General features: G+C 38.5%; 100 protein-coding genes, 1 tRNA gene and 1 riboswitch (2 of these 102 only partly in view). Of the genes, 45 read left to right on the top strand and 56 right to left on the bottom strand.

The window, feature by feature from the left end:
* Both E6H07_10775 and E6H07_10770 read right to left on the bottom strand, forming a co-directional pair.
* Positions 1-1,640, bottom strand: partial view of a CHAT domain-containing protein gene (locus tag E6H07_10775; protein ID TMI66353.1) — the 5' portion only. 1,306 nt of this gene lie to the left of the window's left edge; only the first 1,640 of its 2,946 coding nucleotides appear in the window; its start codon is at positions 1,638-1,640; its stop codon lies beyond the left edge, outside the window.
* 207 nt (positions 1,641-1,847) lie between these two features.
* Complete coding sequence (locus E6H07_10770; protein ID TMI66352.1) at positions 1,848-4,247, bottom strand: TonB-dependent receptor; 2,400 nt, start codon at positions 4,245-4,247, stop codon at positions 1,848-1,850.
* A 136-nt stretch (positions 4,248-4,383) separates the two neighbouring features.
* On the opposite strand from E6H07_10770, the gene miaB reads away from it, so the two are divergent.
* From miaB to E6H07_10725, 9 genes are all read left to right on the top strand, one after another.
* Positions 4,384-5,802, top strand: coding sequence for a tRNA (N6-isopentenyl adenosine(37)-C2)-methylthiotransferase MiaB (gene miaB, locus E6H07_10765; GenBank protein TMI66351.1), 1,419 nt, complete (start codon positions 4,384-4,386; stop codon positions 5,800-5,802).
* A gap of 48 nt (positions 5,803-5,850) precedes the next feature.
* Positions 5,851-7,095 (top strand): sigma-54-dependent Fis family transcriptional regulator, encoded by a 1,245-nt coding sequence (locus E6H07_10760; protein ID TMI66350.1) that lies wholly within the window; start codon positions 5,851-5,853, stop codon positions 7,093-7,095.
* 33 nt (positions 7,096-7,128) lie between these two features.
* A complete protein-coding gene (locus tag E6H07_10755) occupies positions 7,129-7,665 on the top strand; it encodes a hypothetical protein (protein ID TMI66349.1) in 537 nt (178 codons plus the stop codon).
* Between the two features lie 31 nt (positions 7,666-7,696).
* Complete coding sequence (locus E6H07_10750; protein ID TMI66348.1) at positions 7,697-8,632, top strand: hypothetical protein; 936 nt, start codon at positions 7,697-7,699, stop codon at positions 8,630-8,632.
* A 1-nt stretch (position 8,633) separates the two neighbouring features.
* Positions 8,634-8,981, top strand: coding sequence for a preprotein translocase subunit SecG (gene secG, locus E6H07_10745; GenBank protein ID TMI66347.1), 348 nt, complete (start codon positions 8,634-8,636; stop codon positions 8,979-8,981).
* A gap of 190 nt (positions 8,982-9,171) precedes the next feature.
* Positions 9,172-10,200: an endolytic transglycosylase MltG gene (mltG, locus tag E6H07_10740; GenBank protein TMI66346.1), complete on the top strand. Its 1,029-nt coding sequence runs from the start codon at positions 9,172-9,174 to the stop codon at positions 10,198-10,200.
* Entirely contained in the window at positions 10,200-11,165 is a 966-nt protein-coding gene (locus tag E6H07_10735) for a YihY/virulence factor BrkB family protein (GenBank protein ID TMI66345.1), read from the top strand. Before mltG ends, E6H07_10735 begins: the two co-directional genes overlap by 1 nt.
* Positions 11,166-11,202: 37 nt before the next feature.
* Positions 11,203-11,814, top strand: coding sequence for a thioredoxin family protein (locus tag E6H07_10730; protein ID TMI66344.1), 612 nt, complete (start codon positions 11,203-11,205; stop codon positions 11,812-11,814).
* A 139-nt stretch (positions 11,815-11,953) separates the two neighbouring features.
* Positions 11,954-12,157 carry a hypothetical protein gene (locus E6H07_10725; protein TMI66343.1) on the top strand — a complete coding sequence of 68 codons (204 nt, stop codon included), beginning with the start codon at positions 11,954-11,956 and terminating at the stop codon, positions 12,155-12,157.
* A gap of 5 nt (positions 12,158-12,162) precedes the next feature.
* On the opposite strand, the gene E6H07_10720 is transcribed toward E6H07_10725, so the two are convergent.
* Positions 12,163-12,642: a redoxin domain-containing protein gene (locus tag E6H07_10720; GenBank protein ID TMI66342.1), complete on the bottom strand. Its 480-nt coding sequence runs from the start codon at positions 12,640-12,642 to the stop codon at positions 12,163-12,165.
* A 16-nt stretch (positions 12,643-12,658) separates the two neighbouring features.
* Positions 12,659-13,252 carry an RNA methyltransferase gene (locus E6H07_10715; GenBank protein TMI66341.1) on the bottom strand — a complete coding sequence of 198 codons (594 nt, stop codon included), beginning with the start codon at positions 13,250-13,252 and terminating at the stop codon, positions 12,659-12,661.
* A 95-nt stretch (positions 13,253-13,347) separates the two neighbouring features.
* Here E6H07_10715 and E6H07_10710 point away from each other — a divergent pair, with 95 nt between their 5' ends.
* The 4 genes from E6H07_10710 to E6H07_10695 all read left to right on the top strand — a co-directional run bounded on the left by E6H07_10710 (position 13,348) and on the right by E6H07_10695 (position 18,508).
* Entirely contained in the window at positions 13,348-14,805 is a 1,458-nt protein-coding gene (locus E6H07_10710; GenBank protein ID TMI66340.1) for a CoA-acylating methylmalonate-semialdehyde dehydrogenase, read from the top strand.
* A gap of 40 nt (positions 14,806-14,845) precedes the next feature.
* A complete protein-coding gene (locus E6H07_10705) occupies positions 14,846-15,868 on the top strand; it encodes a hypothetical protein (protein ID TMI66339.1) in 1,023 nt (340 codons plus the stop codon).
* A 36-nt stretch (positions 15,869-15,904) separates the two neighbouring features.
* Complete coding sequence (locus tag E6H07_10700; GenBank protein TMI66338.1) at positions 15,905-16,966, top strand: hypothetical protein; 1,062 nt, start codon at positions 15,905-15,907, stop codon at positions 16,964-16,966.
* A gap of 75 nt (positions 16,967-17,041) precedes the next feature.
* Positions 17,042-18,508, top strand: a complete 1,467-nt coding sequence (locus tag E6H07_10695; protein TMI66337.1) for a glycosidase — start codon at positions 17,042-17,044, stop codon at positions 18,506-18,508.
* Here the strand turns inward: E6H07_10695 and E6H07_10690 are convergent.
* Together E6H07_10690 and E6H07_10685 are read right to left on the bottom strand one after the other, a co-directional pair.
* On the bottom strand, positions 18,496-19,506 hold the full coding sequence (locus E6H07_10690) for a glycosyltransferase family 4 protein (protein TMI66336.1): 1,011 nt from the start codon (positions 19,504-19,506) through the stop codon (positions 18,496-18,498). The genes E6H07_10695 and E6H07_10690 overlap by 13 nt on opposite strands.
* Positions 19,503-21,791 carry a glycosyltransferase gene (locus E6H07_10685; protein ID TMI66335.1) on the bottom strand — a complete coding sequence of 763 codons (2,289 nt, stop codon included), beginning with the start codon at positions 21,789-21,791 and terminating at the stop codon, positions 19,503-19,505. Before E6H07_10685 ends, E6H07_10690 begins: the two co-directional genes overlap by 4 nt.
* A gap of 116 nt (positions 21,792-21,907) precedes the next feature.
* Here E6H07_10685 and E6H07_10680 point away from each other — a divergent pair, with 116 nt between their 5' ends.
* Positions 21,908-22,597, top strand: a complete 690-nt coding sequence (locus E6H07_10680; protein ID TMI66334.1) for a peptidase M10 — start codon at positions 21,908-21,910, stop codon at positions 22,595-22,597.
* Here E6H07_10680 and E6H07_10675 read toward each other — a convergent pair.
* Complete coding sequence (locus tag E6H07_10675) at positions 22,572-23,492, bottom strand: TIGR01777 family protein (protein ID TMI66333.1); 921 nt, start codon at positions 23,490-23,492, stop codon at positions 22,572-22,574. The two genes, E6H07_10680 and E6H07_10675, sit on opposite strands and share 26 nt — an antisense overlap.
* A gap of 100 nt (positions 23,493-23,592) precedes the next feature.
* Here E6H07_10675 and E6H07_10670 point away from each other — a divergent pair, with 100 nt between their 5' ends.
* Together E6H07_10670 and E6H07_10665 are read left to right on the top strand one after the other, a co-directional pair.
* A complete protein-coding gene (locus E6H07_10670) occupies positions 23,593-24,516 on the top strand; it encodes an ABC transporter ATP-binding protein (GenBank protein ID TMI66332.1) in 924 nt (307 codons plus the stop codon).
* Between the two features lie 16 nt (positions 24,517-24,532).
* Positions 24,533-25,330 carry a hypothetical protein gene (locus E6H07_10665; protein ID TMI66331.1) on the top strand — a complete coding sequence of 266 codons (798 nt, stop codon included), beginning with the start codon at positions 24,533-24,535 and terminating at the stop codon, positions 25,328-25,330.
* Positions 25,331-25,333: 3 nt separating this feature from the next.
* Here E6H07_10665 and E6H07_10660 read toward each other — a convergent pair whose 3' ends face one another.
* From E6H07_10660 to E6H07_10640, 5 genes are all read right to left on the bottom strand, one after another.
* Complete coding sequence (locus E6H07_10660) at positions 25,334-26,116, bottom strand: heme ABC transporter ATP-binding protein (protein TMI66330.1); 783 nt, start codon at positions 26,114-26,116, stop codon at positions 25,334-25,336.
* Positions 26,106-27,167, bottom strand: coding sequence for an iron ABC transporter permease (locus E6H07_10655; GenBank protein TMI66329.1), 1,062 nt, complete (start codon positions 27,165-27,167; stop codon positions 26,106-26,108). Before E6H07_10655 ends, E6H07_10660 begins: the two co-directional genes overlap by 11 nt.
* Positions 27,142-28,032, bottom strand: coding sequence for an ABC transporter substrate-binding protein (locus tag E6H07_10650; GenBank protein TMI66328.1), 891 nt, complete (start codon positions 28,030-28,032; stop codon positions 27,142-27,144). Before E6H07_10650 ends, E6H07_10655 begins: the two co-directional genes overlap by 26 nt.
* Before the next feature lie 57 nt (positions 28,033-28,089).
* Positions 28,090-30,591 (bottom strand): TonB-dependent receptor, encoded by a 2,502-nt coding sequence (locus E6H07_10645; protein TMI66327.1) that lies wholly within the window; start codon positions 30,589-30,591, stop codon positions 28,090-28,092.
* 100 nt (positions 30,592-30,691) lie between these two features.
* A complete protein-coding gene (locus E6H07_10640) occupies positions 30,692-31,204 on the bottom strand; it encodes a hypothetical protein (GenBank protein TMI66326.1) in 513 nt (170 codons plus the stop codon).
* A 154-nt stretch (positions 31,205-31,358) separates the two neighbouring features.
* Between E6H07_10640 and E6H07_10635 the strand changes: the two genes are divergently transcribed.
* The 5 genes from E6H07_10635 (at position 31,359) to E6H07_10615 (ending at position 34,601) form a co-directional block, all read left to right on the top strand.
* Positions 31,359-32,087 carry a CPBP family intramembrane metalloprotease gene (locus tag E6H07_10635; protein TMI66325.1) on the top strand — a complete coding sequence of 243 codons (729 nt, stop codon included), beginning with the start codon at positions 31,359-31,361 and terminating at the stop codon, positions 32,085-32,087.
* A 95-nt stretch (positions 32,088-32,182) separates the two neighbouring features.
* Positions 32,183-32,545 (top strand): transcription initiation protein, encoded by a 363-nt coding sequence (locus E6H07_10630; protein TMI66324.1) that lies wholly within the window; start codon positions 32,183-32,185, stop codon positions 32,543-32,545.
* Between the two features lie 41 nt (positions 32,546-32,586).
* Positions 32,587-33,816 carry a sigma-70 family RNA polymerase sigma factor gene (locus tag E6H07_10625; protein TMI66323.1) on the top strand — a complete coding sequence of 410 codons (1,230 nt, stop codon included), beginning with the start codon at positions 32,587-32,589 and terminating at the stop codon, positions 33,814-33,816.
* Between the two features lie 180 nt (positions 33,817-33,996).
* Entirely contained in the window at positions 33,997-34,302 is a 306-nt protein-coding gene (locus E6H07_10620) for a hypothetical protein (GenBank protein TMI66322.1), read from the top strand.
* 68 nt (positions 34,303-34,370) lie between these two features.
* Positions 34,371-34,601 carry a hypothetical protein gene (locus E6H07_10615; GenBank protein TMI66321.1) on the top strand — a complete coding sequence of 77 codons (231 nt, stop codon included), beginning with the start codon at positions 34,371-34,373 and terminating at the stop codon, positions 34,599-34,601.
* A 44-nt stretch (positions 34,602-34,645) separates the two neighbouring features.
* Here E6H07_10615 and E6H07_10610 read toward each other — a convergent pair whose 3' ends face one another.
* Positions 34,646-35,557 (bottom strand): hypothetical protein, encoded by a 912-nt coding sequence (locus E6H07_10610; GenBank protein TMI66320.1) that lies wholly within the window; start codon positions 35,555-35,557, stop codon positions 34,646-34,648.
* Between the two features lie 302 nt (positions 35,558-35,859).
* Here E6H07_10610 and E6H07_10605 point away from each other — a divergent pair, with 302 nt between their 5' ends.
* From E6H07_10605 to E6H07_10595, 3 genes are all read left to right on the top strand, one after another.
* Complete coding sequence (locus tag E6H07_10605; protein TMI66319.1) at positions 35,860-37,002, top strand: serine hydrolase; 1,143 nt, start codon at positions 35,860-35,862, stop codon at positions 37,000-37,002.
* Positions 37,003-37,174: 172 nt separating this feature from the next.
* Positions 37,175-38,500 carry a toll/interleukin-1 receptor domain-containing protein gene (locus E6H07_10600; GenBank protein TMI66318.1) on the top strand — a complete coding sequence of 442 codons (1,326 nt, stop codon included), beginning with the start codon at positions 37,175-37,177 and terminating at the stop codon, positions 38,498-38,500.
* A gap of 207 nt (positions 38,501-38,707) precedes the next feature.
* Positions 38,708-39,031, top strand: coding sequence for a hypothetical protein (locus E6H07_10595; GenBank protein ID TMI66317.1), 324 nt, complete (start codon positions 38,708-38,710; stop codon positions 39,029-39,031).
* Positions 39,032-39,348: 317 nt separating this feature from the next.
* On the opposite strand, the gene ftsZ is transcribed toward E6H07_10595, so the two are convergent.
* From ftsZ to mraZ, 13 genes are all read right to left on the bottom strand, one after another.
* Positions 39,349-41,343, bottom strand: coding sequence for a cell division protein FtsZ (ftsZ, locus tag E6H07_10590; protein TMI66316.1), 1,995 nt, complete (start codon positions 41,341-41,343; stop codon positions 39,349-39,351).
* Between the two features lie 142 nt (positions 41,344-41,485).
* On the bottom strand, positions 41,486-42,853 hold the full coding sequence (ftsA, locus tag E6H07_10585) for a cell division protein FtsA (protein TMI66315.1): 1,368 nt from the start codon (positions 42,851-42,853) through the stop codon (positions 41,486-41,488).
* 158 nt (positions 42,854-43,011) lie between these two features.
* Positions 43,012-44,004 carry a hypothetical protein gene (locus tag E6H07_10580; protein ID TMI66314.1) on the bottom strand — a complete coding sequence of 331 codons (993 nt, stop codon included), beginning with the start codon at positions 44,002-44,004 and terminating at the stop codon, positions 43,012-43,014.
* A 146-nt stretch (positions 44,005-44,150) separates the two neighbouring features.
* Positions 44,151-45,530, bottom strand: coding sequence for a UDP-N-acetylmuramate--L-alanine ligase (locus E6H07_10575; protein ID TMI66523.1), 1,380 nt, complete (start codon positions 45,528-45,530; stop codon positions 44,151-44,153).
* Between the two features lie 161 nt (positions 45,531-45,691).
* The gene (gene murG / locus E6H07_10570) at positions 45,692-46,834 is read right to left on the bottom strand and encodes an undecaprenyldiphospho-muramoylpentapeptide beta-N-acetylglucosaminyltransferase (GenBank protein ID TMI66313.1); all 1,143 of its coding nucleotides are present in this window, start codon (positions 46,832-46,834) and stop codon (positions 45,692-45,694) included.
* Between the two features lie 2 nt (positions 46,835-46,836).
* Complete coding sequence (locus tag E6H07_10565) at positions 46,837-48,105, bottom strand: cell division protein FtsW (protein ID TMI66312.1); 1,269 nt, start codon at positions 48,103-48,105, stop codon at positions 46,837-46,839.
* Positions 48,106-48,172: 67 nt separating this feature from the next.
* Positions 48,173-49,513: a UDP-N-acetylmuramoyl-L-alanine--D-glutamate ligase gene (gene murD, locus E6H07_10560; protein TMI66311.1), complete on the bottom strand. Its 1,341-nt coding sequence runs from the start codon at positions 49,511-49,513 to the stop codon at positions 48,173-48,175.
* Positions 49,514-49,691: 178 nt separating this feature from the next.
* Positions 49,692-50,969, bottom strand: coding sequence for a phospho-N-acetylmuramoyl-pentapeptide-transferase (locus tag E6H07_10555; GenBank protein ID TMI66310.1), 1,278 nt, complete (start codon positions 50,967-50,969; stop codon positions 49,692-49,694).
* A gap of 152 nt (positions 50,970-51,121) precedes the next feature.
* The gene (locus E6H07_10550; GenBank protein TMI66309.1) at positions 51,122-52,585 is read right to left on the bottom strand and encodes a UDP-N-acetylmuramoyl-L-alanyl-D-glutamate--2,6-diaminopimelate ligase; all 1,464 of its coding nucleotides are present in this window, start codon (positions 52,583-52,585) and stop codon (positions 51,122-51,124) included.
* Between the two features lie 24 nt (positions 52,586-52,609).
* Positions 52,610-54,742 carry a PASTA domain-containing protein gene (locus E6H07_10545; GenBank protein TMI66308.1) on the bottom strand — a complete coding sequence of 711 codons (2,133 nt, stop codon included), beginning with the start codon at positions 54,740-54,742 and terminating at the stop codon, positions 52,610-52,612.
* A 144-nt stretch (positions 54,743-54,886) separates the two neighbouring features.
* Positions 54,887-55,225: a hypothetical protein gene (locus tag E6H07_10540; GenBank protein TMI66307.1), complete on the bottom strand. Its 339-nt coding sequence runs from the start codon at positions 55,223-55,225 to the stop codon at positions 54,887-54,889.
* 238 nt (positions 55,226-55,463) lie between these two features.
* Positions 55,464-56,405: a 16S rRNA (cytosine(1402)-N(4))-methyltransferase RsmH gene (gene rsmH / locus E6H07_10535; protein ID TMI66306.1), complete on the bottom strand. Its 942-nt coding sequence runs from the start codon at positions 56,403-56,405 to the stop codon at positions 55,464-55,466.
* Between the two features lie 25 nt (positions 56,406-56,430).
* A complete protein-coding gene (mraZ, locus tag E6H07_10530; GenBank protein ID TMI66305.1) occupies positions 56,431-56,892 on the bottom strand; it encodes a division/cell wall cluster transcriptional repressor MraZ in 462 nt (153 codons plus the stop codon).
* 268 nt (positions 56,893-57,160) lie between these two features.
* Here mraZ and E6H07_10525 point away from each other — a divergent pair, with 268 nt between their 5' ends.
* On the top strand, positions 57,161-57,571 hold the full coding sequence (locus tag E6H07_10525) for a DUF3052 domain-containing protein (GenBank protein TMI66304.1): 411 nt from the start codon (positions 57,161-57,163) through the stop codon (positions 57,569-57,571).
* Positions 57,572-57,612: 41 nt separating this feature from the next.
* On the top strand, positions 57,613-58,836 hold the full coding sequence (locus E6H07_10520) for an S-adenosylmethionine:tRNA ribosyltransferase-isomerase (protein ID TMI66303.1): 1,224 nt from the start codon (positions 57,613-57,615) through the stop codon (positions 58,834-58,836).
* Here the strand turns inward: E6H07_10520 and E6H07_10515 are convergent.
* The gene (locus E6H07_10515) at positions 58,833-60,191 is read right to left on the bottom strand and encodes a HAMP domain-containing histidine kinase (GenBank protein ID TMI66302.1); all 1,359 of its coding nucleotides are present in this window, start codon (positions 60,189-60,191) and stop codon (positions 58,833-58,835) included. The two genes, E6H07_10520 and E6H07_10515, sit on opposite strands and share 4 nt — an antisense overlap.
* Before the next feature lie 144 nt (positions 60,192-60,335).
* Between E6H07_10515 and E6H07_10510 the strand changes: the two genes are divergently transcribed.
* Together E6H07_10510 and E6H07_10505 are read left to right on the top strand one after the other, a co-directional pair.
* A complete protein-coding gene (locus tag E6H07_10510; protein ID TMI66301.1) occupies positions 60,336-60,887 on the top strand; it encodes a YqgE/AlgH family protein in 552 nt (183 codons plus the stop codon).
* Between the two features lie 25 nt (positions 60,888-60,912).
* Entirely contained in the window at positions 60,913-63,015 is a 2,103-nt protein-coding gene (locus E6H07_10505) for a Crp/Fnr family transcriptional regulator (protein ID TMI66300.1), read from the top strand.
* On the opposite strand, the gene E6H07_10500 is transcribed toward E6H07_10505, so the two are convergent.
* From E6H07_10500 to E6H07_10485, 4 genes are all read right to left on the bottom strand, one after another.
* The gene (locus E6H07_10500) at positions 63,008-63,400 is read right to left on the bottom strand and encodes a hypothetical protein (protein ID TMI66299.1); all 393 of its coding nucleotides are present in this window, start codon (positions 63,398-63,400) and stop codon (positions 63,008-63,010) included. The two genes, E6H07_10505 and E6H07_10500, sit on opposite strands and share 8 nt — an antisense overlap.
* 107 nt (positions 63,401-63,507) lie before the next feature.
* Entirely contained in the window at positions 63,508-65,088 is a 1,581-nt protein-coding gene (locus E6H07_10495; GenBank protein ID TMI66298.1) for a T9SS type A sorting domain-containing protein, read from the bottom strand.
* Between the two features lie 360 nt (positions 65,089-65,448).
* The gene (locus E6H07_10490; protein ID TMI66297.1) at positions 65,449-66,132 is read right to left on the bottom strand and encodes a (d)CMP kinase; all 684 of its coding nucleotides are present in this window, start codon (positions 66,130-66,132) and stop codon (positions 65,449-65,451) included.
* A 103-nt stretch (positions 66,133-66,235) separates the two neighbouring features.
* A complete protein-coding gene (locus E6H07_10485; GenBank protein TMI66296.1) occupies positions 66,236-68,770 on the bottom strand; it encodes an ATP-dependent Clp protease ATP-binding subunit in 2,535 nt (844 codons plus the stop codon).
* Positions 68,771-68,863: 93 nt separating this feature from the next.
* Between E6H07_10485 and E6H07_10480 the strand changes: the two genes are divergently transcribed.
* Positions 68,864-69,244, top strand: a complete 381-nt coding sequence (locus E6H07_10480; protein ID TMI66295.1) for an STAS domain-containing protein — start codon at positions 68,864-68,866, stop codon at positions 69,242-69,244.
* A 10-nt stretch (positions 69,245-69,254) separates the two neighbouring features.
* Here E6H07_10480 and E6H07_10475 read toward each other — a convergent pair whose 3' ends face one another.
* Positions 69,255-70,658, bottom strand: a complete 1,404-nt coding sequence (locus tag E6H07_10475; GenBank protein TMI66294.1) for a T9SS type A sorting domain-containing protein — start codon at positions 70,656-70,658, stop codon at positions 69,255-69,257.
* A gap of 185 nt (positions 70,659-70,843) precedes the next feature.
* Between E6H07_10475 and E6H07_10470 the strand changes: the two genes are divergently transcribed.
* Entirely contained in the window at positions 70,844-71,746 is a 903-nt protein-coding gene (locus tag E6H07_10470; protein ID TMI66293.1) for a ribonuclease Z, read from the top strand.
* A gap of 115 nt (positions 71,747-71,861) precedes the next feature.
* Here the strand turns inward: E6H07_10470 and E6H07_10465 are convergent, their stop codons facing one another.
* The 11 genes from E6H07_10465 to E6H07_10415 form a co-directional block, all read right to left on the bottom strand.
* A complete protein-coding gene (locus tag E6H07_10465) occupies positions 71,862-72,992 on the bottom strand; it encodes an alpha/beta hydrolase (GenBank protein TMI66292.1) in 1,131 nt (376 codons plus the stop codon).
* Between the two features lie 49 nt (positions 72,993-73,041).
* Positions 73,042-73,947 carry a 4-hydroxy-tetrahydrodipicolinate synthase gene (locus E6H07_10460; GenBank protein ID TMI66291.1) on the bottom strand — a complete coding sequence of 302 codons (906 nt, stop codon included), beginning with the start codon at positions 73,945-73,947 and terminating at the stop codon, positions 73,042-73,044.
* Between the two features lie 47 nt (positions 73,948-73,994).
* The gene (locus tag E6H07_10455; GenBank protein ID TMI66290.1) at positions 73,995-74,969 is read right to left on the bottom strand and encodes an acetyl-CoA carboxylase carboxyltransferase subunit alpha; all 975 of its coding nucleotides are present in this window, start codon (positions 74,967-74,969) and stop codon (positions 73,995-73,997) included.
* Between the two features lie 121 nt (positions 74,970-75,090).
* A complete protein-coding gene (locus E6H07_10450) occupies positions 75,091-75,939 on the bottom strand; it encodes an endonuclease/exonuclease/phosphatase family protein (GenBank protein ID TMI66289.1) in 849 nt (282 codons plus the stop codon).
* A 2-nt stretch (positions 75,940-75,941) separates the two neighbouring features.
* Positions 75,942-77,309: a beta-glucosidase gene (locus E6H07_10445; protein TMI66288.1), complete on the bottom strand. Its 1,368-nt coding sequence runs from the start codon at positions 77,307-77,309 to the stop codon at positions 75,942-75,944.
* Between the two features lie 77 nt (positions 77,310-77,386).
* Positions 77,387-78,271 (bottom strand): LamG domain-containing protein, encoded by an 885-nt coding sequence (locus E6H07_10440; GenBank protein TMI66287.1) that lies wholly within the window; start codon positions 78,269-78,271, stop codon positions 77,387-77,389.
* Between the two features lie 27 nt (positions 78,272-78,298).
* Positions 78,299-79,849 (bottom strand): RagB/SusD family nutrient uptake outer membrane protein, encoded by a 1,551-nt coding sequence (locus E6H07_10435; GenBank protein ID TMI66286.1) that lies wholly within the window; start codon positions 79,847-79,849, stop codon positions 78,299-78,301.
* A gap of 21 nt (positions 79,850-79,870) precedes the next feature.
* Positions 79,871-83,218, bottom strand: a complete 3,348-nt coding sequence (locus E6H07_10430; protein TMI66285.1) for a TonB-dependent receptor — start codon at positions 83,216-83,218, stop codon at positions 79,871-79,873.
* 220 nt (positions 83,219-83,438) lie between these two features.
* Entirely contained in the window at positions 83,439-83,666 is a 228-nt protein-coding gene (locus tag E6H07_10425) for a hypothetical protein (GenBank protein ID TMI66284.1), read from the bottom strand.
* A gap of 137 nt (positions 83,667-83,803) precedes the next feature.
* The gene (gene bglX, locus E6H07_10420; GenBank protein TMI66283.1) at positions 83,804-86,080 is read right to left on the bottom strand and encodes a beta-glucosidase BglX; all 2,277 of its coding nucleotides are present in this window, start codon (positions 86,078-86,080) and stop codon (positions 83,804-83,806) included.
* 10 nt (positions 86,081-86,090) lie between these two features.
* Positions 86,091-86,795 (bottom strand): G-D-S-L family lipolytic protein, encoded by a 705-nt coding sequence (locus tag E6H07_10415; protein TMI66282.1) that lies wholly within the window; start codon positions 86,793-86,795, stop codon positions 86,091-86,093.
* 280 nt (positions 86,796-87,075) lie between these two features.
* On the opposite strand from E6H07_10415, the gene E6H07_10410 reads away from it, so the two are divergent.
* The 4 genes from E6H07_10410 (at position 87,076) to E6H07_10395 (ending at position 89,167) form a co-directional block, all read left to right on the top strand.
* Positions 87,076-87,152 (top strand) — tRNA-Asp (locus E6H07_10410).
* A 270-nt stretch (positions 87,153-87,422) separates the two neighbouring features.
* Positions 87,423-87,980 (top strand): cupin domain-containing protein, encoded by a 558-nt coding sequence (locus E6H07_10405; protein TMI66281.1) that lies wholly within the window; start codon positions 87,423-87,425, stop codon positions 87,978-87,980.
* A gap of 15 nt (positions 87,981-87,995) precedes the next feature.
* Positions 87,996-88,469, top strand: coding sequence for a CinA family protein (locus tag E6H07_10400; GenBank protein ID TMI66280.1), 474 nt, complete (start codon positions 87,996-87,998; stop codon positions 88,467-88,469).
* Positions 88,470-88,510: 41 nt separating this feature from the next.
* Entirely contained in the window at positions 88,511-89,167 is a 657-nt protein-coding gene (locus tag E6H07_10395; protein ID TMI66279.1) for a hypothetical protein, read from the top strand.
* 27 nt (positions 89,168-89,194) lie between these two features.
* On the opposite strand, the gene E6H07_10390 is transcribed toward E6H07_10395, so the two are convergent.
* Entirely contained in the window at positions 89,195-90,073 is an 879-nt protein-coding gene (locus E6H07_10390; protein TMI66522.1) for a DNA polymerase LigD, read from the bottom strand.
* Between the two features lie 34 nt (positions 90,074-90,107).
* Positions 90,108-90,881, bottom strand: a complete 774-nt coding sequence (locus tag E6H07_10385; GenBank protein ID TMI66278.1) for a Ku protein — start codon at positions 90,879-90,881, stop codon at positions 90,108-90,110.
* A 142-nt stretch (positions 90,882-91,023) separates the two neighbouring features.
* Positions 91,024-91,145, bottom strand: a riboswitch (TPP riboswitch).
* Between the two features lie 131 nt (positions 91,146-91,276).
* Here E6H07_10385 and E6H07_10380 point away from each other — a divergent pair.
* Positions 91,277-91,858: a DUF4142 domain-containing protein gene (locus tag E6H07_10380; GenBank protein ID TMI66277.1), complete on the top strand. Its 582-nt coding sequence runs from the start codon at positions 91,277-91,279 to the stop codon at positions 91,856-91,858.
* A 156-nt stretch (positions 91,859-92,014) separates the two neighbouring features.
* Here the strand turns inward: E6H07_10380 and E6H07_10375 are convergent, their stop codons facing one another.
* Both E6H07_10375 and E6H07_10370 read right to left on the bottom strand, forming a co-directional pair.
* Entirely contained in the window at positions 92,015-92,614 is a 600-nt protein-coding gene (locus E6H07_10375) for a ferritin-like domain-containing protein (GenBank protein TMI66276.1), read from the bottom strand.
* A 53-nt stretch (positions 92,615-92,667) separates the two neighbouring features.
* Positions 92,668-93,456 (bottom strand): hypothetical protein, encoded by a 789-nt coding sequence (locus E6H07_10370; protein ID TMI66275.1) that lies wholly within the window; start codon positions 93,454-93,456, stop codon positions 92,668-92,670.
* A 264-nt stretch (positions 93,457-93,720) separates the two neighbouring features.
* Between E6H07_10370 and E6H07_10365 the strand changes: the two genes are divergently transcribed.
* On the top strand, positions 93,721-94,923 hold the full coding sequence (locus E6H07_10365; GenBank protein ID TMI66274.1) for an FAD-binding oxidoreductase: 1,203 nt from the start codon (positions 93,721-93,723) through the stop codon (positions 94,921-94,923).
* Between the two features lie 13 nt (positions 94,924-94,936).
* Here E6H07_10365 and E6H07_10360 read toward each other — a convergent pair whose 3' ends face one another.
* Both E6H07_10360 and E6H07_10355 read right to left on the bottom strand, forming a co-directional pair.
* A complete protein-coding gene (locus tag E6H07_10360; protein TMI66273.1) occupies positions 94,937-95,311 on the bottom strand; it encodes a hypothetical protein in 375 nt (124 codons plus the stop codon).
* 12 nt (positions 95,312-95,323) lie between these two features.
* Positions 95,324-95,797, bottom strand: coding sequence for a hypothetical protein (locus tag E6H07_10355; GenBank protein TMI66272.1), 474 nt, complete (start codon positions 95,795-95,797; stop codon positions 95,324-95,326).
* A 374-nt stretch (positions 95,798-96,171) separates the two neighbouring features.
* Between E6H07_10355 and E6H07_10350 the strand changes: the two genes are divergently transcribed.
* From E6H07_10350 to E6H07_10315, 8 genes are all read left to right on the top strand, one after another.
* Complete coding sequence (locus tag E6H07_10350) at positions 96,172-96,621, top strand: PA2169 family four-helix-bundle protein (protein TMI66271.1); 450 nt, start codon at positions 96,172-96,174, stop codon at positions 96,619-96,621.
* A 78-nt stretch (positions 96,622-96,699) separates the two neighbouring features.
* Positions 96,700-96,942 carry a hypothetical protein gene (locus tag E6H07_10345; GenBank protein ID TMI66270.1) on the top strand — a complete coding sequence of 81 codons (243 nt, stop codon included), beginning with the start codon at positions 96,700-96,702 and terminating at the stop codon, positions 96,940-96,942.
* A gap of 25 nt (positions 96,943-96,967) precedes the next feature.
* Entirely contained in the window at positions 96,968-97,837 is an 870-nt protein-coding gene (locus tag E6H07_10340) for an SDR family oxidoreductase (GenBank protein ID TMI66269.1), read from the top strand.
* Between the two features lie 91 nt (positions 97,838-97,928).
* The gene (locus E6H07_10335) at positions 97,929-98,261 is read left to right on the top strand and encodes a hypothetical protein (GenBank protein ID TMI66268.1); all 333 of its coding nucleotides are present in this window, start codon (positions 97,929-97,931) and stop codon (positions 98,259-98,261) included.
* A gap of 219 nt (positions 98,262-98,480) precedes the next feature.
* Positions 98,481-99,461 carry a Gfo/Idh/MocA family oxidoreductase gene (locus E6H07_10330; GenBank protein ID TMI66267.1) on the top strand — a complete coding sequence of 327 codons (981 nt, stop codon included), beginning with the start codon at positions 98,481-98,483 and terminating at the stop codon, positions 99,459-99,461.
* Positions 99,458-100,876 (top strand): sugar transferase, encoded by a 1,419-nt coding sequence (locus E6H07_10325; GenBank protein ID TMI66266.1) that lies wholly within the window; start codon positions 99,458-99,460, stop codon positions 100,874-100,876. The genes E6H07_10330 and E6H07_10325 overlap by 4 nt, the downstream gene beginning before the upstream one ends.
* 221 nt (positions 100,877-101,097) lie before the next feature.
* Positions 101,098-103,926, top strand: a complete 2,829-nt coding sequence (locus E6H07_10320; protein ID TMI66265.1) for a M1 family metallopeptidase — start codon at positions 101,098-101,100, stop codon at positions 103,924-103,926.
* Positions 103,926-104,843 (top strand): hypothetical protein, encoded by a 918-nt coding sequence (locus tag E6H07_10315; protein TMI66264.1) that lies wholly within the window; start codon positions 103,926-103,928, stop codon positions 104,841-104,843. The genes E6H07_10320 and E6H07_10315 overlap by 1 nt, the downstream gene beginning before the upstream one ends.
* On the opposite strand, the gene E6H07_10310 is transcribed toward E6H07_10315, so the two are convergent.
* Together E6H07_10310 and E6H07_10305 are read right to left on the bottom strand one after the other, a co-directional pair.
* Complete coding sequence (locus E6H07_10310) at positions 104,844-105,527, bottom strand: 2-C-methyl-D-erythritol 4-phosphate cytidylyltransferase (GenBank protein TMI66263.1); 684 nt, start codon at positions 105,525-105,527, stop codon at positions 104,844-104,846.
* Positions 105,528-105,533: 6 nt separating this feature from the next.
* Positions 105,534-106,463, bottom strand: a complete 930-nt coding sequence (locus E6H07_10305) for an isoaspartyl peptidase/L-asparaginase (GenBank protein TMI66262.1) — start codon at positions 106,461-106,463, stop codon at positions 105,534-105,536.
* A 42-nt stretch (positions 106,464-106,505) separates the two neighbouring features.
* Between E6H07_10305 and E6H07_10300 the strand changes: the two genes are divergently transcribed.
* Positions 106,506-107,204: a hypothetical protein gene (locus E6H07_10300; protein TMI66261.1), complete on the top strand. Its 699-nt coding sequence runs from the start codon at positions 106,506-106,508 to the stop codon at positions 107,202-107,204.
* Between the two features lie 20 nt (positions 107,205-107,224).
* Here E6H07_10300 and E6H07_10295 read toward each other — a convergent pair whose 3' ends face one another.
* The 5 genes from E6H07_10295 to rpoB form a co-directional block, all read right to left on the bottom strand.
* Positions 107,225-108,217 (bottom strand): carbohydrate kinase, encoded by a 993-nt coding sequence (locus E6H07_10295; GenBank protein TMI66260.1) that lies wholly within the window; start codon positions 108,215-108,217, stop codon positions 107,225-107,227.
* 17 nt (positions 108,218-108,234) lie between these two features.
* Positions 108,235-109,671: an amino acid permease gene (locus E6H07_10290; protein ID TMI66259.1), complete on the bottom strand. Its 1,437-nt coding sequence runs from the start codon at positions 109,669-109,671 to the stop codon at positions 108,235-108,237.
* A 104-nt stretch (positions 109,672-109,775) separates the two neighbouring features.
* Positions 109,776-110,375 (bottom strand): OmpH family outer membrane protein, encoded by a 600-nt coding sequence (locus E6H07_10285; GenBank protein ID TMI66258.1) that lies wholly within the window; start codon positions 110,373-110,375, stop codon positions 109,776-109,778.
* A 177-nt stretch (positions 110,376-110,552) separates the two neighbouring features.
* Positions 110,553-114,845: a DNA-directed RNA polymerase subunit beta' gene (rpoC, locus tag E6H07_10280; protein ID TMI66257.1), complete on the bottom strand. Its 4,293-nt coding sequence runs from the start codon at positions 114,843-114,845 to the stop codon at positions 110,553-110,555.
* Positions 114,846-114,923: 78 nt separating this feature from the next.
* Positions 114,924-115,343, bottom strand: the 3' portion of a protein-coding gene (gene rpoB, locus E6H07_10275; GenBank protein TMI66256.1) for a DNA-directed RNA polymerase subunit beta. It continues 3,384 nt past the right edge of the window; only the last 420 of its 3,804 coding nucleotides appear in the window; the start codon falls outside the window, past its right edge — the gene reads right to left on this strand; its stop codon occupies positions 114,924-114,926.

The following is a 115,343-nucleotide window of genomic DNA, read 5'->3' as shown; positions in this document are numbered from 1 at the left end:
TCCAGTGAATCGGCTTTCCTGATCACCTCTTTCAAATAATCTTTTGGCGCCCCCTCGCCTTTGGAGTAAAGTGCTGCTACCTGTTTTTTTAAAGCTGCCCAATCATTATATTTTTTTTGCAATACCGGATCATTGCTTGAATAAATAGTTTGCCGCATTTGCTGTGATGATGAAAGAACCAGGTTTCTTTTCTGCAATGAAATAAGATAGGGCTGCCCGTTGTTTCCATTTTTTAATTTCTCATAATAAAAAGAATGGTATTCATCCTCAGCGCCGGTAACGTTCTTCAAGTATAGCTGTTTTTCTTCTTCTGATGTAAATGAAAAAATTTCACCTGCCTGTTTAGCCTGTGCATCAAAAGCATTTTGATACATTTCGGCAGCCTTCGTTACATCATTTTTCAACCAATACACCCTTGCAAGGTTAAGAGTATTGTTAGTATAGTAAGGATGGTTTTCACCAAGGCTTTCTTTCCAAAATGTTCTTGCTTTTAAATAATGCTCTTCAGCCTTATCATATTTCTTTAACAGGAAATATAAATAACCAATGCTGTTGTTGTTAATAGCCATGTCTGCTGCTACTGCTGGCCCTAACCGCTGCCAGATAGCATTTGCTTCAAAAGCAAAAGCTTCTGCTTTGCTATAATCACCGGTGGCTGTGTATAAAGAAGAGAGGCTGCTGCAATTCTGACCATAGGAAAGTCCTTTAACAGTCGATAGCTTCTCCCGGATTGCTTTTGCTTCCAGGTAAAGCGGTTCAGCTTTATCGTACTGTTTGGTGTAATAATATAAGTCTGCAAGTATATCACAGCTCAAAGTATAGTCATTGGGATTTGTTGTAAATGCTTGCTCACGAATATTCTTAGCTTCAATATAAAGTTGTTCGGCTTGTTCGTATTTACCCATATCACGATAAATATTGGCCAGGTTGATACAACTTATTGCATACGTTGGTTTGGCAACATCCGGAAGCCTTCCCCTTATTTCTTTTGCCTCCAATGCAAGCGGTTCAGCTTTTTCATACTTGCCAAGATTCCAATAAATGGCAGCGAGATTATTACAACTTTGTGCATAAGCGCCGTTTTCACGGCCAAATAATTGTTTTCTTATAGCTCTTGCTTCTAAATGTCGCTCCTCTGCTTTTTCATATTGACCACGATCATTATATAATATACCCAACATATTACAACCAAGTGCATATTCCGAGCTATTTTTCCCGGATGTTATCTCCCAAATCTTCATTGCTTCTAAATAATAAGCCTCTGCTTTATCATAACGTGTTTGGCGATAATTTACCTGTCCAAGCAGGCTGGCAACAGCAGCAAAAGCCAGACTCTTATTTTCATTCCTTTTCTCAATGATCTGCCTTGCTTCCAGGTAGTAGAGTTCGGCAGTTGCATATTGACCTTTGCGTAAATAATAAATATTTCCTATCGCTGTGTCTATCTTAAATACCGTTTCAGAGATTGCAGAATCAGGCGATAACAAATTCTTTGACCGGCTATAATAATCAAGAGCATTCTCATAGCTTTTCTGCTTATTAAACAATGTAGCACTATCGTTTAGATTTTTCCAGGACTGTCCATTAAGGCTGTTGGTGGCAATAGCAATTACGATTATGCAAAATAGGGCTATCCTCATTTGTTCTGTAAATGAATAATAAAAAGCTACAATGTCAGATGATGATTACTGGTGGATTGTTCGCAGAAGATTGGATATACGGTTACGGTTCGGGTAACCTGCGTTTATTTCATAAGGTCAGGAATCGAGATGAAGATAGGGGGAAACAAATTGCAAACCAAATGAGTAGGGGAATATATATAGATCAACTCAGAGTCGATTAAAAACTTATTTTTTTACAGTTTTCTTCTTCGCTTTTTTTGTAAAACTATAACCCAGCGAAAGTCGATAGTTCTTTGTTTGTGTAGCGTTGTAGGAATGCACTTCAAAATTTTTACCGTAGGTATAACTGTTGGTCTGCTGGTTACGGAATGGATCAATGCAATTAAGTGTTACAACAAGCTTCTTATTGAAGAATTTTTTCTGAAGGCTCAGATTCATGCTCAGGTTCCAGTTAACGGAACCCTGTGGATTCGCAAACCGGCTGGTCGTAAAGTTGCCCGTGAAGATCCAGATATCTTTTAAAGAATAATTTCCATTAACCGTAGTAGTGAATGAACCGCCATCACGGTATTTTCTTACAGCTTTATCAAAATCGCTGTACTGGTTGTAAGTATAACTTGCACTCAGGTTGAGTCGAAGTTTTTTACTAATCGTATAACCATTCCATGTGCTCGCTTCATATTCATTCCGGTGACTGATGTTCTCCCAGGTTATTTGTGTTTTACCATCTTCCATCAAAGTCCGTATCTGGCTAAAAATATCTTCCACTTTATTATACCCTAAACCGAAGTTTAAAAAATATTTCGGTTTGGTGCGGCCAATCACCAGGTCAAAATTATGTGCAAGACTAGGTAACAAAGTAGGATTACCATAACGAATATTATACGGATCAGAAAAATCAATGGTCGGATTCAGTTCATTAATACCGGGACGGCGGATCGTACGACGATAAGAAAGCGTAAGACTAAGATTGTCGTTCCAGTTTTTATTAAGATTGGCGAAAGGCATAAGATTCCAGTAACTGTTCCCTGCTTCCGTTGCTAGTTTGTATAAATCAAAATGAAACTTTGTCTCTTCTAAAGCTGCGCCAGCTGTGATGCTGAATTTTTCACCCAATACCTGCCGAAAAGATGCCCTGACATTTTTGATGGTCTGGTAAAATTTAAAATTATTACTCAGCAATTCCATTGGTACAAAATAACCTTCCGGCTTTTTCTTATAACTGGCATCCACATCTATATTGCTGGTGTTGCGTATATAGGCTGCTCCTACTGAGAGGTAGGTTTTTTTATTTAAAGGCTTATCATAGCTAACCCTTACACTGTGCCCATTATTTGTATTGTCATTTATTTGTTTTTGTGTCGAGTCAAGACCGTTGGGTGTATGATCTGGATAAAAGTATTGCTGGTAAAATAGCCGGTCGCTGTTACTTAGTGAAAGATTTGCTCCTGTTATAATTTTTAATACCTCACCTAGTTTTTTGCCTTTATGTGTATAGGTAAAGTTCAATGCCGGATTATTATTGTTCCCTTCACTTCTTATGGCCCTTTCGCTAAGTTTATAAATTTCCTTATACTGGTTGATGTTCGTGTATTCGGTTATGCTCAGGTTATTAAAATCATTTTGATTATAAGTAGCCTCAAGATTCAGGGAGTTGAATTTATTAATATCATAATCCATATTCACCCGGATATTCGGCCGTGTGCTTTTATTTACATTCTTGCTGGCTGTATTAAAAAAATTAGTTGAGTCAGTATAAATATTTGTCCGTTCTGAATAACCGTTTCCTGAAAAGTAATTATATCCAAATCCGGCATTTACATTAATGGCGAATTTATTTTTACGGTAATTAAAATTTGTACTGAGAGTTCTCTCTCCTCTTGAACCTGCTGAAATATTTATACGTCCACCCATTCCTACTCTTCCCTTCCGGGTAACGATATTGATAACGCCACCCTGCTCATTTGCATATTGTGGTGGCGGGTTGGTCATAACCTCAATTTTCTCGACAGAACTTCCGGGCAATGACTCAAGCAGATCCTGTAATTGTTGCTGGTTTAGTTCAACGGGTTTATCATCAATTAAAATTTTGGGTTCTTTTCCGCGAACTAATATTTTTCCGTTCGGGTCCTTTGTTACGAGAGGAACACTCGTCAGCAATTCACTGGCATTACTACCTGCTGCAAGAGCCGATTCACCCGCATTGAAAGTGATATTACCATCCTTGGATTGTATCAGTGGTTTTTCTGCATATACAACTACTGTTTCAAGCTCGCCGGATTTTGTTGAAAGACGTATATCAGCAAGGTTAAAATCAAAACGTTCGGTTCGTACATTTATACTGTCGAAACTCATGGGACCATAACCAACCGTGCTTATCGATAATCTATAATAGCCGAAAACAAGACCTGTAAACGAAAACTCACCCTCCTTTGTAGAAACCTGGCTTAGTGTTTTGCCATCTCCAAGATGAATAAGTTGAACATTAGCACCTGCTATCGATTTCTGGGTAGTCGAATCCAGCAGATTGCCTGCTATAATCCCTTCATTGGTTTTGGAAACGACCTGAGACTCAGAAGAAATTGTAAAAAGAATAAAAACTGCCAGTCCTGCCAGAAATCTCATAATGTAAATTTAGACGAGGCAATCATTGAATTCCTGCTTTTTACGCAGGCGGTTACGAAGATTTTTTAAAAGGCTATGCCATCCTGTCACCAGCAACTTATTATACCTTAAATTTGCAGTCCTTATAACTCAAAGAATGCTTGATTACGTGACAGATAAAGTACAGGATGAAACCCGCCAGGGGGAAGCATTTTCTCCATTCGGCGAGGATCCAAACGCCTACAAAAAAAGGTTTTATATAGAAAGCTATGGCTGTGCTATGAATTTTGCTGACAGCGAGGTAGTAGCATCTATTTTATATAAGGAAGGGTTTGGCGCCACAAAAAATTTGGATGAGGCAGATCTGATATTTATAAATACCTGCTCTATCCGGGAAAAAGCGGAACAAACAGTCAGGAAAAGATTATCTGATTTTAAAAAAACGAAACTTAAAAAACCGGGATTGTTGGTAGGCGTGTTAGGATGCATGGCTGAGCGGTTGAAAACAAAATTTTTAGAAGAAGAAAAACTGGTTGATATAGTTGTTGGCCCGGATGCATACCGTTCACTACCCGCATTAGTAACTGAAGCAGAAGGCGGCCAGAAGGCCGTAAATGTTTTATTAAGCCGGGACGAAACTTATGCTGATATTTCGCCGGTCCGTTTGGATAGTAATGGTGTGAGTGCATTTGTAAGCATTATGCGGGGATGTAATAATATGTGTTCCTTTTGTGTAGTACCATTTACAAGAGGAAGAGAAAGAAGCCGGGATGCTGATAGCATTGTGAATGAAAGCAAAGATCTGTTTGAAAAAGGATTCAGAGAAGTCACCTTGTTGGGACAGAACGTAGACAGTTACTACTATGCAACAGATGGTCAGCCCACTGTTACATTTGCAATGCTGCTTGAAAAAGTTGCGCTGATCTCGCCGTTGCTCCGCATCCGTTTTTCTACTTCGCATCCAAAAGATATTACAGATGATGTATTGCACACAATGGTGAAGCATGAAAACATCTGCAACAATATTCATCTGCCTGTACAAAGCGGGAGCAGCAGGATATTGCAACTGATGAACCGCACTTATACAAGAGAATGGTATAAAGCAAAAGTTGATCGTATCCGTGAGATCATGCCGGACTGTGGAATTTCATCTGATATCATTACCGGATTTTGTACGGAGACGGAAGAAGATCATGCAGAAACGATGACGATCATGGAATATAGTAGTTATGATTACAGTTATATGTTTTTTTACAGTGAAAGACCCGGCACTCTGGCAGAAAGAAGATATGATGATGATGTACCGCTGGAAATAAAGAAAAGACGCTTACAGGAAGTAGTAGACTTACAAGGAAGACTTTCACATGAAAGCAATAAAAAAGATCTTGGAAAAATTTTCAAAGTGCTGATAGATGGTGATAGTAAAAAAGATGAGACAGAATGGAAAGGAAGAAACTCGCAGAATAAAGTTATTGTGTTTCCAAAAGAAAACTACAACCTGAAGAAAGGTGATTATGTAAATGTGAAAGTGAACGATTGCACACAGGCAACACTATTGGGAAAGATCAAGATGTAAATCAGTTTTACATTCTGCATTTTTCATTTTAGATTTTAAATTTTGATAATGGACATTCAAAGCATAAAAAACAGATTCGGAATAATTGGCAACTCACCGGCACTCAATTATGCCTTGCAGGTAGCTGTACAGGTGGCCAATACTGATCTTACTGTATTGATCAACGGAGAAAGCGGTGTGGGTAAAGAAGTTTTCTCAAATATCATACACACACTTTCTGCAAGAAAACATAACCCGTTTATCGCTGTTAACTGCGGTGCTATACCTGAAGGAACAATTGATTCGGAATTATTCGGACACGAAAAAGGTTCTTTCACTGGGGCAGTAGATGCAAGAAAAGGATACTTCGAAACAGTGAATGGCGGAACTATTTTCCTGGATGAAATAGGTGAATTGCCATTAGGAACACAAGCTCGTTTGCTTCGTGTACTCGAAGCCGGAGAATACATTCGTGTCGGATCAAGCAAAACGCAAAAAACAGATGTACGTGTTATTGCTGCCACTAATAAAGATCTGTTACAACAAGTGGAGAAAGGAAAATTCCGGGAAGATCTTTATTACCGTTTAAGTACTGTACCTATCCGTGTTCCTGCACTACACGATCGGAAAGAAGATATTTTTATTCTCTTCCGGAAATTTGCTGCCGACTTTGCTGATAAATATAAAACAGCCTCTGTTCAGTTAACAGATGAAGCAAAAAACCTGTTAATTAACTATCCGTGGCCGGGCAATGTGAGGGAGTTGAAGAATATTGCAGAACAGATATCAGTTCTTTCAGTGGATAAACAGGTAAACGACCGTGAACTGGGCAAGTATTTAAAGCCTTATTCAAAAAACAATTTGCCGGTCCTGGCCCATCAAACTAACGGCGCCACACATGATTTCAGTAATGAAAGGGAAATGCTTTACAAATTGTTTTTTGATATGAAACGAGATGTAACAGAACTGAAGAAAATGTTTTTAGAAGTATTACAAAATCCGAATATGGCTGGGCAAAGTACTGCTATACTGAATGAATTGAAAGAATGGAGATCACATGAACAGGCTCATCCCGTAATCGTTCAGCCATCGATTCAGCAGGCCACCTCAACACCAATGACGATAGGTATGCCGGGTGAGATACATGAACATGAAGAAGTGGAAGAAAGCCTGAACATCATGGACAAAGAAAAAGAACTGATCATTAAAGCATTGAAAAAACATAAAGGAAAAAGAAAAGATGCTTCATCTGATCTGGGCATCAGTGAACGAACATTGTATCGTAAATTGAAGGAATATGACATTGAAGGGTAATTTGATTTAAGATTTACAATTGAATATTTTAGAATGAACAAATACATCATAAAACATCTTGGGCAACTTTCCCTGTTCATCATTCCTTGCTCCTTGTTCATTATCCTGTTTTCCCAAACTGGTTGCCTTCGTTATGGTTTTAAAGACATATCTATTCCTGATTCTATAAAAACGGTAAAGATTAATATTATTGAGAACCGTGCACGATATGTAAACCCGCAGTTAAGCCCAAGGCTTACTGACCGTGTTCGCCAAAAAATAACAGGGCAAACAAAACTTACTCAAACCAATAATGATAATGCTGATTGGGAAATAAGCGGAACAATAACAGAATATTCTGTTACTACTTCCGGTTTATCTAACCAGCAGGAAGCAATAAACCGTCTTACCGTATCTGTACATATTATTTTTGATAACCATAGAGAAGACGCAAGACTAGAGCATGATGTTTCAAGAAATTATGATTTCAGCGCCAACCAATCCCTGCAACAGGCAGAATCAAGACTGCTCGATGAAATAATCCGGACTTTAGCGGACGATATCTTTAACCGTATTTTTTCTGATTGGTAGTTTCAAACCGTTCGTTTATTATCTTGCAGCCATGAACCGGCTTGCGAAAATATTATTAAATAAGTCTCTTGATGAATGTAGTGTGGAAGAACTGCAATGCATCACCGATAAGTATCCTTACTTTAATGCCGGCCATTTATTAGCAGCAACAAAAGTTCAATCAACAGATACAATAGAATCGAAGGCAATTATTCAAAAAGCCGGGCTGCATTTTCATCCTTCACAATTAACCTCTTTAGTAAATACTGCGGGTAATGTTGTTGTCATTAAAAAAGAAATTACAGATACAATAATACAGCCTGTGAAGGAACCAGTAATTGAAAAAGCAGAAGAACCACTTGTACCTGAACCCGAAACATCTAATCCAATAGAAACTGTAATAACAGAATCTGAAGAAAAAATAATAGTACCGGAAATTCAGCAAGTGCCTTTGCCTGAACCACAACAAAACGAACAACCAGAAAGCAGTGCTTCGACAAGTTTAGAAGAGCAACCCATCTTCACAGAAACTTTAGAAGAAAAGCCGGCCACTACCGGGCTGCAGCCTGTGTTTACTGAATCCCCGATAAGCAAGTCAGAAACCAACGACCTACCCCTTGTCTTCGAAGCTTTTCATACGGTTGATTATTTCGCCTCACAAGGCATTAAAGTAAAACTGGAGGATAATCCCCCGGATAAATTTACAAAGCAACTAAAGAGCTTTACGGATTGGCTAAAGACGATGAAAAAGTTGCCGGTAGTTGAGCCGGTAACTCCTGCTATAAACGAAACTTCCGAGAAAAAAGTAGAGCAGTTAGCCGAGGTCTCACTTGCTGATTCCAACGTTGTTACTGAAGCCATGGCCGAAGTATGGATCAAGCAGGGAAATACTCAAAAAGCAATTGAAATCTATCATAAATTAAGTTTGCTTGAACCCGCCAAAAGTCCTTACTTTGCATCCCGCATTTCGGACTTAAAGAATAACTGATATGACCCTGATTTTTGTAATACTTATCGTGATAGCAAGCATCGTTCTTGGCCTCATTGTATTGATCCAAAACCCTAAAGGTGGTGGCCTGGCAGGCAGTATCGCCGGTTTCAGTAACCAGTTCATGGGTGTAAAACAAACTACCGATGTACTGGAGAAAGGCACCTGGCTTTTTGCAGGAATTATTGGTCTGCTTTGTCTCTTTTCATCGATGTTCATTTCATCAACTGCCAGCAGTGCCGCTACCCCTGAAATTGGCAAACCAGCTCAAACTGCACCGGCACAAACGCAGCCTCAGCAGCAGCCTATATTACCAAGCATTACACCTGTTGACACAACAAAAAAATAAACTACCAAAACTTTAATATACAAACCCCACCTATCGGCGGGGTTTTTTATTTATTTTGAGACCAGCTTTTTTACTATTATTAAACTTATGTTACACAGTTTATCCTGAGAAAATCGAAGGACACTCTTGTACAGTTTGTAATTCTATTCAGTATAAATTGCAGATTCAATCCAGTTAAAATCAAATCCGAATGAAAAGAAAGATTTTTTTATCCGTTACAGCAATCATTTTGATCATTGCTGCATTCATTACCTATAAAATATTCGGCCCTGCCGTATCAGTAAAAGGTGATAGCCCTCAATACCTGTTTGTAAAAACAGGTTCCTCCTTCGATGATCTGAAAAAAGAATTACTGGATAAAGAGTTTATATCATCCACGACATGGTTTAGCAGAGCTTCTCAAATTTTAAAATTTGAAACTGTAAAACCCGGCCGCTATAAACTTAGCAATGGTATGAGTGTTTTTAACCTGGCACGTATGCTTCGCAACGGACAACAAACACCAGTGAATTTTGTAATTACCAAATTCCGGACAAAAGAAGATCTTGCCCGCAGGGCCGGCAAGCTTTTCGAATGTGATTCAACACAACTGATAAGCTACCTAAACAACAATGATTCAATAAAGCAATTTGATGTTGATAGCAACACAGTCATGTCACTTGCATTACCCCTCACCTACTCTATCAACTGGAATACGACCCCAAAAAAAATATTGCAGCACTTTCATAAAGCATGGAAAGAATTCTGGACAGATGAAAGAAAGCAAAAAGCAACAAGCCTTGGCCTTACTATGCACCAGGTATTTACTCTTGCTTCTATCATAGATGAAGAAACCAATAATGAAATTGACAGGCCTAAAATAGCAAGTGTTTATATCAACCGGCTCGCTAAAAATATGCCCTTGCAGGCTGACCCGACGGTGAAGTTTGGATTGAAAGATTTTGGTTTAAAAAGGATCTTATATGGTCATACACAAACTCCATCACCGTATAACACCTATTTAAATACCGGTTTACCTCCCGGCCCCATCTGCACACCACAAGCAGAAACGATCGATGCTGTTCTTAATGCACCAAAGACAGATTATTTGTATTTTGTAGCCAACAGTACATTTGACGGCACCCACGTTTTTACCAGTGACTATGATGACCATATGAAATATGCAAGACTTTACCAGGCAGCATTAACCAAACTGCTTGATTCGGCCAATAAAAAATAATGTCTCTATACGACACCATAGAAAAAAAAATTCTCAACTCTGCGCCGGTTAATTTCATTGCGGAAAAAAGCAAACATATTTCGTTGCCGGGTTTTCGTGGTGTGTCCTTATATGATGTGTGGATGTTCTTTCTGAAACAGGTAAAGACAGTAGGAATGACAGAAAGAGCTTCTGCTATTGCATTTAATTTCACCATGGCCATTCCACCGGCTATTATTTTTCTTTTTACATTGATCCCGCACATTCCTATTTCGGATGAAGTCATTAATGAACTGTATACATTGATCCGCGACATCATTCCCGGCCAGAAAAATAACTCACCGCTTATCGGCTTTCTTGACGACTTTTTAAATAACCCGAGAAATGGTTTGCTTTCCATAGGTTTTATATTATCCCTTTTCTTTTCTTCCAATGCCATGATGGGCATTATGCGGTCCTTTGATAAAAACTATATTGGATTTAATAAACGTGGTGATATACATAACCGCTTAATTGCGTTGAGACTTACCATGACATTTTATTTCTTACTGCTGGTAGCAATATTTGTTATTGCCATGCGAAGTGAAGTATTAATATGGCTAGACATTAAAAATGAAAGGGCCCTGGTCATCATTAAAAACCTTCGTTGGCTGGTTATAATTCTTCTCTTCTTTTATATAATTTCCTTTATTTATAAATATGCTCCGGCTGTACCTAAAAAGTGGAAACTGATAACCCCGGGTTCTATTTTAGCAACTTTTATGATGTTGGTATTCACTATGTTCTTTTCATGGTGGATAAACAATTTCGCCAATTACAACCAGTTATACGGGCCTATAAGCACTGTATTAGTGTTAATGTTGTTGATTTACTTTAATTCGCTGGTGTTGCTTATCGGTTTTGAGTTGAATGTAAGTATCTCATCCCTGCGTAAAATTGCCGATGAACGGAATAAAAATGATGCAGGCGGCGATGAACTTTCCTAAAAAATTACTGACCTTTAGAGTCTCAAGATCAAAAGTCATGAAGAAATTATTATTTGCAGCAATGCCCCTGGCAATAGTTGCCGTGCTTGCACTGAAACCAGTACCCGATCCATTACCGATAGGTTCCGATATGCCCAAGGCTGATGTAAAAATGAAAACTACCGATGGCAAAGAAATATCGCTGAATGATTCAAAAGGTAAGAATGGGTTGCTGGTCATGTTCAGTTGTAATACTTGTCCTTACGTAATAAAGAACCAGGCCCGTACAGCTGAAGTATGCAGCTTTGCTTCTAAAAAATGGATTGGTGTCGCTGTTCTCAATTCTAATGAAGGTAGCCGTGACGGCTCAGATTCGTTCGAAGAAATGCAGGAATATGCTAAAGCTCAAAATTATGCATGGAAATATGCAGTTGATAAAAATTCAGTATTGGCTGACGCTTTTGGAGCTACCCGTACGCCGGAAGTTTTCCTCTTTGATAAAGCCGGCAAGTTGGTATATCATGGAGCCATTGATGATAACCCATCCGATGCTGGTAGTGTAAACCGCAAACACCTGATGGTAGCTATGGACGAAATGCTGGAGGGAAAAGATGTAAGCCAGAAAAATTCACGTTCAGTAGGTTGTGGTATAAAAAGATTAGGAGACTAGTAAGTATAAATTTTTAAGTTTCTGATGTCCTGCCTGTGGCGGGACATTTTTTTTAGAATATTTTATGGAAAAAATTCGGGGCGGCATCCATTAGAAAGTTAACTTTAAAATACACATTAGAAACCCTAAAACCCCGCTTATGATTATCCGAATATTAATCAACCTAGCATTGGTATTTATAGTTGTGGCAGCTGTGGGATATTGTGTGGCAGAAAGCCTTAAATACGGCAGTGCCCTTGGTTTTATTTTAGCCCTTACAAGTCTTGGTGCCGTAGTTAATTTTGTTTACCTGCTTGCCAAGGCAAAACAGGAAAGAGATTCCGAAGAGTCAAAGTCAGCTTGAAAATATTATTTAAGTATAGCCATGATTTCTTTTTTCAGTTGTTCATGTGACAACTGATCCTCGTAAAATTTGCGATAACCAGACTTTGAATTTATAAATAACGAGGATGGTATCGCCCCGCTCCACACACTGTCAATTTTCGGGCAGAAATAATCTGCATTAGTTTCATTTAGCCATAAAACAGGCGCATTGATATTTCTTTTCTTTACAGCATCGGGAATAGCTTTTTGATATGAATCTTTAAAATCGAGACTCACTAATAATAATTGAAGACTGTCTTTTTTGTGGTTATTATATTCTTCAAGAAAATAAGGCAATTCTTGTACACAAGGTACACACCAGGTAGCCCAGAAGTTTACGATCAGCGGATTTTTTGTTTCAGTAATTATCTTTTGTAACTCATCGATCTTTACAACCTTTACTTTTTGAGAAAAGGAATTTGTAGCAATTAAAACGCAGCCTATTATTTTTAATACTCTCTTCATTAAAATTAATTATTGGTTATTTGTCTTCTTCTTTAAATCCCCATTCGTTCAGCAACTCATTGTACTCCGCGTCACCCAGGCTCCGTTTGTTATAATGCCCCGCATTTGTCTTTTGCCGAAGGGCCTCGTATAAAGTTATTGCACAAGCCACACTTATATTCAGCGAACGGATAATTCCCATTTGCGGGATAACAAAGTTTCCATCTGCCAATGCCCGTATTTCATCACTTACGCCGCTATGTTCATTTCCAAAAACAAGGGCAAGACTTTTGGTAAAATCAATTTCATACAAACCTACCGCATCACTGCTGAGATGGGTTGTTAAAATCCTTGAATACTTCTTTCTCAATGACGAAAAACATTCCTCCGCATTTTCATACTGGTGTACTGTCAGCCATTTGGCAGCGCTGGATGAACTTTTAGCCCCCCATTTCTTATGCCTTGGGATCTTTGTATTTAATACATAAACCTCCTGCACACCCACTGCATCACAGGTCCGCATAACAGCCGAAATATTGTGAGGATCAAATACATTTTCCAGCACAATAGTGATACCACTCTGTCTTTTACTCAGTACTGTCTCCAGTTTTTCTTTTCTTTCCGGGGTCATAATTCAATATCCGATGTTTGCAATACCTGTTTTATTTAGTTATTTTTATATAGGCCGGTTTACCCTACCGGCAAAGAAAGAATAAACTAACTGAAATGAAATACGCTCCCGTCCAAAATTATATTAGTGGAAAGTTTGTTGATGCTTCTTCCTCACGAAATTTAGACGTTATCTCCCCTTTAGATGGCAATTTACTTTCAAAAGTGCCGATGTCTACTCCAAAAGACCTGGATGAAGCCGTTAAAGCTGCAAAAGCTGCTTTTCCTAAATGGAGCCATACCCCGATCAAAGAAAGAGTACAGGTTTTTTATAGATACAAATACCTACTTGAAAAAAACCTGCAGGAACTGGCAGCATTGATAAGTGAGGAGAATGGTAAAACAATTGGTGAAGCCGTTGCTGAAATGGAAAAATGTGTGGAGCTTACTGAGTTTGCCTGTTCACTTCCGCAATTAGTGACGGGTGAAGTACTGGAAGTAAGTAAAGGTGTTGAATGCAGAACCGAACATGTACCGCTGGGGGTTATTGCTTCCATCGTTCCATTCAATTTCCCATCAATGGTTCCAAACTGGACCTTGCCAAATGCAATAGCATTAGGAAATTGTATGGTAATAAAACCTTCAGAAAAAGTGCCGCTGAGTGTAGGAAGGCTGGCCATGCTTTTAAAAGAAGCTGGCTTACCTGATGGTGTTTTTAATATTGTTCATGGCGATAGTGAAATAGTAAATGCGATCTGTGATCATCCGGGTATTGAAGCTGTTTCATTTGTTGGTTCTACAAAAGTTGCGAAGATCGTTTACCAGCGGGCAACGATGAATTATAAAAGGGCACTAGCATTGGGCGGTGCAAAAAATCATTTAATGGTATTACCAGATGCAAAACCCGAGATGACTGCGCAGAATGTAGCAGCAAGTATGAGTGGTTGTGCCGGTCAGCGCTGCATGGCAGCAAGTGCAATGGTAGGTGTTGGCAATATTGATCATATCATTGAAAAAATTTGTGATGAGGCAAGAAAAATTATTCCGGGAAAAAATCTCGGTGCAGTGATCAGCAAAGAATCGAAAGAAAGAATTGAACGCTTTATAAGTGAGGCAGAAAAAGATGGTGCAAAAATTTTAGTGGATGGCCGCGGCACCAAAGTAGAAGGAAAAGAAAATGGAACTTATGTAGGCCCTACGGTAATTGATTTTGTAAAGCCTGAAATGAGTGTGGCTAAAGAAGAAATTTTCGGGCCGGTAATTTCTATTATGCGGACAAATACAGTGGATGAGGCATTGGCCATTGAAAATGCAAATCCTTATGGAAATGCAGCCAGTGTATTTACACAAAATGGCGGGCTGGCAAGATATATCATTGACCATGCAAGTGCAGGAATGATCGGTGTGAATGTGGGTGTGCCGGTACCGAGAGAGCCATTTAGTTTTGGCGGATGGAATGAAAGTAAATTTGGAGTCGGTGATATCACCGGGAAGAGTTCAATTGAATTCTGGACAAAACTGAAAAAGAGCACAGTGAAATGGAACCCGGAAGCCGGTGTGAACTGGATGAGTTGACAAACAAGCAACATTCTCTATTAACCTAATACCTTCAATTATGAATTGGAAATTCATCGCACCAATTCAGCTATTAGTAATCTTATCTGCTGCTCCGCTTAGCAGCCAAACTCCTGTAGATGTAATTGAGACCACCTTAAAAGTCACCATCATGGGCGAAGAGATCTTCTATCTCGGTTTTGCCGAAGGCGATAAAGTAATTTTCAACTTCGAAGAAGCAAACGGCAAAGAATTGAAAGAAGTGGAGATCGTAGAATTGCCTGGCACCTCAAGGTATCTTGAACTAAAAATAAGTAAGATCGTCAACAAAACCCTTACTATTCCTAAAACAGGTATTTATAAATTCAGGTTTACCAACTCAGCTATTACTCCAAGACTTTGTAAATACAAGATCCAAAGAATACCAGCAAATGCATCTATGCAAAACTTTAATACAACTGTTTTTACTCATACTGTAAACGATACTACTTTTATAAATGAGGATGAAGATTTTATTGCTAAGTCAGATACAGTGATCACCAATTTCCAGGATAGAATAATAAAAGTAAATCCACTTGGAACTGCTGGCGGAAATAAGACCAGTTTCAATTTTAATTTACCTGATAATACTGTGGCCTGGAGTTATTATATCTGTACTGATAAGACCGGGCAGGAAATATATTCAGAGGCTAATAAAGAGTTTCTTTCAACTTCTTCATCCATCACACAAAAGTTTCCTTTATATAACATACTTACTGCAGTGGCGCTAAACAGGCCGGCAACGATTTTAAAGATGGAAACAGGTCCTTCAGTAAATTATTGGATAATGGATGCCGACAATCTAGCACCTTTCTCTGCAGGTACTCAATTCCGTTATATAAAAAAGGGAAAAGGGATAAATGACTATGCAAGAATGGACCCCCGAAAAGGAAATTTATTTTTTTGTTTTTCCAATGACAGTGCGACTGAACCGGTAAGTGTAACAATAAAAATTACAGCAGTACAGGCTAATGAAGCGATGGAAACACGACAGGGCCAAAGAATGATCATTACACCCAAACAAAAAATGTACCTGAAGAACTAAGTCTTAGATAAAATAAATTTCAACGTACATTAGCCCATGATCTCAAGTAGAATTATTTATTACCGCTTGCGGGTGCTTATAAACATTGTTATCATTTGGGTAGTATTTGCATTTTTATTTTTATACAACATCATCCTGATTGAAAAAAGCCTGGTAACACACCGCTCTCTCCTACTATTTTCGCTTGCTTTTGCTATCATTGGATTTGTGGTTTCTGCTCTCTTGCTATTTTATTTAAAATATGCATTTAAGCATTATCCTCTTTGGCTTTCAGTCACAATAAAAATGTCAATGACCTTTTTCTTATTTGTACTAATAGCCTTTGTAATGTTAGCAATGTATTTTGTTTTTAATGAAAAAGGGACTTTTGAAGATTTCATTGGTGGTTTTTATCGGGATGTTTTCCTTACCAGGGGGTTTCTCATCTTCATGATCGATCTGGGCATCATGACCTTGCTTACTATACTTATTATTGAAGTAACAGATAAATATGGACCCGGTGGTTTCTGGAGTATGATGCGGGGCAAATACAATAAACCTAAAATTGAAAACAGGATATTCGTTTTCCTCGATATTAATGATGCCACCACTATTGCTGAAAAATTGGGTCACACAAAATATTTTCGATTGCTTCGTGAATTTTTTGCTGATATCACCATACCTATTCTTGCTAACAGCGGCGAGATCTATCAATATGTAGGGGATGAAGTAGTACTGTCATGGAAAAACACACCCCTGAATAAGATCCGTTGCTTAAAATTCATTCGCCAGGCTTTTTTCATTTTAAAAAGAAAAGAGAAAAGATACATGAAACGTTATGGTGTGGTCCCCTCCTTTAAAACAGGTATTCATTCAGGAGAAGTAACAGCCGGCGTTATTGGTATTGTAAAAAAAGATTTGGTCTACAGCGGCGATACATTAAATACTACTGCAAGAATAAGGGGTAAATGTCATGATCTTAACCAGCCATTTGTCTTGTCTGGAGATTTTCTGCACGATTTCCATACGCCCCATTCATTCTCAATAACTGAAATTGGGGAAATGGAATTTAAAGGCAGGGAGGAAAAAGAAAAACTATATTCGCTTAGCTTTGAATGAATCGATTATTTATTGAAAGTCCCTTTGTTTCGGTATCGTTTTTGCATTTCAGGCCTTACTTAGTAAAAATTCCATATGCGAATTCCCGTTGAACGTAGAACAGTAAAAATTTACCCGGACCCAACAAGAGTTATTGCACGGTTCTCCTTTTATGGAGAAAACCGTTCAGCAGAACTCATAAAAAAAGTAATGAACTTATCAGAGCAGGAAGTAACCAACATCATACTTCCACTCTTACAAGAATTTTCCAAACGACATAGAAGGATCACAGGTATACTTATCAGGCATTGTGAAAGGCTAAAAAAAATATTCTCAGATCTTGGGATTGATTTTGATTCCTTGTCGCAATACCGCAAACTCCTGATCGGTTCCTATGCAACACATGAATACTCTATCGAGTCATCAGCTTTCTTTAACCCCTCCTGTGTTGAAGACCCGGATCAAACAGAATTGGTAGAAGGACAAAAAAGGGTCATCATTAGTTTCAGAGCAGTAGGCGAAGGTCATATTTCTTCGATAGCATTTCGAAGAGCCATCATTGATAATAATAATAATATTACTGTGATACCTGCCGGAGACTATATTGATGAAGCAGAAGTGATACGAAATGCTAATTACAAAAAGGAATTATTTTTTACTAAAGCAATAGAGCAAAACATTGCACCGGAAATAATAGAACAAGTAAAGAAACAATTAGACGAGCAGTTTGAATATTTTACTCTTCAGCGGGTGATCCGGAGTTTAACAGATAAAGAAACTGACGATCTAAGAAAAATTGAATTGAACAAAGTTTTATGGCTGGCAGATGTTTATCATGAAATAATTTTTTCATTGGATACCGATATATCGGACCGTGTGATCTTCCCCATATCTGAGTTTGAAAGAAATGGAATTGAAGATGCCCGTTTTGTACGCTTCACAGAAGATAATGGAAAAATAATTTATTACGCAACTTATACTGCCTATGACGGGATTCAGATCTTGCCCAAATTGATGCAGACCTCAGATTTTTATGATTTTAAAGTAAGGCCCCTTTATGGCTCCGGTGCAATGAATAAAAACCTGGCTTTATTTCCCCGGCGTATCAATGGAAAATATGCGATGATGTCACGCATAGATGGCATGAATAATTATATCATGTATTCAAACAATGTGCTCATTTGGGAAAACCCTCAATTATTACAAGAGCCAAAATATCCCTGGGAATTTATTCAAATAGGTAACTGCGGATCACCCATTGAAACGGAGCATGGCTGGATAGTTATCACACATGGGGTTGGCTCCATGCGCCGCTATTGCCTGGGAGTTAGCTTGCTGGATCGTGATGATCCTTCTAAAGAAATTGGAAGATTGGATGAGCCGATCTTAATGCCCAATGAAGATGAACGTGAAGGTTATGTTCCGAATGTTGTTTATTCATGCGGTTCAATAATCAACAATGGAAAATTGATCATACCCTATGGGTTAGCTGATCATTCTTCTTCATTCATGTCAGTAGATCTTAACGCATTGCTGGATAAATTACGTAGTCAGCGTTTGTAAATGACCTGCTCATAAACATCGATGTAATCTTTAACCATTCTTTCTAAAGAAAATTTTTCTTTTGCATGACGATGACAAGCATCCCTGTCAATAATGTGTATCATTGAAACAGCATCAACAGCTTCGTCAATATCATTTACGAGAAACCCTGTTTTTTTATCTTCGATCAATTCCGGCATCGAACCTCTATTAAAAGCGATAACAGGGGTGCCGCATAACATAGCTTCAGCAACACTTAAGCCAAAAGGTTCATCAAAATTTATTGGATGTAATAAGGCAAATGCATTTCTTAATAACACATTTCTTTCCCCAGACATAGCTGATCCTAAATAAAAAACGTTATCATTAAAACAAGGCTCCACTTTTTCCTTAAAATATGTTTCATCCTGTATAATGCCGGCAATGAATAAACGACGCTTTGATCGCTTTGCTATCTCAATCGCTTCAGCTGTTCCTTTATCCGGGTGAATGCGGCCAAAATAAAGCAAGTAGTCATCAGGTTGATCATTAAAACTGAATTGAGTTGTATCAATACCATGATAAATATTGGCGATATAGTTTAATTCAGGTGAACGATCTGAATGACTGATAGAAACATAAGAGTTATTTGAGTTATATTTTTTATATACAGGAATTATATTTTGAGAAGAAAACCCATGTATTGTAGTGATCATCGGAGTAGTGATAAGTTTTGAATAAGTAAGCGGAAGAAAATCAAAATGATTATGTATTAGGTCAAACTCCGAAGCTTTTTCCATCAGGTTGCTGATGTGCAAACACTCTGCGACTTTAGCAGATTGACCTGGATCTTCTTCATATCCTTTTTCGATCACCGCATCCAGTTTTGCTTTTGTTATTGAATCAGAAGTAGCGAACAATGTTGCCTCGATCCCCTTTTTTACCAGGCCTTCAGTAAGATTAGATGCCACTAATTCCCACGGTCCATAATGCCTTGGTGGTGTTCGCCAGGCTATTGGAGATAAAACAGCTATTCTCATGTTTGCACTAAAATTTCTATTGCAGATGCCGATTGATACTGAACCTGGTATTCTTTTTCAAATGCTTTCAGAACTGTGAGATAAGAAATAATGTATGCCAGCGTACTTTCGGCTCCCTGGTTGCGATTGATACCGGTTGATTGCAATCCATCACAGCAACCTTTGGTCTCATGATCGTATAATGGCACTCGCAAAGAGTTTTCTCCCAAAAACCATAAATAGCTACTGAACATTTTTTGAATATATGCTGGTTCCTGTGTTGATTCGTAAGCCTGCAGGTATACTAATACCATCCCCATAGTCTCGATCGCCTGCTGATCATATAAAGGTACATGTTTATCATTATCACGATTGTACCAATTGTTATTCCCGATGGGTGTATAGTAATCGTTTCTGAAACTAATTTTATCCAGGAACTTCAAAGATTCAATAGCAACTTTTTTTACTTCCTCATCTCCTGTAATTTCAGCTGAATGAAACAAAGCAAGAGGTAGTATTGCATTATCATAAGTCATTGTATCCTCGAACCAACGCCATTTATTATCACGATGTTTTTTATATGCATTCATTAACACATTCGTCAGTTCAACCAGTTCTCTGAACATTTCTTCATGCCCGGGACGAGCCCGTAAAAAATAGGAAACACCGATCAGCGTATTGGCACATCCTCTCATGCTTTTTATTGTTTTGAAATGCTTTACTGAATTGTAAAATAATTCATCTGCAAATTCACGATAAGAATTGGTGGGTGGATTAGAAATTAAAAAACCAAGTGCCCAAATAGTACGCCCAAAAGCATCATCAGAAGCAATTTCATCTATGTATTTCCTGTCAAAACTGAGAAAGTTTCCAAAATTTCCATCTGCCCGTTGCATATATTGGATATAACTGAGATATACGGGCAAAAGTTTCAACGCCTCCTGGTTTTTTTTCTGCTGACATAGCATAATTGTCATGATAAGTGCCCGTGCATTGTCATCAAGACAATAACCTTCCTTAAGATTTGGAATACCATATTTAGCATGCTGCACAATTCCTGTATCATCTGTTAATCGCAACACATGTGACAAACTGAATTTAGGCATCAGGTCAGGATCGATGATCTGTTTGATTTCTTTTTTTTCTGTAACATGTGTATCTATAACGTCATTTAGTAATGCCAAATATTTACTGGTAATATTTGGCCACCGGAGATCCAGTCCATATTCATATGCATTTTCTCTAAGCTCAGCAAGCTTTTGTGGATTATCAAAAAGATCATTAACAAGAGATGCTAGCCCATTTGCATCTCTGAAATCAAAAAATTGCCCCCTGCTTCCATTTAGTAATTCAACTGCATGCCAGTAAGGAGTAGATAAACATGCCGCACCAGCACCAATAGCATACGATAATGTACCGCTGCTTATCTGTGCTTCATTAATATATGGAGTAATATAAATATCAGCAGCTGAAAGATAATTGACCAGTTCTTTTTCCGGCAAAAAACGGTTAATAAAAACAAGATGTTTATCAACTTTTAATTCCGTTGCCAATAACTTAAGACTATCACGATACTCCTCTCCATATTTTCTTGCTACTACAGGATGTGTGTTTCCCAGAATTGCATAGATCGTTTCCGGATGTTTATCAATTATCTTAGGTAATGCTCTTATAACAGTCTCTAATCCTTTGCCCCTGTTGATAAGGCCAAACGTCATTAATAACTTTTTATTTTTAAATGATGGGAAATTTCTGACTGGATTAAATATTGGCGGGTCAATATCAGGAACGCCATGCTCAATTAGTTGTATTTTTTCAATCGGAACATTATAAATAGAGGTAAGAAAACTTATTGCTCTTTTATTAAACACAACCAGTTTTGCCGATTGCTTTCCGATTTCCTGGATTATTATTTTTTGAATAAAAGTTGGCTCCTTTAAAATAGTATGTAAAACGGTCACAACCGGTTTTTCAACACGATGTAATAATGGTAGAATATAAATTCCGCTTTGTCCGCCAAATATTCCGAATTCATGTTGAAGAATACATACATCGATGCTGCTGTTATTAATAAGTTCTGCCGCTTTTAGATAATCCTTTTCATTTTCCTGCCGAATGATAAATTTCACATTCTGGGGATATTCGTACTCATCTAGGTCTTCGGAGTCATTCAATGCAACAATAAACTCCTGTTCAAACTGACCTTCCTTTTTTAAATTGGCTTGAATTCCACTGATCAGGCTTAGATTAAAAGTTGCTATGCCGCATTCTCTTGGTGGAAATGTAGATAAGTAAACAATTTTCATGATCCGACACTGATTTTTGGTTTATTATAAAAAGCAAAAGCCATGCCCCGTAAATAAGGTGAAGAAATAAAATGAAATTGCTTCTTAAATTGCAGATTAATAACAATTAGAGTTTCATGGGAACAGCAGAAATAGATATAAATCATCATCAACTTATCATTTATTCCAATATCATAACTTATGGCAATGCCTCTAATCCTGAGATCACTGAATCGATAAGAGATGAGATTGAAACGATGTGGAATGAAGCTGAAGGCAGTTTAATGTTTGATCGTTTAAAATTAAATGTTGTTTTTAAGACCAATGCTTTTGTTAATCCATTCATTGATCCTATTGAAATTTACCAAAATACTGATCCCCGAAACAATTATTTCCGCATCGAAGAATTTGTGCATGGCAATATTTCTTTTGTAGATAGCATCAATTGCAATAGCGGTTATTTCAAATTGGAGAATTTATACAAAGGCTCTACTACTGCTGCTCATGAATATGGCCATACACTGGGTCTTGATCATCCACAGTCATTGGATATAAGAGGAAAAGGTATACCCAGCATAATGTATCCAAGAGGAACATTGGTGGATGCAATGTTTCAATACGATCCTTCAAAACCGGCGGGCATCCCTGGCGGCACTATGCACCCGATGCATAGAAAAGTAACCCAGCAGGATATTGATAACCTGAAAATTCACAAACTCCAATTTCATCACGGTAAGGCGATCATTGGTGAGTTTACCAATATATGGCATCCTGATCATGCCTCGGTAAGCGCTGAAGATTTTATGAGGCCGCCAGTTTTCGGATAGCTGATTCAATCGTTGGATACTGAAATACAAATCCGCTTCCCTCAACTTTTTTTGAATTGACTGTTGCAGATTTTAATACTTCAATACTTAATTCACCGACTACAATTTTTAAAATAAACGCTGGAACAATAAATGGTATATAAAACCGGTTATTGGTTTTTGCTAATTGCAATATGAGTTCTTTATTCGATACAGGGCCTGGCGATACAGCATTATAAATCCCACTCAGCAAATTATTTTCGATAGCATATAAAAACATTTTCACCGCATCGTCTATATGTATCCAGCTTACAATTTGCTTACCCGAACCCAGAATAGTTGCAAATCCAAACCTGAGTGGCTTTTTAAATTCTTTGATAGCACCTCCTTTATTACTCAATACTACCCCTGTCCGGAATATGACTAATCTTTTCCCAATAGTTTCTACCGGTTGTATTGCAGCTTCCCATTTCACACAGGTATCACCAAGGAAATCTGAAAAAGAACTATCCGACTCAACAAAAGCTTTTCCTCCCGTATCTGGCCCATAATAACCAATTCCAGAAATACTGATAACAGCTTTTACCTTATTCGAAGTCTCATTGAGTGCTTTTACAAGCAACTCGCCACTCTTCACACGACTGCTGATTATTTCCTGCTTCCTTTTTGCCGTCCATCGTTTATCAGCTACACCTGCACCGGCTAAATGAATAATATAATCTGCTGCTGCGATAGCTTCCTTATCTATTTTCATTTTCTCAACATCCCATTCAGCATAATCCAGACCGTTAATATTAGATTCTTGTTTTGATTTATCCCGGGTAAGAACAATTACCCTGTAACCTTTTTCCAATAATACGCTTCTGAGTGAATGGCCGATCATACCTGTACCACCTGTAATTAAAACTGTTTCCATTGTGCTAAAATTAGATTAATAACAAATGACCAAGGCCATTGTTGTAAAATTTCCTTTTCTGTGAAAACAAAAAACATATCTTCATCAGCAAATTCTACTTATGAGTACAGTTTTATCCGTTCAGAACATGACCAAATTTTACGGGCCGGTACGTGCATTGAATGAAGTTTCTTTTGAAGTACCCAAAGGAAGTGTATTTGGCATACTTGGGCCCAACGGTAGTGGCAAAACAACTCTGCTCGGAATAGTGATGGATATTCTGAAACCGACAAAAGGAAATTATTTATGGAACGGGCAGCCAGGAAGCAATGAACAACGAAAACACATTGGCACCTTGCTGGAAACACCAAACTTTTATCATTACCTGAGTGGCCAAAAAAACCTGCAGATAGCTGCTGCTATTAAAGAAAGAGGAAAAGAGGATATTCCAAAAGTTCTTGAACAGGTCAACCTGTTTCAACGCAAGGATTCCAAATTCAGCACTTACTCACTCGGGATGAAACAACGGTTGGCAATTGCATCCACACTGTTGGGCAATCCTGATATTCTCGTTTTTGATGAACCGACAAATGGATTGGATCCGGCAGGTATTGCTGAAATACGGGAACTGATGAAAGAACTGAACCGCCAGGGCAAAACAGTCATCATGGCGAGTCATATTCTTGATGAAGTAGAAAAGGTTTGTACGCATGTTGCCATCCTGCAAAAAGGAATTTTGAAAACCGTCGGAACCGTGAGTGATGTTTTATCGGCAACCGCAAGTGGTGCTGGTAACATATTGGAAATTGAACTGCTGGCTGATAATGTTCCGGGGTTGGAAGCTATTCTGAAAGAAATGCCCGGAATTATCAACATACAACACATAGACGGTGTATTATCGCTTCAATGCGATGAAACGTTGACAACAACTGCCATCAACCGGTATTGTTTTGAAAAAGGAATTGTGTTAGGCCATTTGAATCTTAAACGAAAAACACTGGAGAGAAGATTTTTAGAAATTACGGGAACAAAAAGTGAACATTAATCTAAAAACTAACATTATGTTTAAATATCTGCAGATAGAATGGATGAAAATAAAGAACTACCGTGTATTCCAGGTATTCTCTATCCTGTATTTGTTGGGAATTCTCCTTATCATTTATATTTTTTACAAGGTCTATCTCAGCTTTATTGCAGAGTTGCAAAGAGCAATGACGGGTGCAAACACAGAAGCCCGTGATATCTTGGGACTTTTTTCGAGCACTAATCTTCCCTATACTGTTTGTTTCTGGACCAGCTTTCTGCTGTACTTGCCGGGCATGATCATCATTAATTTATTTATTAATGAAGTCAACTTCAAAACACACAGGCAAAACATTATTGATGGATGGAAAAGAGAAACTTTCATCTTTACTAAAATTTCTTTGATTGCTTGTATATCTGTAGCTGTGATGATCATGAATTTTTTGGCTATGGTCATTATGGCTCAAATTACGGATGCACAAATCACCACAGAGGCATTTGTCGTTTCCTTATATTCATTTTTACAGTCATTTCTTTATCTCATGTTTGCTCTTTTCCTGGCAACCTTGTTTAGAAAAAGCGGAATTGCCATCATTGTATTTTTTATTTATGGTTTACTATTGGAATGGCTTTTATGGTGGCTGGTGATCAAGATACATCCTTCACTTCCCTATTTTTTACCGATACAATCATCCGATTCCCTGATACCTTTTAGCAGCTTCAGGGAACTCTACAAAAACATCCCTTCAGCTGGAGTATTGCTTGCCGTTGTCTGTGGGTATATACTACTTTTCATTACACTTGCGGTAAGAAAATATAAGTATGATGATCTGTAAACTTTAATTATAGATCACTAACGGTTTCCCTGTAACAGGGTTATCAATTATTGTGGTCTCTACATTAAACACCTGCTTTATCAAACCGGCAGTTAAAATTTCCCGGGGGCTTCCATTGCTTACCAGTTCACCTTCTTTCAGGAAAAATAATTTATCTGCATATTGAGCGGCAAGATTAATATCATGCATTACAGCTATTAAAACAGTATTGTGTTTAGCCAACTGCATGGCTTGTTGCAAAAATTCGTGCTGGTAACTGATATCAAGACTGTTCAATGGTTCATCAAGAAAAAGATAACGGTACCCAGTTTCAGGTTGTTCCCATATCTGTGATAACACACGGGCAAACTGCACTCTTTGTTTTTCGCCACCACTCAGCGTTAAGTAATTTCTTTCCTTAAATGATGAAAGGTTCATTCGTTCGATCACTTCATTGCAAATGGAAATGTCTTTTTTATTCGGGCTGAATGTAAAATGAGGATAGCGTCCCATCATCACCACTTCTTCCACCAGCAATGGAAAACTCAGATCAGGTTGCTGGCTAAGTACAGCCCTTTTCCTTGCAAGCTCTTGTTTATCCAGGCTTAAAATAGTTTTCTCATTATAAAAAACATTTCCCTGGTATTTGTTGACCTCTCCACTGAATATCTTTAGGAAAGAGGATTTGCCCGAACCATTCGGGCCCAGTATCATATTAAACCCACCGGGATGAAATGCGGCGCTTACATTTTTTAAAATTTGCTTACGGCCAATATTATATGAAATGCCTTCGGTCTTAAGCATCATACCCTCCTTTATGTTGCAGCAAATTGAAGCGTTTTAATAAAATAATAAATACAGGTGCTCCAACCAATGAAGTAATAATACCAATTGGGATTTCTGCCGGAGCCAATAATAATCTTGCACACATATCAGCAAGTAAAAGCAACGTAGCCCCAACTATCATCGATGCAGGGAGCAATCGTTTATTATCACTTCCTATCAGCAAACGCAAAATATGCGGAACGATCAATCCCATAAAACTGATAACACCCACAAATGCAGTAGCGACAGATACCATTGCCGTGTTTAATATCATTACCCTTCTTTTCAGTTTGTCGGTATCAACACCGAGATAACTGGCTTCTTCTTCGCCGAGAAGCAATGCATTCAATTGCTTTGAATAACGAAAAGAAATGATAAACATGATAGCAGCAACAGTGCCAACGATACCAACCTGCATCCAACTTGCACCGGAAAAAGTGCCGAGGTTCCAGAAAGTAATACTCCTCGCCTGCGGATCTCTTGCGATATAACTCATAAATCCGGTGCCACTCATACCGACGGCATTGATAGCAATACCGATCAGCAATAAAGAAATAATAGAAATACGTTTTGCATTTTTTGCCAACACATACACGAGATATGTTGCCAGCAATGCACCTGCAAACGCAAATAGCGGAGTAAGAAAAGGACCAAACTGACTTTTGATTGTTGGTGGCCATTTAGCAGCCATTACAAAAACAAAAGAAGCTCCAAATGCTGCACCGCTGCTTGTTCCTATCAATCCCGGCTCTACGATCGGGTTGCGGAATAATCCCTGCATTAATACTCCACTTACAGCAAGTATTGCCCCGGTGATACCGCAAAGCAATACACGAGGTAAGCGCAGCTGAATAAAAACAGCTTCATAAATATTTGCTGGTTTTTCCCCGGTAAAAAAATGTTTAATAGCTGAAAACATTTCTATAGGACGAATACTTACTGCACCAAATGCAATAGCGCAGATTGTCACGATCACTAATAAAGCGATCAGCACAGGAAAGAAAAATTTACTTTGTCTGAACACCGGCTGGATATAAAAGTTTCATTAGTTTAATAATATTTTCACCAGTACGTGGGCCGAAATACACAAGGTCATGTTCTTCAAAACGAACAATGCGTTTATTCTTTCCTGCATTTGTTAATGCTACACCGGGAACACCTTCAATAAACTTGTCCATATTTCCCATCTGGTCAAAACCAAAATCAGTTGCAATAATAATATCAGGATTAGCAGCCGCTACAGCTTCTGCGCTGATCTGTCTTGCACCTTTTGCATCATAGATCGCTGTTTTACCTCCGGCCAATGCGATCATTTTATCTCCCACCCCTCTGCGGCCACTCATTACAAAATAAATATTGTTGGCCCTGCCGAAATGAATGATCATTACACTCAAAGTATCTTTTAAATTCATTGCTTTTAATGAATCAGCTGCGGCTGCAATATCAGCATCTATTTTTCTACTAATTGAATCAGCTTTCTTTTCTTCCCCAAAGAAACTTCCTAACTCTTTCAATAAAATCTTTGCACTATCAATTGTATTAGCCCCACCAAATACTTTTATGTTCAACCCCGCATTGGTGATCTGTGGCAATACATTCTCCGGCCCGATATCATTGCTATGAATAACCAGGTCAGGATCCATTGCAATAATACTTTCAGGACTTAATGCACGGTGATAGCCAACTGTCTTAAGCAACCTGGCACTATCAGGATACGTACTGCTCAGATCTACAGCTACAAGATCATGACCTTTACCCAATGCATATACCATTTCTGTCAAATGTTTTGACAGGCATACGATCCTCATATCTTTTTTACCGTCTGTTTCCCTATTACTGAATCTTCCGCAGGCGGAAACTATAAACAATACCAGCAGGTAATAAAAATTTTTTTTCATATAATTAATTTAAAGAAGGGTAGCCTTTCGGCTACCCTTAAGTTCCATAGGCAAAGGCTATAGGGTATATTTTAAATTCAGTCCGCCGAATACAACTGCTTTTGGAGGAGCAGGTATATACGCATCAGGCAACTGATTTACAAAGATCATAATAGGATATTGCTGATTTGTGATATTATTCACACCAAAGAATACATCCAGGTCAAACTTAGAAGACAGGTTTCTTTTAATGCCAACTTTAGTGTTCAGTAAACTATAGCTGGTTGCTTTGCGCAATGCATATGTCTCCGGATTATTTGTCAATCTTTCAAGCGCAATATTCTGAGGATCTTTATACAAATATGAGACGCTTGCATAAATTCCATATTTGGTCGAAACATCAACACCACATGCAGCCATTATTTTAGGTACCCCAAATACATCGAGGCCGCTATAGTTAACTGTATCAATTCCACCAGCAGCAGTAGTTGTACCGGTTTTGTAAACAAAATTATCAGCATACTTAAAGTCGGAATAAGTGAAATTCACAAAAGGAGTAACATTGGTGAATACACCAGTACGATCCTTCACGATAGAGTATTTAACCAATGCTTCCAATCCTTTATGATTCTGTTCTCCACCGTTTATCATATAACTATAAGCTGTAGCTGTAGCCGGAGGTGTAGTAGTTGGAACTGGTACTGCAACAGCAGTCATTTTATCAGTAAAATCCAATGAGAACAATGCTACCTGGTAAATCAATTTATCTTTGAGAATACTTCCTTTTGCGCCGATCTCGAACTGGTTACCTTTCTCAGGTTTTAGCTCACCATTAACCATAGCTTTTGCAGGTGCTGAACCAGCATTAGGAGGTGTACCGATCTGTGGAGTTGCAATAAAGAAATAAGAACTTACCGGTGCTTTATATCCACTGCTGTAAGAAACATATACAGAAGCATTCTTGTTGATCACTTTATTGATCGCTACATGCGGGGACCACATATTCGTATAGCTTGTATCAAAATGTGATGGTCTTGCTACTGTTGCGTTAGGCGAACTAAACCTGTCATCCAATATAATTCCTTGACTGCTTAAACCAATACCGGCAGTAACAGAAAGATCATGCGCCAAACCTAATGTCCACTCTGTAAAATATGCAGTAGGTGTAGTTACAAAAGCATTATTAGATGTAACTGCATTTACGATCCAATAAGGACTCGTGCCATACACCCAGGGGCCACCGGGATTTGGATCGGAAGGATCAGCTTTCATATTATACCCGGTTATTTGTGCATCCTGGCGTTGTACTTCAAGACCAGTTATACCACTTAATGTAGAACCACTTCCCAGAGAAAATTTGGTATCGAATGAAGTGCGGAAGCCATAGTTAACTGAGGTTTTGTCCGTCCAGCCACCTGCAGAACTTGCATCACTTCTGAATCCCATACCAAATATGGAAGTAGTATTAGAAACTGCTTTACTGAAATTGTAAGTATGCGCCAATCCTGCACGGAAAGTACTTACATGGCTATGTGCATTTCTTTTAATGTATTCAATATTTCCTGAATAGTCTTTAGCGGCCCATTGTGTAAGTGTCAACTCACCGAGACGTTCATCATAACTATCAGTATATCCAACAAAGGTTGTAATGGTTTGTTTTTCGCTTGCTTGAAAATCGCCAACAAAATTTACAAAGTCTTTATGTGAGCTATTGTGAATTGAAAATCCATCTGAATTTTGTTTTCCATAGGCTAATAAAATTCCGCTTTTTTCAGTAGCTGTTCTTAAAAGTGTGGTATAGCGTTGAAGCCCATAATTGCCTATTGTTACTTGCTGTTCCAATGAACTTTTTCCTCTTTCAGGTGAATTAATTTTAAAATTGATCGCTCCTGAAATTGCCTGGCCATATAAAGTACCAGCAGGTCCTTTTACGATCTCTGCATTTCCAATAGATGCATAGTCAATATCATCAAGAGTTGTAATTCCTTCCGCATCTGTTACAGGAATTCCATTGAGATATACTTTATAACCCTGTCCATCAAAATTGCTGCTGATGCCTCTTGTACCTCTTGAGCCATTGCCATAGCCCCTGATGTTGAATTGTTGTCCGCCCGAAACAGTTCTGCGATTCATGATCACACCCGGAACACTGGTTTGAATTACATCATCAAAAAATATTCCCTGGCCTCTTTTTAATTCTTTTGGAGTTAGTTTGGTTATTGATAGCGGCTGGTATAAAACTGATTTGTTGGAATTGGAAGTAGCAGATAGTTCTACTTCTTCCAGTGGTTTTCCAACTGGTGTTAAGGAAACCTGTAGCTCAGCATCACAATCTTTGATCATTTGAGTATGTGCAGCATAACCAACAAATGATATCGTAATACGTGATGTAGTATTACAATTAACGGAAAACGTACCGTCATTGCCGGTAACAGTTCCATCTTTGGATGAGAATGAGACTGAAGCACCAGCCAACGGTTTGCCGGTAGCGGCATCCATCACTTTTCCTTTTAAATTTTTTTGAGAAAATGCTACTGCGCTTAATACACACATAGCAGTAGATAATATAATTGCTTTCATTTTAAATAATATTGATGAAATGGTTGGGTAAGTAAATTAAATACAGGCATCCCGCCAGGCAGGAAAACTGTTGTTGTGAATAAGTAGTAATTAAAACTGATCAGGCCTTGGGGGGTGGCGAATTTATCTCTTTGAAAGAAGAAATTAAACTCACATCTAAAATGGGAAATTGGCCAGGTGCAACTGTAAATATTTCAGGAACAATTTCAGTTCTCTGCAATACATAAACAGAAAACTGGAATTTTAGCGCTGAACTTTCGGATCTGTTGTTTCTATTGTTATGGTTTACAGTTTTAGAAAAATTCGAAAGAAGTTCCTTTTCTTTTTTATCGTTTATACAGTATAGATAAGTCTTTCCATCTTCATGTTTGATCTTTGCAACGTCATACAAATTACCATCCAGGTAAAATTCTTTATCGGCCTCCTCCCATTCTATTTTGTCTGCATACTGCTCCTGTATGATCAGTTCAAGTGATGATTCGGGAATACTGGCAAATAACTCTTCTTTAATTTCCTCTTTGATCTGGTACTGACGATAACTGTAAAAGAAGTAATAGCCGATTTGGCTAATAAAGATCATTATAAGAAAACATGCAGCAGTTACCTTTTTCACTTTAAGCAGATATGCGGCTAAGTTATTAATTTTCCCGATAACAGGCCTCCTCGTTGGTATAAATTATTCATTGATTTATAGAGGTTTTGAGCAAATCCGGTATTTTTAAGTGTTGACCAGTTGACACACTCTTATAAAAAATCTTAATAATCAAATGTTAGGCATTCTCGTACAACTCGCAATTTCCTGGCTGATCATATGGTTGGTCGAAAAAGGCAATCTATCTGTTCTGGGCTTCTTTCCAACTAAAAAAAGACTGACCGGTTTTGTAGTTTTCTTTTTTATTACTGCTATTTGTTGCGCATCAGAGTTTGTAATGAGAATTGGTTTTGCAAAAGAACAATGGCAGTTAAATCCAGCATTGTCAGCGAATTTAGTTGCAGAAGGGCTTTGGTGGAATATCAAGTCGGTATTATTTGAAGAGCTGATCTTTCGGGGTGTGCTGCTGTATATTCTTATAAAAAGACTGGGTTCAGTAAAAGGAATAATTATTTCCTCAATAGCTTTCGGTATTTATCATTGGTTTTCGCAGGAAGCATTTGGCGACCCGAAACAAATGCTCATACTATTTATAATGACCGGCATCATGGGTTTGTTGCTTGCCTATGGTTATGCAAAAACATTTTCATTGTATATACCCTGCGCCATTCATTTAGGATGGAACCTGACCAAAGGATTTATTTTTTCTGAAGGCCCCATCGGGCAAGGAATATTCATACAAAAACAACCGCAGCCGGAAGTAACCGTTTCTTATTTTATCTTTTTTGTTATACTGTTTTTGCCAATATTAAGTATGTGGATAATCAATTACTTGTTATTGAGAAAACATAAACAGGAACCGCTACCTACGAAGCAAGCAAAATATTTCGAAAATATTTTTTGAAATATTTGTCCAATCCGGAAAGGTTCACTTGTTATTAATGCGTAACCAGATTATTAAAACTGTTCCGTGAATAGCGGAGCATAAAACTTAAAGAAATGAATGAATATGCATTGATCATGCGGCATGAAGACGGCCAGGCAGTCGCTTCACCCGAGCAATTACAGGAATGGATGAAACAAACCATGGACTGGATCGGTGGCATTGCTGCACAAAACAAATTTGTAAGTGGTACCGGCTTGCCTTTTAGCGATGCAAGAGTAGTAACCAATAAGGGTTCAAAAAACATTGTTACTAACGGCCCCTTTGGTGATATTAAAGAAACGATCGGCGGATTGATCATCGTAAAAGCGGAATCGATCGAAGAAGCTGTAGAGTTTGCCAAAGGCTGTCCTGTATTGCAGGGAGAAGGCAATAGCCTGGAAGTGCGGAAAATTGCAAAAGGAGATGGTGTGCATTAATGATAGAACAGCCCCTGTACTTTTGCAGGGGCCTATTATATATGCAACAACCTGAATTGATACCGCATTTGTTCCGCACAGAATACCGGAAGATCGTTTCCGTATTAAGTCGTCATTTCGGGTTTGAACAAATAGAAATAGCCGAAGATATTGCAAGCGATACTTTTCTTACGGCTGCGCAGACATGGAGTATGAATGGCATACCTGAAAATCCTGTTGCATGGCTTTATCATGTTGCAAAAAATAAAGCAAGAAACTATTTGCAGCGCAATGATCTCTTTGATAAAAAAATTGTACCTGAAATTAAAGCAACAAAAGAAGCCTCTGCTGAAATAGAAATTGATCTTTCCCTTCAGAATATAAACGATAGTCAATTGCAAATGATGTTTGCCATTTGCCATCCTGCTATTTCTCCCGAAGCACAGATCGGTTTATCCCTTCGTATCCTTTGCGGTTTTGGTATTGAAGAAATTGCGGATGCATTTTTAAGTAATAAAGAAACGATCAATAAAAGATTATCGAGGGCAAAAGAAAAACTGCGTGAAGAAAAGATAAAAATAGAATTACCCGGTCCTGCTGAAATTGATGTACGTCTTACAACAGTACTACGAACTATTTATCTTTTATTCAGTGAAGGTTATTATTCCACCAGTCAGAACCAGCCAATACGAAAAGAACTTTGTATTGAAGCAATGCGGCTTTGCAGCATGCTTATCGAAAATGAAACTACCAACAAACCTGAAGTGAATGCTTTGTTTGCATTGATGTGTTTTCATACTTCAAGATTTGAAGCCCGGTTGGATAAAAATGGTGAGCTTGTTTTATATGAAGAGCAAGACACTGATCTCTGGAATACTGAACTGATCAATAACGGGATTTACTATTTCCATCAATCTGCTGGTGGAAACCAGCTTTCAAAATATCATTTGGAAGCGGCGATTGCTTATTGGAATACCCAGAAAGCCGATACAGAAGAAAAATGGTCGGCCATTCTGCAATTGTATAACCACCTGCTGCAAATAGAATACTCCCCTATTGCTGCACTCAACAGAACTTATGCTGTGGCCAAAGTAAAAGGAAAACAACAGGCTATTGCTGAAGCAGAAAAACTAAAGCTAACAGATAGCCAGTTTTATTTTGCTTTACTCGGCGAACTATACACTGATATTGACTATCAAAAGGCAAAAGAGAATTTTGAAAAAGCTTACTCACTTGCAAAAACAGTGGCAGATAAACATGCTATTCAGAAGAAGATTGAGAAATTCAAGTAACCCTAATTGTTATATTGCATCACGCTGTGACTTGCCTTCGCAACATCAATTGAAGTTTATTCAGCATCAGCATTTCTATTTATCTTTAGTTACCGGGCTGACGAATCATGGAATATCAGCACAGCAGAAAGTCCTGACCGTTAGCGGTAATAGAAAATTATAATTTTTAAAAGGTCCCATATGAAAATTGAAGAAGACATCTCTCTCATTCTTAGTGGGGTCAGAGCATTGACAGGAGAAATCACTCCGCCACTAAGAAGCGCATCTATCGAGTTAAGTAATAAAAAAATCATTTTTAAATGCGTATTCGACGAAACCGCAACCGAGGATGATTTTGAATTACTTTCTGCTGCTGCGACAGAAATTATTGCTGACTTTCCAGATTATGTCCTGGAAGAAATATTTCAGAAGATCCCGCAGCCGGAACCTACGAATCCTTTAAAGAATGTGCTGTTCCACCGACATGAATCCAATTATTGGAAATAAAGCTTTAATCGGAATTATTGCTTAATGTACTCAAATGATCAAACTACAAGATAGAGGTTGAGTTTTTTATGGCACAAGTTGTGGCGAGATCCCACGACATAAACAAAAAATTATTTTTATTCTGTAACTTTCATCACAGCTTCGAGTCAAGACCAAAAGACCTGGGATATTGGATGGGCTATAAGATCACTAAAGCCTACTATACAAAAGCGACAGATAAAACAAAAGCAATACAAGAAATATTAAATATCAAAGACTTTACTTCCTTTCTTGCAGACAGCGGATACAACGGAGAATAGAATCAGGTAAGCTTCTTACTCTCTTATGTTCGTTTACAATTCCTTTAGCGTTTATAAACGATAAAATTAAAATCCGTTTCTGTAGAAATATGATCACTATTATATATTCTTAGAGATATGTATGACTCACCAAATACTTCCCTTATAGTAGAAAATCTAATAACATCACCTATAGGAGTAATAAAAACGCAATAATCAGATTCATTATAGTCTTCGCCTGTGATAGTAATCCGGTAATTCCCTGCACCTGTCCATAAAACACTAAAATTACCAGTACCGCTAAGAATGGTACCTACAAGATTAACCGAACCATAGCAAATAGGAACAAGGTTTGCTGTGCCTGTTGAGGGACGCTTTACGTCAGCCGTAACATTGATACTGGATGAAAAATTAACTTCGCCGGTTTTAGTTAAGGTTAACCTCGTAAAATTTCCACCGGAACGCAACTTTAAAGAACTATCAGACCCAAAAATAACTGCGCTTCGTATAGCGGTTACCTGGTTGCCCGAAAGTATGCCGCTTTCAATATTATTATTATTTGAAAATTGCAGCCAGCCTCCCTGGTCACCTTCAATCACTGCGGCTGGTGAGGAAATAAAAGGTCCGTTTGTTCCCTGTCCCTTTACTATATGCAGCAATGCCTGGGGAGAAGTATTGTTAATTCCTACATTCCCGTTACTGGTGTTCATTACCAATCCCCAGTTATTCAATGGTACACCGAAAAATCCAACATAATTATCTGAATGCATGCCAATAAAAGCCTGCGTATTCGAATTATCTATTTTATTAAAATAAATGCCCGCTGTAAATACTGCATCCTGGCTCCGGATGCGCATCCTGCCCGAAACATCCAGAAGGAATTGAGGATTTGTATTGCCAATACCAACATTTTGTGCAATGCCCCCAATAAATAGTTGAAGCAAAAAGGCATGGAAAGCAATTAATTTTTTTATCATAAAAAATTGTTTTGAATGAAACACCGGCAATTGTTCACAAGAGGGGTAATGGTATTAAGCAGGCTTAGTCTTTCTTATGGTTTGCGGGAATTTAATCGGCCGTTTTCGTGTGCACATTCAAACCGAGAAAAGCTTATCATCTCACTGTGTCATTATTAAATGTAATAATATAAATTAAGAATACGAAAATGTCTTTTTAGACTACTTCAGCACAAAAAAATGTTGACCGAAATAAGTAGCGTATTTTAGCAGTAATACACTTTAGCGGCTCTTTAATTTCCCATCAAAAAATAAATATTGTTATGCGTCATAAAATTGTTATCAGCCTGATTTGCCTGACAATATTCAGATATGGAATTAGCCAGACAGATCAATTACATTCATCTAAACCTATCGATCTGGAGGATGGGATCAAAACCGCATCCTTATCCGAAATGGGAATGAATCCATCAGTGATAGATACATTGTCAGCTCAAATTTCTTCCAATTATTATCCTAATATTCATAGTCTTCTGATATACAAAAACAACAAGCTTGTATTCGAAAAATACTTTCCGGGAAAAGATCAAATCTGGGGTAAGAATTTAGGCGTAATCGAACATTCTGCTAATAGCCCTCATGACGTCAGAAGCATTTCAAAAAGTGTAGTTTCCGCTTGTATAGGTATTGCTATTGCACAAGGTAAAATCAAAAGTGCCGAACAAAGAGTATTCGATTTCTTCCCGGAATATGCTGTCTACGACACGGGACTAAAGAAAACGCTGACTATAAAAAATCTTTTAACAATGACCTCTGGATTTGAATGGAATGAACAAGTTCCTTATGATAATCCGCTAAATAGTGAAATTCAAATGGACAAGAGTGAAGATCCTATAAATTTTGTCTTAAGCCGAAACTTAATATCTGCGCCGGGTAAAGTATGGAATTATAATGGAGGAACTACCGAAGTGCTTGCAGCAATTATTGAAAAAGCAACCGGGAAAAAGGTCGATGAATTTGCAAACCATTATCTTTTTAAACCTATGGGCATTACAAATTTTGAGTGGACTAAATTTCCCGGAACCAATACCCCTGCTGCTGCTTCAGGATTAAGACTGCGGTCGAGAGATCTATTAAAATTTGGCATTTTATATTATCAAAAGGGTAGTTGGAACAATAAGCATATTATATCTGAGAATTGGGCAACTGTGTCAATTCAAAAAGCAGTAGCAAGGCCTAATTCAAGAGGAGGATATGGATATTTGTTTTGGACGTATATAGACACAATTCAAAATAAACTAATTTCCACGAGTGCTGCGGTTGGAAATGGAGACCAAAGAATCTTCTATGATAAAACAAATAATTTATTGGTAGTGATAACTGCGGGTAACTATAATATATGGACAATCAAGAATGATTCTTTTGCTATTTTACAGAAAATATATGAATCCTTTTCTGTAAAATGATATCCGTCCTCACGGGGTCTCTCAGTTATTTTTTATTTATCGAAGTTTCTTCTTGAGAAGACCTCGGCAGGACATAAATCTTTTTGCACCGCAAAGGCTCCTAAAACAAATTCAGAATGACAAAACCCATGCTTATCTTTATGATCTCATTTCTTAGCCCCACCTATCGCCCATGCCAAGCAAGGTCTTCGTCAGCTATTCCCGCGCCGATTCGGCATTTGTAAAAAAACTTACTGCAGACCTTAAAACATTGGGCGTAGATATTTGGCTCGACCAGCTCGACATCCCCTTAGGCTCGTTGTGGGACATTGAAATAGAAACTGCATTAAACGAATGCAACTGTGTGCTTTTTGTGGCTTCACAGGCATCTGTTCAATCAAAAAATGCACTCGATGAAGTGTACGCAGCTTTGGAAGAAAATAAACGGGTTGTTCCCATCCGCATCGATAACTGCAATCTTCCCTTCAGGCTCAAAAGACTGCAGCATTACGATGTTACGGATAGTTATGATGAAGTATTGCAAACAGTGAGTAATACCCTGATGCTAAAAGTGAACGAAGACCGGCAGCCGCAGCAGCAAACCGAAGAAGAACAACTGCGGGAAGAAGAATGGCATAAGCAGCAAAAGCTCCTTCAGCCACAAAAGTCACTCCGAAAAGTCTATTACATTATAGGGTCTGTTGTTGCTGGAATAGCAATTATTGTGTGGATAATTGTTGCATCTTCAGCATCACACAGTTCATTCGGTTTTTCAAAGGTTGATACTTCTGTCACTTCATCCACTTTAGCAAGCGACACTTTTCATAGCAGGACTTCAACCGATACTTCAGTAATGCAGAGCACTACATCAATTGCCGATTCCCCAAAAATTCATACACCAGCTAAGCAGCCGGTTAAAAACTCAAATAGCCTGAAAGCGACAGAAAAATATGCTGACCCAAAGAAGCAATCGTCTGCCGGCAAAGATTTTTTACCGGCTAATGGAAAAGAAAGACCAAAAAGCTCCGACGACCTGGTGATGGAAGGAGGAGCATACTACGATGCATTGAAGTATCCGTTAGCAAGGGAAAAGTGGAACGAAGCTGCAAGCCTTGGAAACAGTGATGCCATGCGCAACATTGGACTTATGTATGAACTGGGCAGAGGAGAAAATATGAATTATGATAAAGCCCTTGACTGGTTTAATGCCGCAAAAAACAAAGGACACACGTACGTGAAGGACGATATTGCAAGAGTACAGGGTAAGAAAAGCCTTTCATTAGTACTAGAGGGAGGAGCATATTACAATGCTGACAAATTTAGTTTGGCAAGAGAAAAATGGGACGAAGCTGCAAAGCTCGGTAATAGTGACGCTATGAGAAACATTGGAATTATGTATGAATACGGACGCGGTACGAGTATAGATCTTGAGCAAGCTCTTAAATGGTATAATGCTTCAAAGCAACGAGGAAATCTGCAAGTGGATACTGATATTATGAGAGTAAAATCGAAACAATGATTTTTCGCCCTTTAGTTGTAGCAGGGTCTTCACCCATAGCCTTGCGTGTTAGTTACGCCGTTGTTGTTGCTCAAAATAAAGTTTCTGATTCTTCACCAATAATACAATCATAATACAATTTCGGTTGTTGGTGAAGAAAATTAAATGAGCAAAGACTTAACTTCGAAAACACCAACAACGGCGTAAATTCCATTTATAAAAAAAGACATGTTTATTGATCCGCTTGATTCAATATTGAATGCGTTAAAATCAAACATCAAACAAGGTTTGGTTGATGAAGAAATTGTGCTAAACGCTTTCGATAATAAAGAACCGGACAATTTCGAGCAATTAATGAATAAATTAATTAATGATGATTTAGTTCGAATGGGAGAAAAAGGATATAAACATTATTGGGGACAATCTTACGTTTTGACTTTAAAAGGAATTTCATTTATAGATAATGGTGGATACTCTGGGTTAGAATCAAAAAACAAAAAATCAATAGAAACTCAAGCAGAAAAAGAAAATCTAGAACTACAACAACTCTGAACCAATGTTCAGCTTTTAACAAACCAACATCTCGACTATCAAAAAGATAGAAAAAGGTTTATCAGAAATGAATGGGCTGTGTGGATAGGCATAATATTGTCATTGATTGCAATAATTCTTACTCTGGCAATTAAAAAATAGTCATATTCGAGCACAATAGAATTCCCAACCGTACAAGAGTGCGACGCAACAAAAACTTAATAGTAGTAATGTAGCCTAGTTCATAATAAAAAAACCCTCCGGTAGAAACCGGAGGGAACAACTAAAAACACTAGCCTTATTTATTTCATTGGAACGGGCTATGTATGTGAGATCGGTTAGTCTGGTTTTTTACCATCCAAAAATGTATTGATAGTGCTCAGCGTTGCTTTGCTGTCACCATCTTTTTTTACTTCGATATTACTGTAGAAATTTTCCGCAACGGAAGACTGGTTATAGAGTTCCATATTGCGGCGGATGTAGGCCGGCACAGTCTCAAACTCATTATTCGGATCGGCTGCGTTGAAATTGAACGATAAATTCCGCAGCTTCTGCAGTCGTTCTGCTGCCCTACGTTGTTGCTCCTCCTCTTCGTCAGGCATAGCCTGGTCCTCTGAGATGGTAGGCATCGGTGTATGAGAATGATGGGCCAACGGCGCATCCGCCGCTGGAATGTCATCACGCATTACCAATTGCAGATCGGGAAGAACTTCCTCCTCTTTCTGCGGGGGTATATGCGAATGCGGTTTTTCAGCAGAAGTTATTGGGGTGATTTCCCCTGGTTTGCTTTCTGCATAGATATTAGCTGGCCTTGCCAGGTAGCCACCAGATGCTGCAGACACCGGCGCACTTATTTCAAATATGTTTTTTACGGGCTGATTGTTCTCGGGAATGGCAGCTTCATTGATTTTTGGTTGCTCTGCCGAAACTATGGTATTCGTTATTATACTTTGTTCTTTTACGACTTCTTTTTTGTCTTCTTTCGTAATATTACTACTCGTATTGTTCGTAGTATTACTATCAGCTTTCATATCCAATTCCCAATGAATAACGGTGCTGCTCTCTTCTTTCTTTTCCTGGTAGCTATCGATATCCATTTCTTCTTCTTCCAATTCATCTTCATCGATCACCATCATTGCTGAAATAGGTTCTTCGGATGCAGGAGTTTCTATCATTACAGGAGCTAAATGCTCAGGAGTTATAGATTCCGGATGCTGGATACTGGATACTGGATTCTTGGCTCCTGGCTCCTGACTCCTGACTCCTGACTCCTGACTACTAACTTTCGGTTTCTCTTCCTCACCCAACACCATAATTATTTTTTCTTCTGAAGGCTTTTTCTTTTCAACAGGTTTTGTAAATGGATCCTTATGCTGAAAGCCTGTTGCAATGATCGTGATACCCAATTGATCGCCGAGTGTATTATCATAACCCAAACCGAGTATCACATCACTATCCTCACCCGCCTGTGCTAAAACATAGTTCTGTATCACTTCTACTTCATCCATAGTGAATTCATGTTCTCCTTCAGAACTATTAATGTTCATCAATATCCATTTAGCACCTTTGATCTCATTATCGTTCAGCAATGGTGAGTTCAATGCTTCTTCAATAGCTTGTTGTGCACGGTTCTCTCCTGCTACTGCTGAGTTACCAAGTATTGCTACACCACCATTCTTCATTACTGTGCATACATCGGCAAAGTCAACATTGATCTGGCCGGTGCTGCTGATAACATCGGTGATACATTTTGCAGCTGTTGCCAATACATTATCTGCTTTTGCAAATGCATCACGCATTTTTAAATTACCATATTGGTGACGCAGTTTATCATTACTGATAACAAGTAATGTATCTACATATCCTTTTAATATTTTTATTCCTTCTTCTGCCTGTAGCTGACGCTTTTTTCCTTCATAAGCAAAAGGCGTTGTGACAATACCCACTGTGAGTATGCCGAGGTCTTTACAAATTTTTGCAATGATCGGTGCACCGCCTGTACCTGTACCACCGCCCATACCAGCAGTAATAAATGCCATCTTGGTATTTACTTCCAGTATGCGTTTTATTTCTTCCAATGATTCTTCGGTTGCCTGTCTGCCGATCTCCGGATTGGCACCGGCACCAAGGCCTTGTGTAAGATGTGGTCCGAGTTGGATACGGTTAGGAATAGCACTGTTGGCTAATGCCTGTGCATCGGTATTACAGATAATAAAATTGCAACCTTCTATTACCTGGCTATGCATGTGGTTAACGGCATTACCGCCACCACCGCCTACGCCAATCACTTTTATAATGGATGACTTTTCTTTGGGCAGATCAAAATGTATCATAGTAATTGATTTTAAAGGCCCCTCCAAATCCCGCTGGGGCGGGACTTACGAAGCTGTTGACAATTGGGTTAGTTGTTTTAAAAAGAGCTTTTCAAAATATCGGGTTCTAAAGTCCCCCTTGGGGGATTTAGGGGGCCGGTTGTTATAGATGTTTATCTTCTTCTTCTTTGAACAGATCAATGATCCCATCTTTAAACTTGCCCCAGAAATTGCTAAGGCCTTTACGTTCCTTCATCTGCTGCTCACTTACTCCTTCTATAGTTGCATCAATTTCAGCTTCAGATCTTTTTAAACCATCAGGCACACCAACTTTTCTGAAACCTTTTTCAAACTCCTTGCGGTTATGCTCATAATCATCATACCCTTTCAGGATAAGTCCGATACAAGTGGAATAAGTTGGTTTAGCCAATTCTTCAATATGTCCTGCAGCTAAATGCTCATTAGGATATCCGATACGTGCAGGTAAACCGGTTGTATACTCAGTCAGCTGAATTAAATGTTTAAGTTGTGAACCACCGCCTGTAAGGATGATACCACCATTCAGCATGCGATTGTCTAAACCAACCTGCTTCAAATGGTATGTAACAAAATCCATGATCTCACTCATTCTTGCTTGTATGATATTGGCAAGATTCTTAACACTGATCTCTTTTGCAGGCATACCACGCAATCCCGGTATAGTGATATAAGCATTTCCTTTTGCTTCATTTGCCAATGCACTTCCAAATTGCATTTTCATTTGCTCAGCTTGTGTTTTTAATACACCCAAACCGGTTTTAATATCATTGGTAATATTTTCACCGGCAAAAGGAATAACAGCAGTATGTTTTAAAATTCCTTCGTAGAAAACAGCAAGGTCAGTTGTACCGCCACCGATATCAACGATTGCCACACCTGCTTCCAGGTCTTCCTGTCCCATTACTGCAGAAGATGAAGCCAACGGCTGCAACACCAGGTCTTTTGTATGCAAACCCGATTTCTCAACGCTGCGGTTGATATTACGAATAGCATTTTTATCGCCGGTGATGATGTGGAAGTTAGCGCCAAGCTTTACGCCTCCATAACCGATCGGCTTTACGATATTTTGAAAATTATCAATCGTAAACTCTTGCGGTATCACATCAATGATCTGGTCACCCGCAGGAATATAAGTTTTGTACTGGTCAGCGACCAACTGGTCGATCTCTGATTGATTAATTTCATTTTCTGTATTCTGGCGAACGATATCGCCACGGGTTTGCAGGCTTTTGATATGATGACCTGCAATGCCAACATACACTTCTCCTATCTCCAGGTCAGGATTACTTGCCATGCAGTTTTGCAATGCAGTGTTGATGGCTTTAATTGTTTCATCGATGTTCAACACCTGTCCGTGTTTAACACCGTTGCTGTTGGCACGGCCAAAGCCTAAGATCTCCAGTTTACCGAATTCATTTTTACGACCGGCAATAACAGCGATCTTGGTGGTTCCAATGTCGAGTCCGACAATAATGGGCTGCTCGTTGTTCATAGTATTGCGTTTTTAGTTGTTTACGTATTTAGTTTTAGTTGTTAGCTGTTTTGGTTTTTTGTTGTCATCATCATTACTACTATCATCGTCTGTTGTGTCGCACACTTGTACGTTCTGTTCGTTATTCTGCCTCCTATCTACCGACTCCTAACTCCGAACTAATTCTTCTTCATCATCACTGCTCTTGGTTTGGGCGGATTATTAGTCTTCACAGGAACAGGGTTAGTATTATTTGTTGTTGTATCAAATGCGATAACTCTTGGTGCATTAATAATACCTGCTGAATCATTTTGCGCTTCACGGGATTGCAGCAATAATTTTTCTACATTCTTTCTTAACAGAACAGAGTCCACTTTACCAATTGGCTTTTCCTTCAGCCCAATTACCTGGCCTTTGTACTGCACATCCAGCACCGGGTATTTATCAAAACCTGATTTACTTAATACCTGCTTATAGAAAGTAAAGAGTCTGCTAAATTTTTCTTCCAGGTTTTCGGCATTACCTAATCTTACTGTATGATTGCCGACAACGGGAACCATTTCAAATTGCCAGCAGTTGAATCCGCAATTGATAATATCTAATTGTGCTACCTGGCTATTCCAGAATTCATTGTGCTGAACAAACTGTGCAACTAATTTTACATCCTGCATTAATGCACTATCATTAGGGGTCCATACTTTTTTTTCAGGGAAGTTGGTGAAAACAGGAACTCTTGCACTCATCTTATCAGATAAGGACATTCTTTTAACTGTACTGTCTATATAATATGTATTACCTGCTGTTGTGAAGATTCTTGCAACAGGTTCTCTTTCGGTTACAATAACATTGAGTACATTCTTATTGTCAAACCAAAGTTCAGCGTCTTGTATCCATTCATTATCCTCCAATAGCTCTTCCAATTTTCTCATTTTGATATCGGAGACATGCTGGCCTTTAATAGAACCACCGGATGCTGCAGTCAGCAATTTTGTAATATCCTTTACATCAACAAAGAAATTTTGTTGCGCCCCTTTAATGGTGACCTGGTAATCACTGCAGGTTTCTTTTTTCTTTTTTCCTATGGCTGCTACCAGCAGGGTGATCATGCCTCCGCCAATTACCACCCATAGCAGGATGAATAATACTTTTCGTATCGTTTGTTTGGTATTCAACTGTTACTACTTTACTTTTTTGTACACCGGGTTTTCACCCGGTGCTATTCATGTTCAACCCCTTCGGGGTTGAGTACATTCATTAATCCTAAGAACATTTCCTCAATCCGCAAATCCGCACATCATCACATCCGCACATTTGCTAATCAACTCATCAAAAAATCACCAACCGGCTTTACCATTGTATCTATATCCCCTGCTCCCGCCATTATCAACAACTCACCGAATTCTTTATTCGCATTTTTTGAAAAATCATTCTTCACCCAATTCATCACTTCATCTTTTGTCATCGCTCTTTTATGGTTGCTTTTCATTTTATCAAGGATCATCTGGCTGTTCACACCTTCTATCGGTAATTCTCTTGCCGGGTATATCGGCAATAAAATTGTTTCATCAGCAAGGTCAAGCACTTCTGCAAAGCCATCAGCAAAGTCCCTTGTTCTTGTGTACAGGTGCGGTTGAAAAATGATGGTACATTTTCTTTCCCTGAACAAAGACTTAGCGCCATTCAGCAATGCCCTTAACTCTTCCGGGTGGTGAGCATAATCATCAACCAATACCATTTGTTTTGTTTTGATGATATACTCAAACCTTCTCTTCACCCCGCGAAAATCTTCCACCGCTGCTTTGATCTTTTCATTTTCAATTCCCAAAGAACTTGCTACACCAATCGCCGCTGTTACATTCTCCACATTATGCATTCCACCCATATTCAATTTCACATTTTCGAGCTTGTTATCGTTCATCACCACATCAAACTCATAACTACCGTCGTCCATTTTTATATTTCCGGCATATACATCTGCGCTTTCATTTTGCAAACTGTATGTCAGGTGCCTGTCTGCTTTTAATTCTTTTCCTCTTTGTAAGCCATGCTTGCTCAGCAACAAACCACCTTTTTTTACTTTACTGCTGAATTCGATAAATGCCTTTTCCATTTCAGCAGGAGTACCATATATATCGAGGTGGTCGGCATCCATGGCTGTAATGATGGCTACATCCGGACTTAATTTCAAAAAACTTCTATCATATTCATCAGCTTCTATCACACATACATTTCTTTCATTGCTCCAGAAATTAGTTCCATAGTTTACTGATATGCCACCGAGAAATGCATTACAACCATAACCTGTATGACGGAGCAAATGCGCCACCATTGTTGTAATTGTTGTTTTACCATGTGTACCTGCGATGCAGATATTAAAAGAGCTTTCGGAGATCATCTGTAACACATCACTCCGCTTTACTACTTTGTATCCATTCTGCTGATAATACACCAACTCTTTGTGATCCTTTGGAACAGCAGGTGTATAAACAACCAGTTCCACTTCTTTTGGGATTAAATCCATTCTTTCTTCATAATGAATTTCAATTCCACTTGCCATCAATTCCTTTGTCAAAGAAGTTTCTGTTTTATCATAGCCACTTACCTTAACTTCTTTTGAATGAAAGTAACGGGCCAATGCACTCATCCCGATCCCACCAATGCCAATAAAATAAACTGACTTGATCTTATTAATTGGCATACTTGATTCACTCACAGTTTTAAAATTTTCAATTTTCAATCCTATACATCCCCCGAAGGGGGTTCTTCATAAGGACAGTATTGATTGGACCTTCTTACCCCTAACCCCCGTCCGACCCGTCATCCGGGCGGGCCTAAAGGGGATTAGGATAATTTCTTAAATCAGCTTATTGTCTTTAATACTTCATCAGCTACCCTTTCATCAGCATTTATGACTGCAAGCTTTGAAATATTAACTTTCATTTCATTTTGTTTTGTCTCATTATTCGCCAAATCAATAATTGTTTGTAAGAGCTTTTCTTTTACTTCACTGTCTTTGATCATCATCGCTGCATTTTTCTCAACAAGCCTTTTAGCATTCACGGTCTGATGATCTTCTGCAGCGAACGGATACGGAACAAAAATTACCGGCTTCTTCGCTACACAGAGTTCAGCAACTGTCATTGCGCCGGAACGGGATACAACAATATCCGCAGCTCCATAAGCATTCTCCATTTGGGTGATAAACTCATTTACCCAAACACCATTTTTCTCTTCACATCTTTTCTTTGCTGTTGCTGCATATGGTTTTCCTGTCTGCCAAATGATCTGTAAGTCTGCCTTCAACAATTCTTCCAGGTGCATATCAATTGCTTCATTAATTGATCTTGCTCCCAGGCTTCCACCAACAACCAAAACAGTTTTTTTCATTTCATTCAATGAGAAAAATTTTATTGCTTCTGTTTTATTGGTTGTGTTGTGTGCAATTGCCGCTCTTACAGGGTTACCTGTTATCATCAGTTTATTGGCAGGAAAGAATTTTTCCATTCCATCAATTGCCACAAAAATTTTTGTAGCTTTTTTTCCCAGCAGCATATTTGATTTGCCTGCAAAAGAATTTGACTCATGAATAAAACTTGGAATTCTTTTAGCTTGTGCAAATCTTAAAACCGGGAAACTGGAATATCCGCCAACGCCAATCACTGCATCTGGCTTAAACTGGTTTACAATTCCCCTTACCTGAATAAAACTTTTGATAAGTTTGAATGGCAACCCAATGTTTTTTATCAAAGAACTGCGATTGAAACCTGCTATATCAATTCCTTCAATTTTATATCCTGCCTGTGGTACTTTTTCCATTTCCATTTTTCCTTTTGCTCCTACAAAAAGAATTTCAATACTGTTATCTCTTTTCTTCAACGCATTGGCAATTGCTATTGCCGGAAAAATATGTCCGCCTGTACCGCCTCCTGCTATTATAATGCGCCCCCTCCGCCCCCTAAAGGGGGAACCTGAAGCCTCACTATTATCATTTATATCACTCATCTTTAGTTAGCTTTATAAGCCTCTCCGCCTGAGGCGGAAGGTTTGGAGGGTTTCCCTTCTACCACTTCAGCATTTCTTGCTACACTTAATATTATTCCAATCGATAAACATGTAAATAAGAAACTTGTTCCGCCCATACTTATCAATGGCAGTGTCACACCCGTTACCGGAAACAATCCAACACTTACTGCCATATTTATCATAGCCTGTATGACCAATGTAAAACTGAGACCCAATGCCAGGAATGCACCAAATGCATAAGGGCATTTTTTAAATATTCGAATACATCGGTACAAAAAAACGATATAGATAAATAGAATAAACATCCCTCCCACTAATCCATACTCCTCAATGATGATAGGGAAAATAAAATCATTATAAGCCTGTGGTAAAAAATTTCGTTGTGTACTGTTTCCCGGTCCGGCGCCAAAAGTGCCGCCTTGTGCAATAGCAATTTTAGCTTGTGTGATCTGGTAAGCATCTTCATCAATTACATTCTTGCTGCCATATATAAATGTTTCCACCCGGCTTACCCAAGTGTTTACCCTGCTTAATAAACCGGATGAAGAAGTCGCAGCTACGACTGCTTTATCAGAATTATTGTTATGTTTTATCATTGCCGCTCCAATAAGCATTAACACAGGGATCATAGCAATACAAATGACCAATAAAATATGCTTTGTGTTGGCCCGGCCGATAAACATGAGCAATAGGCAGCTAGCACCTAATAATAATGCGGTAGAAAGATTTGCGGGAGCGATCAATGCACACATGATAAGTACCGGTGTGATAACCGGAACAAATCCTGTTTTAAAATCCTTGATCACATGTTGCTTCTTACTAAGCAATCTTGCCAGGTACATAAACAACGCAAGTTTTGCCAGCTCAGAACTTTGCATGTTCATACCGATTATTGGGAGCCTGATCCACCGGCTACCTTCATTCATTCTTACCCCAAAGAATAAAGTATAGATCAGTAGCGGAATACAAAGCAGGAAAAGTATCTGGGCAAATTTTGAATAGAATGTATAATTAACAAGATGCGCAAAATAAATTACGATCATTCCAAATACAATAAACCCGATCTGTTTGAACAGGTAAATTTCTGTATTGCCACGATATTTCTGGTAAGCCAGCGAACCCGTAGCACTGTACACCGCAAGCAATGAAAACAAGACAAGCAACACTACTAAACCCCAGATGACTTTATCACCCTTGGTTTTTTGTCCAATGTTTTTAAATTGATTTTGTATGTTGAGTATTTCGGTCATCCTGTTACTTGTTGATGGTGGTTGGTTAATGGTCTTTGATTATTGGCTTTAGGTTTGTTATTATTTTTTACAACTCCCTTACTGCTCTTTTAAACTGATCGCCTCTATCTTCATAATTTTTAAATAGATCAAAACTTGCACAGGCTGGGCTTAATAATACAACGTCTCCTTTTTCTGCAAAATGAAATGCTGCCTGCACAGCTTCATGTGCACTGGCTGTATCAACAATCATATCAACTGAATCGGTAAAAGCTTCATGGATTTTAGCATTGTCCTTACCCATGCAGATAATTGTTTTTACTTTCTCTTTTACCATATCAATCATCAATGAATAATCATTTCCTTTATCCACTCCTCCGAGTATTAATACAGTTGGTTTTGTCATGCTTTCCAACGCATACCAGGTACTGTTCACGTTGGTTGCTTTGCTGTCATTGATGAATTCCACGCCACGTACAGTTGAAACATACTCCATACGATGTTCGAGGTTTTCAAATGTGACAACCGCATCGCGGATCTTTTCTTTGCGGAGCTCCATCGTTGCCCCGGCTACACATGCTGCCATTGTGTTGTATTGATTGTGTTTTCCTTTGAGTGCAAAATCAAATACACTCATTGTCATGTACTCGCCTGTTGTTCTTACGTACATATCCCCGTCTTTAATAAAGGCTCCGTTTGGTAATTCTCTTTTCATGCTAATGGGTAGTTTGGTTGATTGAATATTGAATTTGTTTAAATATTTCATAGTTACTTCATCGTCGTCGCAGTAAATGAAATGATCATTTGCCTGCTGGTTCATCGTAATTCGGAATTTGCTGCGGATATAATTTTCGAATTTGTAATCGTAACGATCCAGGTGATCTTCAGTGATATTTGTGAGTATTGCCACATCCGGCCTGAACTCTTTTATATCATCTAACTGGAAACTGCTTATCTCGGCGATATAAACCGGTTTAGGATCTTCAGCTATTTGTTTTGCAAAAGAGTAACCGATATTTCCTACCAGTGCACAATCAACACCTGCAGTTTTAAAAATGTGATGTGTCAAAGCAGTTGTTGTTGTTTTTCCATTACTGCCTGTAATGGCAACAATTTTACTTTCTCCTTTGAAGCGGTAAGCCAATTCTATTTCACTGATAATTGAAATTTCTTTTGTCCTTATCTTTTTTACCAGGTCATTCTTTTCGGGAATGCCCGGGCTTTTCACCACTTCATCAGCACTTAGAATTTTTTCTTCGCTGTGTTTACCTTCTTCAAAATCGATTCCCGCCTGTTGCAGTTCGTTGCGATATATATCCTTCAAAGAGCTTCCATCGGAAAGAAAAACATCATATCCTTTCTGTTTTGCCAGCAAAGCAGCTCCGACACCGCTTTCGCCCCCTCCCAGTATTACCATTTTCCTTTTCATCTTTCTTCTTCATTTCCTCACCTTCATTCTCCCGACCAAATCGGGAGAAGACGGTGGGTTAGTTTTCAAGTTTCCAAACGTTGTACGGAGCCTGGTTTTTCACAAGTATTGGATTCGAATACAACTGCACCACAATTACGTTTGAAGCAGGGTCAGTATTTGGGTTTTTCAGTAATCTCTATCTCAACTTCAATGTCACAATAGCCAACAGCACCAGTAATAATGTTATCAACCAAAACCTCGTTACTATCTTCACCTCGTGATATCCTTTTTTCTGATAATGATGATGCAAAGGACTCATCAGGAATATTCTTTTGCCTTCTCCAAATTTTCTTTTTGTGTATTTGAAATAACTTACCTGTAACATCACACTCAACAACTCAACGAAGAATATTCCACAAAAAATCGGTATCAATAATTCTTTATGTACAATGATTGCTATTGAAGCAATGATCCCTCCCAGTGTTAAACTTCCTGTATCACCCATGAACACTTGTGCCGGGTAAGAGTTATACCACAGGAAACCGATACAGGCGCCAACCATTGCCGCAATAAATACAGAGAGCTCACCGAGATTCGGTATGTACATTATCTTTAGATAATCAGCCAAAAAGAAACTACCACTTGAATAAGCGAATATGCCGAGACAAACTCCGATCAAGGCTGAAGTACCTGATGCTAATCCATCCAATCCATCTGTAATATTTGCACCATTAGAAACTGCAGTAATGATAAATATTACAATGAGTGCATAAAGTATCCATGAATATTTCCTCAATCCGGCCGGCAATAGTTTTGTATAATTAAACTCATGGCTTTTTACAAACGGAATAGTTGTGATCGGTTCTTTTGTTATTACATATACTTTTTCTTTGCCATTTAATGGAATCTGTCGCTGAGTTGAATCTTGGGGATTATAAGTACCCTGGTACTCTCTCCATATTTGTACGCCGGAATTAAAATATAAGATCAATGCAACAAATAATCCTAAGCCAACCTGCCCGAGAATTTTAAACCATCCTGCCAAACCATCTTTGTCGCCTTTTTTATAAGGGATTCCTTGCTGCTGTGCTATTCGTTTTGCCCTGATCTTTAAATAGTCATCAATAAAACCAATTAAACCCAACCACACAGTGGCTACCAGCATGATGATAATATATATTGTATTTAATCTTGCAAACAATAAAGTGGGAACGAGAATGCCGATGATGATGATCAAACCTCCCATTGTTGGTGTACTCTTCTTTGACTGTTCACCTGCCAATCCCAGATCACGAACAGTTTCATTTCCGATCCTTTTGCTTATCATCTCTATCAGCTTCTTACCATAAACCAATGTTATCACCAGTGAAAGCAACATGGCCAGCATTACACGGAATGTAAGGAAGTAGAACAACTGGCTTCCGGGGAAGTCAATCTTCTGTTCTTTAAACCATTCAAATAAATGATACAGCATGTTGCCAGTTGGTTTTGCTTTGAACCGGAGGAGGTTCGTTCCTCCGATCCGCAGCCTGATTTATAATTACCGTCCAAGTAATTGCTTCTTTTGGTGAAAGGTGAAATGTCAAACGTCAAAAAACTCCAGTTTCACTTTTCACTTTTCTCGTCTCACTTTTCCAATACATCAAACATCTCTCTCACTATTTCTTTATCATCAAAATGATGCTTCACTCCTTTTATCTCCTGGTATTTTTCATGTCCTTTACCTGCTACCAGTATGATATCTTCTGTTTCTGCCAGGTTGATCGCCGTTTTTATTGCTTCTCTTCTGTCTGCTATCGATAATGTTTTTTTCCTCGACGCTATCCCTACTCCCTGCTCCATGTCTTTTATTATTTGTTCCGGATTCTCACTTCTTGGATTATCACTTGTCAATATCACTTTATCACTATGCTCGCAGGCTACTTCTGCCATGATGGGTCTTTTAGTTTTGTCCCTGTCACCACCACACCCAACAACTGTGATTATTTTCTCATTTCCTTTTCTCAATTTCTTTATCGTTGCCAGCACATTTAAAAGAGCATCCGGTGTGTGAGCATAATCTACAATTGCGATTATTTTTTCTTTCGGCGAGATCATATAATCAAATCTTCCTTCTGCACCGGTCAACACACTTAAGAACTTAAGCACTTCATGTTTATCCTCGCCCATACAAATTGCTGCACCATAAACAGCCAGCAGGTTATAAGCATTGAACTCACCAATCAACCTGAAATAAACTTCTTGTTCATTTATCACCATATGCAGACCCGTCAGGCTGTTATCAAGAATTTTTCCTTTATACTCGGCTGCTGTGCGCAGGCTGTACAGGTATTTTCTTGCGTTGGTGTTCTGCAGCATCACCAATCCTCTTTTATCGTCTGCATTGCTGATGGCAAATGCATCAGATGATAAATTGTCGAAGAAGGATTTCTTCACCCGGATATATTCATCAAATGTTTTATGATAATCCAGGTGGTCATGTGTGATGTTGCTGAACAAGGCACCGGTAAACTTCAATCCTGTACTGCGATGCTGATGAATAGCATGTGAACTATTTTCCATAAACACATGTGTGCATCCTTCATCATACATTGTTTTCAATGTCGCATTCAGGCTGATCGTATCCGGTGTGGTATGACTGGAAGGTTCTGCTTTATCTCCAATTATATTTTCCACCGTACTCAGCAATCCGCATTTATAACCCAGCGATGTAAAGAGCTTATATAATAATGTTGCTATTGTTGTTTTTCCGTTTGTCCCGGTCACTCCTACCAGTTTTAGTTTCTCTGATGGCTGACCGTAAAAATTATGTGCAATATGAGCAGCAGCCTCAGCGCTGTTTTCTACCTGTACATAATTGACACCTTCTTTCAGCGATGCAGGCAACTCTTCGCATACGATCGTCTTTGCCCCTGCATCAACTGCTTTATCAATGAACTCATGGCCATCCATCGCTACTCCCTTCACTGCTATAAAAACAGAACCATTTGTTATTCTTCTCGAATCGATCTGCACATCCTTTACTTCACTGTCTGTACTTCCCGCCACAGATCTTAATGCCACTTTATATAAAACATCTTTTAAAAGCAATGATTGATTTTTTAATCCACTGTTTTAACTCAGTTCAATATATACTACCATTCCTTTTGTCACCTGTGCGCCTATCTGCACTGATTGACTTGCTACTTTGCCTTTTCCTTTCACTACGACTTTCAGCCCCATATTCTCCAGCATAAACAATGCATCTTTCAATCCCATACCTTTTACATTCGGCATCTGCTTATTCCTTACATCAAACCCTTTCACCACCGGCTGGTAATTATTACTATAAACAATCCCCCAGTTATTCTGCGCCGCAGAATCTTTTGCAGCGATATTCATTGTACTATATACAGTTCTTATATCTTTTGAATAGCCGGAGTAGAAATAAGAATTACTGTCACTTTTAACACCGGCATAGTTGACAGTTTTATTGTCAACATACATGGCATATAGTTTTGAAGCGATCTCTTTAAACACCGGCGCCCCTAACTGGCCACCGTAGTGCATAGCTGCATGTGGTTTGGTACGGATCACCACGATGCATGAGTACTGCGGATTATTAGCGGGAAAATATCCAACGAATGAGGCCTGGTAAACCATATCATTATATTGTATACCACGATCGGCCACATGTGCTGTACCTGTTTTACCGGCCACTGCAAATGGAAATCCTTTAAATGCTGGCCTGCCTGTTCCTTCTGTAACTACCAACTCCATACTTTCTTGTGCTGCCTTAACTGCAGAAGGTTTTGCAATGTTTCCTTCCAAAACAACCGGGCTAAACTGTTGCGTCATTATACCGTCTCTTTTTATTCCATTCACCAGGTAAGGCTTCATCATCTTGCCGTCATTAGCAATTGCATTATACAATGTGAGTGTATGCAGCGGAGAAACATTTAATGAATAACCAAAACTCATTGTGATCATATTCATTACACCGCCTGCATTTTTTTCGAATGAAGAAAATACTGGCTTGGGTACATCCGTTAAATCAATCGGTGATTTAACATCCATATGATATTTGTGGAGGTATTCTTTAAACTTCTTTGGATTATTTGCAAATGCTTTGTAAGCAAGCTTACTCATTCCAACATTTGAGCTATGAGCAAAACATTCTTTCACACTTAATACAGGACGAGGCGAACGTTCAGCATCATTTACATTTCTCGGGCCAACGATCATCTGACCTGCTGAACCTACTTCGACCATATCAGTAATCTCAGAACTTCCTTCTTCCAATACAGATAATAATGTAACGAGTTTAATAGTGGAGCCCGGCTCTGTAACACGCAATGCATAATTATCATCTTCCCAGTAGCTGCCATCTTTCTGCCGACCAAGATTTGCAATCGCTTTGATCTTCCCTGTTTTTGTTTCCATTACAATGGCAGTTCCATACTGTGCTTCACTTTCAAGCATCATCTTCATCAATGCAGTTTCTGTTATGTCCTGCATATTTACATCCAGTGTTGTAAATACATCTTTACCATTCTCAGGTTCTATCTGGTAACCTTCAACAGGAATAGCAGTACCACCAGCTATAAAGCGAACAAGGCGTTCACCTTTCTGACCATTTAATAAGGTGTCGAAACTTTTTTCCAATCCCACATTTGTCTTTTTCATTTTGCCGTTGGTTGCAACAAAATCTCTTGATAAACCAATGGTGCGGTTGGCAAGCAAACCAAAAGGCATTAAGCGTTTGCTGTTTACTTCAACGATAACACCGCTTTTGTTTCTACCTAATTTCACCAGTGGAAACTGGCGAAATGTTTTGTAATCTTCAAAGGATAGTTTTTTCTTCAAAGGGTAATACCTGTTTTTATCCCGGTAGGCATTTTGTAAGTCACGTTTGTACGCTGCAGCAGATTTATCACCGAAATAATCAGATAAGGCAACAGTAAAAGAATCAATATTTTCTTTGAAACGTTTTCCTTTTTTCTCCTGTAAACCATCAGCAAGAAAATCTATGTAGATATCGAAGGTGGGAATCGAAGTGCTAAGCATTTGGCCGTCTTCGCTGAAGACAGTACCCCTTTCAGCGTCGATGGATTCAATTTTCTGATGCAGGCTGTCACTCATGCTGCGCCAGTAATTTCCCTGGAAACGCTGAATGTAGAAAGTTTTACCAAGTACCAATACACCAAACAGTACAATACCCATAAAACTCATGTACACTCTCCATAGTATGTCACGTCTAACTTCCAATGCCCTTTTTCTATGTTGGTTTTAGTTGTTATGAAAACCCTTTATGTCCTGTAAAAGATTTTTTTATCATCTTCAGAGCTACTATCGCCGTCCCTTGCGTCCGCCTTCGGCGGATCATCTTCCTGTGATCCTGTTCAGCAATCATCACTCACTCTTCAAAACCATTGGTGCGTCTGTCAGTTCTTTTAATCCCAATGGTTCAACTGCTTTTACCAACTCACTTTGTTTACTGCGAAACATCACTTCACTCTTTATCATTTTATGTTCGTACTGCAGTTCCTTTACTTCTTTTGCTGTTATATTTATTTTCCGGATTGTTTTGTCTGCATAATGGCCGTTATAGATATACAACACGGCTAATGCTGCGAGGAACAGAAAGAACGGGATCTGCTTAACAATGGAGTGGTAGTTGAGCCACCTCTTCCATCCACCTGGCGTTGATTCAGGTTTCAGATTCCGTTCCTTTGTTTGTTGTTCCTGCATAAATGAATTTTAGCTCATTCAGTTTGTTGGTTTTTCACTTACTGATCCTGGATGTTCGGCCTTCACAGGTATTGCATACAAGGGTTTATTTCAAAGGATATAGATTTTCCAAAAAATCTATATATGTTATGCTGATAGGTACATGCTTAATAATGATAAGAACGATGAACGGAGCGTCGCAACAAAAGCATCATAGTAGTAATGCCGCTTACTTCATCATCATCACACTCACCATTCACTATTCACTATTCACCTTCTCTGTCACTCTCAACTTTGCACTTCTTGATCTCGGATTTTGTTTCATCTCTTTTTCGGTGGGTACGATCGGTTTCTTTGTTATCACTTTCAGTTCACTTACCGTTTCATCGTTGATAAACGGGTTCTCTTCCGGCTCATCGAATGTGCCGCGACGAAAAAAATTCTTTACCAATCTGTCTTCAATGGAATGAAACGTAATGATGGCTGCTCTGCCCCCGGGTTTCAGCAATTTTGGAATTTGCGTCAACAGGTCTTTCAATGCTCCCATTTCATCATTCACTTCAATTCGAAAAGCCTGAAATACCTGGGCAAAGTACTTGTTGGGATTTCCTTTCACTGCCCCCCTGATTGCATTCCTGAAACCGTCGATCGTTTTGAGCTGTGCAGTGTTTCGGACCTGAACAATTGTCCTGGCTAAAGTTTTTGCGTTTGTCACTTCGCCATACTGCTCAAACATTTTGTGCAATTGCTGCTCATTATACGTTTTGATGATTTCTGCGGCTGTCAATGTTTGCCGTTGATCCATCCGCATATCCATCGCCGCATCAAAACGAAATGAAAACCCTCTTTCTGCTTCATCAAACTGGTGACTGCTTACGCCAAGATCTGCAAGCAATCCATCAATCTCATTTATGTTGTGCAACTTTAAGAACCGGGCAACATGACGAAAGTTTTGTTGTACAAACAACACTCTTGAATCATCGGGAACATTTTGTTTAGCAGTTATATCCTGATCAAATGCGATCAGTTTTCCCCGTCCGACCGGGTCGTCCGGGCGGGCTTTTTCGCTCAATTTTTCAAGAATCACTTTCGAATGTCCGCCGCCGCCGAATGTGCAATCAACATAAATGCCTCCGGGTTTTATCGCCAAAGCATCAATCGTTTCATTTAGTAAGACCGGCGTATGATAGTGTTGTTCCAAATAATTAATAATTATTGATCAATAATTACTCCTTATCCTTGTCCTTTACCATCACGTCTTTTGCCAGGTTACTGAATGTTTCGGGGGAGTACGAGTCAAAGAACTTTTTATAATTCTTACTATCCCATATTTCAAGTTTGTTACCTGTCGCCATCAGTACCAGATCTTTTTCGAGCTCTGCATGTTGCTTCAGGTTGGGTGGCACCAGTATTCTTCCTGCACTGTCCGGTTCAACTATTGTGGCACCATTTAAAAACATCCTTTTAAACTCACGGGCCTTCGGGTCAAAATCGCTCAGGTTATTTATTTCGTTGTAGAGCGGCTCCCAGTTTTTAACCGGGTAAAGACTCAAGCATTTTTCAAAACCCCTGTTGATAACAAACTTCAACGACTCTCCTTCCTCAAGCTGCTTTTTGAAACCGCCCGGGAGAAGAAAACGCCCCTTTGCGTCCAGTGTTGATTCGAATTCTCCGAGAAAGCCTGTCATTATCAGAGGTTTGCACCGTTTTAAAATTAATAACACAAAATAACACTTTTTCCCACTTAACCACCAAATTTTTCTTATTTTATTTTTTCCCCACCACTTTATCCCACTGAAAGCCTGAACTGGTATGGGTTTTACCACCATTTAATAGTTATGGATTTTCTGCAACTGTGTTTTTACTGTGGATTGCTGTTAATAAGCTGTGGAAAGGACATGAAATGCTTTCTATAAGTGGGTTTTTTGAATACAGAAATTGTTTTTACTTCATGAAATGGCAACTGCAGGATATTCCGGAACACCACTTTTAAAGAAACTCGGCATCAAGCCAGAGATGAAATTGCTGTTGATCAATCAGCCCGATGATTATTATAAACTAATTGAAGTAAATCTTGATGAACAATTATGCAAGAAGAATGAAACACCCGATTTGATTCATTTATTTGTACAATCTCAGAAAGAGTTTTTATCAGAGATGAAAAAAATGAAATCATTGATCAGGAAAAACACTTCAATTACAATTTGGGTTTCCTGGTATAAAAAAGCTAAAAGGATTGAAACTGATATTACTGAAGATGTAATAAGAAGCTATGCATTGCAAAATAATCTGGTAGATGTGAAAGTTTGCGCAGTAAGTGATATCTGGAGCGGATTGAAACTGGTTGTACCGGTTGCGAAACGTTAGTACATTTGTCATTCACTAAATACAGCAGTTGGCTGTGTTCTATGCATCCGAAAAATTTATCCATAAAGGATTTTACTTATCATTTACCCGAAGACAAGATTGCTTTCCATCCCTTAGCAGAAAGAGATAGTTCAAAATTGTTGGTTTATAAGAATGGAACTATCACTGGATCTGTTTACAAAAACCTTGCGGACTTCATTCCAGAAGATTCACTACTCATTTTTAATAACACAAAAGTTGTAGAAGCAAGATTACTTTTTCAAAAATCATCTGGTGGCGTCATTGAGATATTCTGCCTGGAACCTCATGAACAATATCCCGATATAACAACTGCTATGATGCAACATGAAAAGGTTTTATGGAAATGTTTAATTGGCGGTGCATCAAAATGGAAACATGGCCAGGTATTGGAGAAAAAAATTGAAGATCTAGATCTTCAATGTCGATTTGTTGAAAAAAGAACCGATTGCTTTATTGTAGAAATTTCCTGGGATTCAAATTTGAGTTTTGCTGAAATACTGCATAAAGCTGGAGCTATCCCTCTCCCACCTTATATAAAAAGAAAAGCAGAAGCAGAAGATTCAGAGAGATATCAAACTGTTTATGCAAAATTTGATGGCTCAGTGGCTGCTCCTACTGCAGGTTTGCATTTTACTCCGACTATTTTTGAAGAACTGAGAAGGAAAACTATTCAAACAGATTTTGTGACCCTTCATGTTAGTGCTGGCACATTCAAACCAGTGAAGGTTGAAGTAATGGAAAAACATGAAATGCATGCAGAGTTTATTGAGGTGTCTAAAGAAACAATCAGGCATTTACTTGAAAATCTTGATAAAACAATCGTAGCAGTCGGAACTACAAGTCTTAGAACGATAGAGAGTTTATATTGGCTGGGGGTTAAGAGTTTGGAGCCGGGAGTTAGGAGTGAGGATCCGATAGCTATCGGGTTGGAAGTCACTCAATGGGAACCTTATGAATTTTACACAAAAAACATTCCTGCAGAAGAAGCTCTTAATTCATTGTTGAAATGGATGGAGAAAAATAAAGCAGGTAAACTGGTTACTAAAACCCAAATTATAATTGCGCCAGGATATAAACCTAAAATTGCAAAAGCCCTGATCACAAATTTTCATCAACCACAATCAACTTTATTGTTACTTGTATCAGCTTTGATTGGCGATGATTGGAGGAAAGTATACGATTATGCTTTGGAGAATGACTTCCGGTTTCTCAGTTATGGTGATGGAAGTATAATGTTTTTTTAAGCAGTTGCTTTCTTCAAAGGCAGTTCAATAACAAATGTGCTGCCACGACCGGGAACACTGTCTGCCTTTATTTCGCCGCCATGAGCCTCTACCATTGTCTTTACATAACTCAGGCCCAAACCAAATCCTTTTACATTATGAATATTGCCGGTATGTGCCCGGTAAAATTTTTCAAAAATTCGCTTCAGTGTCTCCTTCGACATTCCAATTCCATTATCATCGATCTGAAAAATAAAATGTTTTCCGTTTGATTGCGTCGAAATTTTAATTTCAGGAGGAACATTATCCTTGGCATATTTTACTGCATTATCAATAAGATTGTTGACAAGATTTGAAAAATGAACTTCATCTGCTTCGATCAGATCTTCCTTTGCATTCAGATCAAGCTCTACTTTACCATTTTTCTCATTTAGCTGCAGTGTGAAATTATCAGCCACATCCTTTATCACCTCATGCACATGTTGGGGTTTAAGTAAAAGCTCTACTTCCTGTTTTTCCAACTGGGATGCTTTTAATATCGTTTCCACCTGTCGGTTCATCCGCTGATTTTCCTCTTTGATAATACTATTGAAATAACCCATCTTCTCTCTATCACTCATCACCTTTTCGTTTCGCAATGCATCTACTGCAAGCGAAATAGTGGCGATCGGGGTCTTAAACTCATGGGTCATATTGTTTATAAAATCATTTTTTATCTCACTGAGTTTTTTCTGTCGCAGCATTGTTCTCACGGTCAGGTAAAAAGCAGTAATGATAACAATGGTAAAGAATACTGCCATTATAATACTCCATGAAAGAGATTTATAAACCAACTTTTTAAAATTCGGAATAACGACAGTAAATGTTTCATCAGGACTGAGATTTTCTGCTGCAGATCCGCTAGGTGTGATGATCAATTGTGGCGGACTTATATAATTATTTACACTATCCCAGTAAACCTTGACAAAATTTCTTGAGTTTCTTTCCAAATGTCCGACTGCATTAGAACGCAGATTAAAAGTTGCAAGGCCAAATTCAAATGGGATGTCTTCTAAACGAACCTGTTTTAGTGCAGCTCTCATTTTTATTTCCAGATCAGCCACCGTAAACCTCTGCGATACTGTAATAGATTTTTTTAAGTACTCAATATTAAAATTATCCAGCATGCCCCCTGTACCCATTTTGCTTGTACCAGAAATGGAGCCTTTATACTCTTTTAGTTCTTCCCCTACAATTTCAACGGCTTTATCAATTTTTTCTTTCAACCTGTCCTCTTGCACATTTCTAACATTCTTTATCCATAGAAACTGAATGATAATGATACCTGCAAGGGAAAGACTGATGAGTATAAAAATTATGGTATAGATTTTTTTCACTAAATGGGGCTTTTTAAACCGCTGCAAAATAACACATAATCAGCGCAGAAAAGACTGTCCTCTTTCCACCGGGATATTTTAACCGTATTTTAGAAACCGTGGGCCCTTTTATACATGCTGATTGAATTTTCTGTAAATTGAAATATGATTGAACCGGCTCCCGGTATATTATTAATCGCTGATCCTTTTCTGAAAGACCCGAATTTTCTCAGGACTGTTGTTCTTTTGTGCGAACATAAAGCTGAGGGCAGCTTTGGTTTTGTATTAAATAAGCAAATTGAAAATACACTGGACGAGATCATCCCCGACCTGGAAGGTCATAAATTCCCGGTTTATTATGGCGGCCCGGTACAAATGGATACACTTCATTTTATTCACCAATACCCGGATATAATCCCTGGAAGTTTTGAAATATCAAAAGGTATTTATTGGGGTGGCGATTTTGAAATGGTGATAGATATGATTAAAAAGAAGGAAATAAAACCTTCGAAGATCCGGTTCTATGTTGGGTATAGCGGCTGGAGTGGCGGCCAGTTGGATGGTGAATTAAAAGAAAAAAGCTGGTTGACCGTACAGGCAGAACGCAAACTGATCTTTCATAAAAATATCGATGAGATCTGGAAAGATTCTCTCAAACATCTTGGCGGTGATTTTGAAATGATGATTAACTTCCCGATCGATCCACAGCTTAATTAAATATTCAATTCAATTAAATCCAAAAATGAAAAATAAACTGTTGACAGGGATTATTGTACTCCTTGCTTTTTCCGCATGCAATCAAAAAACAGAAACAAGAGTACTGGTTTTTTCAAAAACACAGGGCTTCAGGCATAGTTCAATTCCAAATGGGAAAGCTGCTTTGCTTAAACTGGGTACTGAAAATAACTGGAAAGTAGATACAACAGAAGATGCATCTGTTTTCACAGAAGACAATTTAAAAAAATATGCTGCAGTTATTTTTCTGAGTACAACAGGAAATGTTTTAAATACATACCAGGAAACTGCATTTGAAAGATATATACAAGCCGGTGGCGGTTTTGTAGGCATTCATTCAGCTACCGATACAGAATACGATTGGATATGGTATGCACGAATGGTTGGCGGCAATTTTGAAAGTCATCCAAAACCGCAGGAAGCAAAATTAATTGTAACAGATAAAAACCATCCTTCAACAAAACATCTCGGTGATACCTGGACAAAAACTGATGAGTGGTACAATTTTAAAAACATGAATAAGGATGTGAAGGTTTTACTGAAGATAGATGAAACATCTTATGAAGGTGGTAAGCATAATAATGATCACCCTATGGCATGGTATCATGATTATGACGGCGGAAGGGCATTTTATACTGAATTAGGACATACTGAAGAATCTTATACAGATTCTGTTTACCTGAAACATATCACAGGCGGCATCCAATATGCCATTGGTGAAAATAAAAAACTGGATTATGCCAATGTAAAATCGCAATATCCTCCTGATTCAACTAAAATTTCAAAAACAGTTTTGACAAAAGGAGAATTCTATGAACCTACTGAAATGACCGTGCTACCCAATCTCGATATATTAATTGTTCAACGCCGTGGAGAGATCCTTCTTTATAAAAATGAAACCAAAGAATTAAAGCAGGCAGGTTTTCTGAAAGTTTATTTCCGTTCATTAAAAGACACTACTGTAAATGCTGAAGAAGGCTTGCTGGGTATTGCAAAAGACCCCAACTATGCAAAGAATAATCATGTTTTTATTTTTTATTCTCCTGCTGATACATCAGTAAACAGGTTGTCAAGATTTACAGTAAAGGATGACAAGATCGATATGAGCTCAGAAAAAATTGTTCTTCAATTCTATTCACAACGTGAGATCTGTTGTCATACCGGGGGCTCTATTGCATTTGGACCCGATGGATTATTGTATGTATCAACCGGCGATAACTCCACTCCTTTTGATCAGCCTAAGAAGCCATTTGTAAATCGTGGTTTTGCGCCTATTGATGACAGGCCCGGGTTTGAACAATATGACGCAAGAAGAACAGCATCCAATTCAAATGATCTTAGGGGAAAAATTATCCGCCTAAAAATTAATGAAGATGGAACTTATACAATTCCCGATGGAAATTTATTTGCAAAAGACCAACCGAATACCAAGCCTGAAATTTATGTAATGGGAAACCGTAACCCCTATCGCATTAGTGTTGATCAGAAAAACAGTTATTTATATTGGGGCGAAGTTGGGCCAGATTCAGATAAAGATAGTTTTGCTACCCGTGGACCCAGGGGATATGATGAAATTAACCAGGCCCGTAGCGCAGGTTATTTCGGCTGGCCTTTATTTGTCGGTAAAAATTTTCCATATTATAAATACGATTATAATACTGGCAAAACAGGAGAAAAGTTTGATCCGTTAAAACCGGTAAACGATTCAAGAAATAATACAGGTATAAAAGAATTGCCGGCAGTAGCACAGCCTTTTATCTGGTATCCTTATGGTAACTCTCCTGATTTTCCACAAACAGCTACCGGTGGAAGAACAGCAATGGCCGGACCCGTTTATTATGCAGATCTGTTTCCTGATAAAACAAGAATGCCTGAATATTATAATGGTAAACTTTTTATTTATGAATGGATGCGCAACTGGATAAAAGCTGTAACGCTTCAACCCAATGGTGATTTTTATCGAATGGAGCCTTTTTTGGAAAATGTAAAATTTGCAGCGCCTGTTGATATGGAATTAGGGCCTGATGGCAAATTATATATTCTTGAATATGGGACTGGTTGGTTTAGTAAGAATAAAGATTCAGGACTAAGCAGAATTGATTTTAAGTAATTCTTTTTACTTTCTTCGCTTTTCGTTTGCTGTAAAAATAATTTATCGCTAAAACGATAATCAATATCAGCAGGCCGCCGAATTCTCTTGTATTCTCAATCCAGGGTTTTGTTGCCTTCATTGTTTGTACAAGACTTTCTGAATCATGTTTGGAATACCAATCTATCACACCATCACTTTCCAGGAGCAAATAAATAGCGTAGCCGAGGTATAAAATAATACCGATGATATAAGCCTTTGGAAAATATTTGCCCTTGAATGCAAGCCAGCACAATGCTGCTCCGTACAGATAAATTGGCATCCACAAATATGGATCGGGATCATTATACTGCAGTGCCGCAGAAAAAATAAATAAACAACAAAACAAGAGATTAAAAATCTTCATTTCTTCAGAATTGAGTTTTAGTTGCAAACTTAAACATAGAACATTATACAATGGAAAAGGGGAACCGCTTTCGCAAGTTCCCCTTCGTCAAAGATAAACCTTGAGCTTTAACGATTGTTAACTACAACCTTCTCTACATTCTGTTCACCAGTTTCGGTGTCTACAATGCGGATGGTATAGAAGCCAGGTGTCAGATTATCGATCTGAATATTGTTATTCGTAAAATTTCTCCATTGCTTAATAATACGGCCACTCATATCCTGGACAGTCACATCACGTTTTGCAAATTCACCCTGGAACACCACATTTACTTTTCCATCATTGCTAGGATTCGGGTAAACAATTGTTGTTCCTTTCTGACCTTCACCACGTACTGAACGGATGTCTGAAAGTTTAGCTACACCATCCAGGTCAAGGATGCGAATACGATATTGTGAAATCCCTTTTGCAGGATTCAGATCATTCACTGTATAAACAAGCAAGCTACTGCTGTTACCACCAACTGCCTGGCTAGGTACATCAGCTACCTGCTCCCAGTTACCATTTACATTTCTTTCTACAACAAAGCCAGCAGAGTTTTGTTCAGAAACAGTTTCCCATGATACATTTACATTGGTCCTGTTTGATCTTTTAGCATTGAATGATTTCATGCCAACAGGTAACGCTGCACAACCCAAAGCTGGCGGGAAATATCTAGCCACGGCGTTTTTAACTGGTGGAGTTGGAAATTCCACAACAACTACATATCCTTTATTTACATAAGGAGCCGTATTACCATAAGGAGGAGGTAATACAATTGGGACACCACTTGAATAAGGAGTACCCAATACAAGTGGAATTCCGGTACTTGTTAATGCCAACAAATCACCAGCTGTTAAACCACCACTGTTATCCATATCTATATAAACTTTGTATATGACAGTATCCAGAATTGGGTCAGTAGTAGCAATACCAAGTGTAAAGCCACGTGGGAGATCACAGTTCTTTTGTCCGCTGATTAACGGATCAGCAAATGACTGCCTTGCCTGACATTGATAACATTGTGCTTTAGCTGAAGATGAGTTCGCATTTGAAGCCCAAATATCAGTAGAAACATCAAGATCCGAAGTATTACAACCCGCAGCGATTGTTAGCTTAAGATTTGAGACAGTAAAATGGTCTGTAGTGCCACTTACAAATGCTCTGGTCACTGTAAGCGAGTCGACACCTGCCCCCTTTGAGGAATTAGCAACAGTATTTAAATCTACGAGAGGATCTTGCAGATATTGTGTAAGAAGTCTCGTTGTAATTGGAACCCCAACTGCACCGTGTCCTCCACTCAAATCCATACCTAGATCCAGGAATGATTTTCCAGGTGATGAAATAAGATCTCCTAACCTGCCAACATTAGGAGCATCTCTGGCCGGTGTCTGCGCAGAACCGCATACAAAAGCAAGAGGATTTGTCGTTTCTAAAGCAAGATAATCTGCAGCTAAATACGAATTAATATAAACGAATGTAGCGCCATTGTTGTAACTCAAATCAAATGTTACGTTTACTACAACGGTACATGGGTTTACGCCAGGACCAGGTGATTGTGATACAATTTGGACCAAAACGTTGCTTAGTGCAACGTCGCATTGCGCATTAGTTTTACTGAAAGTGGAAAAGACCACAACAGTCATAATAGAGAGTAAAAACTTTTTCATAACTCAAGGTTGTTTTTGTTAAATAATAGTGTACTTTTTAAAATTCTGTTTTCAAAACGGTATATGATGAATCAATACATCCACAGTTAAGTGATGATTCATAGCCTGGACTTTGAGTCATTCAGATAGGAAGGAATTTTAACCGTTTTTCCGGAGGAGGATAATTAAGTAACTATTCAGAAGAATTGGATAATACTAAGACAGTAGGTGCAATAGACAATAGGCTGTTACAGTTAGCTGCTCAGGTTTTAAAAAGTGACTGGATTGTAAAGGAGGCTTTTCTAAGAAGGAGATTTAAGTAATTGGACTGCTAAAGTAATATGCATTGCGGATTTATGCAAGTATCTGCACGATTTTTCTTTAAGAAAATTTACTATGCGCCATTTTAAGCGCAGCTTCGAGCTGTGCGGCCTCAGTCAGGCTGGTATTATCGAGCTCAATTGCGTCATTTGCTTTCCTTAATGGACTTATTTCACGGTTTGAGTCAATATAATCTCTCAATTCAAGGTTTGTTTTTACTTCCTCGATCGAAATATTTGGGTTTTTAGCATATAATTCCCTGAAACGTCGCTCCACCCTGACCGTATCATCGGCCGTCATAAATATTTTGAGTTCAGCTTTAGGAAAAACAGTTGTGCCAATATCCCTTCCATCCATTACAATTCCTTTTTTCCGGCCCATTTCCTGCTGTTGCCGAACAGCAAATTCTCTTACTTCTTTTATCGCCGCCACTTCACTTACTTTTTCTGCCACCACCAGGTCTCTTATTACATACTCCACGTTTTCGCCATTCAGGAATATTTCACTTGACTCCTTCTTTCCGTTATAGGCAAATTCAATATTAATATTAAGAAGGGCTTTTTTCACTTCAGCTTTATCCGTCCAGTCAATATGATTTCTCAAAAAATAAAGAGTTATGGCACGATACATAGCCCCGCTGTCAACATAAATATATCCCAGCTTTTTTGCAAGCTGTTTGGCAAGAGTGCTTTTACCACAACTGCTTTTGCCGTCAATTGTAATTATAATTTTCTTTTCCTTCATCCAGATTCAAAGTAATGACAAAGCTGCTAATTCCGATAGCTATCGGAAGAAAAAAACCCTTCTTCAGGGCAGAAGAAGGGTCTTGTTATTTATTTTTAGTAAATCAGGCTTTTGATTTCTGTTCAATTCTTTCTTTGAATGAAAATTTCAGCTTCTGATTTTCTTTATCCAGGTCAGCCACCAGCACATCGCCTGCTTTTACATTCAGGTTTAGAATTTCTTCTGCAAGCGGATCTTCCAGGTATTTCTGTATGGCACGGTGTAAAGGCCGGGCACCGAATTGCACGTCATACCCCTTGTCAGCCAAAAGGTTTTTTGCATCCTCGGTTAATTCAAGACTGAAACCAAGATTGATCAATCTTTTCATTACACCTTTCATTAGAATATCAATGATATTAAAGATATTCTCTTTGGTCAGGCTGTTGAAAATGACTACATCATCTATCCTGTTTAAAAATTCAGGAGAAAATGTTTTTTTCAATGCCTTTTCAATAACTGCTTTATTGGCTTCATCTTCATGTTCAACTTTTGAACTGGTGGCAAATCCTACACCGGTACCAAAATCTTTCAACTGGCGAACACCAATATTAGAAGTCATTATGATCAGGCTATTTTTAAAATCAACTTTCCGGCCTAAACCATCGGTAAGTTGTCCATCATCCAATACCTGCAATAGGATATTATAGATATCCGGGTGAGCTTTTTCAATTTCATCAAGCAGGATAACGCTATAAGGTTTTCTTCTCACTTTTTCTGTTAACTGGCCACCCTCTTCATAGCCAACATAACCGGGAGGAGCACCTATCAACCTGCTTACAGTGAATTTTTCCATGTACTCACTCATATCTATTCTTATCAGCGTATCTTCTGAATCGAACATATATCTCGCCAATGCTCTCGCCAGCTCTGTTTTACCCACACCGGTTGGGCCAAGGAAAATAAATGTACCAATCGGTTTTTTGGGATCTTTCAAACCTACCCTGTTCCGTTGAATTGCTTTTACCACTTTTTGAATTGCTTCCTCCTGGCCAACTACCATCTCCTTCATATCCTCATTCATCTTGCGAAGCTTTTCTGTTTCAGCCTGTACCATTCTTTTCACTGGTATCCCGGTCATCATGCTTACTACTTCTGCTATTTGTTCTTCACCAATCGGGTAACGCTTATGCTTACTTTCTTCTTCCCAATCTGATTTTGCTTTTTCCAGGCCTTCCTGCAATCTTTTTTCTGTATCCCTTAAAGAAGCAGCTTCTTCGAACTTCTGGCTTTTTACAACCTTATTCTTTTCATTCTTTACATCTTCTATTTTCTTTTCGAGGTCGACAATATTCTGCGGTACATTAATATTTTTTAAATGCACCCTGGCCCCTACTTCATCCATTACATCGATAGCCTTGTCAGGCAATAAACGGTCGGTGATATAACGGTCACTTAGTTTAACACATGCATCAATCGCTTCATCATTATAGTTCACATTGTGATAATCCTCGTATTTGGATTTGATATTATTCAATATCTGGATGGTATCGTCTACAGATGGCGGATCAACAATTACTTTTTGAAAACGGCGGTCTAATGCACCATCTTTTTCAATATACATCCTGTACTCATCTAAAGTAGAAGCCCCAATACATTGCAGCTCGCCACGGGCCAACGCTGGTTTAAAAATATTGCTTGCATCTAATGAACCACTGGCGCCGCCGGCACCTACAATGGTATGTAATTCATCGATGAACAAGATCACATCACGGTTTTTTTCCAATTCACCCATGATAGCTTTCATTCTTTCTTCAAACTGACCGCGGTATTTTGTACCAGCTACCAATGCAGCCAGGTCAAGAGAGATAACACGTTTATCAAATAAAACACGGGATACTTTACGTTGAACAATTCGTAATGCCAGGCCTTCCACAATTGCTGTTTTACCCACACCTGGTTCACCAATAAGAATCGGGTTGTTCTTTTTTCTCCTGCTTAATATCTGCGATACCCTCTCAATTTCCGAATCACGGCCAACGATCGGATCCAAAGTTCCTATTTCGGCAAGCTTTGTAATATCCCGGCCAAAATTATCTAATACAGGGGTTTTGCTTTTAACAGCACCTTGTTGTTTACCAGCGCCACCCTTTTGCTGAGAATATTTTTTCTCTTCATCAAAATCATCATCGTTTTCATCAGTAAACTCAGCACGGGGATCGCTTGATTTTACAATGCCGAGTTCCTGGCGGAATAAATCATAGTCCACGTCGTATTGATTTAAAATTTGAGTTGCAATATTTTCTTTGTTCTTTAAGATCGACAACATCAGGTGCTCAGTTTCCACAGTTGCACTTTTCAATGCTTTTGCTTCGAGCACTGTCACCCTTATTACCTTTTCAGCCTGCTTGGTAAGTGGAAGACTATTGATGTTTGCGATGTTCTTTCCTGTTTTATCTTTTACTGCTAATTCAATTTCCTTTCGAAGTTCATACAAATCAACATTAAAAGTTTTCAGGATGCGGATGGCGGTATTATCACCTTCGCGGATTAGGCCGAGCAATAAATGCTCAGTACCGATGAAATCATTTCCCAGTCTTAAAGCCTCTTCCCTGCTGAAAGAAATAATTTCCTTAACCTGTGCAGAAAAATTATTATCCATAATTGAGATAATTGCTTGTTGTACAATATTAACGAATAAATTTGGTTCCCCGTTCTTCATAATTATAAACGGATTGTTGATAAACTTAGTTGTATGAACTTCAAAATAGATACCAAAGATAAATTTCATGTCATCACGGTTGCCGGGCCTATCCTTTCTGCTGTTATGGCAGAACAATTGTCCAAAGACCTAGCCAGTATTCTTAATACCTCCAATAAAAACATTATTCTGTCACTCAAAGAAGTGCAGGAAACTGATGTACAAGCTGGGGAATTGCTGGTACAACTACAACAAAAGTTTTACGATCAAAATGCTTCATTTGTAATTTGCGAAATCGGGAAAGAAGTGGAAGAGCTCCTGGATGGCAAAAACCTTTTGGAATTAATTAACAGTACTCCTACAGAATCGGAAGCATGGGACATTGTGCAGATGGAAGAAATAGAAAGGGAATTTCTTGATAACGATGGTTTATAATTACATCAGGCTACTTGTTTACCACAAATTTGGCATTCTGCATTTCCCCTGTATCGCTATTAATAACACTGAAGTGATAAACACCCGGTATTAAATTTTCAAGCACTATTGTGTTGGACGAAATGCTGCTCCATTTTTTTAGCTGCTGACCAAACATATTACTTAATACTGCATCCCTGAGAGAACGGGAGTTTTCAAATACAAGATTAACAACTCCATCAGTTGATGGATTAGGGTAAATAACAAGATTGTGTTTTGAAGATTCACCTGCTACCGATCTTGTCTCACTTACCCGGATCTTATTCTCCATGTCTGTCTGGATGATCCTATACTGCGATACGCCTTTAAAATTATTTACCTCATTATACCGGTAAGTCAGTTTTATCTGGCTATTACCACCTAGTGCCTGGCTGGGAACAAAGGCCACATCTTCAAAATCGATATTATTTGTTTTCCGCTGAACCCGGAATCCCTGGTTAAGACTTTCGTATGTTGTAGCCCAATCAAGCAATACATTGCTGTTATTTCTTTTGGCATTAAACTCATACATGTTTACTGGCAGTTGTATACTGCTGGGTATACTAAAACATCCGAACTTAACCCCGAACTGTGTTGATGGCTGACCGATATTTCCGCCAGCATTATAATCATAACCTAAACGAAGAGTAATGCTGTATTGTGGTTTTGTGAATTTTGCTGCTGAAATATTCTGAGCACAACCTGATAAACCTGTTTTACTACACAAGGCACTCATACTTCCCACCCATTTGTCTGCGCCTTCCATAAATTCAATTGTATTCAGTTCAGTCTGCTGATCCAGTAGTATTGAAGGATTGGCCACATCCTTTGATTTTAAAACCGCCGTTTCTCTGAACCAACTTCCATTATTTCCTATATTAACATTTCCGGCATTATCTCCATCCACATCGTACTGGTAAACTGAAAGGTTTGCAAGGTTCAGCAGCAATGAATATCCGTCACCGATATTGGCGGAAAAAAAACGCACCGTAAACTGAACATATCCTTTTCTATCCACACCGTTCAGTGGAATATCCGGGCTGATGCGTGGCGCTAATAAAGAAGTTTTTGAATCACCGTTATTATCTGTTGCTGCATCATCATCAATTTTATCTATGCGGGCATTTATTAGTTCATCGATTGTAACAGTAGCATTAATTACTCCGCCGGCTACAGTGATTGCAGGGAAACGCCAAACGGAACCAGCACATGAACCATCAGGACAGGATGAAGGTGAAGAAAATAAAGCCCCGTTTTTAAAATCGCTAATTCTGCTACCGGCGCAATTATCTATTGCAGATGAAGACACACAATCATTAATGCAGGGCAATGGTGATTGGGCAGAAATGAAAAAAGAAAATCCTATTAAAAAAAAACCGGTAAAAAATAGTTTCATACAAGGTGCTTAAAATTTATGGCATCATGGTATGGATTTTTTCTATGGGTTTTTAACAGAGGATGAGTATAAAATACCGGTTAAAAAAGACCGACAAGGGTATTTAATGGATTAAGGATAACAAACATATATAATAATTTTGGCGGCTGCAATAGGCTGACTAATTTTAGTAGATATACGAATACATGATCTCCGTAACCATATTAGGAAACAATTCAGCAGTACCAGCATTTGACCGGCACCCTACCAGCCAGGTAGTCAGTCTTGACGGCACAAATTATCTTGTAGACTGCGGTGAGGGTACCCAAATCCAAATGATAAAATATAAGATCAGGCGGGGCAAGATCTCCCATATTTTTATTTCTCACCTGCATGGCGACCATTATTTTGGACTGGTTGGCCTGATAAACACTTTTAGCCTTTTAAGCCATCAGCAGGATTTGCATGTATTTGGCCCATCTCAACTCCAGGAGATCATCGAGCTGCAATTGAAGGTGGCAGAAACAAATCTTTCTTATAAACTCCATTTTCATACCATAACAGAAGAAGCAGTACTGGTGGATGACAATAAAATAAAAATAAGTTGCTTTCGTACCAATCATCGTATCGAATGCTATGGATTTGTTTTTGAAGAAAAAAGAAAGCCAAGAAAACTCGATCCTGATAAAGCGATTGAATATGAAATACCATCTTCTTTTTATGAAAGGTTGAGAGATGGTGAAGATTACTTACGGAAGGATGGAGTGATCGTTAAGAATGAGTTGGTGACAACTAATGCGCTGAAAGGAGATAAATATTCATTTTGTGGCGATACCAAATATGATGAATCCATCATTCCGCATATTAAATATTCGGATATGATCTATCATGAAACCACTTATCTCGATAACCTGCGTGAAAGAGCAACAGAAAGATTTCACTCCACTACCAAACAAGCAGCAACGATCGCAAAAAAAGCAGAAGTAAAAAGGTTATTGATCGGCCACTTCAGCAGTAAATACCCAGAGCTCGATGAATTTGAGATAGAAGCAAGAGAGGTTTTTGAAAATACGGACCTCGCATTGGAAGGAGTTACTTACCAGGTATGAACCCCCAACCCCCTAAAGGGGGCTTTTGAAGATTCACTATTATCAGCAAAATTCAAAATCATTTTGAGAATTTGAAAAGCAAGGCTTGTGCAATGGCAAGTCCCCTTTAGGGGATTTAGGGGTTTATCCATTTATAAAACTCCGGAAAATCTTTTCGCCAGGTAGCTTCATTATGTCTTCCGTCATCCTTTATTACCAGTCTCATTTTTGATTTTGAAACTTTACGCATTGCTTCATACATTTTTACCGCATCCGTTACCATAAACATATTATCACCTTCCAGTTTACCTGCAAAAAAATAGATCTTTGAGTTTACCAGCTTTCCTTTTGTTTTTACTTCTTCGTATAGCTTTGGTGCTATCCAGAAGGATGGTGAATAAACTCCTGCTGTTCCGAATATATTTGGATATTTTAATACTGCCATGAAAGAGATCAACCCTCCCATTGAACTGCCGGATATAGATGTATTCGCCTTATCTTTTAATGTCCGGTATTTTTTATCGATATAAGGTTTTAAAGTTTTTACAATAAAATCTATATACTCATTCCCCTCTGCTTTTCCGAACCGCTCGTTTGTATAAGTATTGTATTCGTTCATACGCTTATTACTACCATTATCTATTCCGATAATAATGCATTTTTTCAAACGAGTGCTATCCATAAATTCATCTACACCCCATTCACCAGCAAATGAAGTTGTATTGTCAAAAAGATTTTGTCCATCGTGCATGTATAAAACAGGATAACGGGTTTTGGATACTGAATATCCTTCCGGGAGATATATGCGAATGGTTCTTTTTCTTTTTAATTGGGGAATGAAAAACGCAGTATCAATGATCTTTACATTCTTTGATGCTGTCGATAGTTTTGCGTTGGAAGCAAACTTATCTTTCCAAGCCTGTACAGTGAGACCCACCAATTCGTTTACTTCTGTATCATAATGCCGGTTGGTAATATCATTTCCGTTTTTATCACATTCCACTTTATCCCACCCGCCACGGGTGAGTTTATATTGCCCTGTTTTCTCTTTTACGCTTACAGAAATAGAATAACTGCCTGTGCTACTCTTCTGTAGTTTAAATTTTTCATCCTTCGGGTTCCAACTATTAAATGTTCCAGCCAGGTAAATATCTTCATTTGAAGGATGATTTTCCGGAAGCATAAACGTGGAAAGCTGAAGGGTGTATTGTGCTGAAACAAATAAGCTTTGAACAGAAAACAGTATGAAGAGGATTTTCTTGACCATGCTTATATAAAAATTGCATCAACAGTTTCCTGTTGCCGGTATTTATGGTTCAGTATTGAAGGAATACTGAACTAACCTTCTTCATCAACTCCTTAATCTTTGAATGGTGCTTTTCACTCACTTTCCAAATAGGCAGACGGAATGTATTCTGGCATAATCCCATTTCAGCGAGGTAAGCTTTTACACCGCTGGGGCTTCCTTCTGCAAACATAGAAGCAATAATATCTGTGTATTTATAATGAAGTTTCTGTGCTTCTTCAAAATTTCCTTCAAGACAAAAGCGAACCATATCAGAATAATCTTTCGGATATGCGTTGGCAACAACAGAGACCAATCCATCAGCCCCTGCGGCAATCATCTGTAATGTTACCGGGTCATCACCACTGATGACCATAAAATCGGCTGGTTTGTTTTTGATGATATAATTGATCTGGTCAAAATTGCCACTGGCTTCTTTGGTTGAAAACACATTCTTGCATTCCTGTGCAATACGAACCTGTGTTTCCCCAGATACATTCATACTTGTACGAGATGGAACGTTATACATCATGATAGGCAATGGTGTAGCAGCATCTAATGCTTTGTAATGCTGAAACAACCCTTCCTGGTTGGGTTTGTTATAATAAGGCGCAACAGATAATATTGCTTCATAGCCCGTCAGATCAAAACTTTTAAAACCTTCGATCACTTCCTGCGTATCGTTACCACCAATGCCGGCAACCAGCGCAACACGACCTGCATTTATTTTATTTACAAATGAAAATACTTCCTGTTTCTCCTTGCCATGTATCGTTGCACTTTCACCCGTTGTACCGAGTACAACAAGGTATTCACACTTGCCATCAATAATATGATTGATGACTTTCTCAAAAGATGGCCAGTCAATACTGCCATCTGCATTAAAAGGAGTAACAATTGCTACGCCTGTGCCACGAAATCTTTCACGAAGAGACATGATTGAATTTTATATTTTGTATTTAAGATTGTTGAATAGAATTGCTATCAAGTTTCCTCTTCCCAGAAACCCATCTTACCAAACTTCGTTATACGTTGCTTCACTCTTTCCCCAGGCTGAATTTGTTTTAATTCTTTTATCACAGGCTTAAGGAAATTTTTCAGCTTCAATGCTGATTCACGGTAATCCCACTGTGCACCACCATCAGGTTCAGGAATGATACCATCGATCAACCCATTGCGCAAATTATCTTCTGCTGTTAATCTCAATTGCTCGGCCGCAACTTCTTTTTTCTCCCAACTACGCCAGAGAATAGATGAACAACTCTCCGGACTGATAACTGTGTACCATGTATTTTCCATCATGAACACCCGATCACCAACGCCGATACCGAGTGCACCGCCGCTTGCGCCTTCACCAATGATCACACATATCACTGGTACCTGCAGCCTTATCATTTCATAAATATTTCTTGCAATGGCTTCGCCCTGTCCTCTTTCTTCTGCTTCAAGACCAGGATAAGCACCGGGAGTATCTATTAATGTAACAACAGGTTTATTAAATTTTTCTGCAAGCCTCATCAATCGCAATGCTTTCCTATAACCTTCGGGATTCGCCATTCCAAAATTCCGGTGCTGGCGCATTTTTGTATTGATCCCTTTTTGCTGACCGATCAGCATCACCGTTTCTCCACCGAGGTTTGCAAAACCGCCTACCATGGCTTTATCATCTTTCACATTCCTGTCGCCATAGAGTTCGATGAAATTTTCCGTCATGTGTTCAATATACTTCAATGTATAAGGCCTGTCCGGGTGACGGCTGAGCTGTACCCGTTGCCAACTGGAAAGATGTTTTGTAATCTCTTTTCTTTTTTCAACGATGCTTTGTTCGAGCTGTACAATAGTTGATGAAAAATCTATCTTGGTTTTTTCCTGGCGATGACGGAGATTCTCAATCTCATCCACCAGATCCTTGATAGGTTTTTCAAAATCCAGAAACTGTCTGTTTGCGTTTGTTGGCATAACCTTGCTGTTGCGGCGAAATTAAGGATATTATAAAAATAAGGGGCTCTAAGCCGCTTTTTAGTTTAATTCATGATCGTTTTCAAGAATTTACAGTTCAGTGATGATTTAGCCTTAACGTTTACTTGGTGGCGATTTGGACGGTGGCCAGTATCGGGAAATGGTCTGAAGGATATTTCATATCATATGAATCAGTAAGTGTCGCAAACTTCGAAACACTGATCCGTTTATCATTGTTTGTAAAAATATAATCAATACAGCCGTTGGGTTTTTCATTAAACTTAAAAGCATTCCATGTATCGGTATTACCGTGAAGAAGTTTACTGATGTTCCGGATGTTTTGCATATTGGCCATCATGTACTGTGAAGGTTCATCATCAGGCTTTGAATTAAAATCGCCTGAAAGCAATACCGGGTAATTTTTTGTGTTTAGTTCTTTAATTTTTTTAACGATGAGTTTAGCAGATTCCAATCTCGCCTGCCGACCAATATGATCGAAATGTGTATTGAACACCCAAAAAATCTGTTTTGTTTTTTTATTTTTAAACAACCCATATGTACATACTCTTACAATGGCAGCATCCCATCCCTTAGATACAGTGTCAGGTGTAGTAGAAAGCCAAAAGGTAGATTGCCGCAATACTTCAAACTTATCTTTCTTATAAAAAATACAGGAGTACTCTCCGGCTTCTTTACCATCATCTCTACCTACTCCGATATAAGAATAACCATTTAAATGCTCCAGTAAATACGTTAGTTGATGATGCTGCACCTCCTGCCCACCGATAAAGTCAGCTTCATAATAATTCATCAATGCAGCAACTTTATCTTTTCGTTTATCCCATTGATTTTCGCCATCGCTTTTTAAATCCAACCGGATATTATAACTCATGATCTTTATTTCCTGCTGTGAAAAGGAAAACAGCGGGAACAACACAAGAATAATTATAAGTCTTAATACAGTTTTCATTTTTATTTTTTTAACCAGGGGCTTTCAAATCCTAATTTCTTTAATCCTTCTTTTATTTCCGGGCAGCTCATAAATAAGTTCCATAATAAACCGCTCCGGTAGTTCTCCATCATTACTACGATCGGGCCCTGGTCAATAGCAAGGTAACGGGGCAGAAACCAATTATCATTTTCACTGAATGCATCATAAAAACCATAAGGGCCCCAGGTTTTATCTTTCAGATCAGTGAACCAATGTTTCATTGCGGCCATAGATTGCTGTGGTGTATAAGGAAAAGATGATAAAGCAGCGGTGGGTGAAATAACTCCCAGGTCTCTTTTCATTGTCGGTGCATGACCTGCATAGCCCTTTATAGAATAACTAGATGTAAGTCCCCAGCTATTGGGACCGTAACCTTTAAACTTTTTTGGATTGTCAACACACCATTGGTAATTGATGAGTGCCTGGTTTTTGCATTCTTCCCAATAGTCGGCGTATTTATCTTTCAAACCTCTTGGGTCCAAACCGAGATAAGAATAATGTGCCCAGAAAAGCGGGCCTCCATTATACGCATCACCCTGGTGTTTCATTTGTAGCTTGTAAGGATAGTTGGAAACAATACTATCGGTTTTATTTACATCTTTTATCTTTCCGTTATCAGCCCAACCTTCATTATATACTTCTACCGGAACAGAATGTGTAGGTGATGCTGCCGCAAGCACATACATAATCAAACATTCATTATAACCCTTAACACCAAAATTCATTTCCCACGCATAGTTAGGGCTCCAGTGCCAGTATAGAATATTCTTCCCGTTGCGGTACCAGTTAAAATCTATTTCCTTCCAAAGTTTATCAGCCCTTGCAGCCAATGCTTTTTCTTCAGCACTACCATTCTGAAAATATTGACGAACGCAGAGTAAGCCCTGCGCCATAAATGAACTCTCCACCAAATCACCACCATCATCTTTGCGGCCAAATGGTTTTACTTTCCCGGTTTCACCATTCCACCAGTGTGGCCACGCACCATGAAAACGGTCGGCTGTTTCCAGGAAATGAATGATCTTATTAAACTGTTGTATTCCTTCTGCTCTTGTAATAAAACCTCTTTCGATACCAACAAGCAGGGCCATTACTCCAAAACCGCTACCGCCACTTGTTACTGTGTTCTTATCATTTTGCGGGTAAATATTATCTGCATGAAAACGTTCTCTTGCAAGGCCGCTTGTAGGTTCCGCTCCGTCATAGAAATACTGAAAGCTTTGTTTTTGCACCTCTGTAAAAATTTTTTCATCTTCTGTGGGCAAACTCACTACACTGTTTGTTTTTTGGGAAGGGCTACAAGCCAATGAAAATATGAAACAGAATAAAAAATAAATTATGTTTTTCATCAGCAAACAAAATTTTATAATTGAAATAAAAAAGCACACCGTTGACCTTACAGTGCAATGATGTGCTTTATTAAAATTTATTTGTTAGCCTTTCCGAGATTATATAATGCTTTTATATGTGCGTCAGGCAACGTCCGGTTGAATATTCGCAGTTCATCTAATTGCCCGGTCATAGCAGCAAATGAAACATCTGCACTTACCGTCATTCCTGCTGCATTATAATTAGCGCCAATAAGTACCTGGCTGGGTTCATACGATTTAAACAAACTATTTCCTACGCCACGGTTAGGGAAATTGCCCACTTTCACTCCATTCATCCAGTTGTTAAATACACCAGTATTATAATCATACGTTAGCACAAGATGCACCCAATTATTAAGGTTAGTTTTATCCAGCACATTATTCAGATTGTCTTGTGTACCGCCGCCTATGGTTAAAAAAGTGGGTTGAATCCTGAGTACAGTATCATTGGTAGCCGGGTAACCATTCGTATTCAAAGCAAAATTGATATTGCCGTTAAACATGGTAGGCCTGGCCAATTGAAACACCATTGTTCTTTTTGTACCATTGTTTTTAATCTTAATCCAGACACTGAGACTCCAACTCTTCAAAGAATCTGTTTTAAATGCACCAAACTGGTTAGAGAAAAAAACATAACCTGCTGCAAGGCTTAGTGCTTTACCTCTTACACCTCCAGTAACATAACTATCATTTAATGATGATGCAGGTGCAGTTCCGGTTTTTAGTTCATTTTTTGTATCATCAAAGTTCCAGTATGCAACAAGATTAGCTGGAAATATTTCATCAGAACTGCTGTAACCATCTATTTTTCCATCATAAGACGCAGCGTCTACACCAGGCAGGTCATTGGGGTTACCATCTTTCTTGCAGGAAGTAAATGCAAGAGTAAACAGTAGTGCCACACCAACCTGGTTTATTAAATATGATTTTATGATCTTCATTTTTTCAGTTTTAATTGTTGACAAAAATTAATACCCGAAGTTTTGTGTAAGCACACCTGCACTCAGATCCATTTGCACCTGCGGAATAGGTAGTATTACATCACGACTGTCGCTGAAATTGGTTTTACCCACAGCATGCAATGTTGTTTGGGCGATGCCCCAACGTACCAGGTCGAAGAAACGGTCATGCTCCATTGCAAGTTCTGCACGGCGTTCACGACGGATCGCATCACGCAATGTTGCCTGATCGGTAGTAACTACATCTGGTAATGTGCCGGCCGGAGCACCTGCTCTTGCTCTTGCCCGTATTGAATTCAAAGCATTTTGCGCAGCAGTAATATTAGCAGCGCCACCTACTTCATTTGCCGCTTCGGCATACATCAGTACTACATCGGCATAACGGAGTATTCTTACATTCATCCACCATCCGAACCGGTTACCAACAGAGGCACGCAAAGATGGGTTGGAATAAACCTTATTATTATAACGTGGATTAGGTAAACCTACCGGTAATGTCTCTCCATAAATAGTCTGGTATGTTTGTGTGGCAGTACTTGTGAAAAGAATTGTTCTTGCCCGGCGGGGATCGTTGGCTTCATAAAAATCAGCAAGGTTCTGGCTTGGTGAATTAAAACCCCAGCCCAAATCCCAAACACCACTTCCTCTTACACCCTGCACATTAGTATATTGAATGCCATTATCAGTAGGTACTGTTGCTGTTGCAGTTGCCTGAACTTCAAAAACCGATTCTTTACTGTTCTCACCTTCTTCACGGAAAATTCTGTCATAAGGTGTTGATAGATCATACTTGCCTGAAGTAATTACCAGGTTAGCAGCAGCCATCGCCGATGCCCATTTTTGTTGCGTTAAATAAACCTTTGCCAATAATCCATTGGCGGCACCGCTTGTTGCCCGTCCAACAAATTTTGCATCCCAGCTTGCAGGTAAAATAGAAGCAGCGAAGGATAAATCACTTTCTATAAATGCGTACAATTGTGCCGGGCTGCTTTGCGCTACATTATTTTGTGAGGCAGGGTTGCTGAATACTGAATCTATTAAAGGTACACGGCCAAATAAACGAACCATCATAAAATAGGCATAGCCCCTTAAAAATTTTGCTTCACCAATTGTTTGATTTTTTATCGCATCTGATGCAACAATAGTTGTGTTAGTATTCACCTGTTTAATCGTAACATTACATTTATTGATCAATCCGAAATAACCCGTCCACAGGTCATTGGTAAAACCGTTACCTGGCAATACTTTAAAATTATCCATATCGATGGAATTGGCACCACCATCTGCTGCTGTGCTACCCTTATCAGCATCATCACTGCGAATGCTGGTAGCATGTATAAAAGGAAATACATGCACATTGAATTGACGCAATTCGTTGTAAGCAGCAAATATGTACTGATCGTAAGGACCGGAGCCGCCGGGATAAGGATAGTTATCAGCATTATAACTGCCCTGTGCTTCTGTGTCCAGTATTTTTTTACACCCCGGTACTACAAAAATGATGCAGGTGATAATAGCTATAACAACTGCAAACCGGTTTAAAAAATTATTCTGTTTCATATAATGAAGTTTAATTGTGTTTTAGAAGTTCAGGTTTATACCCAATGAATAAATGGCAGGAACAGGATAAGCACCATTATCTGCACCGCCTCCGAGTATACTACCAATTAATGGCTCTGGTGAATAACCGGTTACCTGGCTCCATGTTTTCAGATTTTGTGCACTGAGATATACTCTTATGTTTTTAATGCTTGCTTTTGTAATAAATCCTTTAGTAAAAGTATAACCTACCTGCAGCATACGAATCCTGAAATAATCTCCGGGTTCAAGATAGTAGGTACTCATCAGGAAATTATTTCCTCTTGTGTTATCAAGGATTGGTTCAATATTCGTACTACCGGGTGTTGTCCACGCATTCAGTCGATTGGCTTCATAATTCAATACAGCAAATGTGGCCGTACGGCGTTGTGTATATATTTTATGTCCTGCTGCACCCTGACCATCTATTTCAAAATCAAATCCTTTATAATCCAGCGATATATTACCGCCAAAACTATAAGGCGGAAAAGGAGTACCGATATAACCTCTATCTGCAGTCGTTATTACTCCATCATTATTCAGATCCTTATAAGAAATATCGCCCGGTAATGAGTTGGAAAAAGTCGGTTGCTTATCCATGTCAGCTACTGACTGGTAAATTCCTGTTTGCGTGTATCCATAAAAATGGCCAATGGAAGAACCTGTATTGGTACGGTTTACTCCGCCATTGCCAAGTATCTGGAAATTGAAATTATCACCGATTGAGTTTACTATGTTTTCATTGTAACTGAAATTAGCTGACAATCTATAGTTGAGGCCCATTCCTAATTTATCACCCCATCCTGTACTTATCTCAATACCCTTATTAGTTATTTTACCGAGGTTGGTAAAATAACTGCGTGAATCATTAGGAAGTGTTACAGCAGTAAGTATATCGGTGGTAGTACGGTTATAAAAAGTTATTTCTGCATTCAGGCGATTGTCTAATGCTCTTACATCAAAACCTACATCAATACCCTGTACTGTTTCCCAATGCAGGTCAGGGTCGGGTATATAGGCAGCTTGTATAGAAGAATATACATTGTCACCAAAAATTGCTGTAGATGCATTTTGAATTCCGGGTCTCCATAAATTTTCAGCAAATCCATTTGCATTCCCTGTAACACCCCAGGCTACACGTACTTTTAAAAAATCAATTGCCTCTATATTATTAAGAAAGTTTTCATCGCTTACTACCCAGCCAGCACCTATACTGCCAAATGTGCCCCAGCGATTTTCCGGTGCAAATTTGGAACTACCATCTCTTCTTATTGTTGCATTCACAAGATATTTACCCATATAATTATAACCTACTCTTGCAAATCCACCCACAATAGAACCTTCGGCACCTCCGCCGCCATTGGTAGTTGGGTTATTTGCATTAATAATACCGACGTACCAGAATTCGGGACTGTCCGGAACATTTACACTTGTATCCCTTCTTGTACCATTTACAAAAGATGAATAATTATATAATGTGGTAAAACCAGCAATTGCATTTATAGAATGACCATTGCCCATCTTTTTGTCATAAGACAATGTGTGATCCTGTTGAAAACGTTTTGATTCAGCTTGTTCCTGTGTTACAGATGTACGGATGGAATTATCAGTAGTAATAGTCGTAGGTGCTGCACCCTCTCCAAGATTAATAAATTCAAAAGGAAGTTGCACATAACTTCTTGCTGTATTAAACCAGAGGTCCCCATATACAGTTGACCTCCATGTAAAACTTTTTAAGAATTTTATTTCAGCAAAAAGGCTGCTAATTACACGGGTTCCTTTTTCAATGGAGTTTCTGTTATTGCGGTTTAATGTAGCAATGGGATTACCAACCTGTGCCCGTTGAAATGAAGGCATGCTGTAATAAGTATCTTCATCCTGTTGTATGGGTACTATCGGCGCTGCCCATAATGCATTCGTAATGGAAGCTGCAGGCGGGTCTGTTTGATAATAATAGCCCGTTACTTCACCACCTACTTTAATATTTTTGTTGATCCTTATTTCTTCATTCAGGCGAAGAAGAAATCTTTCAAAATTATCATTCTTCAGAACACCTTCCTGGTTTGTGTATCCAACATTCAGTAATGTGCTTGACTTTTCACCACTGTTGGAAATACTCAGGTTGGTAGCAGTTACCACAGCATCACGCAAAACCAAATCCTGCCAGTTAGTATTGGCTGTATAGTTGGTATAGTCAAATGGTGCTGCATTAATATTTGCCAGCTGTGCTGTATATAATTTTTTAAACCCTGCAGCATCGGTCAGTTCAATTTTATCATTCACTGTCTGAATACCCACTGAACTCTGCAGACTGATACGGGTTTGTCCTCTTGCTGCTTTTTTAGAAGTAATAGCGATTACACCATTCGCACCACGCAAACCATAGATAGCGATGGACGAAGGATCTCTCAACACATCTATTGATTCAATATCAGCAGGATTTAAAAAATCAATATTATCCTGCAGAATTCCGTCTACCACATATACCGGGTTGGCACTATTAGTACTGTTTACTCCCCTGATGCGAACTACCGGGGTTGCACCTGCTCTACCAGTATTGGAAACAGTTAGTCCCGGTACTTTACCCTGTAAAGATGAAATAGGATTTGTAGAAGGCATCTTAGCTACTTCTTCACCTTTCACTGAAGATATAGACCCTGTAAGGTCTCTTTTTTTAGATGTACCATAACCTACCACAACTACTGCTTCCACTGAATTGGCCTGAGGTTTCAATTGCACATTAGCAGCACCAGCAACAGCTTTTACTTCTATTGTTATAAATCCCACATAAGAAATGATCAATGTTGCATTTGCGTCAGCTTCGATTGAAAAATCACCAGAGGCATTTGTTTTAGTACCATTAGGTGTTCCTTTTATAAGTACAGTTGCGCCTTCCAGCGGCTGACCTTTATCATCGGTTACTTTTCCAGTTATCGGTGCAGGAAGCGGCGCTGCTAATACTATTTCATTTGCCATCATACTTGTTACCGATTTTTTTCTTACAATAATTGTGTTTTCAGAAATAGTGTAAGAAAGAGGCTGACTTTCGAAAACAGCATTCAATGCTGTTTCTAATGAAACCTTTTTCAAGCTAACCGTTACGGGGCGGGCAGATTGTATGGTTTCTTCCGCATAAAAAAACTGGTAGCCTGTTTGTTTTTTTATTTCCTCAAATACTTTTTGCAGGGTAATGCTGTTCCCGTTCAATGTTACTTTTTGGGAATAGTCCCTGGCACTTACCTGCATGCAAGCAGCGATTATAAAAACTGTTGTGAGTTTCATAATCTGAAATGTTTTGGTCAGAGATCCGTTTGTAAACAATCCGGATTTTCTGAAGACGGTGAAGTACATAATTTCTTTGAGTTTATGTTAATGAATAAGCAATCTTACTTGTATGCCTGTTGATGCACAAACCAATGCCTGGAACAAAGTTCCGGTTTTGTTTATGCAACAGTTTTTTTGCTATCCATCTTTTACGGCATTCATAAAGCAGTTAAGCATAAGCATATATTTTAGGGTGAACCGATAATTTTTCTTCTTTCTGTTTTAAATTTCACTTCGCCGGTTAGTTCTAGTTTTTCAAACACTTTTCTAACCGTTCACTTCTTGACAAGCCGTCTGTAAAATGCAGGTCTGCACCGGCTTTTCCACAGGCTGGCAAAATATCATGAACAATATCTTTAGCAGTTTCTCTTTCTTTCAGCCGGCTGGATGCGATGGCAAATAATTTTTTCCAGTAGCGGTTATACAATTCTGTAAAATCACCCCTATCATCATCCTGTGAGAGCAGGCGGGGCAAATCATTTTTGCAGTATGTAGCATAAGCAATCACAACAATTAAGCAAGCAATACTAAAGTTAAACAATCAGGAGAATAACCTAAGCAATTTTTTTACGTCATTTCTTGCAAAAAAGGAAAATGGAGTTTATGTGGGGTTTATTTTACCCAGTTCACCTTAACTGCCTTCACATCTTTTGAATTTCCGCCTATCATGATCTCAAAGTCACCAGATTCCCAATCATACTCGAGATCATAATTATAAAATTTTAGGTCATCGGGTGAAATGTTGAATGAAACAGTTTTGGATTCACCGGCTTTCAGGTTGATCTTTTGAAAACCTTTTAATTCTTTTAATGGCCTGGCAATGCTGCCCACTACATCACGTATATATAACTGTACTACTTCTTCACCATCATATTTCCCGGTATTAGTAACTGTAATGGATGCAGTAATCTTTTCATTTCCCTTAGCACTTGTTTTACTTACAGAAATATTACCATAAGAAAATGCAGTGTAACTTAAACCATAGCCAAAAGGAAACAGCGGTGTATTTGGTACATCAAGATAATTTGATTGAAACTTTGGTGAATTTGGCGCTGAGGGCCGCCCTGTATTTTTATGATTATAAAAAATTGGTACTTGTCCAACATTTCTTGGAAATGTAGCGGACAATTTTCCAGCAGGATTATAATTGCCAAATAAAACATCAGCGATGGCATTACCAGCTTCTGTGCCTGCATGCCATGTAACAAGTATTGAGCTTGCTAATTCATTTTCTTCAGTCAACGCAAGCGGACGACCTGTCATTACAACCAATACAAGAGGTTTGCCTGTTCCTGATAAAGCCCTGATCAATTTCTTTTGACTTTCAGGAATGATAATATCAGTACGACTTGCTGCTTCACCACTCATCTCCGAAGCCTCGCCTACCACGGCAACAATTACATCCGATCTTTTTGCAATATCAAGAGCTTCTTTAAGCATCACATCGGCACTACGTTTGTCTATATCGATCCTCGTACCGAATACGTTTACTTTTTTAGCAAACAAAGTATCGTCAGAAATATTGGCGCCTTTTGCATAAAGAATATTTACGGATGAACCCCCAACATTTTTCATTCCATCGAAAACAGGAATGGACATTTGTCTATCAGCACTAACCGCCCATGTACCCAACATATTACTTTTATCATTTGCCAATGGCCCGATCAACGCAATTGTCCCGGATCTTTTTAATGGCAGGGATTGATTGTTATTTTTCAGCAGCACAAAAGTTTTTGCTGCAATTTCTCTTGCTTCTTTTCTTCGCTGTGTTGTCAATATTTCTTTAGCCGGTTTGCTTTCATCTATATAACGGAAGGGATCTTCAAACAAACCTAATTTATATTTTGCTTCCAGTATTCTTCTGCAAGCTTCATCCACCTGCACATGTGTTGTCTTTCCTTCATCAATAGATTTTTTTAGTGTGGTTAAAAATCCTTCACCAACCATATCCATATCAAGACCGGCATTCAATGCCAAAGCGGAAACAGTTTGCAGATCTCCTATACCATGATTGATCATTTCGTTTACTGATGTATAATCAGAAACCACAAAACCTTTAAAACCCCATTGATGACGGAGCAGATCGGTCAGCAACCATTTATTTGCAGTAGCAGGTAAGCCATCAATTTCATTGAATGAACTCATCACACTGCCAACACCTGCATCCACCGCAGCTTTATACGGTGGTAAATATTCATTGTACATTCTCACCCGGCTCATATCGGTTGTATTGTAATCACGGCCTGCTTCAGAAGCGCCATATAATGCAAAATGTTTTACACAAGCCATCAATGTATTGTTCTTGCTGAGATCATCACCCTGGTAACCTTTAACCATTGCTGTTGCAATTTGAGAACCGAGATAAGTATCTTCGCCACCACCTTCTGCAACGCGGCCCCAACGCGGATCACGGGCAATGTCAACCATTGGTGAAAAATTCCAGCACAATCCATCTGCTGTTGCTTCTATAGCAGCTATTCTTGCACTCTGTTCTATCATTTTCATATCCCAACTGGCTGAAAGGCCCAATGGTATTGGATGAATTGTTTTATAACCGTGAATAATATCTGAACCGAAGATCAATGGTATTTTCAACCGGCTTTGTGTTACAACCATTGTTTGTACCACTTTTATTTTTTCTACACCGGTAATACCAAACAAACCGCCAACTTTGCCTTCTTTTATTTTTTGTTCAACACCACTGCTAACAACAGCGCCGGTTGCAACACCGCCACCGGGGGTTACCAAATTCAATTGACCAATCTTTTCATCCAATGTCATCTTCATCACCAGGTCATCAATAAATGCTTTCATTTTTGCATCCTGCGATGATTGGGTGAATGCAGTTACTGAAATAAGCAAAACATTGATTAAAATGATTCTTTTCATCTATTTAGTTTTAGTCTTTGAGTAAATAGGGTTGTATTTCTTTTTGCCAGATCGAATATCCTTTAGCATTCATATGCAAGCTATCATCCAGAAATATTTCGGGAAAAGGTTCTCCTTCTTTATTCAGCATTTTTGAATGTACTTCAATAAAGACTGCAGGTGCCGGATCCATATTGCTTCTTATCATTGCATTCGGATCCTGGCTAATAATAAACTCCATAATTAACAAATTAGCTTCACGCATTTTTGCAAACAAATGACGTCTGCTTGGGCTTGGTTTCATTGAAATATAAGCAACCGGAGCATTTGTTTTTTCCCTTATCATTTTATATAGATGTTTGAATCTTTCAAAAACCATTACTGCTGTTACTGTATCAGAAAAAGCCAAATCGTTTTCGCCGCAGTAGATAATTATTTGCTTTGGTTTGTACGGAAAAATAATGTCATTTGCATATCGTATCTGGTCTTCTAATGTGGAACCACCGAAACCCCTGTTAATGATAGTATATCCGGGAAAATAATTCTGTACATCTTCCCATAACGTAAAAGATGAGCTGCCGATAAAGAGAATGGCATTCTCCGGAGGAAAAGAAATGGAATCCTGCTTTTTGAATGCTGCTATACTCTTGGCAAAAGGGGCTGGCGTAGCAGCAGGTTCATGCGAGCTACAGCCAAACAGCAAACAAACAATTAAACCAAAGAAAATATTTTTCATACTACTCGGTTTTATGATTTTTCAAAATTAGCATTTTCAATTACGGATTCATCTAATCTGTTTGGGTTGAACCATGTTTTTAATAATACGCATAAAACCAATATTCAATCATTCACTTTGCCAATTTTCTTCTCAATGGATCAAACAATTTACTTTAGTAGACTCCTAAATGCGACCAAATAAAACCTGTTTTGGGTCATTTTGCTATAATATTTTTTCTGAAACTTTTGTTCCAAAAAAATGATTTTCCCCTATCTTTGCCACCCCGAAAAAAGGGAACGGATCGGTAGTTCAGTTGGTTAGAATGCCGCCCTGTCACGGCGGAGGTCGCGGGTTCGAGTCCCGTCCGGTCCGCAAATAAATCAACTTCATTCATCCCCTGGAATTTTATAGTTCTCAGGGGATTTTTGTTGAATAGCAACCCACTTCATCTAAATACTTACTGAATGATTTTTTCTGTCGATGACCCCACGAATAACACTTTATCTTTCTAAATCACCTAACACTATTTTATGCTCATTGATACGGGCATCTTTTCAACAACGTGGATTTTTTGCCTCAGACAATGTTAGCTCAGCTAATATTAAGTAACCTGCTTAATGGCATATCATTTGGACGAAAGTATATATGAAAATGAAAACTCCATTGACATATTACATCAGCGATAACGATATTTTTCCCGGCAGCAGCTTACCAGTTTTGCATTACAAAAAAGCGGTTCGACTTCCATTTTTTTTTGCAGGCCGTTATGTCAAAAATCTTTTTCGAGTACATAACTGGAGCAATACCTGGCGCAATGGCATATACACCTATCATCATTATCATAGTAACACTCATGAAGCCATGGCGGTTATTAAAGGCAGAGCAACCTTACTACTCGGCGGGGAAAACGGTAAACAGATAGTATTACATAAAGGAGATGTCATCGTTATTCCCGCAGGAGTGGCACATAAAAACCTGGGGCGTTTAAAAGATGTTATTTGTATAGGAGGATATCCGGAAGGCCGCGATTTTGATATGAATTATGGTAATCCTGAAGAACGGCCGAAAGCAGATAAGAATATTGAAAGTTTGCCTCTTCCAGTCACAGGTCCGCTTGAAGGAAACGCAGATCCATTAGTTAGAATTTGGAAACAAGAAAATCATGCAGCACCAAAGCAAATTGAAGTTGCAAATGTTTCATAAGGATAAATAAATAGTATGTTCGATACTGTTACGTTGAAGCGGATTGGTAAAAAGCTATTAGCAAAAGAACAGACTATTGCTGTAGCCGAAAGTGTAACGGCTGGCATGTTCCAATTGGCATTGTCAACTCTGCCGGATGCAACAAAATTTTTCCAGGGCGGAATTACAACCTATAATCTCGGTCAAAAATATAAACACCTGCACGTAGAACCGATACATGCCCAGGCCGTCAATTGCGTCTCCCCGATGGTTGCTACACAAATGGCTCTCTCGGTCTTGCCGCTTTTTCAAAGTGATTGGAGCATTGCAGTGACCGGTTATGCAACACCGGTACCTGAATCAGGAAATAAAGTTTTTGCATATTTCGCAGTTGCCAGGGCAGGACGTATAAAATTAAAGGGCAAGATCATTCCCAAAGAGAAAACACCTTTAAAGATCCAGGAAGAATATATTTCAGTCGTTTGTAAGCGTCTTGTTGCAATCTTATAAATTTTATAAAAACCAAAAAGGATATAACAACGAAATTCAACATGCGAAAATTTATTTATAATAATAGCTTGTCCATCGTCTTTCTGTTACTCTTTCTATTGGCATTAGTTGGTCAGTGGTTGATGGGATTTAAGGAATATAATAAAGAACGAATGGAAGAACATCTTCCGGAAGTATCGTTAGCAACTTACAGCAGTTCAGGGCATTTCATTCAATCCACTTTTGAAAATTGGGAAAGCGAATTTTTACAAATGGCTTTATTCGTGGTGCTTACTATTTCGCTACGACAGAAAGGTTCTTCTGAATCAAAAAAATGTGATGGGCCGGAAGAAGTTGACCGGGAACCCTCGGCAAAACGCAAAAAAGTACCGTGGCCAGTAAAACGTGGTGGCTGGGTGTTGGCGATTTATAAACATTCGCTAACTCTTGCACTTGTCATTTTATTTTTACTTTCCCTAATCCTGCATTTTTATGGAAGTTTCAAAGATGAAAATGAACAGTTAGCAATAAAAGGATTACCTACGGAAAACTGGAACACATACCTAGCTGACTCTCGTTTCTGGTTCGAATCGTTTCAAAATTGGCAGAGTGAATTCTTATCAGTTTTTGCAATTGTGATCCTATCGGTTTTCCTACGTCAGAAAGGTTCCCCACAATCCAAACCCGTTGATGCCCCGCACAGTGAGACGGAAAAATAGGGAAGAATTTTTCATATGGACTTTCATTTATGAGGTCAACAATTGCAAAGCTTTTCGAAGATTATTTTTTTCTGTCAGCACTTTTTTAAAGAGATCACCTTTCTTCATAACTCTTTTATGTATGTTCTTCATAGTGAACGCTGCAGGATCAAGGGAGCTTGTTAGTTCTTTCCACTCAATGGGAGTTGCAACTGTGGCACCCTCTACCGGCCTCACACTGTATACGGAAGCCAATGTCTGGCCGGGGCGATTCTGTAAATAATCCAGGTATATTTTTTTCCCTCTTTTAGATATCGTTCTTTCTAATGTTGTGCTCCCGGGAAGTTGTTCCTGAATTTGCTGCATAAAGAACTGACCAAACTGTTTTACTGTATCATAGTCATATTCTGCATTCAATGGAATATAAATATGTATTCCACTGGCTCCAGACGTTTTGCAATAACCTTTTAATTTCCCCTTATCCAATACAGTCTTTGCTACCTGGGCAGTTTCTATCACCTGCTTAAAACTGTTATGTTTACCCGGATCAAGATCAATCGCAAGCCAATCCGGTTTATTTTTTTTCTGGTAACGGTTATTCCATGGATTTATTTCAATACACCCTAGATTAGCTAAATAGATAAGTGTTGCTTCATTATTACAAACGATATAATCAATGACCTTCTCTCCATTGTCATAAGGATAAACTTTTACAAACGAAGGTGCATTTTCGCCTGCATCCTTATGGTAAAAGCCAGCATCCTTAATTCCATTGGGATTTCTTTTTAAAGAAAGCGGACGATCTTTTAAATGCGGAAGTATATAAATGGCCATCGTTTTATAATAATTGATCAGGTCACCTTTAGTATAACCTTCATCCGGCCAAAATATTTTATGAGTATTTGTAACTGTTGATTTTTTATTCAAAGAAGCTTTCATTTTATCATCTCTTAATTTTTACTCAAGATGCTCTCTTTTTATTGCCAAGACTTGCTTTTAGTTGCTCCATAAGGTCATCAGCTTTACCTACGTGAACGACTTTCATAGGTTGATATACAACTTTTTTACCTTTAGCCTTATCCTTAATTATTTTCAAAAGCTCGTTTGCATATTCATCTTTAAAAAAAGAAGGATTAAAAGAATCGGTAAGCTGATCGATCAGATTAATGGCCATTTTTAACTCACCTGGTTTAGCTTTTGAACCTGGAGCTTTTATTTCCTTAGCATCTCTGATTTCCTGAGCATAGCGAAGGCAGTTTAGCATTAATATATTTTTATAGGGCTTGATGAGGCAGACATGTTCCCGCTGCCGCATCACAAAAGAACCCAATCCTGCTTTTCCAGTTTTTTGTAACGCCTCCCTTAATAAGTCGTATGCTTTGATACCACCTTTTTCGGGTTGTATAAAATAGGGTGTTTCAAAAAAAACGCTGTCGATCTCTGACTCTTCTACAAACTGAAGGATCTCGATATGGGATGATTTTTCAGGACTTGCTTTTTTAAAATCTTTTTCTTCTACAATTACATACTTGTCGTTATATAAATATCCTTTTTCAATATTTTGCCATAATACCTCCTTACCAGTCTTCTCATTCACTCTTTTAAACTTAATATTTGAATGATCTTTTTTATCAAGCATATCAAAATCAAGTGTACTGTTTTGAACGGCGCTGAATAAACGAATAGGAATGTTTACCAGGCCAAAACCAATAGAGCCAGTCCATATTGCTTTCATACAAAGAGATTTTAAATTATCAACCTATAGTGCTCAATGAAATTATTATACCAAAAACAATACTGATTTTGTTCATTATGTAGTTTATATTCCTCATGATGGGACAGGTATTTACAAAAAAGAGTTCCGGCAGAACCGAAACTCTCTACAAGTTACCTGGTCACTTCGCCGGAATTACCCGGATCAGTTTATGCGGGTATGATCTCAGAAAGAATATGAAAACTGTTCCCAGCTTTCTTCTATCAAACACCCCGAAAGTAACTCTGTGAATACAGTAAAGAAAAAATTGTGCCAGTAGTAAATGTGAAAACAAGTCTGGCTACACATTGATTTTTTTAATATTGATTGGCATGAAAGTTTCAATACGCTTTTTGTCAATAATTTTTTTAAGCTAAATGTGTTTTATGAAAAAGATGATCGTTTTATCGCTACCAATTATGCTATTTATCTCCTGCAACAACACTGCTACAGACAGTGTAGAAAAAGCAGATTCAGCGAATGCAGCCAACGTCGATACTGCTATGAACCGGAATAATGTTGTAATAGATGAAGAAAGTTCTTCATTCCTAGTTCGGGTTGCTAATTCAGGCATTGCAGAGGTAGAAATGACTTCCCTGGCACAACAAAAAGCCATCTATCAATCGGTTAAAGATCTTGCAGGCATGCTGAATAAAGATCATTCAGCTGTAAATGAGCAGGTGAGAAATCTTGCTGGTCAAAAAAATATTGTACTACCCGCAACAGTTTCTGATGAAAAACAAAAAGAAATTGATAACCTCAAAAACAAAACTGGTAAAGATTTCGACAGAGCTTTTATAAAAACAATGGTTGACAATCACCAGGCAGGTATTGATATGTTTCAAAAAGCAATGGAAAATGCTAAAGATGCTGATGTAAAATCATTTGCTGACAAAACATTGCCTGCATTGAGAATGCATCTTGACTCAGCAAAAGCGATACAAAAGAGATATTGGTAGACTGTATTTCTTACATAAAAGGTTATTAAATAGTATTTGATAACCTTTTTTATTTGTCAAGAGATATTCTTTCCGCAACCTCCTAATTCATATATAAAGAAAGCCCAGCAAATAAATGCCGGGCCTTCTCCCTTACGAACCGTCCTAATGAAAATATTATTCTTCCATATCCGCCATTTCTTCTTTTCGTTGCCAGGAATACTGTCCTTCATTTTCTGCCATTAAGTTTATACGTGTCTCAGCGATATGAGTAAGCAAATGATCGGCTCCCTCCTCCTCCTGGAGTGTCTTATCAAGCAAATCTGCTACTTGGTGAAGATTCATAGTAATAGCCAGCTGTACTAATCCGCCATAAGTAGCAATTTCATAATGTTCTACTTTTTGAGCAGCAATTATTAAAGCCGCATCTCTTGTCATTGTTCCTTCTTTTGTTTCACTGATGATTGATTTAGCTTCTTTTATCAGCCCTTCAATAGCTTCACATTTTTTTCCCTCAGGTTTTTGATCAATCAATTGAAAAACCCGTTCCAATCTTTTTAATTGTCTTTCTGTTTGTTTGAGATGATTTTCAAAAGCATCTTCCAGTTCCTCGGTAGTGCATGCATGTTGCATTTCGGGCAAGGCTTTTACAAGTTGCTGTTCTGCATAATAAATATCCTTCAGCTGGTCTGTAAAAAACTTCTCCAAAGGAGATATTTTATTTTTGCCTTCTTTACCATTGGTAGAAGTGCCATTATTAGTCTTTGAATTTTTCATACATTATTATTTTACAAAATGAATAAACCATATTTTGAACTCGTGGCTAGCAATCATTTTTTATTGCTTCCGCGTTTAGCTGTCGTTTTTGCAGATGATTTTTTTCTGCTACTGGTGGTTGTCTTGGTGCTTTTTTCAGGCGACTTACCAAAAGCATAATCACGGCTTTCATCCCAACCCTTATTTCTTTGGTTTAAATCATCATAGTTTCTTCCTCTCATTCCACGATCATTGTACTGGTCTTCAGTGTAGCCACGATTCACATTACGTTCGTTTCCATATTCTCTTCTACTATCACCATCTGAAGACGATCTCCTGTTACCATTTGAATAGGGTTCCCAGGAATGTTCACGATAACCCATTTCATTTTCATATTTATGGCGACCCATGCTGCCAAATCCTCTGCGTGAATAATGATTTTCATCAAAAAAACGATTATTATCGTTGCGACTTTCTTCAGAATATCTACCACTAGATCTTTGACCTTGATCTCTATGAGATCTTTGATCCTGACCTCTATAATCTTTGTCATATCTGTCGTCTTCAAAACCACCACCTCCATATTCACTGTTATATCGCCGTTCAGAACGACCATACCTTCCGCTATTTCCGTTATCATAATCCTCATCATCGTTTATATGTCTTTCTTTTCGTGTTCTGTCCCCAGCTTCAAATCGGCTATCTCGTGAATCATCGTAATACTTTCGTCCATTTCCAAAATCAGTATCATAATCATTTTCAAACCTTCGCTGTGAGGTTCGTTCATCACGGCTTGCAAAACCCCGGCGTTCTTCAGGATGCATTGAGCCAAAACCTTCGCCTGAATTTCTTCTCGTTGTCATAATGGTAAAATTTAAAGATTAAAGAATAGTAAGTTTACTCACAAACATTATGCCCTTCGAAATTCAACATGAAAAACAAAATGGAACAAATTGCATTCAAAAAATGGGCAAGCTTTTCCCCATAAAATCATTTTTTTAAAAAAAATATAGTGAATGAAGCGCAGCTTCATGTGTAAATAAATTACAAATAAATAATACAGGAATCAAGTAGCATAAATGCAAACATGACAATAAAATCAGGCCCGATTTTTTAATATTATTTGTATGGATCTCCGATCAAACGGCCCTTTCTGGTTATTAAAGCATGGTATAATCAAAAGTTATCCATCACTTCAAAAAAATGTCACGACAGAGATAGCTGTAATTGGAGGTGGGATCAGCGGGGCACTTACAGCATGGCACTTACAGCAGGTGGGATTTGACGTACTCGTATTAGATCGAAGACATATTGGAATGGGTAGTACGGCCGCCAGTACTGCTTTATTGCAATATGAAATTGATACCCCATTAAGAGAGTTGGTTAAATTACGTGGAGAAAAAGATGCAATAAAAAGTTATGAACTATGCCTTAAATCCATCACGGATATAAAAAATATATGTTCAAAGCTGAATGCAAAAAAATTATTCATTCCCAGTCCCAGTTTTCAATTTGCTTCCTATAAAAAAGATAAAGATCCACTTTGGGAAGAATTTGAATGGAGGAAAAAAGCGGGGATCGAAATAGAATGGCTGGAAGAAAAAGATGTTCTGGACAAATTTGGATTTTCAAAACCTGCTGGTATACTTTCGGCTACGGGAGCCAGCCTGGATGCATATGCTCTTACTCATAAATTACTAAATGATGGACAACTAAAGGGAATGCAGGTATGCGATCATACAGAAATTGTTTCAATACGCCATAAAAAAAGAGGAGTGGAATTATTGACAGGAGATGGCAAAAGGATAAAGGCAAGGAAACTTATTATTGCCTGTGGCTATGAATCGCAGCAATATATTCCTTTTAAAATACAGGAATTACAATCAACTTTTGCTATAATAAGTGAACCTGTGGCGATACAAGAATTATGGTATAAGGATTCATTGATCTGGGAAACTTCTACTCCTTATCTGTACTTGAGAACCACTGAAGATAAAAGAATCATTATTGGCGGGAAAGACATTGATTCCTCTGACCCGAATAAAAGAGATAAATACATAAACATAAAATCAAAAGATCTGGAAAAATCGTTTGCCAAATTATTTCCTTCCATTCCTTTCAAAACCGATTTCAGATGGGCTGGTACTTTTGCATCAACAATTGATGGTCTTCCATATATTGGGGCCATTCGTCAGCGTCCTCATACTTTGTTTGCATTGGGATTTGGAGGCAATGGAATTACATTTAGTATAATTGCAGCTCAAATTATCTGTGATTTACTTAAAAATAAAAATAACAAGGATGCACGCCTATTTTCTTTTAACAGGTGATAAAATCCATTCCCTACCTTCCTTCCATTTGTTCATATAGGCAGGTTTCTTCCAGCCAGGTTGATTGGCCCGTTTTCTTACGAACAAAAGAACATGCCTTTATCACATCCAATAGCAAAACACTTTTTTTATATTTCATGATGCTCGTGATATAGGCAGAAACAAATAAATAGCCACTATCTGTTCTTTGAATGAAGTTTGCATTTTGATTGATGAGCTTCATCGGGCAATCTCCATCTTTTACTACAACATGAAAATAACCATTATCACAAGTAGTTTGCTCGACATCTACCGGCAAGGAGATTCTTTCGTTTTTATTTTTAAACCTCAAAAGGCCACACCGGATGTTGATTATTTTCCCCATTGTGTGCATCCATTTATTTTCCATACTGCTCGTTTTTTATCTTTGCCCTTGTCCTATAGCGCTAAATGGTATCGGTAACATTTCTGAAAGCCCATTATAGAAACCTGAAAAGAAACGTGACATGCCCTGGAATAAATTCTTTTTTCCTGTTTCTGTATACTCAATAACTTGGGGAGTTATTTTAAGTAATAATGATTTCTCTGTTAATTCATCCTTGCAACTTTCCACTTCATCTTTACTTGCAAATAACACTGTTCCATCTATTTCCATATAGAAATCCACATTCTTACGATAGAAAAACAACTTGGCTGGAAAACAATACTCATAGTTTCTTATCCAACCTCTTGGTTTGTGGGCGGTAAACCAAATCTTTCCTTCCTCATCAACTTTATAAAACCCCACAACATCATTTGGCAATTTTTTTATGCTGTTACTCATACTGTACATAACTGCGGTCTTTAACTCACCCAGCTTGTTTTCGATAGACTGATAATTAATATTAGTTGTCATACAATTTTTTTTAAATAAGAAAAGAAATATCGTTTTCATTAAAATCAAATGTGATACCAACTTTTTTTTCAAAGAAAATCTGGCACCGATGAATAAACTATTTTCCTGATTGGTATGATTTTTACATGCTAAGCAATATGAAAAAGAAAATAAGCCAGCTAAAGAAAGAAAATATTCAGTTTAATACTCATAAACATCGTCCTGATATAAGAAATGATCTTGATGCCAGGATAAATGAAGAACAAACTGTAAATGGGAATGATATTACACACAATAAAAAGGAGCATCGTAAGCCTGTAAGAAAAAAAATATAATAAGTGTAAAATCTTTACATGTGTGATCCAAATATTTTATTAATCGCTAAACTATTATTTATGAAAAGTACAATGCAAAACACAGAAGCGCTGAATGACCTGATAGAAATCAATAATGATCGGGTAGAAGGTTATAACAAAGCCTCTGTGCAAACATCAGATGAAGACCTTCGTTCGCTTTTTGCAAAATTTGCCACACAAAGTAATCAGTTTGCCGGCGAATTAAGACAACGTGTGATGGCTGAAGGAGATGAGCCGGAAGAAGGAACAACAATTCGTGGAAAGATTTATAGAGCATGGATGGGCGTTAAAGCAACATTCAGTGGAAAAGACCGCAAATCTGTTCTTGAGTCATGCGAATTTGGAGAGGATGCGGCTCAAAGGGCTTATCAATCAGCGCTAGAAGAAGATGACCTTAGCAGTGATGTTCGTCAGTTGCTTGAGCAACAAAAAGCAACCCTCAGAGAAGCTCATGACAAAGTAAAAAAATTGCGGGACGCTCAGCTTTAATTGTTACAATAAAAGACCGGTACAGCATTTGCTGCTCCGGTCTTTTATATAATGAATGGTATAAAATAACAGCAGATTATGGAAACCTACAATAAACCAGCACAAGACACAGGTGTGGTCGTCTTGATGTTTCTTCTTCTTTCTTTTATTGTTAAGTCACCAGGAAATTTTTTTTCGCCAGAACTTTTTGTTGTCGGTCTTATTATAGCCATTGCTTATTGGCTCAGGGACTTTAAGAGTAAAAGATATTCTGCTGTCAAAAAGACTTCTCACCTGATAGTAGAGTTTTTTGGCTGTATCGCATTAAGTTTCTTGGTATGAATTTTTCCGGTTATTAAAAAAAGTCATGCAAAAAGGAAGCAAGCAGAGGCAATTGCGCAAACCCCAACTTCAGCAAAGACCCGGCAATGAAAAAAAATTAAGCCCAAAACCAGTATTTGATTATTCTGAAAAAAAGGGCAGCAATAAACTTTTGGGCAAAATTGCATTGATAAGCGGAGGTGATAGCGGAATAGGCAGAGCCGTGGCTGTACTTTTTGCAAAGGAAGGAGCAGATATTATCATTTGCTACCTGAATGAACATAAGGATGCAAAGGAGACTGCAAATATTGTTCAACATACTTATGGAAGAAAATGTACACTTATACCCGGCAATCTTGCTATCGAAAAAAATTGCAAAAAAGTAATTAAAAAAGTTATACGGGAATATGGCCGTATTGATATATTGATAAACAATGCAGCTTTGCATTATGAAAATAAAAAGCTGGGAGATCTTACAACTAAAGAATTGTTTAAAACATTCGAAACAAATATTTTTCCCTTTATATGGCTTACCAAAGCGGCATTACCCTATATGAAAAAAGGAACTTGTATCATTAATACATCATCTGTAACAGCATACCGGGGCAGCGCAGGGCTTATTGATTATGCAGCAACCAAAGGGGCGATTGTAGCTTTTACACGAAGCTTATCTGCTAACCTGGTCAAAAAGGGTATCAGGGTAAATGGGGTGGCACCTGGCCCTGTATGGACCCCCCTTATTGCATCTAGTTTTTCTGCCAAACGGGTGGCAAAATTTGGCAGCGATGTTCCAATGGGAAGAGCTGCGGAACCTGTTGAAATTGCGCCATCTTACCTTTTTCTTGCCAGTGATGATGCAAGTTTTATTACCGGACAGTTTATTCATCCTAATGGAGGTGAAATAATAAACGGGTAATTTAAAAGACGGAACACTATTTGGTTTATAGAATTAGTAATTGGGTTTGAAAAACAGCTGATAAATTTCATCAGCTACTAAAACAAAAGTTATGAACACAGCAAAAACCGAGATGACAACAGTAAACACTGTATTGGAAAACTTAAGACATAAAAAACAGGATACTGAATTTTATTATGATGAAAAAGGTTTTACTGCAGGAAAAGGAAAATATTATACACCTGAAGAATTAACCATTATAAAAACTTACCGTTTTGAAGGCGATAGTAATCCATCCGATATGTCGGTCATTTATCTAATAAAAGCTACTGATGGCCTGATCGGCTATATCATGGATGCATATGGTTCCGCTACGAATCATGGAAACGATTTCAATGAATTTATTCAAAAGATCCAAATTGTAAGAACAGAAGCTGAGGGATAATTAAACTTATCAGAATTCATGGTTCTGATTTTGGAGAATACATTTATAAAACTTGTTCCTCTCAAGTGCATAAAAGCCTGCATTTCTCCGACAATATCAAACTGCTCCATACTACTTCTCTATAAGAAAAAGGGTTGCACCCAACTCACCGAAATACCTTGTTTTTTGTTTTAATAGGCAGTCCGATTTAGACTATTTTTGCGCACATAATTCAAATTCATGCTAAAAATCGGAGTCTTCGGCGTAGGTCACCTGGGGAAATTTCACCTGAACAACTGGAAAGAAATCCCCGGAGTAGAACTGGTCGGTTTTCTTGACCCAGATGATAATATAGCCGCAGAAGTAGAGAAAAAATATGGACTTAAACGATTTACTGATGCCGCAGAGCTTATAAGCCTATGCGATGCTATTGATGTGGTAGCCCCGACAAATTATCATTTTGAATTATGTGAAAAGGCAATTAAGAAAGGTAAACATGTTTTTGTGGAAAAACCGCTTGCGCATACTATGGACGAGGCTCGTCAATTAGTAGAGTTGGTTAAAGAATCAAATGTGAAGCTACAGGTAGGTCATGTCGAAAGATTTAATCCCGCATTTCTTGCCATGAAGGATGTAAACCTCAATCCTATGTTTATCGAAGTACACAGGCTAGCACAGTTTAATCCCAGGGGTACAGAAGTAAGTGTGATACTGGATCTGATGATCCATGACATTGATATTATTTTAAGCATTGTAAAAAGCGATGTAAAGAATATTTCGGCAAGTGGTGTAGGTGTTATGACCGAGACGCCTGATATTGCCAATGTTCGTATTGAATTCAATAATGGTTGTGTGGCGAATCTTACTTCATCAAGAATATCGATGAAAAAAATGCGGAAGATGCGTTTGTTTCAGAAAGATGCCTATATCGGCATTGACTTTCTGAATAAGAAAACGGAGATCATCAAACTAAAAGAACCAACTGATACAAACGCTTTTACCTTTGAAATTGAAACTCCCGGCGGCGGTAAAAAAACAATTGCTGTTGCCAACCCGATAATACCTGAAGTAAATGCTATTAAGCGGGAACTGGAAGAATTTGTAAATGCTATCAAGAATAATCATAAAACAATTGTGTCTGAGCTGGACGGGCTGATGGCAATGGAAGTAGCTCACCAGATACTTGACAGAATTGGCAACAACCTCATCAGCCGCCAATGAGCCACACCAGAAAAATACCGGTGACTTATTATGCGATAATGGATTACTTCATGGCCGCATTAGCATGGGGTTTATTTTTCTTTCTCCGAAAGTTGATTTTGAAAGAGCCCGTTTTTAATGACGGGCATTTATTAACTGATGAAAAATTCTGGCTGGGTATATTTTTTATTCCAATGGGCTGGTTGGCTATTTATACGATCGTAGGCTCTTATCATTCATTATATAAAAAATCAAGGCTGAATGAATTCACGATGACTTTCATTTGCAGCCTGATCGGTTGCGTTATACTTTTCTTTTTATTCCTGCTGGATGACGCAAAAAAAAGCTACACTTATTACTATTCAGGTTTTGGTGTATTGTTTTTGCTGCAATTCAGTTTTACATTATTTGGCCGCTGGATTTTGTTGAACAAAGCAAAAAAACAATTGCTAAAAGGGGAAGTAGTATTTAATACAATTCTTGTAGGCGGTAATGAAAATGCCATTCGCATTTATAAAGAAAGTGAGAAGTTTATGAAGAATGATGGTTTTCAATTCAGCGGTTATATCATGACGAACGGGAATGGTAAGAACGGGTTGGATAAATATATTCCGAAGCTAGGCACAGCAGATCAGCTTGAAAAGATCATTGATACAAAAAATATTCACCAGGTAATTCTTGCTGTAGAAAAATCCGAACATTCATTGTTGGAAAATATTATCAGCCGGTTGGGAGAGAAAGATGTTTCTGTAAAAATTCAACCAGATATTTTGGACATTCTCTCGGGTTCTGTTAAAACAAGCAATGTACTTGGCGCACCACTTATTGATATTAAGACCGGTTTAATGCCAGAGTGGCAACAAAACATCAAACGCCTGTTGGACTTCGGCCTTGCATTTATTTCATTAATCCTTTTATCACCTTTGTTCCTGTTTATTGCTATCCGAGTTAAATTATCCTCTCCGGGTCCTGTTTTTTATTCACAGGAAAGAATTGGTTACAGGGGAAAACCATTCATGATGCATAAATTCCGTTCCATGTTTGCAGATGCAGAAAAGAACGGGCCTGCCCTTTCATCGGATAATGATGAACGGATCATCAAATGGGGTCGTGTAATGCGCAAATGGCGATTAGATGAATTACCCCAGCTATGGAATATTTTAAAAGGTGAAATGAGCCTCGTAGGACCAAGACCCGAAAGAAAATTCTATATCGACCAGTTGGTCCCTCAGTTTCCTTATTATAAATACCTGCTGAAAGTAAAACCCGGTCTTACAAGCTGGGGCATGGTTCAGTTTGGGTATGCAGAAAATGTAGAAGAAATGATCGAACGCAGTAAATATGATCTGCTCTATATTGAGAATATTTCACTTGCACTTGACTTCAAGATCATGATCCATACCATTCGGATTATTTTCCTGGGCAAAGGAAAATAGTCAATTAAAGGTTTAAAAGCCTATTATGAAAAATGGAAATTCAAACATCCCTATCCGGAAGATTTCAGGGCTGTGATGAAGGAAACATGGGCAAGAAACTGGACACCTATTTTGACCTGCTGAAAAAGAAAGGCAGCCTGAAATAAGTTATTAACGGATATGAAAAGAAGCATCTATAAAATACGACGCTTCTTTTCTATTTTTGAGGAAATTCCCATCCTTTGAGAAATAAAATTTTTCTTTTCGTATTAGCATCAATCCTGCAGCTCAATTTATTTTCCCAAACCTGGCAACAACAGGTCAGCTACAATATCGACGTTTCGCTGAATGACAAGGATCATAGCCTTGACGGTTTTGAAAAGATCATTTATTCCAACTATTCACCCGATACGTTAACATATATCTGGTTTCACTTATGGCCCAATGCCTATAAAAATGACAAGACGGCCTTCAGCGATCAGTTGCTTGAAAATGGTAATACAAAATTTTATTTTTCCAAAAAAGAAGAAAAAGGATATATCAACAGGCTCGATTTTCGTATCGATAATATTTCAGTCAAAATAGAAGATCATCCCGAGCATATTGATATCGTAAAATTGATCTTGCCATCACCCCTTGCGCCTAACCAGACGGTTACTATTACAACACCTTTTCATGTTCAATTACCTTACAATATTTCCCGCGGCGGGCATGTTGGGCAAAGTTATCAGTGCACACAATGGTATCCCAAACCGGCAGTGTACGATCATAAAGGCTGGCACCCGATGCCTTATCTTGACCAGGGAGAATTCTACAGTGAATTTGGAAATACGGAAGTTAAAATTACGGTTCCTTCAAACTATGTTGTGGCTGCATCGGGCTATCTAATGAATGAAGATGAAAGAGCCTGGCTCATGGAAAGAAAAAATTTCACCTGGGAACCGATAAAGAAAAAAGTAAAAAACTCAAAAGGACTTATTGAAACCAAGATCCAGGAGTTTCCGGAAAGCTCACCTACGACCAAAACACTTCATTATAAACAAATACTGTCCCATGATTTTGCATGGTTTGCTGATAAACGTTTTATTGTAAACTATGAACCTCTTGTTCTCCCTTCTGATAGATTAATTCATGTATTCAGTTTTTATACACCGGAACACAAAAAAATTTGGGCAAACAGTTTGCAAAATGCAAAAGACGCTGTTAAGTTTTACTCCACTAATGTCGGAGAGTATCTTTATAACACGGTAAGTGTTGTACAAGGCCCTGAAAGTTTTGGTGGGGGTATGGAATATCCCGGCATCACCGTTATTTCACCAATGACTTCAGCAAAGGAACTGGATAAAGTAATTGCCCATGAAGTAGGGCATAACTGGTTTTATGGAATCCTTGCAAGCAATGAACGGACGCATCCCTGGATGGATGAAGGCATGAATTCATTTTATGAAAACAAGTATAGTTTGCAAAAAGATCATCAATATAAACAACAAACTGAACAAAGTCTTGTTGAGACAGTTATTGCAACAAAGAATGACCAGCCGATAGAAACCACATCGGAAAAATTCAGCGATAGAAATTATGGACTTATTGCTTATTTTAAAACAGCCGAATGGATGCGGTTGCTGGAAAAAGAAATGGGCCCGGAGGCTTTTTCAAAAGCCATGCATGAATATTTTGATAAATGGAAATTCAAACATCCTTATCCTGAAGATTTCAGAAAAGTAATGGAAGAAAGCAGCGGTAAAAACCTGGATTCTGTTTTTTCATTGCTTTCAAAAACAGGATCACTTCCTCCCGATAACAGAAAAGGCTTTGCCATACAAGGAATAATAAAAGCTGTAAAGCAGGCGAACCTGGATAAAAAAACAGTTATTACCTGGGTACCCTTGCCCGGATATAACTACTATGATAAAGGAATGGCAGGTGTACTATTTACCAATGTCAACTTGCCTCCATCGAAATTTCAATTTATGGTGCTTCCTTATTATGCATTTGGTTCAAAAGAGTTTAACGGAATAGGTTTCGCTTTTCACACATTCTATCCAAATGGCATATTCAAAAAGATCGAACCGGGAGTAAGCTATTCAAAATTTTCTCAGAATAAATTTGAAAGCAGTGATGGCAATAAAGCTTATCTCTCATTTCAGAAAACAGTTCCGGGCATACGTTTTACCTTAAAGGAAAAAGATCCACGCAGCACCCGGTTACGTTTCTTTCAATGGAAAACTTTTCTCATTGGTGAAGATGCATTACGTTTTTATCGTGATACTGTTGTCAATCCTCCAAATGACACTACGATCTATAACCGCTTCCGCACAGTAATTCAAAACAGGACACTTAACCAGTTAAGAATTGTAATTGAGAATTACCGGGCATTATATCCTTATTCAGGTGAGCTGAAACTGGAACAGGCGGAAGATTTTGTAAGAGCGGCTTTCACTGGAAATTATTTTTTCAATTATCCAAAAGGTGGAGGCTTGAATGTAAGATTGTTTGCCGGAAAATTTTTCTATACGGGTGGCAAAACAATCACCAAACAGTTTAACACGGATCGTTATCATTTAAACATGACCGGTCCTAACGGATCTGAAGATTATACTTACAGCGATTATTTTCTTGGACGTAATCAATATGAAGGTTTCGAAAGTCAGCAGATCATGAACCGTGATGGCGCATTTAAAGTAAGAACCGATCTACTCGCAAGCAAAGTAGGCAAGACAGATAATTGGCTTTCGTCAATAAATTTCAGTACTACTATCCCTGATGGAATAAATCCATTAAGTCTTCTTCCTGTCAAGATTCCGTTGAAACTGTTTTTTGATATCGGCACATTCGCTGAAGCATGGGAGAAAAATGCAGAGATCGATCGTTTCTTGTTTGATTTTGGATTACAGATCCCACTCTTGAAAGAAACTGTCAACATTTACATACCGATCATTTACAGCAAAGTGTTTAAAGAATATATCCAGTCAACCATTGAAGAAAAAGGCCGGTTCTTTAAAACAATTTCATTCACAATTGATATTTCCAATTTCAATTTGCGTAAGTTCGATCGTAATCTCATTTTCTGATGCCGTTCTCTTCCCAAATACAATATCTCACTAACAAACAGATAGATAAAACTAAATGGGATAAATGTATAGCTGAAGCATCCAATGGATTGATCTATGCGTATTCATTTTATCTCGATACAATGGCGAAGCATTGGGATGCATTAATATTTAACGATTATGAAGCCGTAATGCCGCTTACATGGAATAAAAAATATGGTATACATTATTTATACCAGCCGGCATTTACTGCACAACTAGGTTTATTTGGGGAAAAACTGGATTATCCGCTGCTCAATTCATTTATCAATGCTATTCCGGGTAAATTTAAGCTTGCTGAAATATGCCTGAACAGTGGGAATGTTTTAGAACACCGTGATGAGTTCATCCTGAGAACAAACCACGTTTTATCACTCAACAGATCGTATGAAGATTTAGTTGCAGGTTACAGGGAAAATCATCAACGTAATATCAAGAAGACTTTTCAGTTAGGCTATACAGTTAAAAAAGATATAGCTGTTGAAGAAATTACACTCATCAATAAGGAATTGCTTAATGCAGGCAAATTACCGGAAGAAGATTACTATCATTTTGAAAAACTGTTTCACCTGCTGAAACAAAAGCAACAGGCAGAAACCTATGCAATCGTGAATGAACAAAAAGCGATCATGGCTTCCTGTGTTTTTTTTTACTCGCATAACAGGGCTTATTATATTCTTGTTGGAAATACACCTGATGGGAAAACAATAGGAGCATCACATGCACTGATAGATGCTTTTATAAAAGACAATGCTGAAAAAAATCTTGTACTTGACTTTGAAGGTTCGGATATCCGCAATCTCGCTTTTTTCTATGGTGGATTTGGTGCTAAAGAAGAATTATATCCATTTTTTAAAATTAATAAGCTCCCCTTTTATTTGAAATGGATGAAGAAATAATTACTGATTATTAAGACTTCTTTCCTCCAGAACTTTTTCGGCTATCAGCAAATCAACCGGTTTGGTAATTTTTATATTACTATAATCACCTTCAACAAGATTAATTTTTACATTCAGTCTCTCCACCACACTTGCTTCATCAGTGAATGAATCTTCGTACTCTTGTTCAAAGGCTGCTTTGATCATATCGCTGTAAAATGTTTGCGGGGTTTGAATAATACGTACCCGGTTACGATCGACTTGTTCATTCCCTAATGCCGATTCAATACGAATTGTATCAACAGCCGATACTGCTGGCACAGCATTTCCATTTTTCAAGGTCTCTTCATAACATAAATGAATTAGCCAGGTTGTTGCCAAACAGCGAACTGCATCATGCACAAATACAACCGAATGTTGAGTGATATGTTTTAAGCCATTTTGTACAGAATGAAATCTTGTTTCACCTCCTTCAGTGACACCGATGCGGTTGGGAGAATGAGTTGAACGGGCAATTTCTAATCCTGCATCAAGATAATCTTTATGCAATACAAGGATTATTTCAAGATCATCATAAGCATCAAGGAATGCAGTCAGTGTATGCCAAAGTACAGGCTTGCCGGCAAGTATTAAAAATTGTTTGGGCACAGCAGTTCCCATTCTTAACCCTGAGCCCCCGGCTACTATGACGGCGTATTTCTTCATGAATAATTATTTGTAAATCGAAACTTCATTCAATCCATCACTACATTTCATACCTCTATACATTCCATCACTATTAAAAACCATTGCAGCATTTCCTTTTGCATCCACACCAATCATTCCCCCTTCTCCATTGATGACAACTAATTTTTTAAGTGTAACTTCTTCCATTGCCAGCTGCAACGAAAAGCCTTTGTATTCCATCAGGCAACTTACATCGTAAGCAGTTACTGTCTGCATAAAAGGTTCCCCATGCCCGGTGCAACTTATGGCGCAGGTTTTATTATTGGCATAAGTACCGCTACCAATAATCGGCGTATCTCCTACCCTTCCAAATTTTTTATTGGTCATACCGCCGGTACTTGTTGCTGCTGCAATATTTCCTTCTGCATCACAGGCAACAGCGCCAACTGTTCCAAACTTTTTCTCATTGGGGCTGAAATGATCCAGCACAACCGTTTCTGATTCCTGTGCATGCTTTAACTGATCATAACGAAACTGGCTAAAAAAATATTCGTCGGGTTCTGTTTGTATGTTATATTGTTTGGCAAATTCCTCTGCTCCTTCGCCACATAAAAGAATATGTTCACTGTTTTTGATAATACAATCAGCCAGTAAAACCGGGTTGCGGATATTTTTTACACCGGCTACTGCACCTGCCTGTAATGTTTTTCCATTCATAATGGAAGCATCCATTTCATGTGTGCCTTTATGTGTAAATACAGAGCCCCGGCCCGCATTGAAGAGAATACAATCCTCTAATGATACAACAGCTGCTTTTACTGCATCCATTGCAGTTCCGTTATTCTCAAGAATCTTATACCCCACATCCAATGCATCCTGCAACGCCTGCTTGTACTGGCTCTCCTTTTCAAGCGTCATATTCGTTTTCAGAATTGTTCCGGCTCCGCCATGTATTACCAAACTGATTTTTCCCATATCTTCAACCTTATATCTGTTGAAAGCGAAAATAATTCATTTATGCCAGCCACTGTAAGCCTGATAAAGAAACAACTCACCCGATCAGATTATTTCATCATTGCTGCCAATTTGATTCCCGTTTATGGTGTTTTGTTTGAAAGATGGAGTGCAAAAGAAGTTTTTCTCGTGTATTGCCTCGAGACGATCATCATTGGTATTTTCAATATTATAAAAATGGGAATCGTGACTTCCGTGAGGAAGACCGATACATGGTATAATGGGCCGAGCCGTACACAGCAACACGGATTATTCTTTATATTTTTCTTTTTGATTCATTATGGATTGTTTGTGGCTATCCAGATGGGAATATTCTTTGGCGTTTCCGGGCTCATGCCGGATGGTGGAATAAATGTATTCAGCTTTTTTTATAAATGGCCCCAGCTATTAAGTAAAGACGCTTATTACATGCTGGCAGGCTTTATTATTAGTTATGGTTTTAGCATGATCTACAACTTTATTCTTTCAGGTCAGTACAGAACAGTATCGCTAATGCACCTGATGTTTCAGCCTTATATCCGGATATTCATTCAACAGTTCGCAGTTATTGTGGGCAGCATGTTCTTAAGTTTTGGTGCAGGCACAGTATTTATCATCCTCTTTGCCTGCATTAAAATCTTCTTTGAAGTATTTGTAGATTATGACGGGATACTCAATAAACAAATGAGCGTATTGAAAAATGAAGAAAAGGAAGAAGCCTGATTAACTCGCAGTCTGTCCGTTTAAGATAACAGCATTTCACATTCATGCATCAGTTTCTCTTTATCAATGGCTACTGTGCCTACTTCTTCACACACTAAGCCACCTGCTATATTCGCAACTTCCGCCATCAGGTGAGTGTTTTGAGTAGATGCATATACTAAGGAAGCTGTAGCGATCACTGTATCACCGGCGCCGGATACATCTGAAATATTACGGATATGCGAAGGAATAATTTTATGAAAACCATTCTGCTGTATGAAAACACCTTTCTCTGATAAGGTGATAAAAGAAATTTCGTGTGACAAATGTTGTTTTAATTCATCATGCACCTGGCAAAGGGCCGCTTCATCCGATGCATCAGAAATAATATTCAAGGCTTCTTTTACTTCTTTCAGGTTGGGTTTAAAAAGTGTTACGTTTTGGTAGCTGAAAAAATTCTTTCGCTTAGGGTCAACGGCTGTCATTACCCCGGCTTCAACGCAAAGCTGAATTACATTCTCGATCACATACTCAGTCAGCACCCCTTTATTATAATCTTCAAAAATGATAATATCCGGATCTGTTTTAGCAATAAAATCCTGCACCTTCTGCAATAATTTGATCTCTTCTTCGTCAGTAATATCCTTTGTCATTTCACTATCCAGCCGCATCATCTGCTGGTTGCGGCTGATAACACGGGTTTTATTAGTTGTAATACGACTGTTGCTTTTTACCATGCATGTTGTGTCGATCATATGCTCATTAAACAATTCTTCGAGCAGCATACCATCACTGTCGTTTCCCGTTACTGAGATTGCATAAACCTGTGCTCCCAGCGACTTACAATTCAACGCCACATTACCTGCACCACCAATGCGATATTCTTTTTTGTGTAATGAAACAACAGGAACGGGAGCTTCGGGTGAAATGCGTTCTACTTTACCCCACATATACGTATCAAGCATCACATCCCCGATCACACCAACCTTGATTGAAGAAAAAGATTCAAATAGTTTTTTAATATCAGTTGCCATACTGCAAATGTCCGTAATTATTTTTTACGGGAAACAGCCAGGTAATAAAGAGGTATGCCCAGTAAAACTATTCCCAGCCCGATGCCCGCATACTTAGGCTTCATCGTTATCAGGAAATAACAGAAAGTTAATGCCATAACAATATAAATAGCCGGCAATACCGGGTAACCAAATGCTTTGTAGGGCCTTTCAATATCAGGTCTTTTCTTTCTTAAAACAAAAATACCTAAGATCGTGAGTGCATAAAATAATACAACGACAAATGAAACCATATCCAGCAGGTCGCCATATTTTCCGCTGAGGCAAAGCAAAGAAGCAACGATTGCCTGTGCCCACATCGCATATTCAGGCACTGCATTTTTATTCAGCTCAGCGGTTTTTTTGAAAAACAATCCATCATTGGCCATTGTGTAATATACCCGGCCGCCAGCCAATATTAATCCATTGTTACATCCAAAAGTTGAGATCATGATCATAACTGCAATGATCATTGCCCCTGCTTCACCGAAAATCTGATTGGAGGCAGCAACCGCTACCCTATCTCCTTCGGGGTAAGCAATGCTATCAGCACCTGTTAAAGGAAGTACATGCAGGTACATTAAATTGGCTGAAACATAAATAACGGTTACGATGAGAGTTCCAAAAAATAAAGCCAGCCCGATATTCTTCTTTGGATTTTTTATTTCACCTGCAATGAAGGTTACATTGTTCCATGCATCACTACTGAAAATAGAACCTACCATGGCTGCAGCGATAGCTCCCATTAATGCCGGCCCGCCAATAGAAGACCAGCTTCCATCTTTAATAAATCCACCGGTCGCATCCTGTTCAAGTTTTACTGCATTGAATCCTGTTTCCCAGTTTTCACTCCAGAAACTATGTTTTGCCAATAAGAATCCGAGAATGATTAATCCAAAAAGTGAAATGAGTTTTGCCGAGGTAAAAGTCGTTTGTATGATCTTTCCACCCTGTATTCCTTTTGAGTTCGTCCAGGTTAGAAATAATATCAATGCAATTGCGAGCAACTGTGCGGCAGATATATGAAAAGAGCCTAACTCTAATAAAATATTGTTTTCTCCTACAGCAGGTATCAGGTAAGCAGTAAAGCGACTAAACGCAACACCTACTGCCGCAATGGTAGCAGTTTGTATTACTGCAAAAAAACTCCAGCCATATAAAAAACCTGCCAGCGGATTAAACGCCTCTTTCAAATAAACATACTGGCCCCCAGCTTTTGGATACATCCCGCTGAGTTCTCCATAGCTTACGGCTGCTGTAATGGTCATAAAACCTGTAATAGCCCAAACGGCAACGAGCCAGCCAGCACTGCCTACATACCGGGTGATATCTGAGCTTACGATAAAAATACCTGAGCCAATCATTGAGCCTGCAACGATCATTGTTGCATCCATCAAGCCGAGTGATTGTTTAAAAGAAGTTTGCTGTTCCGCCATAAGGGTTGGTTTAAAAGTCAAGATAAGTAAATCCTTTCATTTCAAGTAGCCGCAAATAAAAAGTCCTCCCGGTATGAGAGGACTTTCAAAAATAAATTTATCCGTTACTCTTTTTTGCTTTTATGCTGCAGGTTCAATCCTTTTATTACATCAACTGTAATATCATAAACCGTATCGACATAATAAAAAACCCTGTCCTCAAGTGACATGATATAAGCATACCTCCTGTCACTATTATATTCCTTCAAATAGGTTTTTATTTTATTACGCAGGGTCAATTCAAGTTGTGATACTCTCTTCACATACTCCTGTTCAAGCTGCTGCTTCTGATCACTGATTCTTTTTTCTGTTTCCCGCAGATCAAGCTGATGTGCTTCACTAAGCTGTGTAAGCCCGGCACTTTGATCCTGTTGTACATAGCCCTGCAGTTTCTTGCTGTAATCATCACTCATTTTCTGCAGTTTAAAATTATTGTCCTGTTCTGATTTCCGGACTTCATCCAAAATCTCCCGGGCATATGAATAATTTTCTTCTACTGAATCCATATTGATATAGGCAATGCGGGTGGAACTTACTTTACTCGCTGTATCAGCAGCGGCAGTCTTTGGAGTGTTACTCTTGTTATTATTACCAAAATACAAAAACAGCAAAATTCCCGCCACCGCAGTTAAGAGAATATTCCAAATCAGCATTCCATTTTTCATTCAATCTTTTTTTGCAAATTAAACATGAACCCGGCCGCAAATATAATGATTCAGGTACTTTAGGAAACAGTTAACATGAAAGCAATATGCCTTACACAATAACCTGCTGTTTCAAGTAAAAAGGAGCAAGATTATTATCTTACTCCTTATTGATTATTTTATCTGTTGCACATTCAATTATTCTTCATCATCAAAATCCATAGCCTCTCTTGTTGTCTGCAGTAATTCGTATTCTTCTTTACTACCTACAATGATGCTTTCAAAGTCACGCAAACCTGTACCAGCCGGGATCGGGTGACCAGTGATTACGTTCTCTTTCAATCCGAGCATCTCATCTGTCTTACCTTCTATCGCAGCTGAAGAAAGCACCTTGGTTGTTTCCTGGAATGATGCAGCTGAGATCCAGCTTTGCACACCCAGAGAAGCTTTGGTGATACCCAACAATGAAGGAGTAGATGTTGCCGGTTTTGCATCGCGGTATTCGATCGGCTTTTTATCATTACGACGAAGCACTGAATTCTCATCCCTTACTTCACGCAATGTAACGATCTGACCTGGGCGCATTTTTCCTGAATCACCTGCATCAGTTACTACTTTTTTATCATAGATGAAATCGTTCTCATTAATGAACTCGAATTTGTCAACCAGGTCCTCTTCGAGGAATTTAGTATCACCTGGATCGACGATGATCACTTTACGCATCATCTGGCGAACGATAACCTCAATATGCTTGTCATTGATCTTTACACCTTGCAAACGGTAAACTTCCTGTATCTCATTCACAACATACTCCTGTACTGCAAATGGTCCTTTGATCGCAAGAATATCGCCTGGAGCAATTTGTCCATCACTCATCGGTGTACCTGCTTTTACAAAGTCTCCATCTTGTGCAAGAATTTGACGTGTCAACGGAACAAGATATTTTTTCTGAACACCATCTTTTGCTTCGATCATTATTTCCCTGTTACCACGTTTGATAGCACCCATTGAAACCACACCATCAATTTCAGAAACGATGGCTGGGTTGCTTGGGTTTCTTGCTTCAAATAATTCGGTAACTCTTGGAAGACCTCCGGTAATATCTCTTAGTTTACCTAATACCCTTGGAATTTTAACCAACACTTTACCTGCTTTCACATTTTCAGCTTCTTCAGGTATGATATGGCTTCCTGTCGGCAGGTTATAGATCTTTTTATCTTTTCCTTCTACAACAATTGAAGGAATTTTTGTTTTATCACGGGTTTCAATTACCACTTTCTCTCTGTGACCTGTTTGTTCATCAGCTTCTTCGCGGTAAGTAACACCTTCAATAACGTTTTCAAACTTGATCACACCATCCTGCTCAGCCATGATTACGTTATTGTAAGGATCCCATGTGCAGATAACTTCACCTTTATTAATTTTCTGGCCATCTTTTACATTCAAAGTAGAGCCGTAAGGAATGTTATTAGTGATCAGCAAACGATCATTCTTTGTATCAATGATCCTTACTTCACCTGTACGACCAATAACTACCTGGGCTTTTTCTCCCTCACTATTCATTGTAGTTACTGTACGTAAACCATCAAATTGAATAGTACCGTCGAATTTTGCAGGTAATGTAGATTCAACTGATGCAGAACCCGCAACACCACCTACGTGGAAGGTACGGAGTGTAAGCTGTGTACCCGGCTCACCAATTGACTGTGCAGCAATGATACCAACTGCATCACCTTTTTGTGCAAGGTAACCTGTTGCCAGGTTTTTACCATAACACTTCACGCAACAACCACGTTTGCTTTCGCATGTCAATACTGAACGGATCTCAACAAACTCAATTCCTGCATCTTCAATCTTCCTCGACAGGTCTGCAGTTATTTCATCACCTGCTTCAATGATCAATTCATCATTCAGCGGGTTATAAACATTATGCAATGAAGTACGGCCAGCGATCCTGTCACTCAATGGTTCAATTACATCCTCATTATCTTTTAATGCACTTGTATTGATGCCACGGAGTGTTCCGCAATCTTCTTCAGTGATAACCACATCCTGTGCTACGTCAACAAGACGACGGGTCAAGTAACCGGCATCCGCCGTTTTCAACGCTGTATCGGCAAGACCTTTACGGGCACCGTGTGTAGAAATGAAATAATCTAATACGTTCAATCCACCTTTAAAGTTGGAAAGGATCGGATTCTCGATGATCTCACTTCCTGTTGACCCTGATTTTCTTGGCTTAGCCATCAAACCCCTGATACCAGCAAGCTGTTTGATCTGCTGCTTACTACCACGGGCACCTGAATCCAACATCATAAATACTGAATTGAAGCCCTGCTTATCACTGCTCAACTCACGGATGAGTGATTCTGTAATACGGGTATCAACACGGCTCCAAATGTCAACGATCTGGTTATAGCGTTCGTTGTTTGTAATAAGACCCATATTATAGTTATCCCATACTTCTTCAACTTCTACTTTCGCATTGTCCAGCATTTCTTCTTTTACATCAGGAATGATAAGGTCATTAATATTAAATGACAAACCACCCTGGAAGGCTGTGCGGAAACCAAGTGTCTTAATATCATCAAGGAACTTCGCTGTTTTTGGAACGTTGGTAATTTTAATAATATCACCAATGATCTCACGAAGATTCTTTTTAGTCAATAATGCATTTACAAACCCTACTTCTGCAGGTACGTGTTGGTTAAATATTACACGACCTACAGTTGTTTCGATCAGCTTATGAACAAGCAGACCATCTTCATTACGGATGTTTGCTTTTACTTTTATATGAGCATGCAAGTCAACGATACCTTCGTTGTAAGCAATGATAACTTCTTCCGCACTGTAGAATATCATTCCTTCTCCGCGAACTTTTAATTCCGGTATGGTCTTTCTGCCTTTTGTGATATAATACAAACCCAACACCATGTCCTGTGAAGGAAGTGTGATAGGCGTACCATTCTGTGGGTTCAAAATGTTATGTGATGCAAGCATCAATAACTGTGCTTCCAATACTGCTGCGTGACTTAATGGAACGTGAACGGCCATCTGGTCACCATCAAAGTCGGCGTTGAACGCCGCACACACTAATGGGTGCAATTGTATCGCTTTACCTTCGATCAATTTTGGCTGGAAAGCCTGGATTGATAAACGGTGAAGTGTCGGGGCACGGTTAAGCATGATCGGGTGGCCTCTTAAAATGTTCTCCAAAATATCCCAAACCACTGCTTCTTTTTTATCAACTAATTTTCTTGCACTCTTTACTGTTTTTACAATACCTCTCTCAATCAGTTTGCGGATGATAAATGGCTTGAACAATTCAGCAGCCATATCTTTTGGCAAACCGCACTCATGCAATTTCAATTCAGGACCAACTACGATAACCGAACGACCAGAATAGTCAACACGTTTACCTAACAGGTTCTGACGGAAACGTCCTTGTTTACCTTTCAATACATCACTCAAAGATTTCAATGCACGGCCGCCTTCAGCTTTAACGGCATTTGATTTTCTTGAGTTATCAAATAAAGAGTCAATAGCTTCCTGCAGCATACGCTTCTCGTTACGAAGGATAACTTCAGGTGCTTTGATCTCTAATAATCTTTTCAAACGGTTATTACGGATAATAACACGACGGTATAAATCATTCAGATCAGATGATGCAAAACGACCACCATCCAACGGAACTAACGGACGAAGTTCAGGCGGAATAACAGGAATGTATTGCATAACCATCCACTCCGGACGGTTATTGATCCTTGTATTTGCATCACGGAAAGCCTCAACAACACTCAAACGCTTCAATGCATCTGCCTTACGTTGCTGTGAAGTTTCGTTTGCAGCCGCATTACGCAGATCAAAAGATAACTGATCGAGGTCGATACGCTGTAACATATCATGTACCGCTTCAGCACCCATCTTTGCGATGAACTTGTTCGGATCATCATCAGGCAGGTACTGGTTATCTTTTGGTAATGTTTCAAGAATATCGAGGTATTCTTCTTCCGTCAGCAAATCACCAACACTCTGACCTTTATCTGCACGCAGACCTGTTTGTATTACTACAAATCTTTCGTAATAAATTATGGTCTCTAATTTTTTAGAGCTTACACCCAACAGGTAACCGATCTTATTCGGCAGTGATTTAAAATACCAAATATGTACAACAGGCACCACCAATTTGATGTGGCCCATTCTTTCACGACGAACTTTCTTTTCGGTTACTTCCACACCGCAACGATCACAAACAATGCCTTTGTAGCGGATACGCTTATACTTTCCGCAGGCACATTCATAATCTTTTACCGGTCCGAAAATCCTTTCGCAAAACAAACCATCACGTTCAGGTTTGTAAGTACGATAGTTAATGGTTTCAGGTTTCAACACCTCGCCATAACTTCTTTCAAGAATTGTATCCGGCGAAGCAAGTCCGATTGTTATTTGTGAAAACGCAGCTTTCGGACGATTTTCTTTTCTGATTGCCATATTACTTTATGGTTTGAAGTTTTTTGTTTTTGTTACCAGTCCCGCCTTGGCGGGATACGTTTTATTCTCTACTCACCATTACTCGAACTTAAGATCCAATCCCAATCCTCTCAACTCATGCACCAATACATTGAATGATTCAGGCACACCTGCTCTTGGTACATTATCACCTTTCACAATTGATTCGTAAGTTTTTGCACGACCGATGATATCATCAGATTTAATAGTAAGCAATTCCTGCAGGATGTTTGATGCACCATATGCTTCCAATGCCCAAACCTCCATCTCACCAAAACGCTGACCACCGAACTGAGCTTTACCACCCAACGGCTGTTGAGTAATCAAGCTGTAAGGTCCGATCGAACGGGCATGCATTTTATCATCCACCATGTGGTGAAGTTTGATGACATAGATAACACCCACCGTTGCTTTCTGGTGGAAACGATCTCCCGTTTCACCATCATACAAGTAAGTGTGGCCGTACATTGGAATATCAGC

Source organism: Bacteroidota bacterium, assembly GCA_005882315.1.
Lineage (GTDB): Bacteria > Bacteroidota > Bacteroidia > Chitinophagales > Chitinophagaceae > VBAR01.
Note: the sequence above shows the minus strand (reverse complement) of the source record. Positions and strands in the feature narration are given on the sequence as shown.

Coding starts and splice junctions, on each gene's coding strand:
- E6H07_10660 (TMI66330.1), bottom strand. CDS start 26,116: ATGATGCTTAAGACCGAAGGCATTTCATATAATATTGGCCGTAAGCAA.
- E6H07_10755 (TMI66349.1), top strand. CDS start 7,129: ATGAACAAATACATCATAAAACATCTTGGGCAACTTTCCCTGTTCATC.
- E6H07_10675 (TMI66333.1), bottom strand. CDS start 23,492: ATGGAAACAGTTTTAATTACAGGTGGTACAGGTATGATCGGCCATTCA.
- bglX (TMI66283.1), bottom strand. CDS start 86,080: ATGAAAAGAATCATTTTAATCAATGTTTTGCTTATTTCAGTAACTGCA.
- E6H07_10565 (TMI66312.1), bottom strand. CDS start 48,105: ATGACCGAAATACTCAACATACAAAATCAATTTAAAAACATTGGACAA.
- E6H07_10630 (TMI66324.1), top strand. CDS start 32,183: ATGAATGAATATGCATTGATCATGCGGCATGAAGACGGCCAGGCAGTC.
- E6H07_10505 (TMI66300.1), top strand. CDS start 60,913: ATGAAAAATAAACTGTTGACAGGGATTATTGTACTCCTTGCTTTTTCC.
- E6H07_10710 (TMI66340.1), top strand. CDS start 13,348: ATGAAATACGCTCCCGTCCAAAATTATATTAGTGGAAAGTTTGTTGAT.
- E6H07_10440 (TMI66287.1), bottom strand. CDS start 78,271: ATGAAGATCATAAAATCATATTTAATAAACCAGGTTGGTGTGGCACTA.
- mraZ (TMI66305.1), bottom strand. CDS start 56,892: ATGACAGGCTTTCTCGGAGAATTCGAATCAACACTGGACGCAAAGGGG.
- ftsZ (TMI66316.1), bottom strand. CDS start 41,343: ATGATACATTTTGATCTGCCCAAAGAAAAGTCATCCATTATAAAAGTG.
- E6H07_10455 (TMI66290.1), bottom strand. CDS start 74,969: ATGCCAACAAACGCAAACAGACAGTTTCTGGATTTTGAAAAACCTATC.
- E6H07_10435 (TMI66286.1), bottom strand. CDS start 79,849: ATGAAACAGAATAATTTTTTAAACCGGTTTGCAGTTGTTATAGCTATT.
- E6H07_10415 (TMI66282.1), bottom strand. CDS start 86,795: ATGAAAAATATTTTCTTTGGTTTAATTGTTTGTTTGCTGTTTGGCTGT.
- E6H07_10695 (TMI66337.1), top strand. CDS start 17,042: ATGCGAATTCCCGTTGAACGTAGAACAGTAAAAATTTACCCGGACCCA.
- E6H07_10650 (TMI66328.1), bottom strand. CDS start 28,032: ATGAAAAAAAATTTTTATTACCTGCTGGTATTGTTTATAGTTTCCGCC.
- E6H07_10290 (TMI66259.1), bottom strand. CDS start 109,671: ATGGCGGAACAGCAAACTTCTTTTAAACAATCACTCGGCTTGATGGAT.
- E6H07_10490 (TMI66297.1), bottom strand. CDS start 66,132: ATGAAGGAAAAGAAAATTATAATTACAATTGACGGCAAAAGCAGTTGT.
- secG (TMI66347.1), top strand. CDS start 8,634: ATGACCCTGATTTTTGTAATACTTATCGTGATAGCAAGCATCGTTCTT.
- E6H07_10305 (TMI66262.1), bottom strand. CDS start 106,463: ATGGGAAAAATCAGTTTGGTAATACATGGCGGAGCCGGAACAATTCTG.
- E6H07_10470 (TMI66293.1), top strand. CDS start 70,844: ATGATCTCCGTAACCATATTAGGAAACAATTCAGCAGTACCAGCATTT.
- E6H07_10465 (TMI66292.1), bottom strand. CDS start 72,992: ATGGTCAAGAAAATCCTCTTCATACTGTTTTCTGTTCAAAGCTTATTT.
- E6H07_10690 (TMI66336.1), bottom strand. CDS start 19,506: ATGAGAATAGCTGTTTTATCTCCAATAGCCTGGCGAACACCACCAAGG.
- E6H07_10340 (TMI66269.1), top strand. CDS start 96,968: ATGCAAAAAGGAAGCAAGCAGAGGCAATTGCGCAAACCCCAACTTCAG.
- E6H07_10380 (TMI66277.1), top strand. CDS start 91,277: ATGTGTTTTATGAAAAAGATGATCGTTTTATCGCTACCAATTATGCTA.
- E6H07_10575 (TMI66523.1), bottom strand. CDS start 45,530: ATGCCAATTAATAAGATCAAGTCAGTTTATTTTATTGGCATTGGTGGG.
- E6H07_10355 (TMI66272.1), bottom strand. CDS start 95,797: ATGACAACTAATATTAATTATCAGTCTATCGAAAACAAGCTGGGTGAG.
- E6H07_10540 (TMI66307.1), bottom strand. CDS start 55,225: ATGCAGGAACAACAAACAAAGGAACGGAATCTGAAACCTGAATCAACG.
- E6H07_10760 (TMI66350.1), top strand. CDS start 5,851: ATGGACATTCAAAGCATAAAAAACAGATTCGGAATAATTGGCAACTCA.
- E6H07_10555 (TMI66310.1), bottom strand. CDS start 50,969: ATGCTGTATCATTTATTTGAATGGTTTAAAGAACAGAAGATTGACTTC.
- E6H07_10300 (TMI66261.1), top strand. CDS start 106,506: ATGCCAGCCACTGTAAGCCTGATAAAGAAACAACTCACCCGATCAGAT.
- E6H07_10485 (TMI66296.1), bottom strand. CDS start 68,770: ATGGATAATAATTTTTCTGCACAGGTTAAGGAAATTATTTCTTTCAGC.
- E6H07_10725 (TMI66343.1), top strand. CDS start 11,954: ATGATTATCCGAATATTAATCAACCTAGCATTGGTATTTATAGTTGTG.
- E6H07_10480 (TMI66295.1), top strand. CDS start 68,864: ATGAACTTCAAAATAGATACCAAAGATAAATTTCATGTCATCACGGTT.
- E6H07_10400 (TMI66280.1), top strand. CDS start 87,996: ATGTTCGATACTGTTACGTTGAAGCGGATTGGTAAAAAGCTATTAGCA.
- murG (TMI66313.1), bottom strand. CDS start 46,834: ATGAGTGATATAAATGATAATAGTGAGGCTTCAGGTTCCCCCTTTAGG.
- E6H07_10615 (TMI66321.1), top strand. CDS start 34,371: ATGGCACAAGTTGTGGCGAGATCCCACGACATAAACAAAAAATTATTT.
- E6H07_10285 (TMI66258.1), bottom strand. CDS start 110,375: ATGAAAAATGGAATGCTGATTTGGAATATTCTCTTAACTGCGGTGGCG.
- ftsA (TMI66315.1), bottom strand. CDS start 42,853: ATGAACAACGAGCAGCCCATTATTGTCGGACTCGACATTGGAACCACC.
- murD (TMI66311.1), bottom strand. CDS start 49,513: ATGAAAAGGAAAATGGTAATACTGGGAGGGGGCGAAAGCGGTGTCGGA.
- E6H07_10350 (TMI66271.1), top strand. CDS start 96,172: ATGAAAAGTACAATGCAAAACACAGAAGCGCTGAATGACCTGATAGAA.
- E6H07_10365 (TMI66274.1), top strand. CDS start 93,721: ATGGATCTCCGATCAAACGGCCCTTTCTGGTTATTAAAGCATGGTATA.
- E6H07_10685 (TMI66335.1), bottom strand. CDS start 21,791: ATGAAAATTGTTTACTTATCTACATTTCCACCAAGAGAATGCGGCATA.
- E6H07_10665 (TMI66331.1), top strand. CDS start 24,533: ATGTTTAAATATCTGCAGATAGAATGGATGAAAATAAAGAACTACCGT.
- E6H07_10445 (TMI66288.1), bottom strand. CDS start 77,309: ATGAAAAACATAATTTATTTTTTATTCTGTTTCATATTTTCATTGGCT.
- E6H07_10345 (TMI66270.1), top strand. CDS start 96,700: ATGGAAACCTACAATAAACCAGCACAAGACACAGGTGTGGTCGTCTTG.
- E6H07_10645 (TMI66327.1), bottom strand. CDS start 30,591: ATGAAAGCAATTATATTATCTACTGCTATGTGTGTATTAAGCGCAGTA.
- E6H07_10525 (TMI66304.1), top strand. CDS start 57,161: ATGGCAACTGCAGGATATTCCGGAACACCACTTTTAAAGAAACTCGGC.
- E6H07_10730 (TMI66344.1), top strand. CDS start 11,203: ATGAAGAAATTATTATTTGCAGCAATGCCCCTGGCAATAGTTGCCGTG.
- E6H07_10620 (TMI66322.1), top strand. CDS start 33,997: ATGAAAATTGAAGAAGACATCTCTCTCATTCTTAGTGGGGTCAGAGCA.
- E6H07_10360 (TMI66273.1), bottom strand. CDS start 95,311: ATGGAAAATAAATGGATGCACACAATGGGGAAAATAATCAACATCCGG.
- E6H07_10500 (TMI66299.1), bottom strand. CDS start 63,400: ATGAAGATTTTTAATCTCTTGTTTTGTTGTTTATTTATTTTTTCTGCG.
- E6H07_10315 (TMI66264.1), top strand. CDS start 103,926: ATGCCGTTCTCTTCCCAAATACAATATCTCACTAACAAACAGATAGAT.
- E6H07_10335 (TMI66268.1), top strand. CDS start 97,929: ATGAACACAGCAAAAACCGAGATGACAACAGTAAACACTGTATTGGAA.
- E6H07_10625 (TMI66323.1), top strand. CDS start 32,587: ATGCAACAACCTGAATTGATACCGCATTTGTTCCGCACAGAATACCGG.
- E6H07_10295 (TMI66260.1), bottom strand. CDS start 108,217: ATGGCAACTGATATTAAAAAACTATTTGAATCTTTTTCTTCAATCAAG.
- E6H07_10610 (TMI66320.1), bottom strand. CDS start 35,557: ATGATAAAAAAATTAATTGCTTTCCATGCCTTTTTGCTTCAACTATTT.
- E6H07_10495 (TMI66298.1), bottom strand. CDS start 65,088: ATGAAAAAGTTTTTACTCTCTATTATGACTGTTGTGGTCTTTTCCACT.
- E6H07_10450 (TMI66289.1), bottom strand. CDS start 75,939: ATGAAAACTGTATTAAGACTTATAATTATTCTTGTGTTGTTCCCGCTG.
- E6H07_10510 (TMI66301.1), top strand. CDS start 60,336: ATGATTGAACCGGCTCCCGGTATATTATTAATCGCTGATCCTTTTCTG.
- E6H07_10705 (TMI66339.1), top strand. CDS start 14,846: ATGAATTGGAAATTCATCGCACCAATTCAGCTATTAGTAATCTTATCT.
- rpoC (TMI66257.1), bottom strand. CDS start 114,845: ATGGCAATCAGAAAAGAAAATCGTCCGAAAGCTGCGTTTTCACAAATA.
- E6H07_10600 (TMI66318.1), top strand. CDS start 37,175: ATGCCAAGCAAGGTCTTCGTCAGCTATTCCCGCGCCGATTCGGCATTT.
- E6H07_10460 (TMI66291.1), bottom strand. CDS start 73,947: ATGTCTCTTCGTGAAAGATTTCGTGGCACAGGCGTAGCAATTGTTACT.
- E6H07_10770 (TMI66352.1), bottom strand. CDS start 4,247: ATGAGATTTCTGGCAGGACTGGCAGTTTTTATTCTTTTTACAATTTCT.
- E6H07_10605 (TMI66319.1), top strand. CDS start 35,860: ATGCGTCATAAAATTGTTATCAGCCTGATTTGCCTGACAATATTCAGA.
- E6H07_10375 (TMI66276.1), bottom strand. CDS start 92,614: ATGAAAAATTCAAAGACTAATAATGGCACTTCTACCAATGGTAAAGAA.
- E6H07_10670 (TMI66332.1), top strand. CDS start 23,593: ATGAGTACAGTTTTATCCGTTCAGAACATGACCAAATTTTACGGGCCG.
- E6H07_10370 (TMI66275.1), bottom strand. CDS start 93,456: ATGACAACGAGAAGAAATTCAGGCGAAGGTTTTGGCTCAATGCATCCT.
- E6H07_10595 (TMI66317.1), top strand. CDS start 38,708: ATGTTTATTGATCCGCTTGATTCAATATTGAATGCGTTAAAATCAAAC.
- mltG (TMI66346.1), top strand. CDS start 9,172: ATGAAAAGAAAGATTTTTTTATCCGTTACAGCAATCATTTTGATCATT.
- E6H07_10715 (TMI66341.1), bottom strand. CDS start 13,252: ATGACCCCGGAAAGAAAAGAAAAACTGGAGACAGTACTGAGTAAAAGA.
- E6H07_10750 (TMI66348.1), top strand. CDS start 7,697: ATGAACCGGCTTGCGAAAATATTATTAAATAAGTCTCTTGATGAATGT.
- E6H07_10325 (TMI66266.1), top strand. CDS start 99,458: ATGAGCCACACCAGAAAAATACCGGTGACTTATTATGCGATAATGGAT.
- E6H07_10405 (TMI66281.1), top strand. CDS start 87,423: ATGAAAATGAAAACTCCATTGACATATTACATCAGCGATAACGATATT.
- E6H07_10700 (TMI66338.1), top strand. CDS start 15,905: ATGATCTCAAGTAGAATTATTTATTACCGCTTGCGGGTGCTTATAAAC.
- E6H07_10720 (TMI66342.1), bottom strand. CDS start 12,642: ATGAAGAGAGTATTAAAAATAATAGGCTGCGTTTTAATTGCTACAAAT.
- E6H07_10635 (TMI66325.1), top strand. CDS start 31,359: ATGTTAGGCATTCTCGTACAACTCGCAATTTCCTGGCTGATCATATGG.
- E6H07_10395 (TMI66279.1), top strand. CDS start 88,511: ATGCGAAAATTTATTTATAATAATAGCTTGTCCATCGTCTTTCTGTTA.
- E6H07_10330 (TMI66267.1), top strand. CDS start 98,481: ATGCTAAAAATCGGAGTCTTCGGCGTAGGTCACCTGGGGAAATTTCAC.
- E6H07_10385 (TMI66278.1), bottom strand. CDS start 90,881: ATGAAAGCAATATGGACTGGCTCTATTGGTTTTGGCCTGGTAAACATT.
- E6H07_10735 (TMI66345.1), top strand. CDS start 10,200: ATGTCTCTATACGACACCATAGAAAAAAAAATTCTCAACTCTGCGCCG.
- E6H07_10680 (TMI66334.1), top strand. CDS start 21,908: ATGGGAACAGCAGAAATAGATATAAATCATCATCAACTTATCATTTAT.
- E6H07_10430 (TMI66285.1), bottom strand. CDS start 83,218: ATGTACTTCACCGTCTTCAGAAAATCCGGATTGTTTACAAACGGATCT.
- E6H07_10475 (TMI66294.1), bottom strand. CDS start 70,658: ATGAAACTATTTTTTACCGGTTTTTTTTTAATAGGATTTTCTTTTTTC.
- E6H07_10520 (TMI66303.1), top strand. CDS start 57,613: ATGCATCCGAAAAATTTATCCATAAAGGATTTTACTTATCATTTACCC.
- miaB (TMI66351.1), top strand. CDS start 4,384: ATGCTTGATTACGTGACAGATAAAGTACAGGATGAAACCCGCCAGGGG.
- E6H07_10310 (TMI66263.1), bottom strand. CDS start 105,527: ATGAAGAAATACGCCGTCATAGTAGCCGGGGGCTCAGGGTTAAGAATG.